This is a genomic window from Bacillus sp. D7-8, assembly GCF_052055895.1.
GTDB lineage: Bacteria > Bacillota > Bacilli > Bacillales > Bacillaceae > Bacillus > Bacillus velezensis.
The window spans coordinates 2,248,918-2,364,260 of sequence record NZ_CP179922.1 but is presented as its reverse complement, the minus strand read 5'-3'; the positions used below and the strand labels follow the sequence as shown (position 1 = coordinate 2,364,260).

72 protein-coding genes (2 of these 72 only partly in view) are annotated in these 115,343 nt (G+C 48.8%); 53 read left to right on the top strand and 19 right to left on the bottom strand.

The annotated features are described in order from the left end of the window. Positions 1 to 352, top strand: partial view of a dihydrolipoamide acetyltransferase family protein gene (locus ACKTRM_RS11375; RefSeq protein WP_012117944.1) — the 3' portion only. It extends 911 nt beyond the left edge of the window; only the last 352 of its 1,263 coding nucleotides appear in the window; its start codon lies off the left edge, out of view; its stop codon occupies positions 350 to 352. Between the two features lie 44 nt (positions 353 to 396). Here ACKTRM_RS11375 and ACKTRM_RS11370 read toward each other — a convergent pair whose 3' ends face one another. Continuing rightward, positions 397 to 1,293, bottom strand: a complete 897-nt coding sequence (locus ACKTRM_RS11370) for a YegS/Rv2252/BmrU family lipid kinase (RefSeq protein WP_012117943.1) — start codon at positions 1,291 to 1,293, stop codon at positions 397 to 399. A 178-nt stretch (positions 1,294 to 1,471) separates the two neighbouring features. Here ACKTRM_RS11370 and brxB point away from each other — a divergent pair, with 178 nt between their 5' ends. The 6 genes from brxB to ACKTRM_RS11340 all read left to right on the top strand — a co-directional run bounded on the left by brxB (position 1,472) and on the right by ACKTRM_RS11340 (position 5,988). After that, positions 1,472 to 1,909 (top strand): bacilliredoxin BrxB, encoded by a 438-nt coding sequence (gene brxB, locus ACKTRM_RS11365; RefSeq protein ID WP_003153223.1) that lies wholly within the window; start codon positions 1,472 to 1,474, stop codon positions 1,907 to 1,909. Between the two features lie 245 nt (positions 1,910 to 2,154). Then, positions 2,155 to 2,922, top strand: coding sequence for a transporter substrate-binding domain-containing protein (locus tag ACKTRM_RS11360; protein WP_007408386.1), 768 nt, complete (start codon positions 2,155 to 2,157; stop codon positions 2,920 to 2,922). A gap of 61 nt (positions 2,923 to 2,983) precedes the next feature. Then, the gene (locus ACKTRM_RS11355) at positions 2,984 to 3,643 is read left to right on the top strand and encodes an amino acid ABC transporter permease (protein WP_003153227.1); all 660 of its coding nucleotides are present in this window, start codon (positions 2,984 to 2,986) and stop codon (positions 3,641 to 3,643) included. After that, the gene (locus tag ACKTRM_RS11350) at positions 3,636 to 4,358 is read left to right on the top strand and encodes an amino acid ABC transporter ATP-binding protein (protein ID WP_012117941.1); all 723 of its coding nucleotides are present in this window, start codon (positions 3,636 to 3,638) and stop codon (positions 4,356 to 4,358) included. Before ACKTRM_RS11355 ends, ACKTRM_RS11350 begins: the two co-directional genes overlap by 8 nt. A 76-nt stretch (positions 4,359 to 4,434) precedes the next feature. Continuing rightward, positions 4,435 to 5,388: an aromatic acid exporter family protein gene (locus tag ACKTRM_RS11345; protein ID WP_007408388.1), complete on the top strand. Its 954-nt coding sequence runs from the start codon at positions 4,435 to 4,437 to the stop codon at positions 5,386 to 5,388. Positions 5,389 to 5,457: 69 nt separating this feature from the next. Further along, positions 5,458 to 5,988, top strand: coding sequence for a L,D-transpeptidase (locus ACKTRM_RS11340; RefSeq protein ID WP_012117940.1), 531 nt, complete (start codon positions 5,458 to 5,460; stop codon positions 5,986 to 5,988). Between the two features lie 13 nt (positions 5,989 to 6,001). Here the strand turns inward: ACKTRM_RS11340 and prli42 are convergent, their stop codons facing one another. Continuing rightward, positions 6,002 to 6,097 (bottom strand): stressosome-associated protein Prli42, encoded by a 96-nt coding sequence (gene prli42, locus ACKTRM_RS11335; RefSeq protein ID WP_007408390.1) that lies wholly within the window; start codon positions 6,095 to 6,097, stop codon positions 6,002 to 6,004. Between the two features lie 93 nt (positions 6,098 to 6,190). Between prli42 and mce the strand changes: the two genes are divergently transcribed. The 3 genes from mce to ACKTRM_RS11320 are packed head-to-tail and all read left to right on the top strand — an operon-like array spanning position 6,191 to position 9,261. Continuing rightward, positions 6,191 to 6,619: a methylmalonyl-CoA epimerase gene (gene mce / locus ACKTRM_RS11330; protein ID WP_012117939.1), complete on the top strand. Its 429-nt coding sequence runs from the start codon at positions 6,191 to 6,193 to the stop codon at positions 6,617 to 6,619. Continuing rightward, positions 6,606 to 8,129, top strand: coding sequence for an acyl-CoA carboxylase subunit beta (locus ACKTRM_RS11325; protein WP_012117938.1), 1,524 nt, complete (start codon positions 6,606 to 6,608; stop codon positions 8,127 to 8,129). Before mce ends, ACKTRM_RS11325 begins: the two co-directional genes overlap by 14 nt. Before the next feature lie 16 nt (positions 8,130 to 8,145). After that, positions 8,146 to 9,261, top strand: a complete 1,116-nt coding sequence (locus ACKTRM_RS11320) for a tripeptidase T (protein ID WP_003153237.1) — start codon at positions 8,146 to 8,148, stop codon at positions 9,259 to 9,261. 113 nt (positions 9,262 to 9,374) lie between these two features. On the opposite strand, the gene ACKTRM_RS11315 is transcribed toward ACKTRM_RS11320, so the two are convergent. After that, a complete protein-coding gene (locus ACKTRM_RS11315; RefSeq protein ID WP_012117937.1) occupies positions 9,375 to 10,211 on the bottom strand; it encodes a membrane protein insertase YidC in 837 nt (278 codons plus the stop codon). Between the two features lie 32 nt (positions 10,212 to 10,243). Continuing rightward, positions 10,244 to 10,525, bottom strand: coding sequence for a hypothetical protein (locus ACKTRM_RS11310; RefSeq protein ID WP_003153239.1), 282 nt, complete (start codon positions 10,523 to 10,525; stop codon positions 10,244 to 10,246). Between the two features lie 75 nt (positions 10,526 to 10,600). Between ACKTRM_RS11310 and ACKTRM_RS11305 the strand changes: the two genes are divergently transcribed. Together ACKTRM_RS11305 and gndA are read left to right on the top strand one after the other, a co-directional pair. Further along, on the top strand, positions 10,601 to 11,845 hold the full coding sequence (locus ACKTRM_RS11305; RefSeq protein WP_012117936.1) for a DNA polymerase IV: 1,245 nt from the start codon (positions 10,601 to 10,603) through the stop codon (positions 11,843 to 11,845). A gap of 108 nt (positions 11,846 to 11,953) precedes the next feature. Then, entirely contained in the window at positions 11,954 to 13,363 is a 1,410-nt protein-coding gene (gene gndA, locus ACKTRM_RS11300) for an NADP-dependent phosphogluconate dehydrogenase (protein WP_007408395.1), read from the top strand. 89 nt (positions 13,364 to 13,452) lie between these two features. On the opposite strand, the gene zwf is transcribed toward gndA, so the two are convergent. Next, the gene (gene zwf / locus ACKTRM_RS11295) at positions 13,453 to 14,922 is read right to left on the bottom strand and encodes a glucose-6-phosphate dehydrogenase (RefSeq protein ID WP_012117935.1); all 1,470 of its coding nucleotides are present in this window, start codon (positions 14,920 to 14,922) and stop codon (positions 13,453 to 13,455) included. A 208-nt stretch (positions 14,923 to 15,130) separates the two neighbouring features. Between zwf and rnz the strand changes: the two genes are divergently transcribed. Beyond that, a complete protein-coding gene (gene rnz / locus ACKTRM_RS11290) occupies positions 15,131 to 16,057 on the top strand; it encodes a ribonuclease Z (protein ID WP_012117934.1) in 927 nt (308 codons plus the stop codon). 78 nt (positions 16,058 to 16,135) lie between these two features. Next, positions 16,136 to 16,285 (top strand): 50S ribosomal protein L33, encoded by a 150-nt coding sequence (rpmG, locus tag ACKTRM_RS11285; RefSeq protein ID WP_003153246.1) that lies wholly within the window; start codon positions 16,136 to 16,138, stop codon positions 16,283 to 16,285. 49 nt (positions 16,286 to 16,334) lie between these two features. Here rpmG and ACKTRM_RS11280 read toward each other — a convergent pair whose 3' ends face one another. The 3 genes from ACKTRM_RS11280 to ACKTRM_RS11270 all read right to left on the bottom strand — a co-directional run bounded on the left by ACKTRM_RS11280 (position 16,335) and on the right by ACKTRM_RS11270 (position 18,700). After that, on the bottom strand, positions 16,335 to 17,108 hold the full coding sequence (locus tag ACKTRM_RS11280) for an alpha/beta fold hydrolase (protein WP_012117933.1): 774 nt from the start codon (positions 17,106 to 17,108) through the stop codon (positions 16,335 to 16,337). Between the two features lie 113 nt (positions 17,109 to 17,221). Further along, positions 17,222 to 18,238 carry an NADPH dehydrogenase NamA gene (namA, locus tag ACKTRM_RS11275; protein WP_003153250.1) on the bottom strand — a complete coding sequence of 339 codons (1,017 nt, stop codon included), beginning with the start codon at positions 18,236 to 18,238 and terminating at the stop codon, positions 17,222 to 17,224. Positions 18,239 to 18,376: 138 nt separating this feature from the next. Continuing rightward, a complete protein-coding gene (locus tag ACKTRM_RS11270) occupies positions 18,377 to 18,700 on the bottom strand; it encodes a GlpM family protein (protein WP_012117932.1) in 324 nt (107 codons plus the stop codon). Between the two features lie 138 nt (positions 18,701 to 18,838). Here ACKTRM_RS11270 and ACKTRM_RS11265 point away from each other — a divergent pair, with 138 nt between their 5' ends. After that, positions 18,839 to 19,717, top strand: coding sequence for a LysR family transcriptional regulator (locus ACKTRM_RS11265; protein WP_012117931.1), 879 nt, complete (start codon positions 18,839 to 18,841; stop codon positions 19,715 to 19,717). A 343-nt stretch (positions 19,718 to 20,060) separates the two neighbouring features. Here ACKTRM_RS11265 and loaP read toward each other — a convergent pair whose 3' ends face one another. Beyond that, on the bottom strand, positions 20,061 to 20,591 hold the full coding sequence (loaP, locus tag ACKTRM_RS11260; protein ID WP_007408401.1) for an antiterminator LoaP: 531 nt from the start codon (positions 20,589 to 20,591) through the stop codon (positions 20,061 to 20,063). A 733-nt stretch (positions 20,592 to 21,324) separates the two neighbouring features. On the opposite strand from loaP, the gene fabD reads away from it, so the two are divergent. From fabD to ACKTRM_RS11185, 15 genes are all read left to right on the top strand, one after another. Then, complete coding sequence (gene fabD / locus ACKTRM_RS11255; RefSeq protein WP_012117930.1) at positions 21,325 to 23,583, top strand: ACP S-malonyltransferase; 2,259 nt, start codon at positions 21,325 to 21,327, stop codon at positions 23,581 to 23,583. Positions 23,584 to 23,623: 40 nt separating this feature from the next. Beyond that, positions 23,624 to 24,604, top strand: a complete 981-nt coding sequence (locus tag ACKTRM_RS11250; protein WP_012117929.1) for an LnmK family bifunctional acyltransferase/decarboxylase — start codon at positions 23,624 to 23,626, stop codon at positions 24,602 to 24,604. A 24-nt stretch (positions 24,605 to 24,628) separates the two neighbouring features. Further along, the gene (locus ACKTRM_RS11245; RefSeq protein WP_003153264.1) at positions 24,629 to 24,901 is read left to right on the top strand and encodes an acyl carrier protein; all 273 of its coding nucleotides are present in this window, start codon (positions 24,629 to 24,631) and stop codon (positions 24,899 to 24,901) included. Further along, the gene (locus ACKTRM_RS11240) at positions 24,898 to 26,262 is read left to right on the top strand and encodes a long-chain fatty acid--CoA ligase (protein ID WP_023357010.1); all 1,365 of its coding nucleotides are present in this window, start codon (positions 24,898 to 24,900) and stop codon (positions 26,260 to 26,262) included. Before ACKTRM_RS11245 ends, ACKTRM_RS11240 begins: the two co-directional genes overlap by 4 nt. 14 nt (positions 26,263 to 26,276) lie before the next feature. Next, positions 26,277 to 27,014: an SDR family oxidoreductase gene (locus tag ACKTRM_RS11235; protein WP_012117927.1), complete on the top strand. Its 738-nt coding sequence runs from the start codon at positions 26,277 to 26,279 to the stop codon at positions 27,012 to 27,014. A gap of 39 nt (positions 27,015 to 27,053) precedes the next feature. After that, entirely contained in the window at positions 27,054 to 39,644 is a 12,591-nt protein-coding gene (locus ACKTRM_RS11230; RefSeq protein WP_012117926.1) for a type I polyketide synthase, read from the top strand. Between the two features lie 18 nt (positions 39,645 to 39,662). After that, the gene (locus ACKTRM_RS11225) at positions 39,663 to 45,959 is read left to right on the top strand and encodes a type I polyketide synthase (protein ID WP_012117925.1); all 6,297 of its coding nucleotides are present in this window, start codon (positions 39,663 to 39,665) and stop codon (positions 45,957 to 45,959) included. Positions 45,960 to 45,998: 39 nt separating this feature from the next. Beyond that, entirely contained in the window at positions 45,999 to 51,725 is a 5,727-nt protein-coding gene (locus ACKTRM_RS11220; RefSeq protein WP_012117924.1) for a type I polyketide synthase, read from the top strand. Positions 51,726 to 51,776: 51 nt separating this feature from the next. Continuing rightward, a complete protein-coding gene (locus ACKTRM_RS11215; protein WP_012117923.1) occupies positions 51,777 to 67,391 on the top strand; it encodes an SDR family NAD(P)-dependent oxidoreductase in 15,615 nt (5,204 codons plus the stop codon). Positions 67,392 to 67,395: 4 nt separating this feature from the next. Further along, positions 67,396 to 75,114, top strand: a complete 7,719-nt coding sequence (locus ACKTRM_RS11210; protein WP_012117922.1) for a type I polyketide synthase — start codon at positions 67,396 to 67,398, stop codon at positions 75,112 to 75,114. 22 nt (positions 75,115 to 75,136) lie between these two features. Beyond that, positions 75,137 to 81,289 (top strand): type I polyketide synthase, encoded by a 6,153-nt coding sequence (locus tag ACKTRM_RS11205; RefSeq protein WP_012117921.1) that lies wholly within the window; start codon positions 75,137 to 75,139, stop codon positions 81,287 to 81,289. Beyond that, positions 81,286 to 87,501, top strand: coding sequence for a beta-ketoacyl synthase N-terminal-like domain-containing protein (locus ACKTRM_RS11200; protein ID WP_012117920.1), 6,216 nt, complete (start codon positions 81,286 to 81,288; stop codon positions 87,499 to 87,501). Before ACKTRM_RS11205 ends, ACKTRM_RS11200 begins: the two co-directional genes overlap by 4 nt. A gap of 81 nt (positions 87,502 to 87,582) precedes the next feature. Beyond that, positions 87,583 to 88,737, top strand: a complete 1,155-nt coding sequence (locus ACKTRM_RS11195; RefSeq protein ID WP_012117919.1) for a cytochrome P450 — start codon at positions 87,583 to 87,585, stop codon at positions 88,735 to 88,737. A gap of 57 nt (positions 88,738 to 88,794) precedes the next feature. Further along, positions 88,795 to 90,042 carry a hydroxymethylglutaryl-CoA synthase family protein gene (locus tag ACKTRM_RS11190; protein ID WP_012117918.1) on the top strand — a complete coding sequence of 416 codons (1,248 nt, stop codon included), beginning with the start codon at positions 88,795 to 88,797 and terminating at the stop codon, positions 90,040 to 90,042. Positions 90,043 to 90,101: 59 nt separating this feature from the next. Continuing rightward, on the top strand, positions 90,102 to 90,848 hold the full coding sequence (locus ACKTRM_RS11185) for a polyketide synthase (RefSeq protein ID WP_012117917.1): 747 nt from the start codon (positions 90,102 to 90,104) through the stop codon (positions 90,846 to 90,848). A 36-nt stretch (positions 90,849 to 90,884) separates the two neighbouring features. Here the strand turns inward: ACKTRM_RS11185 and proC are convergent, their stop codons facing one another. After that, positions 90,885 to 91,724 (bottom strand): pyrroline-5-carboxylate reductase, encoded by an 840-nt coding sequence (gene proC, locus ACKTRM_RS11180; RefSeq protein ID WP_012117916.1) that lies wholly within the window; start codon positions 91,722 to 91,724, stop codon positions 90,885 to 90,887. Positions 91,725 to 92,120: 396 nt separating this feature from the next. On the opposite strand from proC, the gene ACKTRM_RS11175 reads away from it, so the two are divergent. From ACKTRM_RS11175 to ACKTRM_RS11155, 5 genes are all read left to right on the top strand, one after another. Beyond that, positions 92,121 to 93,077: an MBL fold metallo-hydrolase gene (locus ACKTRM_RS11175; RefSeq protein WP_012117915.1), complete on the top strand. Its 957-nt coding sequence runs from the start codon at positions 92,121 to 92,123 to the stop codon at positions 93,075 to 93,077. 5 nt (positions 93,078 to 93,082) lie between these two features. After that, on the top strand, positions 93,083 to 93,859 hold the full coding sequence (locus tag ACKTRM_RS11170) for an SDR family NAD(P)-dependent oxidoreductase (protein ID WP_012117914.1): 777 nt from the start codon (positions 93,083 to 93,085) through the stop codon (positions 93,857 to 93,859). A 16-nt stretch (positions 93,860 to 93,875) separates the two neighbouring features. After that, complete coding sequence (dsdA, locus tag ACKTRM_RS11165; RefSeq protein ID WP_012117913.1) at positions 93,876 to 95,225, top strand: D-serine ammonia-lyase; 1,350 nt, start codon at positions 93,876 to 93,878, stop codon at positions 95,223 to 95,225. Positions 95,226 to 95,300: 75 nt separating this feature from the next. Further along, positions 95,301 to 96,260: a type I pantothenate kinase gene (gene coaA / locus ACKTRM_RS11160; protein WP_003153290.1), complete on the top strand. Its 960-nt coding sequence runs from the start codon at positions 95,301 to 95,303 to the stop codon at positions 96,258 to 96,260. A 24-nt stretch (positions 96,261 to 96,284) separates the two neighbouring features. Further along, entirely contained in the window at positions 96,285 to 96,674 is a 390-nt protein-coding gene (locus ACKTRM_RS11155) for a VOC family protein (RefSeq protein ID WP_029973629.1), read from the top strand. 1 nt (position 96,675) lies between these two features. Here ACKTRM_RS11155 and ACKTRM_RS11150 read toward each other — a convergent pair whose 3' ends face one another. From ACKTRM_RS11150 to ACKTRM_RS11130, 5 genes are all read right to left on the bottom strand, one after another. Continuing rightward, positions 96,676 to 96,843, bottom strand: coding sequence for a DUF4083 family protein (locus tag ACKTRM_RS11150; protein WP_007409388.1), 168 nt, complete (start codon positions 96,841 to 96,843; stop codon positions 96,676 to 96,678). Between the two features lie 80 nt (positions 96,844 to 96,923). Then, on the bottom strand, positions 96,924 to 98,006 hold the full coding sequence (locus tag ACKTRM_RS11145; RefSeq protein ID WP_012117912.1) for an AI-2E family transporter: 1,083 nt from the start codon (positions 98,004 to 98,006) through the stop codon (positions 96,924 to 96,926). A gap of 72 nt (positions 98,007 to 98,078) precedes the next feature. Then, positions 98,079 to 98,285 (bottom strand): YqzH family protein, encoded by a 207-nt coding sequence (locus ACKTRM_RS11140; RefSeq protein ID WP_003153294.1) that lies wholly within the window; start codon positions 98,283 to 98,285, stop codon positions 98,079 to 98,081. Between the two features lie 100 nt (positions 98,286 to 98,385). Continuing rightward, a complete protein-coding gene (locus tag ACKTRM_RS11135) occupies positions 98,386 to 98,730 on the bottom strand; it encodes a YolD-like family protein (protein ID WP_012117910.1) in 345 nt (114 codons plus the stop codon). Between the two features lie 15 nt (positions 98,731 to 98,745). Further along, positions 98,746 to 99,972, bottom strand: coding sequence for a DNA polymerase IV (locus ACKTRM_RS11130; RefSeq protein WP_012117909.1), 1,227 nt, complete (start codon positions 99,970 to 99,972; stop codon positions 98,746 to 98,748). Positions 99,973 to 100,187: 215 nt separating this feature from the next. Between ACKTRM_RS11130 and ACKTRM_RS11125 the strand changes: the two genes are divergently transcribed. From ACKTRM_RS11125 to ACKTRM_RS11105, 5 genes are all read left to right on the top strand, one after another. Continuing rightward, the gene (locus ACKTRM_RS11125) at positions 100,188 to 100,658 is read left to right on the top strand and encodes a GNAT family N-acetyltransferase (protein WP_012117908.1); all 471 of its coding nucleotides are present in this window, start codon (positions 100,188 to 100,190) and stop codon (positions 100,656 to 100,658) included. A 12-nt stretch (positions 100,659 to 100,670) separates the two neighbouring features. Further along, a complete protein-coding gene (locus ACKTRM_RS11120) occupies positions 100,671 to 101,015 on the top strand; it encodes an antibiotic biosynthesis monooxygenase family protein (protein WP_007409393.1) in 345 nt (114 codons plus the stop codon). Next, complete coding sequence (locus tag ACKTRM_RS11115; protein WP_012117907.1) at positions 101,012 to 101,962, top strand: GNAT family N-acetyltransferase; 951 nt, start codon at positions 101,012 to 101,014, stop codon at positions 101,960 to 101,962. The genes ACKTRM_RS11120 and ACKTRM_RS11115 overlap by 4 nt, the downstream gene beginning before the upstream one ends. Before the next feature lie 90 nt (positions 101,963 to 102,052). Continuing rightward, positions 102,053 to 102,415 carry an iron-sulfur cluster biosynthesis family protein gene (locus tag ACKTRM_RS11110; protein WP_012117906.1) on the top strand — a complete coding sequence of 121 codons (363 nt, stop codon included), beginning with the start codon at positions 102,053 to 102,055 and terminating at the stop codon, positions 102,413 to 102,415. Next, a complete protein-coding gene (locus ACKTRM_RS11105) occupies positions 102,390 to 102,629 on the top strand; it encodes a DUF2552 family protein (protein ID WP_003153307.1) in 240 nt (79 codons plus the stop codon). The genes ACKTRM_RS11110 and ACKTRM_RS11105 overlap by 26 nt, the downstream gene beginning before the upstream one ends. A gap of 39 nt (positions 102,630 to 102,668) precedes the next feature. Here the strand turns inward: ACKTRM_RS11105 and ACKTRM_RS11100 are convergent, their stop codons facing one another. Continuing rightward, complete coding sequence (locus ACKTRM_RS11100) at positions 102,669 to 103,583, bottom strand: alpha/beta hydrolase (protein WP_023357006.1); 915 nt, start codon at positions 103,581 to 103,583, stop codon at positions 102,669 to 102,671. A gap of 121 nt (positions 103,584 to 103,704) precedes the next feature. On the opposite strand from ACKTRM_RS11100, the gene ACKTRM_RS11095 reads away from it, so the two are divergent. Beyond that, on the top strand, positions 103,705 to 103,929 hold the full coding sequence (locus ACKTRM_RS11095) for a YqkE family protein (RefSeq protein WP_007409396.1): 225 nt from the start codon (positions 103,705 to 103,707) through the stop codon (positions 103,927 to 103,929). Positions 103,930 to 103,961: 32 nt separating this feature from the next. Here ACKTRM_RS11095 and ACKTRM_RS11090 read toward each other — a convergent pair whose 3' ends face one another. Together ACKTRM_RS11090 and mciZ are read right to left on the bottom strand one after the other, a co-directional pair. After that, entirely contained in the window at positions 103,962 to 104,882 is a 921-nt protein-coding gene (locus ACKTRM_RS11090; protein ID WP_012117903.1) for an aldo/keto reductase, read from the bottom strand. Positions 104,883 to 104,944: 62 nt separating this feature from the next. Continuing rightward, entirely contained in the window at positions 104,945 to 105,067 is a 123-nt protein-coding gene (mciZ, locus tag ACKTRM_RS11085; RefSeq protein ID WP_003153315.1) for a Z-ring formation inhibitor MciZ, read from the bottom strand. 78 nt (positions 105,068 to 105,145) lie between these two features. On the opposite strand from mciZ, the gene ACKTRM_RS11080 reads away from it, so the two are divergent. Then, positions 105,146 to 105,700, top strand: a complete 555-nt coding sequence (locus ACKTRM_RS11080) for an NUDIX hydrolase (protein WP_003153317.1) — start codon at positions 105,146 to 105,148, stop codon at positions 105,698 to 105,700. Beyond that, on the top strand, positions 105,700 to 106,863 hold the full coding sequence (locus ACKTRM_RS11075) for a TIGR00375 family protein (protein WP_012117901.1): 1,164 nt from the start codon (positions 105,700 to 105,702) through the stop codon (positions 106,861 to 106,863). The genes ACKTRM_RS11080 and ACKTRM_RS11075 overlap by 1 nt, the downstream gene beginning before the upstream one ends. A 10-nt stretch (positions 106,864 to 106,873) precedes the next feature. Here the strand turns inward: ACKTRM_RS11075 and ACKTRM_RS11070 are convergent, their stop codons facing one another. Further along, positions 106,874 to 107,227 carry a helix-turn-helix domain-containing protein gene (locus tag ACKTRM_RS11070; protein ID WP_012117900.1) on the bottom strand — a complete coding sequence of 118 codons (354 nt, stop codon included), beginning with the start codon at positions 107,225 to 107,227 and terminating at the stop codon, positions 106,874 to 106,876. A 176-nt stretch (positions 107,228 to 107,403) separates the two neighbouring features. Here ACKTRM_RS11070 and ACKTRM_RS11065 point away from each other — a divergent pair, with 176 nt between their 5' ends. From ACKTRM_RS11065 to xerD, 10 genes are all read left to right on the top strand, one after another. After that, positions 107,404 to 108,393, top strand: coding sequence for a type I asparaginase (locus ACKTRM_RS11065; protein WP_003153321.1), 990 nt, complete (start codon positions 107,404 to 107,406; stop codon positions 108,391 to 108,393). Between the two features lie 37 nt (positions 108,394 to 108,430). Further along, the gene (gene aspA, locus ACKTRM_RS11060; protein WP_003153322.1) at positions 108,431 to 109,858 is read left to right on the top strand and encodes an aspartate ammonia-lyase; all 1,428 of its coding nucleotides are present in this window, start codon (positions 108,431 to 108,433) and stop codon (positions 109,856 to 109,858) included. 141 nt (positions 109,859 to 109,999) lie between these two features. Further along, the gene (gene nhaC, locus ACKTRM_RS11055) at positions 110,000 to 111,406 is read left to right on the top strand and encodes a Na+/H+ antiporter NhaC (RefSeq protein ID WP_012117899.1); all 1,407 of its coding nucleotides are present in this window, start codon (positions 110,000 to 110,002) and stop codon (positions 111,404 to 111,406) included. A 12-nt stretch (positions 111,407 to 111,418) separates the two neighbouring features. Beyond that, positions 111,419 to 112,732, top strand: coding sequence for an NAD-dependent malic enzyme (locus ACKTRM_RS11050; RefSeq protein WP_007409402.1), 1,314 nt, complete (start codon positions 111,419 to 111,421; stop codon positions 112,730 to 112,732). A 112-nt stretch (positions 112,733 to 112,844) separates the two neighbouring features. Continuing rightward, the gene (locus ACKTRM_RS11045) at positions 112,845 to 113,135 is read left to right on the top strand and encodes a hypothetical protein (RefSeq protein WP_003153325.1); all 291 of its coding nucleotides are present in this window, start codon (positions 112,845 to 112,847) and stop codon (positions 113,133 to 113,135) included. Positions 113,136 to 113,191: 56 nt separating this feature from the next. After that, on the top strand, positions 113,192 to 113,419 hold the full coding sequence (locus ACKTRM_RS11040) for a hypothetical protein (protein ID WP_012117898.1): 228 nt from the start codon (positions 113,192 to 113,194) through the stop codon (positions 113,417 to 113,419). A 76-nt stretch (positions 113,420 to 113,495) separates the two neighbouring features. Further along, a complete protein-coding gene (gene spoIIM, locus ACKTRM_RS11035; protein ID WP_007409404.1) occupies positions 113,496 to 114,140 on the top strand; it encodes a stage II sporulation protein M in 645 nt (214 codons plus the stop codon). A gap of 112 nt (positions 114,141 to 114,252) precedes the next feature. Beyond that, positions 114,253 to 114,702, top strand: coding sequence for a ferric iron uptake transcriptional regulator (gene fur, locus ACKTRM_RS11030; protein ID WP_003153330.1), 450 nt, complete (start codon positions 114,253 to 114,255; stop codon positions 114,700 to 114,702). Between the two features lie 115 nt (positions 114,703 to 114,817). Further along, positions 114,818 to 115,045: a YqzK family protein gene (locus tag ACKTRM_RS11025; protein WP_003153331.1), complete on the top strand. Its 228-nt coding sequence runs from the start codon at positions 114,818 to 114,820 to the stop codon at positions 115,043 to 115,045. A 7-nt stretch (positions 115,046 to 115,052) separates the two neighbouring features. After that, positions 115,053 to 115,343 carry the beginning of a site-specific tyrosine recombinase XerD gene (xerD, locus tag ACKTRM_RS11020; protein ID WP_012117897.1) on the top strand. The gene runs 600 nt beyond the window's last position, so the window shows 291 of its 891 coding nt (coding positions 1-291); the start codon lies at positions 115,053 to 115,055; the stop codon falls past the right edge of the window.

Below are 115,343 nucleotides of genomic sequence, written 5' to 3'. Positions count from 1 at the left end.
AACGATTAAAGGCATAGCCAGAGAAATAACGGACCTTGCGAAAAAAGTGAGAAACGGAAAACTTACCGCGGAAGATATGCAGGGCGGCACATTTACCGTCAATAACACGGGATCTTTCGGCTCAGTTCAATCTATGGGCATTATCAACCATCCGCAGGCGGCGATTCTTCAGGTGGAGTCTATCGTCAAACGTCCGGTTGTCATGAATAACGGGATGATCGCCGTTCGTGATATGGTTAATCTTTGCCTGTCTTTAGATCACAGAGTGCTCGACGGGCTCGTGTGCGGCCGATTCCTCGGACGCGTCAAAGAGATCTTAGAAAACATTGATGAACATACTTCCGTCTATTAAAAAAAACTCCTTTTGCCCGGGCGGCAAAAGGAGTTTTTTTATTTTCATTGTGAATCCTCGGGAACAATCATAGTGAGATGATGTTTTTTCACTTCGATCGTACAAGGTGTTGTTCCGTATACCTCGCCATCTGTATCCGCGTCCATCTCACGTCCGGTTTCGATTTCAATCCTGGAGGCCTGAATATAGGACAGCTCCCCTTTGAAATCATCAAACGAACCCTGCTCCATCGTCATCAGCTCCCGCAACGCGGCAAGGCTTGTGTTGCGGCAGATTAACACATCGGCTAAGCCGTCCTGGAGGCTGGCATCAGGCAGGGGAACTCTGTTTGTCCCGATATAATGCCCGTTCATGACAAGCACCATTACGGCTTCGTCTTCTTTCACCTCGCCGTCAATCGTCAATTTGACAGGAAACGGGTTCGCGCTTGTCATCGTCCGCAAGGCGCTCGTGAAGTAGCTGATTTTACCAAGCCATGCTTTTTCAGTTTCATTAATATGGCTTGATGCTTCGGTGATCAGTCCGATGCCCCAGAAGTTCAGAAAATAGCCGTCATCCGTTTTACAGACGTCAATCATCCGTTTATGTCCGGCCGCGAGCGCTTCAGCGGCCTTTTGAAGGTTTTGCGGGATGCCGAGCGCCCGTGAGAAATCGTTGCACGTTCCTCCCGGCAAAATGCCGACAGCGGGTCTGTGATCAAGCTTGCTGATGCTGTTGATGCATTGATGCACAGTGCCGTCTCCGCCTAAAATATATAAATGGTCAACTGAACTGTCGAGATTTTCACAATACTGACGGGCATCATCCTGATGTTTGGTCGGTTTAATCAAAAGTTCGTCAGCTGACTGGGCCAAAATGGGGACGACCGTGCCGAGCGTTTTATCAATCTGTTTTTGACCGGCGTTTCCGTTATAAATTAATACTGCTTTCCGTTGGCTCATACGACTGCTCCTTTATTTCAGACAATCTCCTTAACAAGTTTCCCGTTTTTAAAGGGTCATAAACTTACATCGGGAACATAAAAGGGACAAAAAACAATTGGATATGAGCGGTGTCATTTGCCGATAGGGAGGTTCCTTGCTATCATAAGAAGAGATGATCAAAAAGGAGAGGTCCCAGTTGAATATGGATTTTAATTTATTTATGAATGATGTCGTGCGTCAAGCCCGCCAGGAAATCACGGCCGCCGGGTATACAGAGCTGAAAACCGCTGAGGAAGTGGACGAAGCGCTTTCGAAAAAAGGAACGACACTCGTCATGGTCAACTCTGTGTGCGGATGCGCAGGCGGTATTGCACGGCCTGCCGCGTACCATTCCGTACATTACGATAAACGCCCGGATCAGCTTGTGACGGTATTTGCCGGACAGGATAAAGAAGCGACAGCCAAAGCAAGAGAATACTTTGAAGGCTATCCGCCGTCCTCTCCGTCATTTGCCATTTTAAAAGACGGGAAAATCATGAAAATGGTGGAACGCCATGAAATTGAAGGCCATGAGCCGATGGCCGTCGTCACAAAACTGCAGGAAGCATTTGAAGAATATTGTGAAGAAGTATAAGTGAAAGAAAAACCCCGGAGCCAAGCGCTTGCGGGGTTTTTTTATATGGCATCTGTATAAATATAAATATTTATACATCGGCGTTCAGCTGTCACTAACCTGAAAAACAATGACTATAATAAACACAGAAAGGAAAATATATTTTTCAAAAATAGTATTGCATCACAATTAAAAAGTGTTTAAAATACAAGTTAACGAATAAATATTCAAATTTAAGAGATCAGTAGATATGGGGGAAATGAATCATGAAGAAATGGCTGTTGGTATTAGCTGCCGCATGTATCACCTTTGCGCTGTCCGCTTGCGGATCAGGCAATTCAGGCTCAGAGGGCGGAAAGAACAAGCTGATTATGGGTACATCGGCTGACTATAAACCATTTGAATATAAAGACGGCGATCAGATCACCGGGTTTGACGTTGATCTGGCAAAAGCTCTGGGCAAAAAGACTGGCTATGACGTTGAGGTGCAGGACATGGACTTCAACAGCCTGATTACAGCCTTGAAGTCCAAGCAGGTAGATATGATTTTATCTGGAATGACACCTACACCGGAACGGAAAAAGCAAGTTGATTTTTCTGATATTTATTATACTGCTAACAATATGATCGTTACGAAAAAGGGAAGCAGCATGAAATCCCTGAATGATCTGAAAGGCAAAACCGTCGGTGTTCAGCTCGGCTCCATTCAAGAGGAAAAAGGCAAGAAGCTCGCTTCGAAATACGGTTTTCAGCTCGAAGACCGCAACCGGATCTCAGACTTAACCGAAGAGATCAAATCCGGGCGTTTTGATGCCGCGATTATCGAAGACATCGTAGCACAAGGCTATTTCAGTTCAAATCAAGATCTGCAGGGCTTTGCGTCAGCAGATGCGAAATCAGACGAATCGGGCTCCGCGATTGCGTTCCGCAAAGACAGTGATCTGACAGCGAAGTTCAACAAAGCGCTGAAAGAAATGGAGAAAAACGGAGAAATCGAAAAACTGAAGAAAAAATGGTTCACCAACGAGAAATAAAAGAAAGCTCAACTTTTCGTTGAGCTTTTTATCTTGAATAAAGACAAAGGAGATCACACGTATGAATTTGGATTTCTCAGCAACAATCCCCCAAATTCCTTTTATATTGGAAGGCCTTGCGGTCACATTGAAAATTGTGCTCGTTTCGGCGGTCATCGGTCTTGTATTAGGCATCGTGCTCAGCTTATTTAAAATCAGCACGATCAGTCCGCTGAAATGGATTGCGGATTTTTATACTTCGATATTCCGCGGCACGCCGCTCGTGCTGCAGCTGATGATCATCTATTTCGGTATGCCGCAGCTCCTCGGCTTTCAGATCGATCAATTTTGGGCGGCGGTCACCGCATTATCGCTCAATTCAGCCGCTTACGTCTCTGAAATTATCAGAGCGGGAATCAACGCAATTGACAAAGGACAAAAAGAGGCTGCCGTCGCTCTCGGCGTGCCGTACGGAAAAATGATGAAAGATCTGCTGCTGCCGCAGGCGTTTAAAAACATTTCTCCGGCTATTATTAACGAATTAATCACCTTAACGAAAGAATCGGCGATCGTCACAGTTATCGGTCTTGGCGACATTATGAGACGGGCCTACCAGTCCGGCGCCGCAACATACAACTATTTAGAACCTCTTATTGTGGCGGGCTTAATCTATTACGTGCTCGTTTTGATCTTAGCATTCATCGGAAAAGGCGTAGAAAGGAAGCTGAAAGCCAATGATTAAGGTCGACAACCTGTCAAAATCATTCGGGAAACATGAAGTACTGAAAAACATTTCAACACAGATCGAAGAAGGGGAAGTCGTCGCTGTCATCGGCCCTTCCGGTTCCGGCAAATCAACGTTTCTGCGCTGCTTAAATCTGCTCGAAACCCCGAGCGGCGGAACGATTGCCATTAAAGAAAATGAAATTACCGCAGCTAAAACGAATAAACTGAAAGTGCGGGAAAATATCGGCATGGTATTTCAGCATTTTCATTTGTTTCCTCATAAAACGGTGCTTGAAAATATCACATACGCGCCGGTCAGCGTGAAGAAAGAGTCTAAAAACGAGGCGGAGGAAAAGGCGTGCGCCCTCCTTGAAAAAGTCGGACTGCTTGACAAACGGAACGACTATCCGAACCGTTTGTCAGGCGGACAGAAGCAGCGGGTCGCCATCGCGCGTGCGCTTGCCATGAATCCTGACATCATGCTGTTTGATGAACCGACCTCGGCTCTTGACCCGGAAATGGTCAAAGAAGTTCTTGAGGTGATGAAAGAGCTCGCGCAGACGGGCATGACGATGGTTATCGTAACGCACGAAATGGGATTTGCCAAAGAAGTGGCAGACCGCGTATTATTCATGGATGAAGGGACGATCGTGGAAGACGGGCAGCCGGAAGAATTTTTTCTTTCTCCGAAGTCAAAAAGAGCACAGGACTTTTTAGAAAAAATATTATAAAATATAACTGTAAGAAAAGAAGAAGAATGCTCTTCTTCTTTTTTTTGAGAAAGAAACAAACAGAATGGAGCAAGCAATGTTTAAAATCGGTTACCGCACACTAAAGACCGCACTTGGAACGGCGCTGGCCATTTATTTAGCCCAGCTGTTGCATCTGCAAAACTTCGCATCCGCAGGAATCATCACCATATTGTGCATTCAGATTACGCAAAAGCGGTCGCTTCAGGCCTCGTGGGCCCGATTTGCCGCCTGTTTATTGGCGATCGTCTTCTCATATGTCTTTTTCGGGCTGATCGGCTATTATCCGTTTGCGATCGGAATATTGCTGGTGCTGTTCATTCCGACTACAGTCGTTTTAAAAATAAACGAAGGAATTGTCACCAGCTCAGTAATCATTCTTCATTTATATATGTCCGGCGGCATTACGATGGCGTTTATCTGGAATGAGTTCCAGCTGATCACCGTAGGTATCGGCGTCGCGCTGTTAATGAATCTGTATATGCCGAGCCTCGACAGAAAACTCGCGGCATACCGGAAAAAAATTGAGGACAACTTTTCCGTCATCTTCGCCGAAATCGAACGGTATTTGTTAACTGGTGAGCAAGATTGGTCGGGGAAGGAAATACCGGAGACGCATCAGATGATTCAAGAGGCGAAAAACCTCGCCTATCGGGACGTGCAGAATCATATTTTGCGCCATGAAAATCTTTACTATCATTATTTTAAGATGAGACAGAAACAATTTGAAATCATTGAACGGCTGCTGCCGAAGATTACCTCTATTTCAATAACGGTGGAGCAGGGCAAAATAATCGCCCATTTCATCCATGAATTAAGGGAAGCCATTCATCCCGGCAATACCGCTCATAAATTTTTAAAAAGACTTGCAGAAATGAGAACGGAATTTGAAGAAATGCCGCTCCCGGCAACGCGCGAGGAGTTTGAAGCGCGGGCGGCTTTGTTCCATCTCCTCGGTGAGATGGAACAATATCTCGTGATTAAAAGTTATTTCAAAGGCATCAAGCTGTAAAAAACATATGGATCAATCGCATGAGTCCTCCTTTCATTGGTCATTCTAATGAAAAAAGGAGGGGAGCCCATGCGATTTTTTTTATTGTCAGCCGCCCTGCTGATGTCTCCGCTTTGGCCGCTTGGCGCAAACCCTTTGCCGGGTGACCCTTATATTATCGTCAATAAAGCCACAAATGCGCTTGCTGTTGTGAAGGATAACCGAATACAAGGCATTTATCAGGTGGCGACGGGAAAAACGGATGATTTGACGCCTGAAGGAGAATTTACGGTAACGGTCAAAGCCGTCAATCCGTATTACCGGAAGAAAAATGTAGAGGGAGGCGCGCCGGAAAACCCGCTCGGCGTCCGCTGGATCGGCTTTGACGCGAAAGGAACCGACGGCAGGATATACGGCATTCACGGAACAAACAGAGAAGAGCTGATCGGGGGGTTTGTGTCAAACGGCTGCATCCGTATGAAAAACCGGGATGTCATCCGTATTTTCCGGATTATCCCTCCCGGAACGAAAGTATTGATTACAAAAGAAAACCGCTCATTCGAGGACATTGCAATAGAGCGGAAAGCCCTCATAAAAAAGCAGGAAACCCCCTTGCAATGAGGCGCCTGCTTTTTTACCGCAAATACATCATAATGCCTGAGAGGAGGGTTGAAAGTATAAATACGCCCAAAATGACGATGACGGCGCTTTTCATAAATTTTTGAGACATTGTTTCACTCCTTAAGATTACTGTCTATCATTTTAACGTGTTTTGCTTGTATGAACAAGCCATATCCTATGGCGGAAAGCAGGTGGCCGCGCTATGAAAAAACTTGATCATGTCGGCATTGCCGTCAGCTCTATTGAAGCTGCGAGAGGATTTTACGAACGGATGCTCGGGCTTACGTATATGGGAGACGAGCTAGTAAGCGGCCAAAATGTGAGAGTTGCTTTTTTAGAAGCGGGAGGCACAAAGCTTGAGCTGATTGAGCCGCTGTCGGACGCGTCTCCCGTCAGCTCTTTTTTACAGATAAGAGGTGAAGGACTGCATCATTTGGCATTCCGCTGCGCCGATATGAAGGAAACGATCAAGGAGCTTGAAGCATGCCGCATGACTTTGATCCATCATGAACCGCAAAACGGAGCGGGCGGGAAGAAGATCGCATTTCTCTCTCCAAAAGAGGCGAACGGGGTCCTGATTGAGCTTTGTGAAACAATTGAAAAAGGAGAAACTCAAGATGAGCATGAGTGATCATATCAGACACTTAAACGAAAGACGTTCCTTTTTAACAAACGGCGGCGGAGCGGAAAAAAATGAAAAACAGCACAAAAAAGGCAAGCTGACGGCAAGAGAAAGAATTGACTATTTATTGGACGAAGACAGTTTTTCAGAGCTGCAGCCGTTTGCCAAAAGCTGCATGCCCGGATGCCAGAATGCTCCGGGAGACGGCGTTGTTACCGGATACGGCACAATTGACGGACGGCCCGTGTATTTGTTTGCCCATGACTTTACCGTACTCGGCGGGACGCTCGGCGAGACACATGCGGAAAAAATCGCGGCGGTAATGGATCTGGCGGCGAAAAATAAAACTCCGATCATCGGGCTGAACGACTCAGGTGGTGCGAGAATTCAAGAGGGTGTGGTATCATTAAATGGATACGGTCATATCTTTAGGCGCAACGTCCTTTACTCGGGAGTGATTCCGCAAATCTCTGTCATCCTTGGGCCGTGTGCCGGCGGTGCTGTTTATTCACCCGCATTGACGGATTTTGTGATTATGGCGGAACATACGTCGCACATGTTTATTACAGGCCCGAAAGTCATTGAACAGGTTACGGGTGAACAGATTGACGCGGAAAGTTTAGGCGGTGCGGGTATACATAATGTGATAAGCGGAAATGCCCACTATTCCGCACGAACGGAAAAAGAGGCTCTTTCCGCTGTGAAAACCCTGCTTTCTTATCTCCCGCACGGCGGACAGACGGCATCACCCGTTAAAAAGGAAGACGCCAGACCGTTATTAAACACCCTCGTTCCCGCGGACAGTTCGAAACCTTACGATGTGTTACAGGTAATAAAAGAGCTGGCGGATGACGGAACGTTTTTTGACATTCAGCCGTATTTTGCCAAAAACATTGCTGTCGGTTTTCTGAAACTCGGACGGCGTACAGTCGGTGTTGTCGCAAACCAGCCGAAACACTTGGCGGGGAGCCTCACGATTGATGCCGCTGACAAAGCGTCGAGATTCATCCGTTTTTGCGACGCGTTTCATATTCCGCTATTGACGATCGCTGATGTTCCGGGATTTCTTCCGGGCTTTCAGCAGGAACATGCGGGAATCATCCGTCACGGAGCAAAATTGCTGTATGCTTTTGCCGAAGCGACGGTGCCGAAAGTGACGCTCATCATCAGAAAAGCTTACGGAGGCGCCTATGTCGCCATGAATTCGAAAGGGCTCGGGGCAGATCTTGTATTCGCCTGGCCCAATGCGGAAATCGCCGTGATGGGAGCGGAAGGCGCGGCGTCGATTTTATACAGCAGAGACATACAGGCTTCTGACGACCCGGAGAAAACGAAGCGCGAAAAAAAAGCCATATACGAAAAGGAAAACGCCGGTCCGTATAAAGCGGCGGCCTGCGGAATGGTGGATGATATCATCCGGCCGGAAGACTCGAGGAAAAAATTGATTCAGGCATTTGACATGCTTGCGCATAAGGAAGAGGAAAGACCGAAAAAAAAGCACGGTAATATACCGCTTTAAACGGAGGGAACTGAAAATGGTAAACGAAAAACGTCTGCTTGAAGAATTTCTTGAACTCGTTCAAATTGATTCAGAGACAAAACATGAAGCGGAAATCAGCAAGGTGCTCAAACAAAAATTCACTGATTTAGGATTGAGCGTAAAAGAAGATGATACAAAAGAAGTGACGGGGCATGGAGCCGGCAACTTAATCTGTACGTTAAAGGGCACAAAAGATGCGGATACGATTTATTTCACATCGCACATGGACACGGTTGTCCCGGGCAAAGGCGTTAAGCCGATTGTGGAAGACGGCTATGTAAAATCCGACGGCACGACGATTCTCGGCGCTGATGATAAGACGGGACTTGCCGCAATGTTTGAAGCCATTAAAGTGCTGAAAGAACAAAACATCGAGCACGGCACCATTGAATTCATTATCACGGCCGGAGAAGAATCGGGATTAGTCGGGGCAAAAGCAATGGATCGTTCAGACATTACCGCGAAATACGGTTTTGCGCTTGATTCAGACGGAAAAGTCGGCAACATTATTGTAGCCGCACCGACACAAGCGAAAGTGAGAGCAACCATTTTCGGGAAAACGGCTCATGCGGGGGTAGAACCGGAAAAAGGCATCTCCGCGATTACAATCGCATCAAAAGCAATCTCTAAAATGCCGCTCGGCCGTATTGATAAAGAAACAACGGCTAATATCGGACGTTTCGAAGGCGGCACGCAAACCAATATCGTCTGCGACCAGGTTGATATTCTGGCTGAAGCGCGTTCATTAGTGCCTGAAAAAATGGAAGCGCAAGTGCAGAAAATGAAAGAAGCTTTCGAATCTGCTGCAGCTGAGATGGGAGGCCGCGCGGAAGTGGACATCGCGGTCATGTATCCGGGTTTCAAATATCAGGACGGCGATCAGGTTGTGGAAGTCGCGAAAAAAGCGGCGGCAAAAATCGGCCGGCCGAGCGAACTTCAGACAAGCGGCGGCGGAAGTGACGCAAACGTCATTGCCGGCCACGGCATTCCGACAGTCAACCTGTCAGTAGGCTATGAACAAATCCATACGAAAAATGAAAAAATGCCGATTGAAGAGCTCGTCAAAACGGCGGAAATGGTCGTTGCCATTATCGAAACAGCAGCCAACTAAAAACGAAGCACCCAGTTGATTGGGTGCTTTTTTCATTCTTCATGATAATTGGCTTAAAGCCTTGCATATACAAGAAAAAACCCTGCCGGATAGGTTCCGGCAGGGTTTCAGTATTATGATTTGGCGGGCTCCGCCTGAGCCGCAGCTTGTTTCTTTTTATGATGCGTCTGCTGTAAAAGTACATTCTGCACTGTCAAAAACAGTCCGCTTGTAAACCAGTAAAGCGGCAGCGCAGCCGGTACGTTAAGTGAAAAAACGGTCATCATGACAGGGAAAATAAAGACCATGATTTTTGCTGACTGCATCGCGGCCGGATTTTGAGCAGCCGGTGAATATTTCTCGTTTAATTTTTGGGAAATATAAGCCTGTAAGAAATACATGGCCCCCGCGCACAGTGATACAAGAATATCAGAATGCCCTAAGCTGAACCACAGAAATGAGTGTGAAGCGATTTCCGGCGTTGAGCGGATGGCATAATAAAAACCGATCAAAATCGGGAATTGCACCAGCATCGGAAGACATCCCATTGCCATCGGATTCAGATTGTGCTCACGGTAAAGCTTCATCATTTCCATTTGCAGTTCTTTTTGTTTCTCCGCATCTTTCGTTTGTTTCATTTTAGCCTGAATGCTGTCGACCTGCGGTTTGATCACAGCCATTTTTTCCTGGAACACCCGCTGTTTCTTAAATTGGTTCACAAACAAAGGCAATACAACGATCCGGACGATAATCGTCACCAGAATAATCGACAATCCGTACTCACCGTGGAACAGGCCCGCCACACCTTTTAAAAGTGCCGAAAACGGATCGATCAGGTAATCGTGGAAAAACCCGATATTCCCGAGGCCTCCCGTCTGAGTCTGAGATGTCGCTGCAAAAGCCGAGCGGCCTGTGCACAGTACGATAAAAAACAATCCGAATGCAATCCATTTTTGATATGTTTTAGACAATTATGTCTCCTCCTTTTTATCTTCACTTGCCGTTATAAAAGGAGGAAGCTGACATCTTCATCATCATTCGCCGGTGAATTCATGCGGATGACTTTACGTATCCAAGTTGTAATGCGATGATATATAATAATAAGAAAGTCTGTTCGGTTCAGCTGAACGACTGCTTGATGTTCATCTATTCGTTTCGTTCTCCAATGCTCGCCTGCGCGGCGCTCACGCAAAAGAAAAGCGATGCCGATCGCGGTCAGAGCGGGAAGAATAATTGTGAAAAAATCGACTAAAAATAAAAAGTCATTCATTGACTCAAGAATCATTTTATCACATCCATTCAGCTCTTATTTTACTACATATATATAAGGTTGTCTATGAAAGGAAAGGAGGCGCCGGGAGTGGCCGGAAAAGGGAGAATTATATTTCATATCGATATGAACAGTTTTTATGCCTCCGTAGAAATGGCGTATGATCCGTCTTTAAGAGGAAAACCTATCGCCGTTGCCGGAAACGTGAAGGAACGGAAAGGAATCATCGTCACCTGCAGCTATGAAGCGAGAGCGCGGGGCGTAAAGACCACCATGCCGGTGTGGCGGGCAAAACGTCTCTGTCCGGAACTCATCGTCGTGCCTCCGAATTTTGACCGCTATCGGAGTTCGTCAAAAGAAATGTTCAGCATTCTGAGGGAGTATACGGATTTAGTCGAGCCTGTTTCTATTGATGAAGGATACATGGATATTACGGACACACCGCACAGCCACAGGGCGTATGAGACAGCCGAAGACATTCAGGCGAGACTGCAAAAAGAGCTTTTGCTTCCGTCAAGCATCGGCATCGCCCCGAATAAATTTCTCGCTAAAATGGCTTCTGACATGAAAAAACCGCTCGGCATCACCATTTTAAGAAAAAGAGAGCTGCCGGACGTATTATGGCCTCTTCCGATTGAAGAGATGCACGGTATAGGAACGAAAACTGCGGAAAAAATAAAAACGCTCGGCATCAAAACGATCGGTGATTTGGCAAAAGGAGATGAACATGCGCTGAAAACGCTTCTCGGCATAAACGGCCCGAGGCTGAAGGATAAAGCGAACGGCATCCATCCTGCAGAAGTCAATCCCGAGCGGATATATGAATTTAAAAGCGTCGGCAACTCATCCACCCTGTCGCATGATTCGGCTGACTGGGATGAATTAACGGGCGTGTTTGACCGGCTCGCGCTGTCTGTGAGCGAACGGCTCCAGCGTAAGGAGGTCATGGCCTGCCGGCTGTTCATCATGATTCGGTATGCGGATTGGAAAACGGTCACAAGAAGCATGACCCTCAGCAATCCGGCTGATCAGAAAAAAGACATCATGGAAGCGGCGATGGAACTGTTTGACAAGCACTGGAACCAAAATCCGGTAAGGCTTCTCGGCATCACCGGAACGGAACTGGTTGAAAAACAGCAGGCATATAAACAGCTTGATCTGTTTTCATTCAAGGAGGACGCAAAGGATGAGCCGATTTTTCAGATGATGAACGAGCTGAATGAAAAATACGGCCAAAACTTGATCAGAAAAGGCGCCGTTATAAAAAAAGAAGAAAGCAAAACAAGGGGAACGAGCTTTAACAGAGACTTTTTTCAGGATGAAAAGAAAAGGTGAATAACTTGAAAAAAGGGGTTATGTATGATAATTTCTTTAGTATAAATATCATTTTATTTTAATTTAAATTTTAAAATGGTTAAACGTTTGAAGAAGGGACGTTAGAATATGTCAAAACAACAAATCGGAGTTATCGGTCTTGCGGTAATGGGTAAAAATCTGGCTCTTAACATCGAAAGCCGGGGATTTTCTGTGTCTGTATACAACAGATCAAGCAGCAAAACGGAAGAGTTTTTAGAAGAGGCAAAAGGCAAAAATGTTGTCGGTACATACAGCATTGAGGAGTTTGTCCAGTCTCTTGAAACACCCCGTAAAATTTTATTAATGGTTAAAGCGGGAACTGCAACGGATGCGACGATTCAATCTCTTCTTCCTCATCTGGAAAAAGACGATATTTTGATTGACGGCGGAAATACATACTATAAAGATACACAGCGCCGGAACAAAGAGCTTGCCGAAAGCGGCATTCACTTTATCGGAACGGGTGTATCAGGCGGTGAAGAGGGAGCGCTGAAAGGGCCTTCTATTATGCCGGGCGGCCAAAAGGAAGCGCACGAACTCGTGAAACCGATTCTAGAAGCCATTTCTGCTAAAGTGGACGGAGAAGCTTGTACGACATACATCGGCCCGGACGGAGCGGGGCACTATGTAAAAATGGTGCACAACGGTATCGAATACGGTGACATGCAGCTGATCTCTGAGTCATATTTCATTTTGAAACAGGTGCTCGGATTGTCTGCCGAAGAGCTTCACGAAGTATTCGCTGAGTGGAACAAAGGAGAGCTTGACAGCTATCTGATCGAAATCACGGCTGACATTTTCACTAAAAAAGATGAAGAAACGGGCAAACCGCTTGTTGACGTGATCCTTGATAAAGCAGGCCAAAAAGGAACGGGTAAGTGGACAAGCCAAAGCGCTCTTGACTTAGGCGTGCCGCTTCCGATTATCACTGAATCTGTTTTTGCGCGTTTCATTTCCGCAATGAAAGAAGAGCGTGTGAAAGCAAGCAGCCTTCTGTCCGGGCCAGACGTTAAGCCGGTCACTGAAAATAAAGAAGAGCTGATTGAAGCGGTCAGAAAAGCGCTCTTCATGAGTAAAATCTGTTCTTACGCACAAGGCTTCGCCCAAATGAAAGCCGCGTCTGAAGAATATAACTGGGATCTGAAATACGGTGAAATCGCGATGATTTTCCGCGGCGGCTGTATCATCCGCGCGGCGTTCCTGCAAAAGATCAAAGACGCATATGACCGTGAACCGGAGCTTGACAACCTGCTGTTAGACAGCTACTTCAAAAACATTGCAGAAAGCTACCAAGGCGCCCTTCGCCAAGTGATTTCACTTGCCGTAGCCCAAGGCGTGCCGGTACCTTCGTTCTCAAGCGCACTTGCGTATTACGACAGCTACCGTACGGCAGTGCTTCCTGCAAACTTGATTCAAGCGCAGCGTGATTACTTCGGCGCGCATACGTATGAACGCACAGATAAAGAAGGCATTTTCCATACTGAATGGATGAAGTAATGAAGAAGCCCCCGCAGTTATTGCGGGGGCTTTTCTGATATTAAAAACCGCGGGCCGTCATGAACGGCGCCGCGGTTTTTAATGTTTTCTTATATATTCCACCAGTGGAGACCGTCTTTTTCAAGAAGATCGTCCGAAGCTTTCGGTCCCATTGACCCGGCTTCATAATTCGGAGAAAGGGTTTTGTCGGCTGCCCACGTTTCGGAAATCGCATCGACGAAATTCCAGGAAAGCGCCACTTCGTCCCAATGGGCAAAGTTTGTCGCATCACCGAGCAGACAGTCATGGATTAATTTTTCATAGGCTTCCGGTGTGTTCATTTCGTCACTGCAGTTGCTGCAGTAATCCAGCTTAATCGGCTGAGCATGAGCGGCTCCGCCTAATTTTTTAGCGTTCAGATATAGTGTGATGCCTTCATCCGGCTGAATATGGATGACAAGCAGGTTCGGATTTACATTCGTTTCATTGCCGTAATAAAGGTTCATCGGAATGTCTTTAAATTGAACGACGATTTTCGTTGATTTTTCTTTCATCCGTTTCCCTGTGCGGATATAAAACGGAACGCCGGCCCAGCGGAAGTTATCGATTAACAGCTTTCCGGACACGAATGTTTCCGTATTGGAATCCGGTGCTACATTTTGTTCATCTGTATAGCTCGGTACAGCGTTTCCGTCAATCGTTCCCGCTTGGTATTGTCCGCGGACGAAGAAGTCACTCACTTCGTTTGGAGCGACAGGGCGGAGAGCTCTCAGCACCTTCACTTTTTCGCTGCGGATTTCTTCCGTGTTCAGTTTAATCGGCGGTTCCATCGCCAAGAGAGCGACCATTTGTAAAATATGGTTTTGAACCATGTCACGGAGTGCACCTGATTTCTCGTAATATCTCGCACGATCCTCAACGCCGAGATCCTCACTTGACGTAATCTGGATGTTTGAGATGTAGCGGTTATTCCACAGCGGCTCAAACAGCGCATTCGCAAACCGGATGACTTCGATATTTTGAACCATTTGTTTACCTAAGTAATGGTCGATCCGGTAAATTTGATCTTCCGTGAAAGCTTCGCGTATTTCTTTGTTAAGCTCTTTCGCACTCGGCAGGTCATGGCCGAACGGTTTTTCAATGACGAGACGGGACCAGCCATTTGTCGCTGTGACACCTTCGTTTTTAAGTGATTTTGCGATAGTGCCGAAAAACTCAGGAGCCATCGCCAAGTAAAACATTCTGTTGTTCGGGATTTCATATGTATGTTCAAGCTGATCAAGCAGGACATTCAGCTCCTGATAGGAACCCGGATTCGTTACATCAAACGGATGGTAATAAAAATGAGATGTGAAATCGTCTATGTCTTTTTGCCCGGCAGAAGAAACAGACGTTTTAACGGTTTCCCGGAGGTCCTCGTTTGACCAAGGTCTTCTTCCAACACCTACAACTGCAAACTCTTCACCAATTTGACCATTTTTATATAAACGGTGAATGGATGGGTAAAGTTTTCGTTTTGCCAAATCCCCTGTGGCACCAAATATTACAATTACTGCTTTTGGTTTGTCGTTTGTTTTCACTTAGAGTACCTCACTTTATCTGAAGCATGGTTTAAAACCCCGCATATTTCCTTCATTTTAAATCTAAAATTCGTTGAAAGCAAACATTTCAGCCTGTTTTTTGCGGTTTGCGGAAAAAAATTAATCAGGCCGGAGAAGGCCCGGGTGAATTCACATTTTCAGCCTGATCCTGTATCCTTAGTAGTACAAAGATCTAGGAGGAAGCATTGTGGAATTATTATTTTTAGGGACGGGGGCCGGCATGCCGGCAAAGACGAGAAACGTAACGTCCGTCGCGCTGAAGCTTCTTGAAGAAAGGCGTTCCGTATGGCTGTTTGATTGCGGAGAAGCCACTCAGCATCAGATATTACATACAACAATCAAACCGAGGAAAATTGAGAAGATTTTCATCACCCACCTTCACGGCGACCATGTTTACGGTCTTCCGGGTCTGTTGGGGAGCCGTTCATTTCAGGGCGGTGAAGAAGAGCTGACGATTTACGGGCCAAAAGGCATTAAAGCCTTTATCGAAACAAGCCTGAACGTGACGGCGACTCATCTGACGTATCCTCTTACCGTACATGAAATCGAAGAGGGGACGGTTTTTGAAGATGAGCAATTCATTGTTACCGCAGCATCCGTCATTCACGGCGTGGAAGCGTTCGGCTACCGGGTTCAGGAAAAGGATATTCCCGGCGCATTGCAGGCCGGCAGATTAAAAGAAATGAATATCCCGCCCGGACCCGTCTATCAGAAAATCAAAAAAGGCGAAACGGTCACACTTGACGATGGCAGAATCATTAACGGGCGGGATTTTTTGGAACCCCCGAAAAAAGGGAGAATCGTCGCTTTTTCCGGGGATACGAGGGCATCAGAGCGGGTAACGGAGCTGGCGCGCAATGCGGATGTGCTTGTTCATGAAGCAACATTTGCAAAGGAAGATGCAAAGCTCGCACATAATTATTATCACGCGACGACAGAACAGGCTGCGCAAACGGCAAAAAAAGCAGGCGCCAAACAGCTGATCTTAACTCATATCAGCGCAAGGTATCAGGGTGAATCGCCGATAGAGCGTCTCGAACATGAGGCGAAAGCGGTATTTGAAAACAGTAAGATCGCATTTGACTTCATGGAGGTCACTGTGGAGAGGTCTTAAAAAATGGACGCTTGACATTTTTTTCTGGTGAGATATAATAAAACGTAATAATTACGATTTGTGCAAGGGGTGAAAATGATGCGTGTGAATGTTACATTGGCCTGTACAGAGACAGGGGACAGAAATTATATTACGACGAAGAACAAACGGACGAATCCGGACCGGTTAGAAATGAAAAAGTATTCCCCCCGGTTGAAAAAGTATACGTTGCATCGTGAGACAAAATAGATCACGATAACAAAAGCCATTGTGCCGTTGCACAATGGCTTTTGTTTTATCAGTTTACCGCCTGATAGGCAGGAGCATTCATTTGCTGGCGTACCGCGCACCAAACATCATAAATGGCAAGGTGGACGATGTGCGGTTCATCGTGGTGAATGGCATGAGAACTGTTTTTGGCCTGAATCCATCCGCTTTGATAAGAGACATCAAGCATGCTTCTGTGCAGTTTCACCCATTGTTCATGAGCGTGCTTTAAACGCTCATCCCGCTCTCCCGATGATAAAATCAACAGCGGCATATCGCCGAAATGAATCTGCTGATGCTTGATCTGACGAAGGCTCGTCAAAAATTCCGCGTGTGATCCTTCCAATATGAACTGTTTCAAATAGGCGGCTTTCATTTCTTCGGGAAGAAGCGGAAGCACTTTCGTCTCCTGATCCTCAGAAACCGGATCAAGCATCACCATCCCGAGAATATCCCGGCGGTTCCGGCTCGCCCATAGTCTGCTGATAATCGCGCCGTATGAATGCGAGACGACAAGATAAGGAGGCTTGACGCCGGCCTTCAGAAGAAGAGCGTTTAATTCCTGTACCATGTGGTCCGCCGTTCTCTTGTTTCGGCTTTGTCCGCTTTTGCCGATTCCGGCTCTGTCATATGTGAAAACCCCAAATTCTTCATCTATGTCAGCGAGTAATGATGTCCATGTTTCAGAAGAAGTGCCGTAGCCGGCTTCAAAGACGATCGTCACTTCGCCGGCGCCTTTACGGTGTTTCGTATAAAACGGACACCCGTCAATCAGATATGTCCTTTCCATCCATGCTGCTTTCATTGGAGTCATCCCCTCTAATTGGTTCTATAGGGAAGACGGAGAAGCTTCGGCAATCGTTTCTCAAAAAATAAAAAAAGAGACAGCCGGATCGAAAAACTCTGGCTGTCATTTCATCACCATGCTCTGTCGTATTGAACCGGTGACGGTATTTCAGTATTCAGCTGCTTCGCTGCACTCCTTGCAAAGTGCGGATCGCGCAGAAGTTCTCTTGCGACAAAAATAAGGTCAGCGCGGTTGTTTTGCAGAATTTCTTCCGCCATTGTTCCCGTCGTTATCAAACCGACGGCGCCTGTTGCGATTTCGGCCTGTTCACGGATTTTCTCTGCGAAGCTCACTTGGTAGCCTGGGAAGACATTAATATCAGCTTGAACGAGTGCGCCTGAGCTGCAATCAATGAGGTCGACTCCCTGTTCTTTCATCCACTTCGCAAAACCGATATGATCTGCAATGTCCAGCCCTTTGTCTGTATAATCCGATGCAGAAATACGGACAAATAACGGGCCGTCCCAGACTTCCTTGACGGCTTCAATGGTCTCGCCTAAGAAGCGGTAGCGATTTTCATGTGAGCCTCCGTATTCGTCTGTACGGTGATTGGACAGAGGGGACAAAAATTCGTGCATTAAGTAGCCGTGTGCCGCATGAAGTTCAATAATGTCAAAGCCGGCTTCTTTCGCGCGCGCCGCTGCCTGTTTGAATTCCTGAATGGTTTCTTTAATTTGTTCTGTCGTCATTTCAGCCGGTGTTTTGGACTGCTCATCGAACGGAATGGCTGACGGAGCGTAAATGTCTCCCTCAAGCTCAGCTTTACGTCCGGCGTGTGCAAGCTGAATGCCGATTTTAGATCCTTGCGCTTTCACTTGTTCCGTCAGTTTGGCAAAACCTTCGATATGATCATCGCTCCAAATGCCCAAATCCTGATCGGAAATGCGCCCTTGAGGATTAACGGCTGTCGCTTCCACGATAATCAGGCCGACCTGTCCGATTGCACGCGATATGTAGTGCGCCATATGAAAAGGCTGCAGTTTTCCGTCCTTCTCATGTGAGGAATACATGCACATCGGTGCCATAACAATACGGTTTTTGATCGTTACATCTTTAACGGTCCATGGTGTGAATAATTTTCTGGCCATTTATTTCGCCTCCCGGAATGTTTTTAGACATTGATTATAACAACTCATGATCATTCAGTCATATAAACTGCTCACAACTGAACACATCGTTCTTATTGTTCTGGACGGGAATTTTTTATACACAGCGTGGCCGTATCTTCATAACAGGCATTTACAGCCGATCATATAGCAAATATAGATGAGAAACGCACCGATGACTGCGTGGCCTCCTTTGAACCAGTTTGTCAGGATGAAAATACTGCTGATGAAGATCACTGCGCCGAAGGCACCGAATATTCCGTTTTTTTGAGCGGCTCTGAAATCGTCGGAGCTCATATTTTTCAGCTGCAAGTGAATATTCAGTAACGTCATGATCGGCAGCAATGTAATAACGCCTGATAAAAATAAGTATTTCGATTTGCTTAAATACGCGGCGGCCACCATAACGGTGCCGCCGATAAAAAATTGAATGAGAAAACTCATGCTGAAACGCTCACCTTCTGTTTGTTATCAAGTATAATGATGGAGACATTGCCATTTTATTTTCGATTGATGTATAAGTAAACTAAATATAACTAATGCATTGGATAATAAAGAATGATATCTGGGAGATGAAGCCGGTTGGATTTAAAGAAGCATTTAGCCTTTATTAAAACGGTTGAAAGCGGCAGCCTGACCCAAGCCGCTGCCATATTGAATTACACACAGCCGAACATCAGCCAAATGATCAGTAAATTAGAGGAAGAGTACGGTTTTCCGCTTTTGATCAGACAGCGGCATGGAGTGAGGCCCACCGCAAATGGCTTGAAAGTGTTACATATTATGAAGGAAATTCAAAAAAACTATGAAAAACTGTCTGAAACCGTTGATAATATTAATGGGTTAGAAAGAGGGGAAGTCCGGCTCGGCACTGTTACGAGCGTGGCGGTAAAATGGCTGCCGAAAATTTTGAGGGAATTTAATGAGCTGTATCCTTCCATTAAGGTGCATTTGTTTGAAGGAAATTCTACTGAACTGGAAGAATGGCTGAAAGATGATCGGATTGATGCGGCGATTGGGACATCCCACAGCGAGAAGTGGCATTTTTACCCGTTGGCAGAGGATCCGATTGTAGCGGTGATGAGCCCGCAGCATGAATTGGCGCAATGTGAAACGGTTCCGTTACATGTCATGGAGTCGGTCAAATGTATCGTGCCTTATCCGGAGACACATTTTGATGTGCTGAAAGTGCTGAAGGAAGAAAAGATTACGCCGCGGGTCGCTTATCAAATCAGAGGGGATGAAGCGATTATTGCAATGGTGCGGAACAATCTGGGGATCAGCATCTTGCCGCAGCTTTTGGTGAATGATTGTGATGTGCTCATCAAACGGTTCGACCGGTATGTCTCCAGGCAGCTCGGCATTTTGACAGCTCATGCAAAGGAGACGCAGACACCTTCTGTCCAGAAACTGATTCAATGCATACAAGAATGGGTTGCGGTCCATCAGGCTTCTGTCTGAAGAAGCCTGATGTGCGTTTAAGCCGGTTCAGGATAATAGACCAGCATAAAATATGTCACCGGTTCATCCGTGGAATTAAAATAACTGTGCGGCATCGCCCGAAGTCAGCACATGCTTTTCGTCATGAAGCTCAACCGTCAATTCACCGCTTTTGATAAAAATGTATCTTCCCCTAAATGTGATTTTGCTTCATGGACGCAGCCCGGCTTCAGGTCAACTATGCCTTGAAAACAAAAAGTCTGACCGTGACGGTGGTGAGCGGGGTTATTTTGGTGTCGGGCTTTCGTCTGTTTATATAAAAAAAGCATCAACGGCACATGCTGTTGATGCTTTTTTTGATATGCTAGGGTTTGGAGAGCACTTCAATTCCGACGTTGACCATTTTGTCCAGTCCCATAAAAGACAGGCAGATTTTGGCGCGTCTTTTCCTTTTATCGATCTTTTTAATAATGCCTTCCATTCCTTTAAGAGGCCCTGAGGCAACGGTTACTTTTGAATTTTCAATATAGACTTTTGAATAATCTACAGTGTCTCCTTCTCCGATCAGCCTGATAATAGGGAGGATTTCTTCATCCTTAATTGTCGTGAAATAGGTTTTACGCTCTTTGGAATAATATGCGCCGTTATTCACGATTCTGCATGAAATGGGGAGTTCTTTGATTTTATGAAATGTCCGCTCTGTCATCTTCGTTTTAAACAGCACATATCCCGGAAACATCTTTTTGAGTGCCTCGTATTTGATTCCGGCTTTTCGTTCTGTGACTTTTTTCTTGGGTATGATTGAGTAGAGAGCCTGCTCATCAAACTGCAGACGCAGAAATTTTTGAACTGTTTCTTCTTTTCCGGACTCTACAAAAAGTGCGTACCATTTCATGACTGGGTCCTCCTTAGAATAATAAGAAATTATTATACAAAGAAAGTATTTAATGGATAGTATTTAAAGTGATTAAAAATTTTTCTAATTCGTCTTTTTTTTACATAATATATGAAAATGAAAAATAAGTATAGACCCAATTGACAGAGAAGCGATGAATTTTCTTTGACATGAATAGGGTTCAGGGAATTATCTGACATTTATCCCGAAACAATTATGCCGACTGTCCACCGAACATAAAACTGTGGAATAAATGTCAGAAAATAACGAAATAAAACCTTGACATTATTATCTATAAATTGATATTATTCTCTTTAAATAGCAACTATTTGTTAAATTTATTAAATTGATGTAAAGCACCTATTAAATTTCAATCGCTGTTTCGGCACGTTGAAGAGGAAATAGGGATTATAAAAATGATTGTAGTGTATATATCTACATATACATGATAAGGGAGAAGTGTGCCGTCATGGCTGTTTTCGGGCATATTGGCACTGCAACTTGTCATGCGAAACATTCAGTAAACAAGCAAGATGTCTTTATATAAATTATGTTAGAAAAGGAAAACACAATGCGTTTGCGATTTTTAAACCTGTGCTGAATCGCAAACGCGTTTGTGTTTTTATTTTTATGCCGGTGTTTACACCAGTCAATATATGAAATAAGAGACGTTTTTGTATGGAGATCCACATGTGATATACAAAATTGGCGATGCGGAAAGGATGAGGATAAGATGCTTACGTTTGTGTTCCCGGGGCAGGGTTCTCAATTTAAAGGAATGGGAGCCGGACTGTTTGATGAATTTCAAGATCTGACACGTCAGGCTGATGACATATTAGGCTACTCTATAGAAGAATTGTGTCTGGAGGATCCGAATCATCAGCTGGGGAAAACGCAATTTACCCAGCCGGCGTTATATACGGTGAGTGCACTCAGTTATTTAAAGAAAATGAAAGAGTCCGGCAGAGAGCCTGATTACGCCGCAGGGCACAGTTTAGGAGAATATAATGCGTTATTTGCGGCCGGCTGCTTTGATTTTGAGACCGGTTTGCAGCTTGTGAAAAAAAGAGGGGAGCTCATGAGCAAGGCAGCTCCCGGAGGCATGGCGGCGGTTTTGGGGTTTACCGCTGAACAAGTAAAAGAGGTTCTATCCGATTATCATCTGACCGGCATTGATATCGCTAACCACAATTCACCTTCGCAAATTGTGATCGCCGGAACGAAACAAGACATTGAAAAAGCGGGCCCCGTCTTTGAAAAAGCCGGCGTGAGAATGTACCTTCCTTTAAATGTGAGCGGCGCCTTCCATTCCCGCTATATGAAAGATGCTGAAAAAGAGTTTGCAGATTATTTAGAAGAAACGGCGTTTTTGCCTCTTCGTTTTCCGGTGATCTCAAATCTTCATGCCGCACCTTATAAGAATGATGAAATCAAAACAAATCTGACTTTGCAAATGACCAATCAGGTAAAGTGGACGGACACGATACGCCGTCTGATGGGACTTGAAAATAATGAAATTGCAGAAGTCGGGCCCGGGGAAGTGCTGACAAAACTGACGCGTCAGATTAAAAAAGATGCCGTCCCATTACCTATGCCGAAAGAAGAGTCTGATACTGCTGATGTTAAAGCATCGGCAGCTGATCCGCAAAAAACGGCGGGAATGAGATTAGGGAACGAAGATTTTAAAAAAGATTATAACATCCAATATGCTTACATGACGGGCTCCATGTACAGGGGAATTGCTTCGGAACAGATGGTCATTAAAGCGGCAAAAGCGGGAATGCTGGGCTTTTTCGGAACGGGCGGATTGAGTATCGAACGGATCGGACAGGCCATCGGAACCATCCGGTCTGCACTGCGGCAAGGGGAAACATTCGGAATGAATCTTCTTCATCATATGATGTCACCTGACAAGGAAGTCAGAATGATAGATTTATATTTGAAAAACGGCATTCATCTTATTGAAGCATCGGCATTTATGGGCATAACCCCCGCTCTTGTTATATACAGGGCAAAGGGATTAAGCAGGAATCATGACGGGTCGGTGTCAGTTCAAAACAAAATCATCGCGAAAGTATCCCGGCCTGAAGTCGCTGAGGCCTTTCTGAATCCGGCTCCGGCTCATGTGCTGGAAAGACTTGTGTCTGACAATCGGCTGACAGCCGGGGAAGCGGCGCTTGCAAAAGAAATTCCGATGGCTGATGACATTTGCGTTGAAGCGGATTCAGGAGGGCATACCGACCAAGGGATTCCGTATACATTAATGCCTGCCATGATCAGACTCAGAGACCGCATGATGGAGAAGCACGGTTATGCGAAAAAAGTAAGAATCGGCGCAGCGGGCGGCATCGGCACTCCGGAAGCGGCTGCTGCCGCGTTTCTGCTCGGCGCCGAATTTATCGGAACCGGTTCTATTAATCAATGCACGGTCGAAGCCGGGACAAGTGATTCAGTGAAAGATCTGCTTCAGGAAGCGAACGTTCAGGATACGTCATACGCTCCCGCGGGAGATATGTTTGAAGCGGGAGCAAGGGTGCAGGTGCTGAAAAAAGGCCTGTTTTTCCCGGCAAGAGCCAATAAACTCTTTGACTTGTACAGACAATACAATTCTTTAGATGAAATAGATGAAAAAACGAAAACATTAATTGAAGAAAAGTATTTCCAGCGCAGTTTTGAAGAAGTGTATGAGCAGTTGAAACGTGATAAATCTCCTGAGCAGATCGCCAAAGCCGAACAGAATCCGAAACACAAAATGGCGATGGTATTTAAATGGTATTTTTCTCATACGACAAGGCTCGCTCTGGAAGGAAAAAGCGAAAGTAAAATAGATTACCAAATTCATTGCGGCCCTGCGCTCGGCGCGTTTAATCAATGGGTGAAAGGAACCCCGCTTGAAAATTGGAGAAACAGGCATGTCGATCTGATCGGCAAACAGCTCATGGAAGAAACAGCCGGCCTTCTTGCGCAAAGGCTGGTATCGATTACAGGCTGAGTATGACCAGCCATTACATTTTTTCTGCGGAGGACAGACCATGCTGATTGAAAATCAGGAATTAACGATGAGCCATGTCGGGTTAGGGAATTTGAATGAGTACGCGCTGCTGCTGTTATTCGGCAACGCACACAGTCACCATTTAACGGACGGAACGGGATTCCGGCCTGATCAGATGGCCGATCACCAAGGGCTGATTTTGTATCCGGCTTATTTTATGACACATCTCAAAGTTCCTTCAGATCAGCCTCTTGATCAGTACCGATTATGGGACGAGGTTTCCGTCGGAGTCGATATCTCCCGGTTTGGAGAAACCATATTAGAATCTGATTATTTGTTCGGGCCGAAAGGAGCGGTCAGCTCTGATAAAAGCGAGTGGGACCGGGGACGGTTTCCTTCTATGAAAGCCAATAGTTTAATTGTCGTCGACGTCACACAAACAGAAGGTTCGACGCGCAAAGTCTCAGCGCCTAAGGCTGAATGCATTGCGGAACTTTCTAAGCTAGCCAAGCCGCCTTACGCCCTGATGCGGTCAAAGAAAATCAGAACGGACGCCTTCGGTATGAAGCCGGGCAATCTCAAAACAGCAGACCCCGTTTCATATCGGGTTCCTGTTGATCAGGATGCTGCGCCCGGGCATGCCATGGTGTTTGCGAAATTCAGCAAGATAATGGATGCGGCGGAATTTGAATGGATGACGCGCCGGTCGAAGCCGGGTTTTCCGCTTTCAATCGCGCGGCATTTATTTTTGCTTGAAAGAGAGACGTATTATTACGGAAATTGTTTTGCAGATGAAGAGCTTGATATTTATATGACGGGACACATTGAAGAATGCGATCCCGACTTTCACGGTGAGTCCCTCGGTATGATCTCAGTGGCGAAAATCAGCTATCAGATTGAAGTCTATATGAAAAGAAATCATACATTGCTGGCCATTTCCAAGGTGGACAAACTGCTGGCGGTGCCGACCTCTTCACAAGATCATATTCCGGATTATAAGCGGGTCATCAGAAGTTTATAAAATGAAGAATGGAGCTGAAAGCAAATGGAACAAACCAAGGAAATGAAGCAGATCATCGCTCAAATCATTCAGGATATTCAAGAACAGCAGTCATATCGGGCCGTCGAAGCGGGGGATGATGTGAGAGTCATAGAGGATCTGGGCTTCTCATCATTGGATATCGCTCAATTAGTCGCACAGATGGAGATGGAAACCGGAGTAGATCCTTTTTCCCAAGGAGAAACAATTTCCAGCATTACAACCGTCGGCAGCATTTGTGATATTTATCAAAAATATATGGACAGTGCTCAATCATGAAAACAGAAAGCGGGGGAGATATCAGCTGGGTGACTGATAAGCTTAGGGAAACGCAAGACAGTGAGTTTCTCATTTTTAAAGGGCAGACTTTTACGTATGATGATTTGCTGGCACGAATTAGCTTTTTTCAGAAAGAACTTGAACAAAACGGAATACGTGAAGGAGAATGTGTGGCGCTTATCGGGGATTATTCCCCGAACGCCATTTTTTTGCTGATGGCGCTTTTGTTAAACCGAAATATCGTTGTCCCTCTCAGCAATGAATCAAGGGAAAAGCATCTCGATATGTTTGAAGACGCGAAAGTGAATCAAATCATTGAAATAAATGAAAATGACAGCTGGACGCTTCGTGGAGGTTCTGAAAGCGCCTCTCACCCTCTGCTTGATGACCTGCGCGAGAGAGGGGAGTCAGGCATTATTATTTTCACATCGGGAACTTCCGGCAAAAGCAAAGCATCCGTGTTAAGCGCCGGCCGGCTGCTTGAAAAATATAAAACGGCGAAGAGAAAACCGCTGCGTACGCTCATTTTTCTGAAATTGGATCATATCGGCGGCATTAATACGCTGTTTGCGATTCTGTTTAACGGGGGAACCATCGTCACATCAGACAGCAGAACGCCGGAGTCCGTTTATCAGGCGGTCGACAAGCATGCTGTCCAAGTGCTCCCCGCCACCCCGACCTTTTTAAACATGCTGCTGATGTCCAAGGCGGATGCCGGCTATAACCTTTCATCACTCAAGCTGATCACTTACGGCACAGAACCGATGCCCCAATCAACGCTGCGCGGCATTCACCGGCTGTTTCCGGATGTACGGCTGAAACAAACATACGGATTAACTGAACTGGGTATATTCTCAACGAAATCAAAAGACAGCCAATCCACTTGGATGAAAGTGGGCGGTGCCGGAACAGAGACCAAAATTACCGGAGGCACGCTTTGGGTCCGTTCTGAGTCCGCGATGCTCGGCTATTTAAACGCACCGTCACCTTTCGATGAAGACGGCTGGTATGACACCGGTGACCAGGTGGAAACAGACGGCGAATATATAAGAATCCTTGGAAGAAAGAGTGAAATCATTAATGTGGGCGGAGAGAAAGTGTTTCCCGCAGAGGTGGAAAGCGTCTTTCTGGAGATACCGAATGTCCGGGATGTTCTCATAACGGGCAGAAAAAATCCGATTACGGGCGAGATTGTTGCGGCGGAGGCCGTGCTTGAAAAAGAGGAAGATATCAAATCTTTCAGAAAGCGGGCCGTAGCTCATTGCAAACAAAAGCTGCAGCCATATCAGATACCGCAGATCATCTCTGTTACAGATCGGAAACTGTCTAATGACCGATTTAAAAAAATAAGAAACGTGTAAAACAGGAGGCAAATATGAATAACGGAAAAGTAGCGGTCGTCAGCGGAGGAAGCCGGGGCCTGGGAAAAGCGATTGTACAGACGCTTTTGGATGAGGATTACAAAGTAGCCGCTTTCAGCCGCAGTGAATCTGATTTTATTAACACATTGAGAGAGAGTGAAAAGTACCGCGGCCGCTTTTATTGGGATGCGGCGGATGCGGCGGATGATGCCGCCATGAAACAGTTTGTTCTTCAAGTATACCGCAAGTTTTCCAGAATAGACGGCTTGGTCAATAACGCCGGTTTGAACCTTGATCAGCTGCTGCCCCTGACCAATGATGAAGACATTGACCGCATCCTCAATCTGAATATCGGTTCAGTCATCAAGCTGACCCGAAACGTTTCCCGGGTCATGCTGAAACAAAATTCCGGATCAATCGTTAACATAAGCTCCATTATCGGCTCAAGAGGATTTAAAGGCACTTCAGTCTACAGCGCATCCAAAGCGGCTCTTGACGGCTTGACGCGAAGCCTGGCCAGGGAGCTCGGGTCTAAAGGAATCCGTGTCAATTCACTTGCGCCCGGTTTTGTGGACACCGATATGACGAAAAATATGCCGGAAAAACAAAAATCGCAGATTATCAGAAGGACACCGATGGGACGTTTAGGCGAAACAGACGATATGACCGGACTCGTTCGTTTCCTGCTTTCTCCTGAATCGTCCTTTATGACCGGACAGACAATGGCAATAGACGGCGGATTAACTTGTTAAAGCACAGAAAAATTCTTTTGTACAAGGGATGGTATCCTCATGAAATGTATTAACGAATTTTTAAGAACGGTAATAGCGGAAAAGCTGGGTGCCGAGGTAACCGAAGCGGAAGATAAAACCGCTTTTTTTACTCTTGGCGTGACGTCTCTCATCAGTGAAGAAATCATGACCATATTGCATAAAGAATTTACCGGCCTTTCTGAAACGCTGCTGTTTGAATATCCGAACATTGAGAAATTGAGTGAGTTTTTAAGTGCGCAGAAACGAAATCCCGAAAGCGTTCTTGAATTCAAAGAAACGGAGCCTGATACGGGAAGCCGGCAGGAAGAAGAATTGCTTCCTGTACAGGCGGCTGAAAAGGTGCTACGGGAAACGGACGGGAGCTCTGATATTGCGGTTATCGGAATGAGCGGGATGTTTCCGAAAGCGGAAAACCAGCATGATTTTTGGAACAATTTAATGGAAAATAAAGATTGTGTCTCTGAAATCCCAGAGGACAGATGGGACAGCTCTTATTACTCGGAAGAGAAAACGGCAGAATACGCGTCATACAGTAAATGGGGAGGTTTTATTGATCATCCGGATCAATTTGACCCGCTGTTTTTTTCTGTTTCCCCGTGGGAAGCTGATTTAATGGACCCTCAGCAAAAATTGTATGTCACGTGCTGCTGGGAAGCGATGGAGGATGCCGGTTACGGGAATCCGGCGGCGAGGCCGACGGATCAAATCGGTGTATTCGCCGGAGTGACCTGGAATGAATATTCATTAATTGCACACGAAGAAGGTTTCCTCAAAGATCAGTACAAAGGCCCCGGCTCCTTATATTGGGGCATTCCGAACCGGGTTTCTTATTTCCTTGATCTCCATGGTCCGAGCATCGCTGTTGATACGGCGTGTTCTTCATCGCTTGTCGCCGTCCATCAGGCTTGTCAGGCCATTATGTCGGGCGACTGTGAAATGGCGCTGGCCGGAGGCGTCAACCTCAGCTTACATCCGCAAAAATACATGTTTTTAAGCCAATCGCATTTTCTGTCTTCTGAAGGAAAATGCCGCAGTTTCGGTGAAGGCGGAGACGGTTACGTGCCCGGCGAAGGCGCGGGAGCCGTTTTGTTAAAACCATTGAAAAAAGCGATTGCGGACAAAGACCACATCTACGGTGTCATTAAGGGGTCCGCCACTAATCACGGCGGCAAAACGACCGGGTATACGGTGCCTAATCCGGAAGCGCACCGGGACCTGATTTTATCCGCTCTAAACAGAGCCGCGGTAAGTCCGGCGGATATCAGCTACATTGAAGCTCACGGAACCGGCACGGCACTCGGCGATCCGATTGAGATACGCGGCCTGTCTATGGCATTTGATAAACAGACCGATGAGAAAAACTACTGCGGAATCGGCTCGGTGAAATCCAATATCGGTCATTTGGAAGCGGCTGCAGGGATCGCCGGTTTAATCAAGGTGCTTTTAAGCATGAAATATGAAACGCTTCCCGCCAGTCTGCACTCCGAGGAACTGAACCGCAAGATTTCTTTTTCTGATTCGCCATTTTATGTCGTCCGAAACAACCGGCCGTGGCCGGCTGAAGGAGATAAACCGAGAATCGCCGCAATCAGTTCATTCGGCGCAGGAGGCTCTAATGCCCATCTGATCGTAGGTGCTTATCACCCAAAACGGCAAGCGGACAAGAATACTGAGCAAAAACCGCATGCCGTCGTATTAAGCGCACATTCCGAACAGCAGCTGAAAGAATATGCCGGGAAATTAAGCTCCTTTCTTGCCCGATTGGAAAACCTGCCTTCTGCCGGCGGATACAGTCTGGAAAATATCGCTGCCACCTTATTGTCAGGCAGAGAGCCTTTCTCCTTCCGGCTTGCTGTCATTGCATCATCCCTTTCTAAGCTGAAACAGCGATTGGACGGATTTGTAAGCGGTCACAGCGACGGCAGGTATATGTACTTCGGAAAAGCGTCACACGGGCGGTCGGACGTTTCAGGCCAATCCGTTTCAGATCCTGAGAAATTTGCCGCGCTGTGGGTGAAAGGCCTTCAAGGTTGCAAAAAGCCGGAAACGCCGTATCAGAAAGTTCCGCTTCCTACGTATCCGTTCTTAAAGGAAACGTCCTGGCTGACCGATCAAAAAAAGCGGTATACAAAAAAGCCCCAAAATATCAAAAGGCGTGAAGCGCTGCATCCTCTGCTTGATAAGAATATTTCATCCGCCCGGAAAGGGACGTTTCAAAAGATATTTTCCAAGGATGAATATTTCTTTAAAGATCATTTAGTGAACGAAAAATATGTGCTTCCCGGAGTCTGTCATCTGGAAATGGCGGCATACGGCGCGGGATTGTGGGGAGAACGCCCGGTCGTCTCTCTTCAAAGTGTGTGGTACATGGAGCCGATTGTGACAGGGACAGACCCAAGATCCGTCATGATAGAGTTTGAAGCAGAAAAAGAGCGTATAAGCTATGTCATTAAAGAAAAAGGAGCAGACGGCACCCTCTTTTCGCAAGGAGAAGTGATTTGTAAAGAAAAAGGAGCGTCTTTTGAGGCCCCGGCCTTTCAGCTCCCGGCGCCATTTGTGCAGAGAACGGAGCCGGAAGACATCTATCACTCGTTCTCTGAGGCGGGAATCGTGCAAAAGGACAGTTTTCAGGTCATCCGCGAATTCTCTTATACAGAAAGGAAAGCACTGGCCAAATTAACGCTCCCGTCACACTTGGAAGCCGATTTTAAACAGTACATCCTACATCCGTCCTTAATGGATGGCGCTGTTCAAACTGCAATGGCGCATGTGCTGCAATTTCAAAAAGAGCCTGCGCTTATCGTACCGTTTTCCTTCGGAGAAATACAGCTGCTTGAACCGTTAGCGAAAACCGTATTTGTGCATGCGGAGGTAAAAGCGGCCTCCGTTCACCAATTTGATCTGCATATTTGTGATGAGCGCGGCGTGCTGTTGGCGGCAGTGAAAGATTTTATCATAAAAGAGGTGCAGGAAAGCGCCGGGTTTAACCAAAAAGCCGGCGTCACGCCGAAGAAAAGCCGTGAAACGGAATTGCTTATGACACCGGTTTGGAACACCGTCACCATTCCGGAAACCGGCATGTCTTTCATGCGTGAAGAAAAAATAATCGTCATCGGGGCCGGGCCGGATTTTCAGCAGGCTTTGAAAGAGATGTATTCCGATGTCCGTTTTCCGGACATCACTTCTTTGGACAGCGCGGAACAAATGGCTGAAACATTGAAAGCGCAAGGCTCTTTTCAACACATGATATGGGCGGCGCCGGATCATCCCATTCCATCCGTTTATGATGCGGATACGGCCGACGGACAGGAGCACGGGGTCATGCAGCTTTTCCGGCTGGTAAAAGCGCTTCTGCTTCTGAATTTTGACACGGAACAACTATCATTGACAATCTGCACGTTTCAAGCACAGCCGATTCATGAACATGATGAGGTCAATCCGAGTCATGCAAGCATACACGGATTAGCGGGTTCGCTCGCAAAAGAATACAGCAATTGGAGCATCCGGCTTCTTGATTTGGAATCTCAAAGGGGAAACCGGCATCTTCCCGATGTCTTCTCTTTACCGGCGGACCTCGAGGGAAATCCGTGGGTCTTTCGTGCAGGTCAGTGGCACCGCCAGCAATTGGCCGTCTGCCGGCCTCATGCAGATGAGCCTTCATTATACCGGCACGGCGGGGTTTATGTGATTATCGGCGGAGCAGGCGGAATAGGAGAAGTATGGACTGAATATATGATTCAGACCTATCAGGCGAAAATTATCTGGATCGGGAGACGGAAAAAAGATACACAGATTGAAAGAAAGCTGAAAAGACTCGCAGCTTTAGGTCCCGCACCGCAATATTTCAGCGCGGATGCTGCGGATTATGACTCTCTCAAACGGGCGTATGACACCATTGTGAAGGAAAATGGAAAGGTCCGCGGAATCATTCACTCCGCCATCGTGTTATCAGACCGAAGTTTTGCCAATATGGAAGAGGAGCAGTTCCGCGCTTCACTTTCTGCAAAAACTGATGTCAGCTTGCAGATTGCCCGGGTAGCTGAAGGGGAACCCTTGGATTTCTTGCTGTTTTTCTCTTCGATGATGTCGTTTCAAAAAGCGCCGGGACAGAGCAATTATGCCGCCGGGTGCACGTTTAAAGACGCTTTTGCTAAGCGGATCTCACAGAAAGCGCCGTATGCCGTTAAAGTTGTCAATTGGGGCTTTTGGGGAAGTGTCGGCGTTGTCGCTTCAGAACAATACCGGAAACGGATGGAACGGGACGGAATCGCTTCTATTGAGGCGCCCGAAGCGATGAAAACGCTGGAAACCCTGCTTTCCGGACCTCATGATCAGCTGGCGCTGATCAAAACGACAGATCCGGTTTTTATGAAAGACGATCTGAAAGAACAAGTAACGGTTTATCCGGAAAAGATTCCTTCCGCACTCGGACAATTAACGGTTAACATCACGCAGAATGACGAAGCTGAGCGGTTAAAAGCATCAAGTGTCATGAGCTGCATGAGAGAGATGGAATCCCTTATTGAAAAAATGCTTGTATCAACCCTTTATGAGATGGGAGCCGGGCTTGATCAGGCTTTGCCGTTATTTCAATCGGCTGCCGGCATAACGGAACAATACAGCAGATGGCTGAAAGAGAGCTTTGTCCTCCTGACTGAATTAGCGCTTGCTCCGGAAAAAACGGATTTAGGGCAGATGTGGGAGGAATGGGAGCGGAAAAAAGAGACTTGGCTGCGCCAGAAAGACATGAGGGCGCATGTCAGATTGGCAGAAGAGACATTGCGTGTGCTTCCAGACATTTTAACCGGAAAGCTTCCGGCAACGGAAGTGATGTTCCCTGACTCCTCCTTCCGTCTTGTGGAAGGCATTTACCGCAATAATATCATTTCTGATTTTTTCAATGACAAGCTTGCTGACACATTGATTGCAGTTTTGAAGGAACGTCTGGAAAAAGACCCGCAGGCGAAAATCCGCATTTTAGAAATCGGAGCCGGAACGGGCGGGACGAGCGCTGCGGTCATGAGAAAATTGAAACCGTATGAAGCGCATATTGCCGAATATTGTTTCACGGATATTTCTAAAGCATTTCTTTTACATGCAGAAGACATATTCGGTCCGGAATATCCTTATGTCACTTATAAAATATTCAACGCTGAGCAGCCGGTATCAGCAGAAGCGTCGGACATCGGCACGTATGACGCAGTGATCGCGACCAATGTGCTTCATGCGACAAAAAATATCCGCTCTGCGCTGCGCCATGCGAAAGCAATGCTGCAAAAAAACGGTCAGCTGTTTATAAATGAGATCAACAGCCGTACCATATTCAACCATGTGACGTTCGGCCTTCTTGAAGGCTGGTGGCTGTATGAGGATCATGATTTACGGATTCCGGGCTGTCCGGGGGTTGAGCCGGCTGGCTGGGCGGAAGCGCTTTCGCTTGAAGGGTTCGTCCATCCTCTGTTTCCGGCTGAAGCCGCACACGACTTAGGCCAGCAGATTATAGCGGCTGAAAGTGACGGAACGGTCAGGCTTGCCCTCCCGCAGGCGTCAGAAGAGAAGCCGGAGCGCCGTCCGTATGACGCAGATGGTCTTTCGGATGATACTTTGCATGTCAGCCTGAGAGAAAAAAGCGTTGAACTGTTGAAGAAGGTCATCGGTGAAGCGCTTAAAGTGCCGGCGCATCGTCTTTTAGCCCATGAACCTTTAACCGCATACGGATTGGATTCCATACTGGTCGTCAGACTGACCAACGCGTTAAAAGACGTCTTCGGTTCTGTCAGCAGCACTTTATTTTTTGAATATCAAACCATTGATGAGCTTGCTGATTACTTTCTGTCTTCCCGTAAAGAAGCGCTCGAGCGGCAATTCGGGAATGGACGGGCTCATCCCGAAAACGCCGGACGGGTGCAGGCTCCCGCAGAAAGCGCCGCGCCGATTCCAAACGTAAGGGAACGGGGCATCACATATCTGACGGAATTAATAGGAAAAACGCTGAAGATTCCGAGCGGGAGAATGGATCCGTCGGTTTCCTTAACCGCATACGGTTTGGATTCTATTCTGGTCGTCAGGCTCACAAATGCCTTTCGTAACGTGTTTGACCAAATGACCAGCACCCTCTTTTTTGAATATCAGACGATAGAAGAAATCGCGGATTACCTGCTTCTTTCTCAGCGGGGAGCATTTATGAAAGCGATGGGTGTGCGTGAGGCACAGCTGTCTGATCACACAGATAACCTGAATGTAAAACAAAACAAGATTCCTCAAAACGAGGAAGGCGAAAGGACGAACGGAGATCCCTATATCCGGGATATCGCTGTCATCGGTCTGTCAGGCCGGTATCCGGGCGCCGATCACGTTGATGAACTGTGGGAAAATGTAAAAGCCGGCAGGCATTCTATTACTGAAGTGCCGAAAGATCGCTGGGACTGGAAAACGTTTTATAACGAGGAACGCGGAAAATGGGGGTCCATTTATTCAAAATGGGGCGGTTTTCTCGAGGACATTGATAAATTTGATCCGCTGTTTTTCCGTATATCTCCCGCGGAAGCTGAAAGGATGGATCCGCAGGAAAGAGTGTTTCTGCAGACTGCTTATTCAAGCATTGAAGATGCGGGGTACACCCCGGCCACGCTTTGTGACAGCCGGAAAATCGGAGTCTTTGTCGGTGTGATGAACAGCAATTACCCGACAGTCCCCAGCGACTGGTCTATCGCAAACAGAGTATCGTTTTTGTTCAATTTCCAAGGGCCGAGTATGGCTGTGGATACAGCCTGCTCTTCTTCTTTAACAGCTGTCCATCTCGCCGCAGAAAGCCTGCGGAGCGGAATGAGTGAAACAGCGATTGCCGGCGGAGTCAATCTTATCGTTGATCCGGCCCACTATGAGCGGCTGTCCGCTTTTTCAATGCTGTCTCCCGGTGAAAAATGCAAATCTTTCGGAGACAGTGCGGACGGTTTTGTTGACGGTGAAGGAGTAGGGGCGATTGTGTTAAAGCCGCTTGCTCAAGCGGAGAAAGACGGCGATCATATTTACGGCGTTATTAAAGGAAGCATGCTGAACGCAGCAGGAAGGACAAACGCTTATATGGTGCCGAATCCGAAAGCGCAGTTTGATCTGATCGCAGAGACGTTGAAACGGACAGACATTCACCCGAGAACGGTCAGTTACTTGGAAGCCCACGGAACGGGCACTGCGCTCGGTGATCCGATTGAAATCGACGGGTTAACGAAAGCTTTTCGCCTGACAACAGAAGACCGGCAGTTTTGTTCCATCGGTTCAATTAAATCAAATATCGGACATTTAGAAAGCGCTGCCGGGATTGCGGGGATCACCAAACTGCTTCTGCAATTGAAACATAAGAGGATTGCCCCTTCATTGCATGCGGCGGAATTGAATCCGAATATTGAGTTTGAGCACACTCCGTTTTTCGTACAGCAAAAAGAAACGGAATGGAAGCGACCTGTCTTGAATATCACGGGTGAAATGAAGGAATATCCGAGAATTGCCGGCATTTCCTCGTTTGGAGCAGGAGGTTCAAACGCACATGTCATCATTCAGGAATATGTGCCGTCTGACAGCCTGAAACCAATGGAAAACGTGCTCGTTTCTCCGCAAAAACCGGCTGTTATCATTTTATCAGCGCGAAATGAGCAGCAATTGACAGAGCGCGCCCGCCAGCTTCTGGATGATGTCATAAGAAAAGAACGTTCTGACGGGGATTTAGCCAAGATCGCCTACACGCTTCAGACGGGAAGAGAACCGATGGCTGAGCGGCTTGCATTTACGGCCGAGTCGATAGAAGAACTGAAAATGAAGCTTATGAGTTTCTCAAACGATCATAGTATCGAACATGCTCATATCTGGCGGGGCAGGACAGCCAAACATCATTCATTGGCGGCTTCGCTCACTTCTGATGAAGATATGGCGCTTACCATAAATGCCTGGCTGAAAAAAGGGAAATACGGAAAGCTGCTTGACCTTTGGGTTAAAGGGCTTGACGTCGATTGGTCAGCTCTTTATCAGCGCAACCCGGGCCGCATCAGTCTCCCGGCCTACCCTTTTGCCAAAGACCGATATTGGGTCACAAAAGCTGATGTGTCACTTGACAAAACAGGCTCATCGAAAAGTGAGAAAGCAGCCAGACTTCACCCGCTGCTCCACGCGAATACATCGACCTTTACCGCCCAGCGTTTTACTTCTGTTTTTTCAGGACATGAACCGTTTTTTGCGGATCATATCGTCAATGGAAAACCGGTGCTTCCGGGCGCGGCTGCTTTAGAAATGGCCCGGGCCGCCGTTACGCTGGCTGCTGAAGACTTGCCCGGCGGGAAAACGGGTGTCAGGCTCAAACAGATCGTTTGGCTCCGTCCGGTGACGGCGCTTTCTGAAGGAGTGACGCTTCATGTAAAGCTTCAGCCGGAAGAAAACGGAGACATCGCTTTTGAAGCGTATGCCGAAGGAGAAGAGCCGCTTGTCTTTTTCCAGGGAAAGGCCGTGCTCGAAGAGACGGAACGTGCTCCTGTTCTCGATGTAGAAGCGGTTCAGGCGCGCTGCGGCGGCCGTCACTTGTCAAAGGCTGAGTGCTATAAAGCGTTCGACAGCCTCGGCATCACCTACGGACCGTCTCATCAGGCGCTTGACGCCGTCTATGCCGGAAACGGAGAAGTGCTCGCGAAGCTCACTCTTCCGCCGTCCGCCCGCGAGGAAAAGGAGCCGTTCATCCTGCATCCGAGCATGCTGGACGCCGCCCTTCAGGCTTCTATCGGTCTCGTGCTCTCAGACGGTTCCGCGTCCGGACGGCCGTTTCTGCCGTTTGCCCTCCAGGATATGCAGGTGTTTTCTGCGTGCCGGGAGACGATGTGGGCGGTGCTTTCCTCAGCGGACGGCGCCTATCATATTGAGCTGTGTGATGAAAACGGCGCGGTATGTGTCCGATTGACGGGGCTCACCGCCCGTTTTCTGGAAGAGGAAACGGAGGAAAAACCGCTCTTGTTTCAGCCAAAGTGGCAGGAATCACCGCTGGATGAAGGCGGCGGACAAGAAGAGTCTTTCAGTTACGTGACGCTGTATGGCGGAATGAATGCTGAGGACATAAGCGGCGCCGTATGTGCGGCTGACGGCGAAGGTCCGATTGAAGACCGTTATGACGCCTGCGCGGCGGAGCTGTCAGCGATCGTCACGCGTCTTATCAAAGAAAAACAGAAGGAAAAAACGCTGATCCAGCTTCTTGTCCCCGACAGGGGGGAAGACAATGTATTGGCGGGGCTGGCCGCTTTTCTGAAAACGGCTCACCTTGAACATCCGAAGCTGTACGGCCAAGTCATCCAAGCCGATCCGGCCGAGTCAGCATCAGCGCTTCTTACCAAGCTGAAAGAAAACCGGGCGCATCCTGAACAAGCGGAAATCCGTTATGAAGACGGCAAACGTCTCGTCAGAAACTGGCGTCATCTGCCGGCGCCTCAAAGCGGCGCCGTTCCGTGGAAAGACGAAGGAGTCTACCTCCTCACTGGGGGAGCGGGCGGCATCGGCCTGATTTTCGCTGAAGAAATAGCCTCCCGCGTCAAAAACGCCGTCCTCGTATTAACGGGGAGGGCGGAAGCGCTTGATGAAGACCGCTCCGCCCGCTTACGGCGCTTGGAAGCGTCGGGTGCCCGCGTATTGTATCAACCGGTAGACGTGACAGACAGGGCGGCGGTCATCGCCCTCGTCCGCGGCATACAGGAGGAGCACGGAACACTCGACGGGATCATTCACGGCGCAGGCGTGATCGCTGACAATTACATTCTCAACCAGACAGAAAACGAACGGAAGACCGTCATGGCGCCGAAGGTGAAAGGGCTTATCAATCTTGATGAAGCAGCGAAAGATGTGCGGCTGGACTTTTTCATTCTGTTTTCTTCCTTGGCGGGAGGTATGGGAAATCCGGGGCAGGCCGGTTATGCGGCAGCCAACGCATTTATGGATGTTTATGCAGCCCGCCGGAACCGTCTCGTGCGGGACAACGAGCGGAGCGGGCAGACTCTGTCTGTCAACTGGCCGCTTTGGGAAGAAGGCGGTATGCGCGTGGACAAAGAGACAGAACGGATGATGTACGAACAGACCGGGATGAAAGCCATGCGATCGGCCTCAGGCATCCAAGCGCTTTACGCCGCTTTTGCCTCCGGAGAACACCAGGTCATGGTGGCAGAGGGCGACGAAAAACGGATTCGAAAAAACCTGATGCCTGAGACGCCGGAACCGTCCCGTAGCATTCATGTGTCAAGGAAGACGCCCGTCCATATGCCGAATAAAGTACAAGCGGAACTCAAACATATGATATCAGGCATTCTGAAGGTGAAAGAAGACGAGATAGATGCTGAATCAGAGATGAGAGATTATGGCTTTGATTCGGTTTCATTCACGCAGTTTGCAAATGAACTAAATAAAATGTATGGGCTTGAACTGACACCGGCCGTGTTTTTTGAATACCCGACAGTCTTTCGTTTTGCCCAATACTTGCTGACGGAACATCCGGATACATTCGGCTCACAGGCAGAAACAGAAACGGAGAAACCGGTTGTGCGTAAAAAAATGAAGACGGAGCCATTCTTGATTCCGTCCCGTCTTCCTAAAACAAAAACCGCAGCTGCACCTGAGCCCGTGGCGATAATCGGAATCAGCTGTGCATTTCCAATGGCTGAAAATCCGGAAATGTTTTGGGAGAATTTAGCCGGAGAAAAGGACTGCATTTCTGAAATACCGCCGGAGCGCTGGGACTGGAGACAGTATTACGGAGATCCGCAGAAAGATAAAAATGCGAGCAATGTAAAGTGGGGCGGCTTCATTGATGAAACCGCTCAATTTGACCCTTTATTTTTCGGTATTTCTCCGCATGAAGCCGAAATGATGGATCCTCAGCAAAGACTTTTAATGATGCATGTATGGAAAGCGATTGAAGATGCAGGCTGCTCTGCCAAAAGCCTGTCAGGTACAAATACAGGCATTTTTGCAGGCACGACAAACAGCGGTTACGCCCAGGAAGCTTCAAAGTTCCATATAGAGATTGAGGGTTCTTCCGCCGCCGGTACGGTTCCGTCAATCGGTCCGAACCGCATGAGCTATTTTCTGAATATACATGGGCCGAGCGAACCGATTGAAACCGCCTGTTCAAGCTCATTGGTCGCTGTTCACCGTGCGGTCAGGGCAATTCAGGCCGGAGACTGCGGCATCGCGATTGCAGGAGGCGTCAATGCTATTGTGTCGCCGGATATGCATATCAGCTTTAATAAAGCGGGAATGCTCAGTGAAGACGGGCGCTGCAAAACATTTTCCGATCAAGCGGACGGGTATGTCAGAGCTGAAGGTGCCGGCATGATTGTTTTGAAAACATTATCCGATGCGGAACGTGACGGCGACCGTATTTATGCCGTTATTCGCGGAACGGCGGAAAATCATGGCGGAAGGGCGGCTTCCCTTACATCGCCGAATCCGAAAGCACAGACAGAAGTCATGATAAAAGCTTATCAGCAAGCGAACATCGACCCCCGTACAGTGAGTTATATTGAAGCCCACGGCACGGGAACGGCGCTCGGTGATCCGATAGAAATCAACGGACTCAAAGCGGCTTTTGCAGCGCTTTATCAGAAAGCCGGAGTAACGGCACCCGATCAGCCTCATTGCGGCATCGGTTCCGTCAAAACGAATATCGGCCACACAGAGCTTGCGGCTGGCATGGCCGGGCTTTTAAAAATTATTTTGCAGATGCAGCACAAAACGCTTGTGAAAAGTCTGCATTGTGAAACCGTTAATTCGTATATCAGCCTCGACGGCAGCCCGTTTTATTTCGTCCGCGACACTCAGCCGTGGAAAGCGGCGACTGATGATAGCGGAAATGAACTGCCGCGGAGAGCGGGTGTCAGCTCGTTCGGATTTGGCGGTGTCAATGCTCATGTCGTGCTCGAAGAATATGTTTCTCCTGTTGAAGAGAAACAATGGACGTCCGGTGAACTTCAGCCGTCCTTATTCATTCTCTCGGCAAAGACGGCGGAACAGCTGAAGAAACGTGCGGAACAGCTGCGCAGATATTTGGAAAAGACACATTCAGCTGACGGAGCTCTTGCGGGTATCGCTTATACGCTACAGCTTGGCCGGGATGAAATGGAAGAGCGCCTTGCCGTCATTGCTGAAACAAAAGAACAGCTTACGAACGCGCTGAATGATTTCCTCAGCGGCAAGGAGACGGGGCAGAATTTCTTTACAGGCCGGAACAAAGCGATGAAACAGCTGTTTACAGAGATGACGGACAACGCAGAAATGAGCGGGACCGTAGATCAATGGATTGAAGCAGGCAAATATGCAATGCTTGCAAAATTATGGGTGCAAGGTTTACATGTCGACTGGAATAAATTATATCCGGACGAAAGGCCAAAAAAAGTCAGCCTGCCCGTCTATCCTTTTGCGAAAACACATTGCTGGATACCGCACAGTGCGCAGCATATAAGGCACCGGGAGACTTATGAGATTGATACGTCCCCGCTTGAGACTTATGAGCGCCTGCTTGATGAATTGGAGAAAAACGAAATAAGCATAGAAGCCGCTGTAAAAAGAACGATCGGTTTTTACAGGGATTAGCGTAATGGAGGAAACCATATGAAAGAGTTTCTGCACCGGGTTTTTTCTGACGTCAAAAATAAAAAAATGACAAAACAGGATGCGATCGGCATTTTGCGCGATTATGATATGCGGATGGGACTTCGCCAAGCGGCTTCCCTTCATCCGCTTGCTCAGCAGCATATTTCCGATGAAACGGGACAGGGATTCTCGGCAGCTTTCAGCGGCCGGGAATTTTTTCTCGCTGATGTTTCTTTACAGCGTAAAAAGCTTATGCCCGGAGAACTTCTTTTGGAAATGGCGAGAGCTGCGGCTGTTTTGACAGTAAAGGAGACTGAGGCTGTCCGGCTGACGCATATCGTGTGGTCAAAGCCCATTCTGACTGAGGCTGAGCCGTTCCATATCGAAATCAGGCTGATACCCGCAGAGGGTGAAGCCAAAAGGTTTGAGATTTATAATCCATTTTCTGCCGATTTCAGTCATCATGATGTGTACAGCCAAGGGATGATTCAGCCAGTTGATGCTGCGCCTGGCATGCTGGATATCAGCCGCTTGAAGGAAAACAGCGGCTTCCTGATGGATCAGCAGCAAATTGAAGCCATCACTCAGAACGATACCGTTCAATACAGTGAGCACATGAAAGGAATTGAGCGTATTTACGCCTCAGCAGGACGGATGCTGGCAGACATATCAATTCCATTGACAAACCAAAAAGAATCCGCCCGATTCGGCCTCCCTCCCTGTGTGATGAAAAGTGTGACAGAGGCATGCGCGCTGCTTGGCGGCAAAGAATATAAAACGCTCGCCCCGGTTTCATTGGACGAGCTTTTGTTTTATGAACCTTGTCCTGACAAGGTATGGGCCGAGATACAAGAGAAGGCGGGGAGCTTTTATATTGATTTATGTGACGAAGAGGGGAAAATATGGGCTTCCCTGTCGGGGTTGAAGCTGCAGCCTGTCATCAAGACGGGCGCTCCCGGAAAAACCAATGCCGAACACCGCAGTGAACGTTTGTATGAACAAACGCTTCTTCAGCTCAAAACGCTTTTTGGCCTGACTACAAAAATTGCTGTTTCCAACATAGATACTGAAGAGCCGCTGGAAACCTACGGAATCGACTCAGTCACTGTGACGAAATTGAACCGCGAATTGTCTCTGCTTTTCGGTGACCTTTCCAAAACGGTTTTTTACGAATATAAGACACTGGGATCTCTGGCAGCTCACTTTGTCACGGATTATCCAAAAGAATGCCGAAAATGGACAAATGATGATGACCACCGTTCAGGCATATCAGAACAGGTTTTGGCAAATGAAGATTTTCCGGTGCTTCCGTCGTTTATCAAGCGAAAGAAACGGCCTGCTTTTTCCAATGAGAACCAGACAAAAGAAGGGATTGCGATTATCGGAGTCAGCGGACGTTATCCGCAAGCTGAAACACTTGAAGAGTACTGGGATAACTTAGCGGCCGGAAAAGACTGTGTGACGGAAATTCCCGAAGAGCGCTGGGAAAAGGACAAGTACTACAACCCTGATCCTGAAGCGGCCGTGAAAGAAGGGAAAAGTTACAGTAAGCGGGGCGGGTTTCTGAAAGATGCCGCTTTCTTTGATCCGCTGTTTTTTCAAATTTCACCCCGTGATGCTTTGAATATGGACCCGCAGGAGCGTCTCTTTATTGAAATGTGCTGGCAGGTGCTGGAGGATGCCGGTTATACGAAGGAACAGCTTGAGAATTTGTATAACGGCCGGGTCGGCGTTTTTGCGGGCATTACGAAAAACGGGTACGGAATGTACTGGAAAAACGGCGGCACCCTGCAGCCGAAAACGTCGTTCAGTTCAGCGGCCAACAGAGTTTCCTATTTTCTTAATCTGAAAGGGCCGAGCATGCCGGTCGACACGATGTGCTCGTCTTCGCTGACTGCAATTCATGAAGCGTGTGAAAACATCCTTCGCGGCGAATGCGACATGGCGATTGCCGGCGGTGTGAATGTGTATACGCATCCTTCGGCTTATGCGGAGCTCAGCGCCTATCGAATGCTTTCAAAAGACGGAACGTGCAAAAGTTTCGGTGAAGGCGGGGACGGATTTGTTCCCGGTGAAGGTGTCGGGGCCGTGCTGTTAAAGCCGCTGTCAAAAGCGATGGCTGATAAGGACCATATTTACGGGGTGATTCGCGGCACTCATATCAATCACGGCGGCAGAACAAACGGGTATACAGTGCCGAGTCCGAGCGCCCAGGCTGACGTGATTTCCGGCGCGCTTGAAAAATCAGGAATACATCCGCGGATGATCAGCTGTATCGAAGCACACGGCACGGGTACTGAACTCGGAGATCCGATCGAAATTGACGGTTTGACCCGCGCATTTCAAACGAAAACGTCAGATAAAGGCTTTTGCGCCATCAGCTCAGTTAAATCCAATATCGGGCATTTGGAAGCCGCGGCAGGCATTGCCGGTGTAACGAAACTGCTGCTCCAGCTTCAAAAACGAAAGCTGGCTCCCTCATTACATTGCCGGAAATTGAATCCGAATATTGTATTCGACCGGACGCCGTTTGTGGTGCAGCGTGAATTGGCAGACTGGAAACGGCCGGTCATTGAGGAAAACGGAGCGCAAAAGGAGATTCCGAGAATCGCGGGCATCTCTTCTTTTGGCGCGGGCGGGGCAAATGCCCACATATTGATAGAAGAATATATTGAACCTGATAGGGAGATTTATGAGCCATTCACAGATGAAGATCCCGCAGTCATTTTATTATCCGCCAAACAGGAGGCCAGCCTGAAGCAGCGGGCGCAGCAGCTTCTTCAAGCGATCAGAAAAAATGACGTCACAGACCGCAGCCTCCGGGATGCGGCTTACACCCTTCAAACCGGAAGAGAAGCGATGGAAGAACGTGCGGCGTTTATCGTGACGTCGACAGAGCAGTTAGCGGAAAAACTGCAGCGTTTTATTGACGGCGGGACAGACGGCTGCTTCAGGGGAAAAAGCAAACAGTATAAAGACATTCTAGCCGTTTTTAAGGATGAAGATATGCAGGAAGCCGTCCGTAAATGGATGAAAAGAAAAAAATTCGCGAAGCTTCTGGAACTTTGGGTGAAAGGGCTGAAGATTGATTGGTCAGAGCTTTATAACGGCAGCCTGCCGCACCGCATCAGCCTTCCCGGTTATCCATTTATAAAGGATCGGTATTGGCCGGACGATGCAGCGCCGGACAATGTTCGTGATGCTGAAACACATTCTGAAACATTTCGTGAAATCCGCTTTTTACAGAAAAGCTGGGCAGAAAGCAGCAGTGTTCCGGCTAAGGAAGTGCGGGGCGTCATCGGAATAGCTGCTGATCACCAGACAGGAAATTTAGCCGTTGAGCTGTCCCGTTATTTCCCCGAGTCTGAAATCATTGACGCTGCATCACCGGAAATATCCGGGGACGCGGCCCGATTTGGCGGTCTGATTGATGTGACCGGATGCGGGACGGAAATCAATCATGATGACGGCTGGATTCATCGTCTGCAGTCTCTCATTGACAACAGAAACCGCGGCCGAAAGCTTCAGCTGCTTTGTGTGACAAAGGGGCTTGAACCCTTTGCAAATGAAACGATAAATCTCTCAGGTGCAAAAAAGGCCGGATTGTACCGGATGCTCCAAAGTGAGTATAAGGATATCCGCTCGCGGCATATGGATGCAGAACGGACTGCCGAAGATCCTGAGCTGGCAAACCAGATCGCAGATGAGTTTTTTCGCGATTCTGAAGACATCGAAGTGTGTTACCGAAACGGTGTGCGCTATCACACGCGGTTAAAGGAAACAAACAGCTTAGCTGAAAAAGAATTTTCATTTCCGAAAGACCATGTGCTCTGGATCACCGGAGGGACCCGGGGACTCGGATATTTATTTGCCCGGCATTTTGCCGAACGTTACGGAGTCACGAAACTCGTGCTTACCGGAAAAGAAACAATGCCACCGAAAGCGGAATGGGATGATCATATCAAACGGAATTCCCCGTTTTCCGATAAGGTGAGAAGAATTAGAGAGCTCGAACAAAAAGGTATCCGAACGGAAGTGCTGTCTGTATCTTCCGGCCCTGAATATGAGCAGGCCGTCAGCCGTGTGAAAGATCAAATGGGGCCGATAGGAGGCGTGTTACACGCAGCGGGAGCCGTAGATCTCGATCATCCGGCCTTTATCCGCAAAACAAGCGAACAGATGATGCCCGTGCTTGAGCCTAAAACAGACGGACTGGACCTTTTGTATCAAGCGCTGCACAAGGAGCCTCTCCGGTTTTTTGCGCTGTTTTCTTCAGTGTCCGGCGTGATGCCGGAATTAGGAGCGGGACAAAGCGATTATGCCATGGCTAACGCCTATATGGATTATTTTGCGGCCGCAAAAGGTTTTCCGGTGCTGAGCATCCAGTGGCCGAGCTGGAAAGAAACGGGTATGGGCGAATCAAAAAGCCGGGCCTATCAGAAAAGCGGTTTAAAGAGCATCACTGACAGAGAAGGGCTGAGCCTGTTTGATGCCATCATGGCAGGCGATTGCGGATCTGTTATTATGCCGGCCGTCATTCACCCGGAAAAATGGGAGCCTGACCGTCTGCTGCTTTCATCCGGTCTTACTGAAACAAAGCAGCAGGAACAGGCCGATACAGAAAGCGTTGAGGAGTGGCTGACGGGCATTTGCTGCCGGGAATTAAGACTGGAGCCGTCAAGATTTGAATCTGATACACCGTTTCAAGATTACGGAGCCGATTCCATCATGCTTGCCCAAGTGTCCAGAGCGATCGGAAAGAGGATCAAAGCTGACCTTGACCCGGCGGTGCTGTATGAATATCCTACGGTTGCTGCGCTGGCCGGATGGCTTGAAACAGCATATCCGGAAATCAAAGCTGCCGTTTCAAAACCGGTTCAGCCTGTAATCCCGGACGTTCCCAAACAAACAGCAGCCGCTGTTATTCAGCCTTCTGGCGCTGCAGCGGCGCAAGACATCGCTGTTGTCGGAATGTCCTGCCGTTTTCCGGGAGCTGAATCAATTGAAGCTTATTGGAAGCTGCTGTCTGAAGGAACGTCAGCCATTCAAAGAGTTCCGAAAGAGCGCTGGAAAACGGAGAAGGCGGATTATGCGGGCCTTTTACAAAATGTAACGCATTTTGACCCGGAGTTTTTCCTTATTCCCGAAGAAGACATCAAGGCAATGGATATCCAGTCCTTTCTTATATTAGAAGAGGCGCTTCATCTGTTCAGAGACAGCGGTTACTCTTTACAAGAAATGAAAGGCAGGTCAGCCGGTGTCTATTTAGGAGGACGCGGCGGCAGTATGCCTGATGAAAACCGTCTGAAGCATGCAAAAAATCCGATAGTCGCCGCCGGTCCGAATTACTTAGCGGCCAATCTTTCTCAGTTCTTTGATTTGAAGGGGCCGAGTCTTGTTTTGGATACGGCCTGTTCTTCAGCGCTTGTCGGTATGAATATGGCGATACAGGCGCTTTCTTGCGGTGAAATCGACTCAGCGGTGGTCGGGGGAGTCAGTCTGCTGGAATCCGGTCAAACCCACCGGATGTTCGAACTTCGCAATCTGTTAAGCGAAGAGCCTGCGTTTCATATTTTTGACCGCCGCACCGGCGGCATCGTATTGGGCGAAGGCGTCGGAATGGTGTATTTAAAAACAGCGGCCCAGGCTGTAAAAGACGGGGACCGGATTCATGCGGTCATTAAAGGCATTTCCGTAAACAATGACGGCAGAACCGCGGGGCCTGCCACACCGAATATACAGGCGCAGAAAGAAGTGATGGCCAAGGCGCTTGCCAAAAGCGGCAGAAAAGCGGAGGATATCAGCTACATTGAAGCAAACGGTTCAGGCTCTGAAGTAACAGACCTTTTGGAACTGAGGGCGATTGAAGCGGTGTACCGTATGCAAAACAGCGCGCCTTGCGAATTGGGGTCGATGAAGCCGAATATCGGACACCCGTTATGCGCTGAAGGGATTGCCGGATTCATTAAAACAGTGCTTATGCTCTCGCGCCGAATGCGTGTGCCTTTCCTTTCGGGCAAAGAGCCGATGACGCATTACGATCTGTCCGCCTCGCCGTTTTATTTTTCGCACGCTCTGCGTGAATGGACGGATTCACCGCGGATTGCCGCCGTCAGCAGTTTCGCTGACGGAGGGACAAATGCCCATGTCATAGTGGAAGCTTGGGAGCAAGAGGCGTATACCCCGGTTAGAAAGCCTTTGCCGAGACAGGAATTAAAACGCCGGCCCATTCGTTCGGACAAAGCCGAAAACCTGCATGAAAACGCACATAAGTCCCGTCCGAATACGTTTTGGAAACAAATGAAGACTTACTGATTGCGCTGAAAATTGAACGTCGATATGGAGGAAGTTCATATGCAAGAGCAGCTTCTTATTAACAATCAGCATCCCGTTCTGAAACATCATAAAGCCTATGGAAAGGAACTGCTGCCGGGTCTGGCTTATATTGACCTGATCTATCAGACTTTCAGAGAAAACGGTTTTTTTCATGCCGGCCTTGAACTCAGGCACTTATCGATTTTTCACCCTTTAGCTCCTGAACAGGGAGAAACAATCCTGCTTTCCGTTGACTGTACAGAGAACGGCGAAGGGCAGTGGAAGGTGGAGGTGAAAGGGCAAAAACAAGGTGACGAAGCAGCAGAGACAAAGGTATATGCCGCGGCGCAAATGCATTCCGTCAAGCCCGCCGGCTTCCAAGAGAGCGTCCGGATGGATGCCGTAAAACAAACGGCGGCAGAAATACCGCTTGAGGACATTTACGCGGAATGCAGGGATCAAGAACTGGTTCACTCAGGAATGATGAAAGGCTGCGGAAGCGTCTACCAAACTGAAAAAGAGATTTATATTGATCTGTCGGTGCAAAAGGATCAGCTGGAACATGCAGAAGAGGCGATGTTTCATCCCGCATTGATAGATGCGAGCAGCATCGGCTCCAATGTATATCTCGCTCCTTTGACGAGGAAGGAGGGGCAATTATTTCTGCCGCTGTTTTATGAATCGTTTTATTGCGCCGAATTGCTGCAGACGACATGTATCACCAAGATAAAAAAAGAATCCGTCACCCGTAAGAAAGATCTCGTTTACGTGACAATGGAGTTTTTCAATGAGGAAGGCAGAAAAGTCGGCGAACTGAAAAACTTCGCCAATAAACTGGTGAGGGACCCGGAACAGATCAATCAGAAACGGCAAAAGAAAGAACCTGACGGGCGGAATGCCGTCCCGGCTCCGCAACCGGAACCGGCGCCTTCTGAGCCCCGCCGTGCGGAGGCTTCCGCCGGCCTTACTGAACAGTGCATCCTTTATTTAAAAGAATTGCTTGCCGCCCGATTGAACAAACCTGTGAAAGAGATTGACCCGGATATCGGCTATTATGAAATGGGGCTGGATTCTCCGGGGCTGTTGGACATGGTAAAGGAAATTGAACAAAAAATCGGAACGCAGTTACTGCCGACACTGTTATTTGAATACACGACAATCGCGGAATTAGCGGGATATTTGTGCGAACATTACGGAGCCGGTTTCGGCCATGCTCAAAGCGGGCATTCAAGTGCTGAGCCTTTGCCCCGGGAAAAAAAGAGGACAACCCAAATCCGCGTGAAAAAATCGGCGTCAGCCGGAACGCAGAATGGAGATATTGCGATCGTCGGGATGGCGGGACGGTACCCCGGCGCCAAAAATCTTCGTGAATTTTGGACAAATTTAAAAAATGGAGAAAACAGCGTAACGGAAGTGCCTCGTTCCCGCTGGGATACGAGGACATATGAGCATTTGCGATCGCCGTCCGGCAAGCCGATTTCCAAATGGGGCGGTTTTATAGACGATCCGGATTGTTTTGACGCGAAATTTTTCCGGATTTCTCCGCGGGAGGCAGAAGCTAAAGATCCGCAAGAACGATTGTTTTTAGAAACATGCTGGGAAACGATTGAGGATGCGGGCTACACCCCGGAAACAATTGTTCAGCCGAAAGGGCCGAATAAGAGAATGAACGTCGGTGTGTTTGCCGGGGTGATGCATATGGATTATTCTCTCGCCGGCGCTGAAGCTGCGGCCAAAGGGCTGGTCTTTCCTTATCCCTTGAACTATGCGCCGATCGCAAACCGGGTTTCATATTTTTGCAATTTTCACGGGCCGAGCATGGCGGTTGACACGGTGTGTTCGTCATCTTTGACGGCCGTTCATATGGCGGCGGAAAGTCTGAGACGCGGTGAATGTGAAGCAGCTCTTGCCGGAGGCGTCAATTTATCATTGCACCCGACAAAATATATCACATACGGCTTGATGGATATGCATTCGAGTGACGGGCTGTGCCGCACGTTCGGCGAAGGAGGCACAGGCTATGTCTCAGCTGACGGCATCGGAGCCGTGCTGCTGAAGCCGCTCCACAAAGCCGAAGAAGATAAGGATCATATTTATGCGGTGATAAAAGGCAGCGCCGTCAATCACGTGGGGACCGTCAGCGGGATTACCGTGCCGAGCCCCGTGGCGCAGGGGGATATGATAGCTGAATGTCTTGAAAAGACGGGGATCGATCCCCGGACGATTTCCTATGTGGAAGCGCACGGAACCGGAACTTCTTTAGGAGATCCGATTGAAATACAAGGTCTTGTTAAAGCTTACCGCACGTTTACGGAGGATCGGCAATTTTGTGCGATCGGTTCCGTTAAATCGAATATCGGACATGCGGAATCAGCTGCCGGGATCAGCGGGCTTCATAAAACGGTTTTGCAGCTGTTTCACAAAACGCTTGTCCCTTCTTTGCACTCAGAGACGATTAATCCGTATCTCCGTTTAGAGGACTCGCCATTTTACGTGCAGCAAAAAACCGAGTCATGGAAAAGGCCGGCGTATACAGAGAACGGCCGTGAACATGCCTGCCCGAGACGCGCAGGCATCAGTTCATTCGGGGCGACGGGTTCAAACGTTCATCTCATTTTAGAAGAGTACAGGCCTAAAAACCCCGGTATTACGGAGGATCAAGAGAGACCGTATATCGTGCCTCTGTCAGCGAAAAATCCGGAGCGGCTGAAGGAATACGCTGCCCGCCTGCTGATGTTTCTCAAAGATGAAGCGCCTGAAGGAAGCGGTCCGCTTTATGACAAAATAGATACAATGCAAAATCAGCTGGAAGATGCGTTGAGAGGTGTTCTGGCCGAAGTTCTGCATGTTGCGTCCGGTTCGGTAGATGATGAACAGGATTGGAAGGAATTCGGCTTGGATGTCATGCAGCTGACACAGTTTTCTGAGCTGATGACGGATCAATACGGGCTGGCAATAGACATGACTGATCTCATACAGCATACTTCCGTCCGGACTTTAGCAGAATGCCTTACAAACGATGAGAAACATAAGAATATTCTTTCCGGTCTTTTCGGCCAGTCCGGCTTAGATAAGCAGCCTGATGAATCTTTTTCCTTGCGGTCACTGGCGTATACGCTGCAAACGGGACGGCTGGCAATGGAAGAACGGCTTGTTTTTTTAGTGAACGATCAAGCAGACCTGATCAGGAAATTAACTGAATTTACAGAACAAAAACGGCAGATTGACGGCTGCTTTCAAGGGCGGTCTGATAGCGGAACGGAAATCAGGGGTTTCCTGAATGATGATCAGGATACGGAGGAGCTGATCCGAAAATGGACGGACAGCGGCACTTACAAAAAACTTGCGGAGCTGTGGTCAAAAGGATTTGAGATAGACTGGACGCGGCTGTATCGGGAGGAGAAACCGCGCAGGATGAGTCTGCCGACGTACCCTTTTGCAAAGGAACGATATTGGATACCGGAGCCCGATCATCCCGTCACTTCCGCAAATACAGAAAGCAGGCTTCACCCGCTGCTTCACCGCAATACATCAGATTTGTTAGAACAAAAATTCAGTACGATACTGAACGGAGATGAATTCTTCTTAGCCGATCATATCGTCCGAAACAAGCGTGTTCTCCCCGGGGCGGCTTATCTTGAAATGGCGAGAGCCGCGGCTGAACTGGCTGCCGCGCCGTTAGCCGCTGGATACACGGCTAAAACCGGCATTTCGCTGCGGTATATCAGCTGGATACGCCAGGCCGTTCATAAAAAAGAGCCTCTGCGTATGACGACAGGGCTTTCTTTGGAGGACAACGGCAATGTTTCATTTCAAGTGTACAGCAATGAAAATGATTCAGACATTTATTGTGAAGGCAGCGCTGTGATTGAGCCGCTGTCTGAGGCGCCGGTTTTGCATATTGAACAGCTGAAAGCGCGATGCCGCAAAAAAGTGCTGTCAAAAGAAGACTGCTATGCGGCGTTTGCAAAGGCGGAAATTGTATACGGACCTTCACATCAAGGAATTGATTACATTTATTGCGGGGAAAAAGAAGCTTTGGCTAAATTGGTGCTCCCCGCTTCCGTTTCTGATGAAGCCGAACAGTTTGTGCTCCATCCGAGTCTGATAGATTCCGCTTTTCAGGCGGCCATCGGCGTTATGAATGAAGATAAAGCGGGTTATCCTGAGCAGCCGTTAATGCCTTTTGAATTGCATGAACTGACCGTTTTTCATCCGTGCAGGCCAAACATGTGGGCTGCCGTATTTGTGACCCATGAAACACCGGCCGTGCGAAGAATGGACATTGATATATGTGATGAACGCGGCAATGTGTGTGTAAGGATAAAAGGATTTTCTGCCCGGATGGCCGAAAGTGCGCCGGCCGTAACCGATAATAAGCAATACGATCTGCCGGGTAACCTTACCGGAGCCGTCAAACTGATGCAGGTATGGGACGCGGAACCGATAGACAACCAAACCGGCTTCTCCATTTCTGAAGCAAAAGCTGTCATCATAGGCGGTACAGACGGGCAGGCGGACGCGGTTTTACGATTGTTTCCTAAAGCTGTGCGATTTGATATCGGCCAAAGTGCTTCCGTTGAAGTGATATCTGATCGGCTCCGCCGTCTCGGTGAGATTCAGCATATGATCTGGTTTGCCCCTCGGCCGGCTGATTCTGACAGCCATGATCAAAAAAGCGGGGTGCTGCAGATTTTCAGAGCGGCCAAAGCTCTTATCGGTCTCGGGTATGGAAAGGAGCAGCTCGGGATGACGGTGATTACGCACCAAGCACAGCCTATTACCCAATATGATGAGGTGCGTCCCGCTCATTCCAGTGTGCACGGTTTCGTCGGGTCTCTCGCTAAAGAACATCCGAGCTGGCACATCCGTCTCGCCGATCTTGAAGACGGGGGGGATTTCCCCGCAGAAGACATATTCAGCCTGCCCCGCGACCGTACGGGTAAAGCATGGGTGCGCAGACATCAGGAATGGTACCGGCCTCAATTGCTTCCGGTCCAAAGCGGGCCGTCTGAAAGTGTTCCTTACCGCTATGGAGGCGTATATGTCATCATCGGCGGTGCGGGAGGCATCGGCGAGGTTTGGACAGATTATATAGTGACGACGTATAAAGCCCGAGTCGTCTGGATCGGGAGGCGGCCGCTGGACAGCCGGATACGCCAAAAAATAGACCGGTACCGGCCATCAGGCCCGGCTCCCGAATATATAGCCGCAGATGCTTCTGATCTTCCATCGCTTCAGCGCGCCTATGAACAGATTAAAAACACATACGGCACCATCAGCGGCGTCGTTCATTCAGCGATGGTATTTGCGAATGAAAGCGTAAAAGATATGGAAGAATCACAGTTTCACGCCGGCCTTGCGGCGAAAGTGGATATTTCCGTCAACATTGCCGAAGTATTTGCGAAAGATTCTTTAGACTTTATTCTCTTTTTCTCTTCGGTTATTTCATATATTAAGAATCCGAACCAAAGTCATTATGCGGCGGGGTGCGCATTTAAAGACGCATTTGCCCATGAGCTTTCCGGACGGCTGTCATGCCGGGTCAAAGTGATGAACTGGGGTTATTGGGAGCGGGCTGACAATCACATTTCTGAAGAGTTTGACAGACTGAGTGCAATCGGTCTCGGGCTGATCAGCCGGGCGGAAGGGATGCAGGCGCTGGAAACGCTGCTGACGCAGCCGATCTCCCGCATGGGGCTGATGAAGCTGACCAAGCCGATTCCGATCGAGGGAATGAACCCTCATGAATTTGTGACTATCTGATTGCCTGTCAAAATGACGGAGCAAATTTAATTTTCTTAGGAGGATAAGGTTTTGGGTAAGGGAGACAAACAAAAAGACCGTACACAGTTATCCTTAAGAACAGAAATAAGCAATCAAATGAAAGAATTGAATCGGCTTTTGCTGCAAGTGCTGCGGGTGACGCTGCGTTCAATGGGTCTGACCGGCGAAGCGCCGGCGGCTTCCTGTCTGCCTTTATATGAACGCTGGCTGGAAGAAAGCATCCGTCTTTTAGACAGCGATTTTAAAAGCGGTGAAACGGCCGCGGTTTGGGAAGAGTGGCATAAGAAGAAAAACGAATGGCTGAAAGATCCGGATATGAAAGCGCAGGTTCTGCTGGCGGATACCGTCATTCAAGCTTTGCCTGACATTTTAACAGGCAAAATAAAAGCCACTGACGTGATGTTTCCCGATTCTTCAATGGAGCTTGTTGAAGGAATCTATAAGCATAATATTCTCGCTGATTATTACAACGATGTGCTGGCAAATGAAGCGTGTATTTATGTGGAAAATGTAATGAAAAACAATCCTGAGGCAAACATCCGTCTGCTGGAGATCGGAGCGGGCACCGGCGGAACGAGCAGTACACTGTTTAAAAAGCTCCGCCCCTATCAAAACCATATTCAGGAATACTGTTATACCGACTTGTCAAAAGCTTTTTTAATGCATGCCGAAAAGGAATACGGCGCGGACAATCCGTATTTGACGTATCAGCTGTTTAATGTGGAGCAGCCTGCGGCGGGCCAGGGATTACATCTGAGAACCTACGATATCGCTATCGCTGCAAACGTGCTGCATGCCACCAAAAATATCCGGAAAACTTTAAGGACGGCAAAAGCCGTATTGAAAAAGGACGGTTTGCTGCTCGTTAATGAACTGGGCGGGCATACGCCGTTTACACATGTTACATTCGGCTTATTAGAGGGCTGGTGGCTGTACGAAGACGAGGCGCTGCGGATTCCGGGGTGTCCCGGTCTTTATCCGGAAACATGGAAATCCGTTTTAATGGCTGAAGGTTTTCATTCCATTCAATTTCCGGCTGAAAACGAACGTCTGCACACCCAGCAGATTATCACGGCGAAAAGCAACGGAGTCATCAGGCAGAGCAGGGAAGCTTACACCGCGCAAAAGCGCCAATCAAACGTACCGCAAACATCCTCTGATCGTCAGCTCCCCATCAAACAAGCGGGAGAGGGGCTTTCGGAAAAGACAGCGGCTTTTCTGATAAAGGCTGCGGCAAAAGTATTAAAAATGCCGGCAGAAGAGATAAATCCGCTGGCTCCTCTGGATGAATACGGCATTGACTCTATTCTGATCGTTCAGCTGACGAATGAGCTGCGGGATCTCGTCCCTGATATCAGCAGCACGCTGTTTTTTGAATACCGGACGATAGAAGAGCTTGCCGCATTCTTGGCTGAAACGAAGGAGCGCGAACTGCATGCGCAATTTTCTGAAGAAGTCCGTCATACTGAAGCGGCATCATCCGGCTCTTTGCTTGAAAAAAGCACAGAGTATCTGAAACAGATCGTCAGCGCCATCTTAAAGATGCCGATTGAGGACGTTCAAGTCCATACGCCCCTTGAAGAATACGGAATCGATTCTATCTTAATCGTACAGCTGACCAACCGCGTGCGGGAAGACGTCCCTGATATCAGCAGCACATTGTTCTTCGAGTATCCGACAATCGGCGGATTAGCGGAATATCTCGTCAGCTCAAGACAGGATGATATGGCTGGGATTTTCAAGACAAATAAAGAAGCCGAAAAGGCGCCGCACATTCTACAGAAAAAGCAAAGCCGCAAAAAAAGCGCCGGATTGACGAAGCGCCAAGCGGCATCTTTTTCTGAAAAAGCACCGCCCGCTTCCGAACCGCCGTCAAAACACCTTGAAGTGGCAATTGTCGGTCTTGCCGGACGGTATCCCGGAGCTGAAAATGTTAATGAGTTCTGGGAACGGTTAAAGACCGGTGAACACGGAATCACCGAAATTCCGAAAGACCGCTGGGATTGGCGGGACTACTATGATGAGACAAAAGGTAAGGAAGGCCGGATGTATACGAAGTGGGGCGGCTTTTTAACAGATATTGATAAATTTGATCCGCTGTTTTTTAAAATCTCCCCGAAAGAAGCGGAGCGCATGGACCCGCAGGAGAGACTGTTTCTGGAAACCGCTTATGCGGCCCTGGAGGATGCCGGATATACCCCTGATTCACTATGCGCCGGTAAAAAGGTTGGTGTCTTTGCGGGTGTCATGAACGGCAACTATCCGACAGGGGCCCACTATCACTTTATCCCGAACCGCGTATCCTATGTGTTTGATTTTCACGGTCCGAGCATCGCGGTCGATACCGCATGCTCCTCATCCTTAACCGCCATTCATCTCGCCGCAGAAAGCATCAGAACAGGTGCATCTGAATGCGCGATTGCCGGCGGCGTAAACCTGATTACAGATCCGGTTCATTATATCGGACTTTCTTCTATGAGAATGCTGTCACCGTCAAACGCGTGCAAAGCGTTCGGTGATAAGGCTGACGGGTTTGTTGACGGAGAGGGCGTCGGCTGTATCGTGTTAAAGCCGTTGAAAAAGGCTGTTGAAGATCATGATCATATATACGGTGTCATTAAAGGAAGCGCTCTGAACGCCGGCGGCAAAACGAACGGGTTCACCGTTCCGAACCCGAATGCACAAGGAGAAGTGATCGCAGACGCGATGGAGCGGGCAGGGATTGACCCGAGAGCAATCAGCTATCTGGAAGCCCACGGCACCGGCACTTCCTTGGGAGATCCGATTGAAATCGCAGGGTTAACCAAGGCTTTCCGCCGCTATACGGATGCAAACCAATTTTGTTCCATCGGTTCTGTTAAATCCAATATCGGACACCTGGAAAGTGCGGCGGGCATTGCTGCGGTCACCAAAATTCTTCTTCAGATGAAACACGGATATCTGGTGCCGTCGCTGCATTCAAAGCAGCTGAACCCGGAAATTGATTTTGAAACTTCTCCTTTTATCGTGCAGCAGGAAACAGCGGAATGGAGACGGCCGGTCATAGAATCTGAAGGAGTAACACGGGAATATCCGAGAATCGCGGGTACATCTTCTTTCGGAGCGGGCGGTGCAAATGCCCACCTGCTGATAGAAGAGTATGAACCGGCTGAAATGACTTCGGCAGACACCGGCCGTCCGGCGCTTTTTGTTTTATCGGCAAAAGATAAAGACCGCTTGCGCGAGCGGGCTCTGTTGCTGTCGGATGCCGCCGGAAACGGAACAATTACAGATGCGAACCTGCTTGACGCGGCATTTACCCTTCAAGTCGGCAGGGTCCCGATGGAAGAACGGCTGGCGATGACAGCGGACTCTGTTTCTGAATTGGAACAGAAGCTGAGTGCTTTTCTGAAAAATGCTGGTTCTGTAAGCGGGGTGTTTACGGGCCGGAGTGATAGTGCTGGCACAGAGACGGAAGGCACAGTCAGTGATTGGATGGAAAAACGTCAATTTGACAGTCTTTTGAATGCCTGGGTTCACGGGACGCCCGTCGATTGGGCATCTTTATATAAAGGCGCGCTGCCGCATCGTATCAGTCTGCCGTCTTATCCATTTGCAAAAGAAAGCTACTGGATGAAGCGGGAAGAACCAAAAACAGGAACAACTGAATATGTGCATCCTTTCCTGCATGAAAATACGTCAACCTTGGCGGAGCAAAGCTATCATACATCTTTTACAGGCCGGGAACACGTTTTCCAGGATGTGAGCGGGGAGCGGGTTCTGTCGGCAGCCGTTTATTTAGAAATGGCGCTTGCGGCTTTTCATCATGCGGCAGACAGCTCTGAAGAAAAAGAGATATGGATCCGAACGGCGGCATGGACTGACCCGATTACCAGCGGACATCACGGTGCGGGCGTCAATCTCTCCCTTCTGTCTGAAGACGAGGAAGGCATCCATTATGAAATATACAGTGACGAAGAGAAGCTGCATCATTATGGAATCATCGGACAAGGGAACATACAGCCATCCCGCGTGCTTGATATTGCCTCCTTACAAAAAGACTGCCGCCCGCTGTCATTCGATTATGAAACACCAGGCACATCAGGTGTAACGATCAGTAAGGAGTTCCGCACCGTTGAAAAGCTTTATGCGGGAGAAAGTGCGGTTTGGGCGAAGCTTGCTCTCACAGATGAAAGCGGCCGTAATCCGGGATATCATATACCGCCGGAATTTCTGGACGCAGCTTTTCATGTCCTGGCAAAAACGGAGCCGTCAGTCCATATCGTGCCTGAAGCGGTTGAAGAACTGCGCGTCATGCGTCCGTGCTCATCCGGCATGTGGATGTATATTAATAAAAAGAATCAAACCGGCTGTGACATTCAATTTTGTGACGAAACCGGCATTGTCTGCGCAGAAATCAAAGGGGTGAGAATGAGACAGCCGTCTCAGCAGGATCACGGGCAAAAGGAACAATCCGAGATGATGATATTTGAAGAAATGTGGACTCAGCAGCCTCTGAAGAAATCCATTCATGAAGAGCTGAAAACGGTCATCTGTTTTCTTACGGGAGAAGCTGCCAGAAAGCATGCTTATCAGTCTTTACAATCCCTTTATCCGGAATCCGGCGTGTTTTTTATTTCACAGGGTGAGGAAACTCAAAAGCTTTCAAACACGCATTATCAAATTAAAATCACTGACGGACAAGCATATCAAGAAACGTTTCGGCATATTGAAACGGCTGCAGGCAAAGCGGATGCCGTTTTATATGGATGGCCGCTTGAAGATGAAAAGGCCGTGAAAGACTATTCCATTCTGTATCATGTGATCCGCGCAGCTGCTTCTTTGCGTTCTAAACCGAGGCGAATTCTTCTTTCCGCTCAGTGCGGGACCGATACCGATATCAGTTACGCTGAGTCATGGATCGGGCTGGAACGGTCGCTGAAACTGATCTTGCCGGAGACGGATACGGCCGCGGTTTATTTTGAACAAAAAGGACCGTTTGAAAAACTGATCCATAACGTATGTGAAGAACTTCACAGCGAGTGGTTCCGCAGTGTCATGTACAGTGAGGAAATCCGCCACGTCATGGAAATGAAGCAGACGGATATCGCCCCTGTTGAGAAGCGTGTGATAAAGAGCGGAAAAACGTACTTGATTACCGGCGGATGCGGGGGATTAGGCTTGTTATTTGCCGGATATTTTTCTGGAAAAGGACCGGTTACGCTCATTTTGACGGGGAGATCAGCGGCAGATGGCTCGGTGCTGAACAAGATAAAGAGATTGGAAGAATCAGGCGCCAAGGTGTTTTACGTGCAGGCGGATGCCGCAGATCAGGCTCAGATGGAGAAAGGTTTGCAAGAAGTGAAAGAGAAAGGATGCGGGCCGATTCACGGTGTCATTCACGCTGCAGGTCTTCAAGGCACTGAAAGCATTCTGGAGAAAGATCTGCAAACCTTTCAGCAAGTCTTATCGCCAAAAGCGGACGGCACCGCGGTGTTAGATCAGGTTCTGTCACGGGAGCCGCTTGACTTCTTCTGTTGTTTCTCTTCTTCTTCAGCGATTTTAGGAGACTTCGGTTCTTGTGACTACGCGATGGGGAACCGCTTCCAAATGGCTTTTGTTCGTCACCGGGATAAACTTGTGAGCCTCGGACTCAGAAGCGGCAAGTCACTTGCAATCAATTGGCCGCTTTGGAAAGAAGGGGGGATGCATGTCGGCACGGCGGAAAGCACCGATATGTATTTAAAATCAAGCGGACAGCGTTATTTATACACTGAGGAAGGACTCGAAGCTTTTGAAACATTGTTAGTCCAGCCGTCCAGCCAGTATCTCGTCCTGGCCGGTTTTCCGTCGAGGGCCAAACGCTTCCTGCAGATAGATCAAGGCGAACGGCCGATTTCGGGTTCTGTAAACAGGAACGTCCCGTTTTCAGGAAGGCGGAGTGAAATGAAAGGCTTTACACTGGAAGAATGCGTAAGCTGGGATGTGAAAGAACTGGCGGCGGGGCTTTTGAAAATAGACAAGAACAGACTGACGGACGCTGACAATCTGGCTGATTTCGGCTTTGATTCTATCAGTTTGGCGGAATTCGCCTCTTCTTTGTCCGCTCATTACGGAATTGAAGTGACACCGGCCCTGTTTTTCGGACATTCCACACTGGAGAAGGTCGTCCGCTATTTTCTGACGGAACACAAGTCCGTCATGGAGCATGTCTATGAAGAAAAGAAACCTGAATCCGCAGATCAATCTGTCTTTGAAAAGGCAGGAACGAAAAAGCGAAAGAAGCAGAGGGGAAGAAATAAGCTGAACGCCGGAACCGAGGGCAGTCAGGCAGCTGATTCCATTGCCATTATCGGCATGAGCGGCCGATTTCCTCAGGCGCGCACGGCGGACGAGCTGTGGGACATTCTGTTTCAGGAAAAGGATGTTGTCGCACCGGTCGCAAAAAAAGGCTTCACAAGTTCAAAATGGAAACTCGGCGCTGTACCGGGGGCGGACGAATTCGACCCTTTATTTTTTGAAATATCGCCGAGGGAAGCTGAAACGATGGATCCGAAACAGCGGCTGCTTCTTCAGGAAGCGTGGAGGGCCCTTGAGGACGCCGGCTACGGCGCCAGTCACATCAGGCAGCAGACGATCGGTATGTTTGTGGGGGCGGAAGAAGGAGATTATCACCTTTTAACACGGGACAAAGGCAATGTCACGTCTCATCATAACGGTATTTTGGCGGCGCGGCTGGCTTATCACTTGAATTTATCAGGTCCTGTGATGGCGATAAATACAGCATGTTCTTCGGGGCTCGTTTCTGTCCATCAGGCGGTATTAAGCCTGCAGAATAAAGAGTGCACAACAGCTGTTGCGGCCGGGGTGAATATCATGAATACCCCGGACTTTTTTGAAACGATAGATAAAGCCGGAATGCTGTCGGAAAACGGGAAATGCTTCGCGTTTGATAAAAGGGCTGACGGCATGGTTCCGGGGGAAGCGGCCGCAGCGGTTGTTCTGAAGCCGCTGAGAGAGGCGGAAAAAGATGGTGATCCGATTTACGGGGTGATTCGGGCGAGCGGCATCAATTATGATGGGAAAACAAACGGAATTACCGCTCCGAGCGGCGTCGCGCAGACCCGGCTGCTTACTTCCGTTTATGACCGGGGCCGTATCAACCCTGAAGATATCGAATATATCGTCACACACGGCACAGGTACAAAACTCGGTGATCCGGTGGAAATTAACGCGCTTTATGACGCATTTTCTGCCTATACAAACGAAGAAGCTTTTTGCGCGCTCACATCAATTAAAACCAATATCGGCCACACGTTTGCCGCGTCAGGCATTGTCAGTTTGATCAGTCTTTTACAGGCGTTCTCCCGTGAAATGATTCCCGCCAGTCTGCATTGCAGCGGGGAAAACCGCTATATCAACTGGGAGAAGAGTCCTTTTTATGTGAATAAAACGGGTAAACCGTGGCCTTCTCTGCCGGGTAAAAACCGAATGGGGGCAGTCAGCGCATTCGGGATGAGCGGAACAAACGCCCATGTCGTTATGGAAAGCTATAAGCGCAGCGCTTCACCTCATCCGGATGCCCCTGCATATTTATTGACTTTATCAGCAAAAACAGAGGATGCCCTTCAGGAAAAAATCGAAGATATGATCACATGGGCGGAAAATGGCGGACTGAAAGAAAATGATCTAGCCCAGCTCAGCTATACGTTGTTAAAAGGACGGCATCACTTTAACCATCGCGCCGCCATAGTAGTGCAAGATGCTGATGACGCAGTGTATGTTTGGAAGCAGGCAAAGCTTAATGAACATCATCCTTATGTGTTTTCGGGAAAAGTACCGCAGCACTTTGCAGGGCGTCAGCATATTCAGGAGCACATAATAGAAGTGCTCGACAAGTGCAGCGCCTCATATTCTGACCATAGAAAATATCAGGAGCTGTTATGCGTGCTGGCAGATTTTTATTGTCAAGGTTATGAAATCGAAGGGGACTTGCTTTATGGCGGACCTTTGCCGCGAATCGGTAATCTGCCGGGCTACCCGTTTGCCAGGCAGACGTATTGGGCGTCCGATCGTCTTCAGAGAGAACTTGAAAGCCGGAATTCAGCTGAACGTGAAAAGCTTCACCCGCTGCTCCATGCGAATACATCGACCTTTACCGCCCAGCGCTTTACTTCTGTTTTTTCAGGACATGAACCGTTTTTTGCGGATCATATCGTCAATGGAAAACCGGTGCTTCCGGGCGCGGCTGCTTTAGAAATGGCCCGGGCCGCCGTTACGCTGGCTGCTGAAGACTTGCCGGGCGGGAAAACGGGTGTAAGGCTCAAACAGATCGTTTGGCTCCGTCCGGTGACGGCGCTTTCTGAAGGAGTGACGCTTCATGTAAAGCTTCAGCCGGAAGAAAACGGAGACATCGCTTTTGAAGCGTATGCCGAAGGAGAAGAGCCGCTTGTCTTTTTCCAGGGAAAGGCCGTGCTCGAAGAGACGGAACGTGCTCCTGTACTCGATGTAGAAGCGGTTCAGGCGCGCTGCGGCGGCCGGCGTATGTCAAAGGCTGAGTGCTATGAAGCGTTCGACAGCCTCGGCATCACCTACGGACCGTCTCATCAGGCGCTTGACGCCGTCTATGCCGGAAGCGGAGAAGTGCTCGCAAAGCTCACTCTTCCGCCGTCCGCCCGCGAGGAAAAGGAGCCGTTCATCCTGCATCCGAGCATGCTGGACGCCGCCCTTCAGGCTTCTATCGGTCTTGTGCTCTCAGACGGTTCCGCGTCCGGACGGCCGTTTCTGCCGTTTGCCCTCCAGGATATGCAGGTGTTTTCTGCGTGCCGGGAGACGATGTGGGCGGTGCTTTCCTCAGCGGACGGCGCCTATCATATTGAGCTGTGTGATGAAAACGGCGCGGTATGTGTCCGATTGACGGGGCTCACCGCCCGTTTTCTGGAAGAGGAAACGGAGGAAAAACCGCTCTTGTTTCAGCCAAAGTGGCAGGAATCACCGCCGGATGAAGGCGGCGGACAAGAAAAGTCTTTCAGATACGTGACGCTGTATGGCGGAATGAACGCTGAGGACATAAGCGGCGCCGTATGTGCGGCTGACGGCGAAGGTCCGATTGAAGACCGTTATGACGCCTGCGCGGCGGAGCTGTCAGCGATCGTCACGCGTCTTATCAAAGAAAAACAGAAGAAAAAAACGCTGATCCAGCTTCTTGTCCCCGACAGGGGGGAAGACAATGTATTGGCGGGGCTGGCCGCTTTTCTGAAAACGGCTCACCTTGAACATCCGAAGCTGTACGGCCAAGTCATCCAAGCCGATCCGGACGAGTCAGCCTCATCGCTTCTTGCCAAGCTGAAAGAAAACCGGGCGCATCCTGAACAAGCGGAAATCCGTTATGAAAACGGCAAACGTCTCGTCAGAAACTGGCGTCATCTGCCGGCGCCTCAAAGCTGCGCCGTTCCGTGGAAAGACGAAGGGGTCTACCTCCTCACCGGGGGAGCGGGCGGCATCGGCCTGATTGTCGCTGAAGAAATAGCCTTCCGCGTCAAAAACGCCGTTCTCGTATTAACGGGAAGGGCGGAAGCGCTTGATAAAGACCGCTCCGCCCGCTTACGGCGCTTGGAAGCGTCGGGCGCCCGCGTATTGTATCAACCGGTAGACGTGACAGACAGGGCGGCGGTCATCGCCCTCGTCCGCGGCATACAGGAGGAGCACGGAACACTCGACGGGATCATTCACGGTGCAGGCGTGATCGCTGACAACTACATTCTGAACCAGACAGAAAACGAACGGAAGACCGTCATGGCGCCGAAGGTGAAAGGGCTTATCAATCTTGATGAAGCAGCGAAAGATGTGCGGCTGGACTTTTTCATTCTGTTTTCTTCCTTGGCGGGAGGTATGGGAAATCCGGGGCAGGCCGGTTATGCGGCAGCCAACGCATTTATGGATGTTTATGCAGCCCGCCGGAACCGTCTCGTGCGGGACAACGAGCGGAGCGGGCAGACTCTGTCCGTCAACTGGCCGCTTTGGGAAGAAGGCGGTATGCGCGTGGACAAAGAGACAGAACGGATGATGTACGAACAGACCGGGATGAAAGCCATGCGATCGGCCTCAGGCATCCAAGCGCTTTACGCCGCTTTTGCCTCCGGAGAACACCAGGTCATGGTGGCAGAAGGCGACGAAAAACGGATTCGCAGCCATATTTTCGATCTGGGCGAAGAACAAAGCGCCGCCGGAAAAGCTCCGGCAGTGGCAGATGCAAGAGATCTGAAAGATCAGGTTCAAGAGAAACTAAAGCGGCATGTATCAGATCTTTTAAAGGTAAGCATGAAAGATATTGAGGCTGACAGCGAACTGACGGAATACGGATTTGATTCGATCATCTTCACTGAATTTACAAATCTATTAAATCGGTCTTATCAGCTTGAGCTCAGCCCGACTATCTTCTTTGAATTTCCGACATTGCGCAAACTGAGCGGCCATTTGATATCTGAATGGAAAGAAGCATTCAGCGGCTTAGAAGGAGAGCGTTTAAAAACCGCTCCAAAAGCCGGAATAAGAAAAGCTGAAGCTCCGGCGGCCGTTCATGTCAAGCGGGAAACGCCCGTATCCGTAAAAGGAAGATCAGAAGAAAAAACCGAACCGATAGCCATTATCGGAATCAGCGGTATTTTTCCGCAAGCGAAAGACATAGATGAATTCTGGACACGTTTACAAAAAGGAGAGCATTGCATCACAGAAATTCCACGAGATCGCTGGGATTGGCGCGAATATTACGGCGATCCGGCAGCGGATGCAAATAAAACGTCAATTAAATGGGGCGGTTTTATAGATGGAATCGCCGAGTTTGACCCGCTGTTTTTCGGGATATCTCCGAAAGAAGCTGAAATGATGGATCCTCAGCAGCGTCTATTAATGATGTATGTGTGGAAAGCCATTGAAGACGCGGGGTACTCAGCAAAACGGATTGCCGGAACAAAAACCGGCATTTTCACCGGCACACTGGGAAGCGGATATCAAACTTTAATCAATAAGGCGGGTCTTCCTGTCGAGGGGTATACGATGACCGGAATCGTGCCGTCCGTCGGGCCGAACCGAATGAGTTATTTTCTTGATATCCACGGGCCGAGCGAGCCGGTAGAAACCGCTTGTTCAAGCTCTTTAGTCGCCATTCACCGCGCGGTAAAAGCCATTGAAACGGGAGATTGTGATATGGCGGTCGCAGGGGGCGTCAACACGATCGTCACGCCTGAAGGGCATATCGGTTTTCAAAAAGCAGGCATGCTCAGTGAAGACGGGCGCTGCAAAACATTTTCCGATCAGGCTGACGGTTATGTCAGAGGAGAGGGTGCCGGGATGATTGTCTTGAAAAAGCTTTCAGAGGCTGAGCGTGACAGGGATCACATCTACGGCCTCATCCGCGGTACAGCGGAAAATCACGGCGGACGCTCAGCGTCACTTACCGCGCCGAATCCGCAGGCTCAGACGGATGTGCTGAAAAGCGCTTATCAAAAAGCCGGTATTCACCCGTCAACCATCACTTATATAGAAGCGCACGGAACAGGAACGGCACTCGGAGATCCGATTGAGATCAATGCATTGAAAAAAGCTTTCCAAACAGACGGGGCGCCGGGCGGATATTGCGGGATAGGCTCAGTGAAGACAAATATCGGACATTTGGAGCTCGCAGCAGGTATTGCGGGCGTTATCAAAGTATTGATGCAGCTGAAACATCGGACGCTCGCCAAAAGTCTGCATTGCGAGAACATCAATCCCCATATCAAATTGAAGGACAGTCCGTTTTACATTGTGACAGAAACAAAGGAGTGGGAAGCGCTGTGTGATGAAAACGGCCGGGTCCTGCCCCGCCGGGCGGGTGTAAGCTCATTCGGTTTCGGAGGTGTCAATGCGCATATCGTTATCGAAGAATACATGGGCAAAAGTGAGACGGAACAGCAGGAAACCCGTGAGAAAGCGTCATCTCTTTTTGTTTTGTCAGCTAAAAATGAAGAGCGGCTGAAAGAAAGAGCGCGTCTCCTTCGGGATTTTATCCAGAACGGATCATCCCGCGATATCGATCTTGCAGATGCCGCATACACACTGCAGACCGGACGGGACGCGATGGAAGCGAGGCTGGGAATCATTGCAGGCTCCGCAGAGGAACTGACTGAAAAACTGAACGCGTTTCTGTTGGGAAAAAACAGCGAAGATATCATCAGCGGCCGTAAAAAACGCGAGAATAACACGATTTCCATGTTCTCAGACGATGAAGACGCTGCTGACCTCGTCAGCGCCTGGCTTGAGAAAAAGAAATACAGGAAAGTGCTGCGGCTCTGGGCAAACGGATTTGACACGGATTGGGAGCAGCTGTATACGGACAGTAAGCCGCGCCGCATCAGCCTGCCCTCCTATCCGTTCAGAGCAGACCGCTATTGGGTGCCGAAACGGGAGCAGCTGCCGCTTTCGAATCAAAAAACAGTATTATTGCAAAAAACATGGGAACCGTGCGAGGCATTGTCTTCATCCGAGCCGTTCAACAACAAAATAGCGCTCATCGTCTCTGAAGATACAAAAGACCTTGCCGCCGAGGTGAAAAAACAGCTGAATGATGCTGACATTGTGCAGGAAAATCAGCTCATCTCTTTCTTACAGGGTCCGAACGCGGCCATCTATTCCGGGTTTATTGACTTCACCGGCTGCGGCTCCCGACAAAAGCGGCAGGACATCAGCTGGGTGGCATCGCTGCAGCAGCTGATTGAATACGGCCGCGGACAAGAAAACATGAAAATGCTTTATCTTACAAAAGGGCTTGAAGCCTTCAAAAATAAGGCTGCCGTTATGCATGGTATTGAAAAAGCGGGGCTTTATCGCATGCTGCGGCATGAATACAGCCAAATTCTCACCTGTCACGCCGATATTGATCCTGAAGAGCCGCTGGAGCAGACAGCCGCTTTTATTAAACAAGAAATTGAATCAGACTTAACGGAGTCTGCTGTTTGCTATAGGGACGGCATGCGCTTCAGCTATGTTCTTCAGCAGACTGATCAGATTGAACCAGAAGCTGTGCAAACAGACCGGACTGCGTTTCCAAAAGACGCCGTCCTGATGATAACCGGAGGAACGCGCGGACTCGGCGCTTTATGCGCCAAGCATTTCGTTTCCGCATACGGTGTGAAGAAACTGCTTCTGACAGGCAGAAAGGAGCTGCCGCCGAAAACCGAGTGGGATCTTGAGCAAACAGACCCTGTCGTTTCGGAAAAAATACAGCTTATCCGGCAGCTGGAATCACAAGGCGTAAAAGTGTGCGTCTCAGCAGTTGATCTGACGGATAAGCAGGCCGTCGGACGGCTTATAAAAGAGGTAACCACAACGCTCGGACCTGTCGGAGGCATTCTGCATTGCGCGGGAATTGCGGACCGTGAAAACCCTGCTTTTCTCCGCAAATCCAAAGACAGTATCGCGCGGGTGCTCGCCCCGAAAGCAGACGGCCTCCACAGTCTGTATGAGAGTGTAAAGGATGATGCGCCGGCATTTTTCGTCCTGTTTTCATCTGTCTCAGCAGCCGTCCCGATTCTTGCGGCGGGACAGAGCGATTATGCGATGGCTAATTCTTACATGGACTATTTTGCAGAAAACAATGAGAGCGGCATCATTAGCATACAATGGCCGGCATGGGATGAGACGGGCATGAGCAGGGATACAAAAAGCGGGATTTATGAGCAAACGGGATTGCTGCGGCACTCTGACGCGCAAGGTCTCAAGATGCTTGATTACATTTTAAGAGAAAGACCCGGAGCTGTCGTGCTGCCGGCACAAGTGAAACATGATTGGGACGCCAAAGCGCTGGAAAATGCCAAGCCAGCCGCCCATAAAGGAATGAGAACAGCTTCCAAACCTCCTGAAACAAAAAAACGGGAACATAACCGGATTGATATTCAATCTTGGCTGAGGTCGCTTTTGGCAAAAGAGCTGAGTATCGATGAAACGCATATGGATATCGATGTGCCTTTTCAGGAATACGGAATGGATTCTATCTTTCTGGCGCAAGTGCTGACAAAGATCGATCAAAAACTGCCGTCCGTTTCAATTGATCCGACTGTCCTTCTGGAACACCCTACCATAGAACAGCTCGCGGATTATTTAGCCGCTCATTGTCCGGAAGCTTTTTCGGCAGATGCAGCAGTTCCCGCGGAGAAGGTCCCTTTGCAGAAGACGCCGAAACGGAGCAAAAAAAAGGCAGATAAGCCTGGGAAACGGGGAAAGGTTGCGATCATCGGCATGGCCTGCCATTTTCCGAAAGCGGGGGATATAAAAGAATTTTGGAAGAATCTCCGCAGCGGAACGGATGCCGTCACTGAAGTTCCGCCGGACAGATGGAACGCCGGGGAACACTATCAGCCGGGTGAATATCAAGAAGGAAAAAGCATCAGTAAATGGGGCGGTTTTATTCACGATATTGATCAATTTGACCCGGAGTATTTCAATATTTCAGAAACGCTGGCACCGATGATAGACCCGCTGCAAAGGCAGTGGCTCGAAGTGAGCGCGGAAGCTTTGGCCGATGCCGGTTATCAAAAAGAGGATCTCTGGGGCCGCCGTATCGGCGTTTTTGCCGGTGCAAGGGCAGGTGCGTTTCATCATAAATTCCAATATTTGAAAAAAGATGCGATTATTGGCGCGGGGCAAAATTTTATTACCGCACACATGGCGCACATTTATAACTTTACAGGGCCTAACCTGGTCGTGGATACGGCCTGCTCCAGTTCGCTTACGGCTATTCATTTGGCCGTACAGGCCATTCAAAATGGAGAAGCGGAAGCGGCCTTTGCGGGCGGGGTTGACATTTTGCTTGATGAAAAACCTTTTCTCACAATGAGCGCGGCGAGAATCTTATCGCCAAATGGCCGTTCAAAATCTTTCGATGCCGATGCGGACGGAACAGGAATCGGAGAGGGTTGCGGAGTGCTGATGCTGAAGCCGCTTGAAAAAGCGATAGAAGACGAAGATAAAATATACGGCGTTATTGACGGCTCTGCGATTAATAATGACGGCAGCACAATGGGCGTGACGACGCCGAATCCCCGGGCGCAGCAGGACTTGATTGAGCAGGCGGTTCAATCAGCGGAAATCGAGCCGGACACCATGACATACGTAGAGACGCACGGAACCGGTACATTGATCGGCGACCCGATTGAACTAAAAGGATTAACCAATGTCTTGTCTGCTTATTCCGATGAAAAACAATTTTGCGGTGTAGGAAGCGTCAAAAGCAATATCGGCCACTTGCTGAGTGCGGCGGGCGCGGCGGGAATCATCAAAGTTTTGCTGGCGATTGCCAATGAAGAACTGCCGCCGACTTTGCATTGCCATAAACCGAATCCCCGCTTTCAATTTAATGATTCGCCGCTTTATCCTGTGCTTGAGCTGAAGCGGTGGGACGGAAAAAAAGAGATACTCAGGGCCGGGGTCAGCGCGTTCGGTTTGGGCGGGAATAATGCCCATATCATTGTCAGCAACGAAGGAATACCGAAAGAGCGAAAAGCGGCCATGGAACCGAAAGGCGGCCAGACAGTATACCGAAAACAGCGGTATTGGCCTGAAAAAGCACAGTTGCCCGAAGCGGAAGAAAATGAGGCGGGCACAGAAGCAATGTTTGAAATAAGCGAGGTGTGATAGATTGGCAGTTGCCACCGATCAAGTCAAAACGTTCCTGCAGAAAATCAGCCATACGAATTATATCGTCCGGGATCATCGCGTTCATCAAATCCGCGTCCTCCCGGGCGTGACTTTAATAGATATGCTGTATCGGCTCGCCGCCGGGTATCTCGGTGAACGGCCTATAGAATTAAGACAGATTATTTTTAAGCAGCCTGTTGTAACATCTGAAGAGTTTGATAAACACCTGTATGTGACCTTTACGCCGGCGCGTGACAGCTGGAAAGTTGAGATCACTAGCGAAAAAGCAAAAAACGGCACACCGCTTGGCGGAAACCGGGATGAGAATATGGAATGCCAGCTTTATTTGCAAGAAGACGCTCCCCGGGCAAAAGAACTGAATATTGAAGCGTTCATGAAAAACGCAAGCCGAAAATGGGACATGCATGACATTTACGGAATTGCAAGAAGAAGCCATATTGAGCATGGCGAGTTTATGAAAAATGAAGGGGCCGTTTATCAGCTTCAGGATAAAGAAGAATTAATGGAGCTCACTCTAAGTGATTTGGCTGAAGGATTCCGGGAGAAATTTAAGGCGCATCCGGCTTTTTTAGATGCGTCCACCCTTGCCGGCTCTTCCTTTGCATTGTCGGCCCAAAAGCAGAATGACACGCCTTATATTCCTTTTATGATCGATCGTTTTTGCATGTATCAGCCGTTTCCGAAAACGATTTACACTTATTCTGCGAAAAACAGCCGCACTGAAAGCGGCGTATCAGATAGCGAACCTGATGTTTATTCGGCCGATTTCACGATTTACGACAGGGCAGGGAACGTATTGGCCGAATGTGAGAAACTGACAGTAAAAAGGGTCAGACAAGCGAATATGATTACCCATTTGATAGACAAAGAGAAGCCGCCTCAGCAGAACAGAAGCGGCCGTGGTGAGTCGGAAAATTCTGTGGCCGCAGAAGACGTGTCTGAACAGCAAACGCCGGAACAAAACATGGTGACTTACATAAAGTCGGAAATCGCCAGGTTGATCAATCGTCCGGCACAGGATATTGATGTGCGGAAAGGCTTTTATGATATGGGGCTTGACTCGGCGCATTTGCTGAAGCTTGTAAAGATATTAGAGCAGACTTTTCAGCAGCAGTTTTATCCGACACTGCTTTTTGAATATTCATCTGTCCGCCGCCTTGCGGATTACCTTATCAATGAAGCGGGCTGTGTGCTGAAAGATTCGGCCGAAGACCGGCATACATCAGACACTGACATTGCTGATGAGGTTCTGTTTTTTGAACCCGCCTGGAAAGATCATCCGCTGGAAACGGCGGTGCAGAACGGGCAAAAACAAACCCGTCATCTCATTATCGCTGCCGATGCAGGACCCCGTCTCACCGGTGAACTCGGCACATATTGCCCGGAAGCGGAAGTGATAGAACTGAAAAGGGAGCATGAGGCTGCAGATGAGCAGTTTGAAGCAGATGCCGAGCGCATATTTCGTATGCTCAAACGGGAACTGACAGACCATCCGAAAGAACATACATTGATTCAGCTTGTATGCGCCGTTGAGAATGGAGCGGCATTGTCTTCCGCTCTCGGGGCTATGCTGAAAACGGCACATCTGGAAAATCCGGTTCTTCGCACTCAGGTGATCACCTTCTGTGACAAGAATGAGAGATTGCCAAGTGAAACGGCCGCAATGATAAGAACAGAAGCAGACTGCTCTCATGCAGGCTGCACAGATATTCGGTATAAAGACAATATACGGCAGATCAGATTGTTCGAACGTATTGAGAAACTGGACGGGCAGACACAGTCTCCCTGGAAACAAAACGGCGTATATATCATTACAGGAGGTCTCGGCGGTCTTGGATTTCTGCTTGCCCGTCACCTTGCAGAAAAAGAAAAGGTGAAGCTCGCACTCATCGGCCGTTCGCCGGAACAGTCTGAGAAGATCAGCAGACTGAAAGCATTGGGCGCAGAAGTTCTTTACGTTCAAGCGGACATCGGCAGCAAAGCCGAAACAGAGCGGGCATTTGCTCAGATTACAGAAACCTTCGGCCGGCTGACGGGCATTTTTCATTGCGCCGGTGTTTTAAAAGATCAATTTATCATCCAAAAAGACAGTTCTGACTTGAAGCGGGTGTTCCTGCCGAAAATCAGCGGCCTGATTCATGCGGACGAAGCTTCACGGCATGAACCGCTTGAGTTTTTCGCCGTATTTTCCTCATTCTCGGCGTTGGCCGGAAATGCGGGCCAAACAGATTATGCCGCAGCGAACGCTTTTATGGATGAATATATGAAATATCGCGATTGCAGAGCAAAAAAAGGCGAACGGACCGGGGCTTCTATGACGATCAACTGGCCGCTTTGGGAAGATGGCGGCATGCAGGTTGACAGCTTGATGAAAGAGATCATGAATGATGCAACGGGCACCAGCCCGCTTCCGGCCGGGGAAGGGATGGCTTCACTTGAATATATGCTGCGTCTCGGCAAGCTGCAATCTGTTATTTTATACGGGAAGGAGCCGGCTGTAACTGAAAGCATGGCCCGATTGGTTCCGATGGCAGACAAGAACCGCTCTTCATTGTCCCATGCAGCTGTAAAGAGAAGGAGCCGAAAACAAGAGAGACATACAGAAGAGCACGATATTGCGGTAATCGGATTGGCGGGAAGATACCCGCAGGCGGGAAGCATTGATGAATTTTACCAAAATCTGCGCTCAGGGAAAGATTGCATCACAACAATGCCGAAAGACAGATGGAAAGGTTATCCTTTCTCATATGAAGCAGATCAGTTCTACCGTTACGGAGGATTTTTAGATCGTATAGACAGCTTTGATCCGCTGTTTTTCAATCTGACTCCTCGCCAGGCTGAAATGATGGACCCACAGGCGCGGCTGTTTTTAGAGACGGCTTGGGAAGCTTGTGAAGATGCCGGTTTTTATCAGGACAGAACGGCGCGCGGGCCATCTTCACAAAAAAGAAAACGCGTCGGGGTATTCGCAGGTGTGTTTTGGAGCCATTATGAGCTGTTCGGCGCTGAAATCACACAGCGGGGCACACCGCTGTCTATGGGCGTGACGCCTGCCTCTGTTCCGAATATCGTGTCTCACTGCCTGAACTTTACAGGGCCGTCAATGGCTGTTGATACGATGTGCTCTTCTTCGCTCACATCCATACATTTGGCATGTGAAAGCATTAAAAGAGGGGAGTGCGAATTCGCCATTGCCGGCGGTGTGAATGCGGTCACACACCCGCATAAATATGCGTTTTTGGCGAATGCCGGATTTCTGTCTTCAGAAGGCGTCTGCAAAAGCTTCGCCGACGGCGGTGACGGTTATGTGCCGGGAGAAGGCGTCGGCGCGGTGTTACTGACAACCGTTCAAGAAGCGGAAAGAATGGGCTGTCCGATATATGGCGTCATAAAAGGCTCCGCTTTAAACCATGTCGGAAAAACATCCGGTTTGACCGTGCCTGATCCGGCATCACAGGCGGAAGTCATTACAGATTCCTTTCAGAGTGCCGGCATTGATCCGGAGACATTGAGTTATATTGAAGCTCACGGAACGGGTACGTCTCTGGGTGATCCGATTGAAATTGAAGGGCTGAGCCGCGCTTTCCGCAAATGGACAAACAAGAAGCGGTTTTGCGCCATCGGCTCTGCCAAATCAAATATCGGCCATTTAGAAGGAGCAGCCGGGATCGCCGGATTAACAAAGGTGCTTTTGCAGCTGAAGCATGGAGAAATCTTTCCGTCATTGCACGCGGACACGCTGAATCCCCATATTCCGTTTCCGGACACGCCGTTTTATGTGGCGGACCGGCTGGAAGAATGGGAACGGCCGTCACATCCTGACCAGCCGAGAAGAGCGGGTTTAAGTTCTTTTGGCGCCAGCGGGAGCAATGCCCATTTTGTCATAGAAGAATATCTGCCGCCGCAGGCTGAAAAGAAATCGGTAAATATACGGGAAGACGAGCCGGTTCTGTTTCTGCTTTCGGCAAAAAATGAAGATCGCCTATTAGAATATGTCAAACGGTATGACCGCTTTTTACGGGAAAAAGAAGTCAACCTTAAAGACCTGGCCTACACGCTTCAAGCTGGCAGAGAAGCGATGCCTGAACGGCTGGCATTTATCGTTACATCCGTTTGCGGCCTGCAAGCGAAACTGAAGGATGTGCTTGAACGGAAAACAGAAATTGAAGGATGTTTCCGCGGACGTGCTCAAGATGATATTTCATCAAGTGGAATGGCCGAGCTGCTGAAAAACAAGCAATATTCCAGATTGCTCACTGAGTGGGCAAAAGGAGCCGCCGTTGACTGGAGCCTGTTATACGAAGGAGAGAAGCCGAAACGGGTCAGCCTTCCTGTATATCCGTTCGCGAAGGAGCGGTATTGGGTGCCTGTGCCTGCGGATATCCGGAAACAGACAGACGAACCGGCGGAAAACCAAAAGATCATTCTTCAAAAAGACTGGAAGCAGCAAGATCCGGCGGAGTCTGAAGCATTATCAGGAACAGTAATGATACTTGCAACTGATAAGACGAGCCGATTGGCCGATGCTCTTTTTAAAGGAAACGGTCATATTGAAACGATCTGCTTCATCCATCAGGCAAAAGACGGCGCCGATTATTACGCCGCCGCATCGGGGCGAAACCTTTACGGCAGAGTGCGGGAGTCTCTTCAAAACAAACAGATACTCGGGGTCGTCGACATAACCGCATATGACGCGGAATATGAACGGCAGGAAGAGATAGAACACGGAAAGCTTGCCTTTTTACAGCAGGCTCTGGAATCACTCCGTCATAGCGGCGCTGTGTTCAGCCAAGTGACACACCGCCTCCAGCCTTTCAAGGAAAGTAAACCTCTGATGCAAGGGGCGAAAACGGCGGGGCTGTACCGGATGCTGGGCGCTGAGTATGCCAACATTCATTCTTTTACGATAGATAGCGATTGTGAGATTGAGCATACAGAAGAATTAAGCAGACAGATTGAGACTGAATTTTTACAGCCGCGGGCCAAAAGCGTCAGTGAATGCTGCTACAGGCTGAATCGCCGTTATGTGCCGTTTCTGAAGCAGGGTATGAATGTTTCGGCGGCGCCTGAGCTTTCCTATTCGTCTGATGATGTGCTGTTAATAACGGGCGGATCGCGCGGGATCGGCGCAATTGCGGCGGAGCATGCCGTTTCACGCGGATGCAGGAAACTGGTCATCATGGGGCGGGAGCCGCTTCCCGATTCCTCAGAGTGGGCAGACATGAAAAAGGACGGCATTCTCCCGGAAAAAGCCGAGCGGATGCAGAGGTTAGCCGAGCGGGGCGCGGAGATCCGTTATTACAGCGTTTCTCTTACGGATCAAAAGGGGATCCGGAAAATGACGGACAGCATCCGCGGCACGATGGGACCGATTACCGGCGTTTTTCATTGCGCGGGCGCAATGGGAGAACACCCCGCTTTTTATAACAAAACCGAAACTGAAATAGAAAGCGTTTGCAAGCCGAAAGTAACAGGGCTTCGCGGTCTCTATGAAGCTGTTCAGAATGAGCCGCTGTCGTTTTTTATTTTGTTCTCATCCGTTTCGGGCCTGATCCCTTCGCTTGCTGCGGGGCAAAGTGACTACGCGATGGCTAATTCATTTATGGACTCTTTTGCAAATCATCAAGCAGGTAAAGGAAACGTGTTTGTTAAAGCCGTTCAATGGCCCGTCTGGAAAGAAACCGGCATGGCTGAAGGCCTGCCGGAAACACCTGCTTATCAAAAATCAGGACTTTCCAGGCTGTCTGCCGAAGACGGACTGAAGTTTTTAGATTACATCATATTAAACGGACAAAGCTGCGGAATTCCTTGTGTTCCCGAAGACAGTGAGCCTGATTTTGGTGATCTTCTGAAGGTGAAGAAATCTGAAGCTCCCATGAAAAAAAGCACTGCCGGTGACCAAAAGGTGAAGGACATGATTCGTCAATGGGTGCGCACCGTTTTCAGCGAAGAACTGAAAATGACGGATGAGCAGATAAAAGATGATATGCCGTTTGATGAATACGGGATTGACTCAATACTCTTTGCGGAATTGGTTCAATCATTGCAAAAACGGATCAGCATAAAGTTAACACCATCCTTAATGCTTCAATATCAAACGATTACAGAAATGGTTGACTATTTCGCAGTGCATCATGAAGCCGATTTTGTGACAAAAGAAAATGGTTTCGTTCAAGACAGGGACGTAGAGCCTGATTTAATCGCTGACGCTGAAGAGAGAACATTCATGGAGCCGAAAGCGGATACTGAAGACGATATTGCCGTCGTCGGCATGTCCTGCCGTTTTCCGGGGGCGGGCGGAACGGATGCTTTTTGGGAGCTGCTGATGAAGGGAAACACCGCCATCCGGCCTGTCCCCGCAACGCGCTGGCATGCAACAGCAAATGCAAAGGATTATGCGGGGTGGATTGATGATATCGACATGTTTGATGCGGGCTTTTTCGGCATCTCTGAAAAAGACGCGGCAATTATGGACCCGCAGGCGCGGATCATATTAGAAGAAGCGGTTCATTCCGTTTATGATGCCGGGTACGGCCAAAAGGATTTATCGGGCCGGAAAGTCGGCGTGTACATCGGCGGCAGGGCGCAGCCTTCAGCCGGTATGGAACATATCCTGCAGGCGCCTAACCCGATTTTGGGGGCGGGGCAAAACTATTTAGCGGCCAACATTTCACGATTTTTGAATGTCACAGGGCCGAGCCTTGTCGTGGATACAGCATGTTCCTCAGGGCTGATCGGGCTGTCCTTTGCAAAAGACGCCCTTTTGGCCGGAAGGATTGACGCGGCCTTAGTCGGTTCGGTGAGTCTGCTCTTATCTCCGTCCGCGCACCGGTTATTCGGAGCGCGCCATATTTTAAATGAGAACGGCGTGTTTCATATATTCGACCGTGAATCAGCGGGAGAAGTGCTCGGAGAAGGAGCGGGGGCGGTTTTTATCAAACGATTGAGCGATGCGGTGCGGGACGGAGACCGTATTTACGGCGTCATAAAAGCCGTCTCGGTAAACAATGACGGCCGGACGCTCGGTCCCGGTTCACCGAATATAAGAGCGCAGAGAGACGCCATTCAAACTGCGCTTGACATGGCGGAAAAGTCGCCCGAAGACATTGGATATATAGAAGTGAACGGAGGCGGTTCCCCAATCGTTGATTCGGTGGAAATCAAGGCACTCTCAGATGTCTATCAGCTGAACCGGAAAACGCTTCTGCCCTGCCGGATCGGATCGGTGAAACCGAATGTGGGGCATTTGCTTCTGTCTTCAGGTCTTGCGGGCTTCATCCGATGTGTGCTGAGCGTCTATCATAAGCGGATTCCGCCTTTCTTATCAGCGCGTGAGCCATTTGAACATTATGACTTTGAAGCGTCGCGTATTCATTTTAATCGTGAACCCGTTGATTGGCATTCAGAGAAGAAACCCCGCGTCGCAGCTCAGAGTTCATTTCCTGACGGCGGGACAAATGCTCATATCCTCGTTGAAGAATACAGAGGTGAAAGGCAGCGGGAACATCACCGGGCGTCTCAGCCGCCGGAATTCAGAAAAAAACACTACCCGCTTTTGGGCGGCTGGAACAGCACGGAGAATGAAGCGGAAAAAACAAGTAATGAAAAAACAGACATTGCGGATATTTTAAAGAAATATGAGAAAAAAGCAGAGACAAGCACTGCACCTGCAGACTCGTTTTGGCAGGTGACAACGTGACGTTTTTAAAAGGGGACTAACCATGAAAAAAACAGTGAATCTGCGCCTGACGGCAGAACATCCCATTATGAAAAACCATCTTGTTCACGGAGAATCTGTCATGCCCGGTCTGGCCTATATTGATATGCTGTATCAGCTGGCAAAGCAAAGCCTTGATCTTTCATTCCGTTCCATCTGTCTGAAACGGGTGACCATTTATCATCCTTTATCAGTGAAACGGTCAGAGCGGCTTGATGTGAGTGTCATATTCAGTAAAGAAAAGGAGTTCTGGACTGCCTCGATTTGCGGGGCGGATTCCGGGACGGTTTTCTTATCAGCGGAGGTGCATGAAGGGGTTTTCCTATCAGATAAGCGCCTTGACGCGGAAGAGAAAAAACAAGTTGCGCTTCCATCAGTCTCCTTGCATACGGTTTACGAAGACGCGAGAAGCCGCGGACTGTCGCATGACGGGCTGATGAAGCCGGAGGGAGAGATCTATGCAAATGAAGAGGAATGTTTCCTTGATATTCGGCAGTCTGATTCATGCCAGGAAAATCTCCCCGGCGCTCTCTTTCACCCCGCGCTGATGGACGGTGCCGCCATGGCCTCCGGCGTATTGCAGACAGCTGCAGGCGCCGGTTTGTTTTTACCGATTTATTATGATTCGTTTATTGCCGCTGAAACCGTTACGGAGCGCTGTTACGCGGTGATTTCGAAAAAATCCGGCACGCCTTCTGAAATGGTGAAAATGGATATTGACTTTTACAACCTCAGCGGTGCGCATATTGCTTCACTGCTCGGCCTGACAGCCAAAAAGGTGCGGACAGACCGGCAGCTGATACCAGGCGTTCAGCAGATGGAGGAAACCTTATACCGCATTTTTTCAACATACGTAGGCCGTCCTGTCACAAGAAATGATGCGCACACCGTATTTTTTGAATTAGGCCTTGAATCGTCACAGCTTCTGGCCATTATTAAAGACATCGAAGGGGCGTTTGATCTGCGGCTGAATCCGACTCTTTTATTTGAGTGCAGCAGCATATCCGAACTGCTTGAAGACATAAAAACAAAAGGAACAGGTGAATCTTCCGGCCTTGTCGCGGATGCAGCACCGGTCTCTGAAACGCAATCAGTCAGTCAGACATTTACTTTCTATGAACATGAAGCATTCCTTCAGGATCATCTGGTTTTCGGCAAACCGGCACTGATGGGTGTAGTGTATCCGTGTCTGGTGCTTGAAGCATCCGGAGCGTCTCATTCCGGCACGTATCCCGCCGAGCTGAAAGATATCCGCTTTACGGGCGGGCCCGTCACGCTGGAGCCGGGAGAGGCCGCACAGATTGACATTTCATTTGCGGCAGAAAAGAGTGCCGAACGCTTTACCGCAAGCTGCACTGTCTCCGGTAAAGAAAGCCGGAAGACGTGTGCCGAAGGAGAAATAAGCAGAGGTATAGAGGCACCCGTAAAAAAATCATATGACGTTGAACAAATGAAGGCGCATGCAGAAAAGGTAGCGCCGGATGTTATTTCCCGTCTGTACGATTCGGTTGCCGGCTTCATGATAGGCCCGATGCTGAAAACGGTAACGGCGGGATACAAAATGAGTGAGAGCTCCTTTTTATTGCAGCTGGACTTATCAGGAAAAAAAGAAAAAGGCGATCTGCGTCACTTTGCATTTGACCCGCTTATATTGAATTCTTGTTATATGTCGCTCGGTGAAGAAGAGTTGCAGCTGAAAAAGCGGATTCACGTCCCGCTCATGATTGAGAGGCTGACGCTTTACGGACCTGTCATGTCTGATACCGTTTATGTGGTGAATACAATCAAACATAAAAAAGACGGATTTCTCTCATTTGATGCCGCAGTCCTCAGTCATACCGGGGAACAGCTGGCGGAATTGAAAAACGCGTCTGTGAAAGAAGTGCTTCAGCCAAATCGGCTTGAAAATGCGTCTTTTGCCCCGTCCGGGAATCAAAACCGTCCGAAAACGAAAGGAAAACCGCTGGATATTGCCATTGTCGGGATTTCCGGCAAGTATCCGCAGGCCGATGATATCAATGCGTTTTGGGAAAATCTCAAACAAGGAAAGGATTGTATTACCGAAATTCCGAAAGACCGCTGGAAATGGGAACATTACTTTTCCGAGGACCGGACGGCGCCGGGAGCGATCTACAGCAAATGGGGCGGATTCATTGACGGGATCGCCGATTTTGATCCTGAGTTCTTTAAGATTTCCCCCCGTGAAGCGGAACACCTTGATCCTCAGGAACGGCTGTTTTTAATGCATGCGTGGATGGCCATGGAGGATGCGGGATATACGAGGACATCACCTGAACTGGGCCGTCAGGTAGGTGTGTATGCCGGTGTCATGTATCAGGAATACCCGCTATTCGCGGCTGAAGCAGGAGTGAAAGGACGGCATATCGGGCTCCCCGGCGGGATTTCATCCATTGCTAACCGTGTCTCCTATTTTTGTGATTTTCAAGGGCCGAGCATTTCGGTCGATACGATGTGTTCGGGTTCGCTGACTTCATTGTACATGGCGTGCCGGGATCTGCGGGATCATCGGATTCGCGCGGCGCTTGCCGGCGGAGTGAATCTCACCGTTCATCCTAACAAGTACTTCATGCTGAGCCAGGGGCAGTTCATCTCATCTAAAGGACACTGCGGGAGTTTCGGCGCCGGGGGTGACGGCTATATTCCGGCAGAAGGGGTCGGGGTGCTGCTTCTTAAACGTTTAGAAGACGCCGTACAAGACGGAGATCGGATTTACGGCGTCATTAAAGGAGCTGCCATTAATCATGGCGGGAGAGCGAGCGGTTACACCGTACCGAACCCCAAGGCGCAAAGCGAAGTCATTTCTCAAGCTTTACAGGAGGCGGGGGTATCTCCGGGCCAGATCAGCTATGTGGAAGCGCACGGGACAGGGACGAAATTAGGCGATCCGATTGAAATCCGGGCTTTAACCGATGCATTCGGTGATGTTCCTGAAACATGTCTCATCGGGTCTGTCAAATCAAATATCGGACATGGGGAATCTGCAGCAGGCATCGCCGCTGTCACAAAAGTGCTGCTGCAGATGAAGCACAAACAAATCGCCCCATCTTTGCATGCAGATGTTTTAAATCCGAATATCCAATTTGATGAAGGACCGTTTTCCGTCTGCCGGGAATTAACAGATTGGAAACGGATTGCAGCAGACGGAGCAGAACAGCCGCTCAGGGCGGGGATCAGCAGCTTTGGTGCGGGCGGTTCTAACGCGCATATCATTATTGAAGAATATGAGGCTCCTGTCAAACAAGCAATCAGCAGCCAAGAGCCGGCTGTCATTCTGCTGTCTGCGAAAAATGGGGAGCGTCTGACAGAATACACGGAGCGCCTTCTTGCTTTTCTTCAAAAGAAGCATACGGATAAGCCGGACTTATTTGATGTCGCATACACTTTACAAGCGGGGCGGGAAGCGATGGATGAGCGGCTGGCTTTCATTGCGGACTCTCTTAAGGAGCTGGAGGACAAGCTCAGATCGTACTTGGAAAATGAAAACGCACCGCATCTTTACAGGGGGCGGGCGAAGCGAAATCATGAGACAGTGGCTGTGTTTGAATCTGATGAAGATTTGCAGGAAGCCATGGTCAAATGGCTGAAAAAGAGAAAGTACGGTCATTTGCTGAACATGTGGGTGCAGGGAGTCGATGTGGACTGGAACTTGTTATATTCGGGACAAAAACCCCGGAGAATCAGCCTTCCCGCCTATCCGTTTGCAAAGGTCAGATGCTGGATTCAAGATGAAGCCGAGGCGGTTTCAAAACGGAATGACGGCAAAACGGTGATCCATCCGCTGCTTCATGAAAACACATCCGATCTGTGGGAGCTGAAATTCACATCCGTTTTTACCGGACGGGAATTCTTTTTCACTGACCACACAGTCAATGGGGAGAAGGTGCTCCCGGGAGCCGCCGTGATCGAAATGGCCCGGGCGGCCGTTGAGCGTGCCGCATACGCTGTGCCGGACGGACGTAAAGGAATGTATTTGAAAGATCTCATATGGATGAGGCCTGTCGTTCATAAGGGGACGGATGTAGAAGTCCATATCAGTCTTATCCTTAAGGGAAATGAAGACATTGAATTTACGATTTACAGCCTATCGGAAGAACCCGGGGGAGAACGGATTATATACAGTAAAGGCACCGCGGTATCAGGAGAGATAGCAGCGGTTCCGTCAGTTCACTTAGAGGGCTGGCTGTCCGGCTGCAGCCAATCGGTTATGACGTCTGATGAGGTTTATCAGGCTTTCCGGCATGCGGGTATGATATACGGGCCGAGCCATCAAGGAATTGATCAGCTGATGATCGGAGAGAGGGGTGCTGCAGCCCGGCTGTCGCTGCCGGAAACGGCAGACAGTACCGCCGATCAGTTTGTCATCCATCCGAGTCTTTTAGATGCCGCGTTTCAGGCGTCACTGGGTGCCGGTTCAGATACTGCCGGAGACACTCCGATGCTGCCGTTTTCCCTGAGGCAGGCAGAAATATTTCTGCCGACTCAGAAAACGATGTGGGCGCTTGTCCGCAAACAGAGCGATCGGTCAGATAACGGAGCGCTGACGCTGGATATTGATTTATGTGATGAAAACGGCGCTGTTTGTATGAGATTAACAGGATTTTCCTGCCGGGCTGTCCGGCAGACAAACCAAACCGAAAGCAAACGGCAGGAAGTTCAGACGGCGATGCTTGCCCCTGTTTGGGACAAAACTTTCTTTTCTCTGGAAGAAAATCGAGCGGTTGATCAGGAACAATTGCTGATCATCGGAAAGCCGGGAAATACCATAAAGGATGCGGCAAAAATGTGGCCCCGCGCCCATCTGGCGGAGACGCCGGATCATTCAAGCGAGCAAACATTACGTGAATTGACAGCCGGGTATCAGGATATCCGCCATTTCTTATGGATTGCGCCGGATCGTTTCGCACCCGCATCCGTCAGTCAGGAAATGCTTGATGAGCAGGAGAATGGGGTGATTCAATGTTTCCGTTTCATCAAAGCGCTGCTGTCACTCGGGTATGGAAACCGAAACATCAGCTTTACGGCGGTGACCCGGCAGACACAGTCCGTGTATCCGGGTGATCTGCCGCAGCCTGAGCATGCAGGCGTACACGGTTTGATCGGTTCATTGGCAAAAGAATATCCGAACTGGGACATCAGGCTGATTGATGCAGAAGAAGGCAGTGATTCGTCTGAAATGAAAGACATCTGGCGCCTCCCTCCAGATCCGGACGGAAATGCTGCCGCGTACCGTAACGGAGCTTGGCACAAGCAAAAAACAGTCCGGGTGCTGACAAGTTCCGCTCCGCGTATGTCGTACAGAGAAGGCGGCGTTTATGCTGTCATCGGCGGAGCGGGCGGCATCGGAGAAGCATGGAGCAAATACATGATCACCCGTTACAAGGCACGGATGATATGGATCGGCAGGCGGCCGAAGGATCAGGAGATTCAGAGCAAAATAGACAGGCTGGCGCTATCAGGCCCCGCGCCGCATTATATACAGGCTGATGCTCAAGATGCCGCAGCGCTTAAAGCGGCCGTCCGTTCCGTAAGAGAGCAATACGGCAATATAACGGGAGTCATCCATTCCGCGATAACGCTTGCCGACAAAAGTATGGCGAATATGGATGAAGCTTCTTTCAGAAACGCTTATTCAGCTAAGGTGAATACGAGCGTCCGAATGATCGAAGCTTTTAAGGGAGAACCGCTTGATTTTGTGCTGTTTTTCTCATCCGTTAATTCTTTCACAAAAAATGCCGGGCAAAGCAACTATGCGGCAGGGTGTACATTTCAAGACGCCTTTGCCCGCCATATCGCTTCCTTGCTTGATTGTGAAGTGAAAGTCATGAATTGGGGATATTGGGGCAGTCTGGGTGTTGTATCAGACCCGTCTTACAGAAAACGGATGGAGGCGTCAGGGATCGGTTCTATTGAACCCGATGAAGCAATGGAGGCGCTGGAAGTCTTACTATCAGAACCGTTCAGCCAAGCGGCATTCATCAAAGCTGCTCCGCACGGCTTAGCCGCGCTGACGGATCAAGATGCAATATCGGTTGTATCCGGCCCGAAGCCTTCATTTATGGAAAGCGTCAAGCGGCAAAATCCGGATCGGAATGAACGGCTTGAGACTTTAAAACGAGAAATGGAGTTGCGCATATGAACAGACTTCTTTGCAAACTGCTCTTTTACCAATTACAGTCAATCGGGTTTTTCAGCGAGCCTGTCACTACACCTGCAGCATCCATGCGGAGCGCCGGCGTGATCGGCACATACGGCAGATGGCTGGAAGAAAGCCTGAATCTATTAAAAGAAAACGGATATATCGCGTATGACGGATACACGATCACCCTCCTCACGGATCAGCGTCCGGACGGCCGCACAGTCTGGAATGAGTGGAATGCCCATAAACGCCTGCTTCCCAATGGGGAGCTTGCGCAAGCTGAATTGGCCGAGGCGACGATAAAAGCGATGCCTTCCATTTTAAAAGGAGAACGTCCGGCTACGGATATCGTATTTCCCGATTCATCAATGCGGCTCGTTGAAGGTGTTTATAAGCATAATCCTGTCGCGGATTATTTTAATGAAGTGTTAGCAGATTCCGCGGCCGCTTACCTGAAAGCCTATCTTACAGAACACCCCGATGCCCGCATCAGGCTGATAGAAGTAGGGGCCGGGACGGGCGGAACGAGCGCCATGCTGTTTGCAAAACTGAAACCATTTGCAAAACAGATTGCGGAATATTGTTATACGGACGTTTCTAAAGCTTTTTTAATGCATGCCGAACAGGAATACGGACCTGATGTGCCGTATTTGACAACAGCCTTGTTTAATGCGGAGGAGCCTTGCGAATCACAAAATATCAAAACGGGTGTTTACGATATTGTCATCGCCGCCAATGTGCTTCACGCCACAAAAAATATCGGTTTGACACTGCGCCGCCTGAAAGCGCTCCTGAAATACAACGGGATGATTTTGATAAACGAAATCAGCGATCGTTCTGTTTTTACCCATTTAACCTTCGGGCTGCTTGACGGCTGGTGGTCCTATGAGGATGCTGAGCTTCGGATTCCGGGAAGTCCCGGCTTATATCCAAAATCGTGGGAACGTGTGCTGCATTCGGAAGGATACAGAGCGGTTTGTTTCGCTGCTGAAACGGCTCATAATTTAGGCCAGCAGATTATCGCAGCTGAGAGTGACGGACTCGTCCGGATGCAAGGGATCAGAGACGGCAGAAAGCCATACGCCGCCCCGGCCGAAGTTTTCCGAAAGCCCGCGCAGCCTGTTTCCCGCAGCCGCGCGCCAGAGGAGCATCAAGCTGTTAAGGCTGATGGGGAATCGGTCGCTTCCCATGTCCGCTCAGTCATCAAAACAAGTATTGCCGATGTATTAAAAATGAAAGAAGAGGATATTCAGGAAGAACTGAATTTCTCTGAATACGGCATTGATTCCATTCTGGCCGTCAATGTGATTAACGAGATTAATAAGCGATTGAATCTTACACTGCAGACAACGATTTTATTTGATTACTATCATGTGAAACTGCTGACCGGTTATATCTCGGAAGAATACGAAACCATCATAGCCTCGTCTCTGAAGGCCGAAAGAGCGAAAATCCGCCCGGCGCTTCAGGAAGAACGGCCTGCTGAAAAACCTCTGCAGACGGAAAGAAAGGAAAACGGTTATCAGAAACCGAAACAAGAACGTATGCCGCCTTCTTTCGCAAAGTCCGATGACTCGGGAATGTTCCGGGTTGTGATTGACCGTCCGGGCGGCATTGAAGATCTGACGATTGCCCGCAGTGAAGTGCCCGAGACAAAAGATGACGAGGTTCAAATAGCCGTCCGCGCCTTTTCTTTAAACTTCGGAGACTTGCTTTGTGTCAGAGGGCTGTACCCGACGATGCCGCCTTATCCGTTCACTCCGGGATTTGAAGCAAGCGGCGTCGTGATCAAGACAGGGAGGCATGTAACATCCGTCATTCCAGGTGATGAAGTGATTGTCGGCATGGGAGAGGAATTTGGATCTCAGGCGAATCTCATCACATGTAAAGAACATCAAGTCTATCATAAACCGGCCCGGCTGACCTTTGAAGAAGCATGCGCTCTTCCCACCGTGGCGGTGACCATGATAGACGCCTTCCGGAAAGCCGGACTTAAAAAAGGCGAAAAAATATTAATTCAGACCGCGACGGGAGGAACGGGGCTGATCGCGGTGCAAATGGCCCGGCATATCGGCGCGGAAATATATGCCACGGCCGGATCACAGAAAAAAATTGAGTATTTGCATTCGCTCGGGGTCCGCAATACCATTTGCTATTTAGAAGAAGATTTTGAAACGGAAATCATGCGAATGACCGGCGGCCGGGGGGTGGATGTTGTCATTAATACCCTGGCCGGTGATGCCATGCAAAAAGGAATGAATTGCCTGGCGCCGGGCGGAAGATATATCGAAATTGCCATGACTGCGCTGAAATCCGCTAAATCAGTCGACTTGTCCGTCCTTCATAACAATCAATCGTTTCACAGCGTGGATTTGCGGAAGCTGTCCCTTCAAAATCCGGATCAGGTCAAGGACTATCAATTGGAACTGCAGCGGCTGGCGGAAGAGGGAGTCATTCAGCCTGTCATCTCAAAAATCTTTTCCTTTGAAGACATAAAAGAAGCGTATCACTGTCTGGATGACCGCGGAAATATCGGGAAAATCGTCATCAGCGTTTCTGAGCCGTATCAAATGACGTACCGCCCCGAACAAAAGGATCCGGCCGATACAGTAAAATCAGCAGCTGTGTTACCTGAAAAAGAACCGATCGCGATTATCGGGATGAGCGGGCGGTTTGCTGAATCGGAGAATCTCCATGAGTTTTGGGAACACTTAGCCGCCGGACGGGATCTGATTAAAAAAGCAGACAGATGGGATGTCTCTGACAGCCAATGCCAGTATGGCAGTTTTATAGAGGACATTGAATGTTTTGACCCCGTTTTCTTTCATATATCGGGACGTGAAGCGACCTATATGGACCCTCAGCAGCGGCTGTTTTTGGAAGAATCATGGAAAGCGCTTGAAGATGCGGGATATGCGGGAGACTCGGTAAGAGGCCGGGAATGCGGCGTGTATGCCGGCTCCTGCGGCGGAGATTACCAGGCCATTTTTAAACAGCAGGGGCCCGCGCAGGCGTTTTGGGGCAATCATAATTCCGTCACTCCGGCAAGGATCGCCTATCACCTTAATTTACAAGGTCCGGCGATCACTGTTGATACGGCATGTTCCAGTTCGCTGACAGCCATTCATTTGGCATGTCAGGGGCTCTGGACGAAAGAAACGGAAATGGCGGTGGCGGGCGGGGTTTTCATTCAATCCACCCCCGCTTTTTATCAGTCGTCAAATAAGGCGAATATGCTGTCACCGACCGGACGCTGCCATACGTTTGATCAAAGCGCGGACGGGTTCGTGCCTGGTGAAGGCGTGGGAGCGGTGGTGCTGAAACGTCTTAGCGACGCCGTTAGTGACGGAGATCATGTGTACGGCGTCATAAAAGGATCTGCAATGAATCAGGACGGCGCTACAAACGGAATCACCGCTCCAAGCGCGCTTTCTCAAGAACGATTGGAACGTCATGTCTATGATACTTTTCACATTGATCCGGAAACCATTCAAATGGTGGAAGCTCACGGAACGGGCACTGCACTGGGCGACCCGATCGAATTCGGCGCCTTAACGCGCGCTTTCCGCCGCTATACGGATAAAAAAGGATATTGCGCCATCGGCTCTGTGAAAACCAATCTCGGACATGCCGCTGCGGCCGCGGGGATGGCCGGACTGTTTAAAATCCTGCTGTCGCTGAAGCATCGGCAGATTCCGGCTTCCCTGCATTTTCATCAAGCCAATCAGCATATTCAATTTGCGGACAGCCCGTTTTTTGTGAATGAAAAGCTGATACCGTGGGAACGGAATCCGGATGCACCGCGCAGAGCCGCCATCAGTTCATTCGGATTCAGCGGAACAAATGCCCATCTTGTGATTGAAGAGGCGCCGCAAACCGTGCGCCGGTCGCCGGCAAAACCAGTCTGCCTCATTCCTTTATCTGCGCGGACGGAGCGTCAGCTGGAAATTCAGGCAGAACGCCTGCTGGATTCACTCAGCAAGAACAAAGACAGCGATCTGGGAAATATAAGTTATACGCTCCTGCTCGGCAGAAAGCATCTACATCACCGGTTTGCCTGTATCGTAAGCAGTGCGGACGAACTGAAGCGGGTATTATCGGAGTGGCTTGTAAAAAGAGAGCTTCCGGGTGTGTTTGTGTCCAATTTGAAGGATCAGAAGCCGGCAGAAGAAGCCGGAATGAAAACATTCGGAATGGAATGCATTGAACAGTGCCGCTCGGCGGCTTCGCCCGCACAGTACAGAGAAAACCTGGCACATATCGCTGACCTTTTTTGCAGAGGGTATGATCTTCCTTTTACACGGCTTTTTGACGGAGGACAATATTATAAAACGCCGCTGCCTGCCTACCCGTTTTTAAAAGAAAGGTATTGGGCGGCTGATGTAAACAGTTCTTTACCAGGCCAAGCCATGAAAAAGTCTGAAACGCAAACCGTTCTCCCGTCTTCGCCGCAGCCTGAACATGAAGGGCTGATTTCTCTGAGTCCTTTAACTGAGATCGAAATGACAGCGTTTGAACCGGAGACATTGCAAAAACCGATCGTGTTACAGCCTTTGGATTGTACTGTTTCTGTCCAGCAGCCAGAAAAAGCCGTTTCCGAAGACAATAGAACATTGCTTGAAGAATTGAGGACAAGCCTGGCAGATATTTTATTTTTGTCACCGGAAGATATTGATGCTGATGAGCCTTTCATCGACATGGGGCTTGACTCCATTATCGGGGTTGAATGGATACAATCAGTAAATAAAACGTACCACACTGAGGTTACTGCCAATAAGGTGTATGAACACCCGACGCTTGAAGAGCTTGCGGAATATATAGCGGGACAAATAAAGAAACCCGAGTATGCTGAAGCGGAGGAAACAGCTGTACGTCCGCAAATCCCGGAAGCAGAAACTCCCCTTGCCGGCATCTCTGACGGCACTTTGCGCAAAGAGCTCAAAGATAGCCTTGCGGACATCCTGTTTCTGAAGCCGGAAGATATTGATGAGCATGAGGCATTCATTGAGATGGGGCTGGATTCTATTATCGGTGTGGAATGGGTTCAGTCCATTAATAAAACCTATCAAGCGTCTATTACGGCAAATCTGGTCTATGAATATCCGACAATCGCAACATTAGCCGGGTATCTGACCGGTTCTGTCCAAAAAGACACCGAGGAAGTACATGGGGAACATACGAAACAAAACGATATATCAGAAGAGACAGATGATCAAGAACCGCCCGAGCTGATCTGTCTTAACCCGGGTGGAAAGGGAAGACCGATTTTCTGGTTTCATTCCGCGCTGGGGGCAGTGGAGCTGTACCAGCCTGTTGCCGAACGGACCGGGCGTCCTTTTTACGGAATTCAGGCAAGAGGGTGGATGACAGACCGGGAACCGATCCGCGGCATTAAAAACATGGCCGAATATTACGTTAAGCTCATACGTACCGTGCAGCCCCGGGGTCCTTACGATGTAGGCGGCTATTCATTAGGGGGCATGCTCGCTTATGAAGTCACCCGGCAATTGCAGCTGGCTGGAGAAACCGTTGAGTCAATCGTCATGCTCGACTCCTTTGACTCGGCGGGTGCGCGGGAAATAAACATTCCTGATGAATTATTTGATAAAAATATGATGCTGCAGACGGTGAACATGGCTTTATTTGCACCAATCTATCAACATCCGGAACGCATTTCTGAAACCTTGATTCATCGTGATGAACTGAATGCCGATCTTCATGAAGACATATTTTTAGAGCAATTAATCGCAAAAGCCAAACAGCGGGGGTTAACGAAGACGGACGCGTTGGTGAAAAATCTGATCAGGCAGAATATAAACGTTCAGGACGCTTACGAAATCACTGATTACGAACTCCTGCCGCTTCCGGATCCGAACGGGGTGACATGCTATTATTTCCGAAATAAAAACGGTATTTTCTTGGGTGAGCTTGATCCGTATTTTACGATCAGGGCTGATATTTTATCCGCTGATTTCGTCAACTATTGGAGCCAGTGGGAAGAGCATATGACAAACATCGCCATCATGGATGTGGCGGTATCCAACCATATGACGTTATTGGCAGAAGACAGCACAGCCGAAACGATTTCTGAATTTTGCGGCGTTTTATATTCGGCAGACGGAATGACAGAATACAGCTTTCTGCAGCTGCAGGAAAAGATACTGAATGTGCATGGTGAGATGCTGAAGCAGCCCGCCAAAACAAGACCGTAATTTCACATATCCGCCCGCCGGGTTTACTCGTAAGCTTTGGCGGGTCATTTCAAATCTTGATCACATCTTGGAGGAATGAAAATGACCAGTTTAACAAAAATCAGACAGCAGCAGCCGTACAAGTGGTACCAAACGATGAGAGAAACCTCTCCCGTTCATTACAATGAAAAGGAAGATTGCTGGGAAATCTTCACCTATGATGAAGTGAAGCGGGTGATTTCTGACTACAGTCATTTTTCTTCCGATCATAAATACTTAAGTGCGGACAAACAGGAAAAAATGATCCGGCATATTAACAAAGACAGCCTTTTGAAAATGGACCCGCCCGAACACACCGTCTTCAGAAAATTGGTCAATCAGCCGTTCATGCCGAAATCGGTTGAGTCTCTTGAACCGCGTATAGCCGCTATCGCTGATGACCTGCTTCAGGCCGTCCGTTCAAAAGGCAGGATGGACATTATTGAAGATTACGCATTTCCGCTTCCGATTATCGTGATCGCAGAGCTTTTAGGATTCCCTCCGAAAGACAGAGATATCTTTAAAAGCTGGGTCGACCAAAGCCAGAATGTAAAAGATGAAAAGAAAATGAATGAAGTGCAAAAGCAGATGATCGGATACTTCATGCAGTTTATTTTACAGCGGAGAAAACAGCCGCAAAATGATTTAATCAGCCATTTAATTTCAGCTGATTTAGACGGAGAGCCGCTGTCAGACAAGCAATTAATCGGTTTTTGCGGCTTGTTGATCGTCGCGGGGCACGTAACGACGGAAAATGTGATCGGAAATTCATTTCTCAGTCTCAAGGAGTTCCCGCACATTCTGCCCCGGCTGCTTGAAAACAAGGCGCTCCTTCCTGACTTTATTGAGGAAGTCATCCGCCTCAGACCTTCCATTCAGCGGGTAACCCGCTACACTGCGGTTGAGAGCGAGATTGGCGGAAAAACGATTCCGGCCGGAGAAAAAGTGTATGCGTGGATTGGATCGGCGAACAGAGATGAAAAGAAGTTTGAAAATGCCGATCAGATTGACTTGGGACGAAAGCCGAATCAGCATCTGTCATTCGGTCAGGGCAGCCATTATTGTTTAGGAGCGCCGCTGGCCCGGCTTGAAGCGAAAATCGCGCTTTCCCACTTTTTTGAACAGATGTCCGCATGGCGTTTTACTGAGGATCAAGAGCCGAATCTGGTTCCGAGCCCTGTATTTCACGGCGTTGACAGGCTGCTTGTTGAGTTTTGAACGGAAAAATAAAAGAGGCTTCCACAGGAAGCCTCTTTACTCTGGGGGCTTGGAGAAATGAATGTAGGAATCGAAGCAATGAACGTGTTTGGCGGAACCGCGTATGTAGACGTCATGGAGCTTGCGGAACATCGGAACTTGGATAAAAAAAGGTTTGAGAACCTGCTGATGAAAGAAAAAGTAGTGGCGCTTCCGTTTGAAGATCCGATTACGTTCGCCGTAAATGCCGCAAAACCAATTATCGACTCTCTGTCAGAAGAGGAACGGAATCAGATTGAAATGGTCATCACCTGTACGGAATCCGGGATTGATTTTGGCAAATCCATCAGTACATACGTCCATGATTATTTGCAGCTGAAGCGGAATTGCCGGTTATTTGAGGTGAAACAGGCTTGCTATTCTTTAACGGCCGGGTTTCAAATGGGCGTGAATTTCATCTTATCGCAAACATCGCCGGGAGCGAAAGCGCTCATCATCGGAACGGATATTTCCCGCTTTTTAGTGGCTGAAGGCGGTGACGCGTTGACGGAGGAATGGTCCTATGCCGAACCGAGTGCGGGGGCGGGAGCTGTGGCGCTTTTAGTCAGCAGCACCCCTCATGTCTTTTTGCTTGATCAAGGCGCAAGCGGGTATTACGGGTATGAAGTCATGGATACCTGCCGCCCGATTCCGGATAGTGAAGCGGGGGATGCTGATCTGTCGCTCATGTCTTATTTGGACTGCTGTGAAAAATCATTTCAGGAATACCGAAAGCGTGTGAGCGGGGCGGATTATAAGAATACATTTCAATACCTTTCTTTTCATACTCCGTTTGGCGGAATGGTAAAAGGAGCGCATCGGACGATGATGAGAAAATTGGCAAAGGCTAAGCCGCAAGACATTGAAGCGGATTTTCAGCAACGCGTGCTGCCTGGGGTTCAATACTGTCAGCGCGTCGGCAACATCATGGGGGCCACCGTATTTTTATCTCTTGCCAGCACGATTGATAACGGCTCTTTTGAAACGCCGAAACGCGTCGGCTGTTTTTCATACGGTTCGGGCTGCTGCTCTGAATTTTACAGCGGTGTCGTTATGCCGCAAAGCCGGACGCGGCAGAATCAATTTCAGATCAGCCGGCATTTGGATGAACGCGTCCGTTTATCGATGGCTGATTATGACCGGCTGCTCCAAGACAGCGGCATCGTAAAATTCGGCACAAGAAATGCCGCGCCCGCAGCAGACATCCTGAATGCGCATCAAGGAAAAACGCGATTGGTGCTGACTGAAATAAAAGAGTTTCACAGAAAGTATGAATGGACGACCTAGTATCAGAAACACTCAGAGCCGGAAAGGCTTGAGTATTTTTAAAGAAACGGAGAATAAACATGAATCCAATGATTGATGTACAGGAAACAGAACCGGGCATTGTGCAGGTCACAATGCAGGAGACGGCCGGGAAAAACGGGCTGTCAGAAGAGTTTGTCAGAGAGCTGCACCGGGTATTCCAAGACATCAATGCCCATCCGTCCTATAAAACCGTCCTTCTGACGGGTTACGGAAATTATTTCTGCACGGGAGGAACGCAGGAGGGGCTTTTGACCATTCAGAGCGGAAAGCTCCAATTTACAGATTTAAAGCTTCACAGTCTTTTATTGGATTGCAGGATCCCTGTGATTTCCGCCATGCAGGGGCATGCGATCGGAGCCGGCTTTACGATCGGTCTGAGCTCGGATTTTGTGATTTTAAGCAGAGAGAGTTTTTATTCTTGTAATTATATGAAGTACGGATTTACACCGGGAATGGGCGCGACGTATATTGTGCCTGAAAAACTGGGAATTGTCCTCGGGGAAGAAATGCTGTTTACTGCCGCGAATTTCAGCGGCGCCGCTCTGGAAAAACGGGGAGTTCCGTTTGAAGTGCTGCCGAAAAAAGATGTCCTTCAAAGAGGCCGCGAATTAGCCCGGCTGCTGGCGGATAAACCGAGAGCCTCACTGGTTGCGCTGAAAACCAATGTGACGGCACGGATCAAAAGAGAGCTGACAAAAGCGGTTGAGGAAGAGGTGAACATGCACGAAGCCACATTCCATCTTCCTGAAGTAAAAGAGAGAATCAGCCGCTTATACGGCAGTTAAACAGAATGAAAAAAGCATGGGAAGCCCCATGCTTTATCACTGGTCCGTCTTTTGCAGAACGGAGCCTGCGAATTGTTCTTTAATTTCGGCGCTCCGGGCTGCGGTTTCTGCGATGCAGTGCATGATGGCTTCTTCAAAGCGGCGCTCTTCTAATGCGCGAAGGCCTGCTTCAGTAGTGCCGCCCGGGCTTGTGATTTCCTTGCGCAGGCGTTCAGGCCGTTTGCTGCTTGTTCTGAGCATTTCCGTCGCCCCGGCCATGGTTTGTAAAATCAGCTCTTTTGCCGTTTCTTCCGGCAGGCCGGCTTGAAGGGCGGCCTTTTCCATTGCTTCGACATACCGGTACACATAGGCGGGACCGCTTCCGGCAATGGCTGTGACGGCGTCAAGGTGTTTTTCTTCAAAGCGCGTCGCTTCTCCGATTGTTTCCAGAAGCTCTTTTGCCGTCCGGATTTCAGCTTCACTCGCCTCGGAGCTTGCGGAAAAACCGGTCGCCGATTGCTGAATGGCCGCGGATGTATTCGGCATCGCCCGGATGATGGTGAGCTTTCTGCCGAAATATTGCTGAATCGTGTGAATCGTCAGCCCTGCGATGACAGAAATCACAAGCTGATCTTTCACGTATTCGCGAATGTTCTCAATGCTTTCTGCCGCATCTTTCGGTTTAAAGGCGAGAACGATAATGTCGGTATTGCTGAAAAACTCTTCTTTATCCCGGCACGGTTTCACTCCGTACGTTTTTTGGAGCTCTTCAAGCCGGCTGTCATTTGACCGGTTTGTCATATATATATGTCCGGGGGCTGTCATCCCGCTTTGCAGCAGTCCGTTCACCATTGCTTCCGCCATTGATCCGGCCCCGATAAAACCGATTTTCTTCATATAAATCCTCCTTCTTTCCAAAACACAAAAAAACCTTCCCGTCAAAAAGGACGAAAAGGTTTCGCGGTACCACCTTACATTAGCACGAATCAGCCGTGCTCAGCTCAAATCCCGTAACGAGGGGATACGTTTAGGTTTTCCTAACCGCTCTGAGGGCAGGTTCTGTAAACAAGAGGGCCGCAATGTCTTTCAGCCGGGGACATTGCTCTCTGCTGCCGTTGTTTATATACTAGTTCCTCGTCATCGCGTTCCGTGTTTTCTAGTTTGTTGTTCATTATGCTATGCGCAAGAGCGGGATGTCAATCTTTTTTTCCGATATGCGGCAATAATGACACAGTGAAAAGAAAACGCTAAAATATGATTATTCAGGAATGAAAAGAACGAAGGAGCGTAAACATGGCAGCGAGAAAGATCATTCCGATACGTGTGCCGACTCCGTTTGCAGTCGGCGACGTTATCGTTTATTTAGTAAAAGATGAAGCCCTAACCCTTATTGATTGCGGCCCGAATACAAAGGAAGCGGCTGAATCGCTCTCATTGCAGCTTAAGGAACACGGGGTTTCTGCGGCGGATATAGAACAGGTGGTGCTCACTCATCATCACGCAGATCATTCAGGTCTGCTGCACCTTTTTTCTGAGGATACGGAAGTGATCGGACATCCGCTGAATGACAGGTACATTACTCAGAACCAGTCGTATATCGCCCGGCAGGAGGATTTTTTTCTGTCGCTTATGACAGAAATGGGCGTTCCTCTGACGCCCGAAGACATACATAAAACAGTTAAGCTGTCATACTTATTTTCTGCAAACCGTCCGTTAACGAAAACAGTGAGGGAAGGCGGAAAAATTGACGGGCTTAACGGCTGGACGGTGCTCGAAATCCCGGGTCATGCCGCTTCTCACATTGCGCTCTACCATGAAAAAAGCGGTGAAATGTTCAGCGGCGATCTGCTTTTGTCCAACAGCTCCACCAATCCGATTCTGGAAGCTCCGGAAAAGGGCGTGCGCGCGGCCCCGATGCTCGACTACTTGAACTCAATGAAGCGGCTGTATGACGTAAACCCGTCCTTTTTATATCCGGGACACGGCGATCTGCTGACAGACGTAAAGCCTGCTTTTGACAGGCGGCTTGAAAAACAGAGAAATCGGTCGGAATATGTGCTGCGCCTGTTGTCAGAGGAAACACTGACGGCTTTCCAGGTATGCCGGCGGCTGTTTCCGGCTGTGTATGAAAATGAATTGTTTTTAACGATGTCAGAAACGATCGGCCATCTTGACGTGCTGGCCGCCGAAGGGAAGGCTGTATCCTTTCAGTCGGGGAACACTCTGAAGTTTAAAGCTGTGAAGGGGTGAAGGAAATGAGCAGATTAACGGATAAGCGGATTTGGATCACCGGAGCATCCGGCGGACTCGGAGAACGGCTTGCATATTCTTGCGCGGCAGAAGGGGCTCATGTTTTTTTATCCGCCAGGCGGGAGGACCGCTTGCAGGAAGTGAAAAAGACGATTACCGCGTGCGGCGGACAGTGTGATGTCGTTCCGTTTGACGTCCGGTATGCAGAAGAGGCTGAAAACGTAAGGCGTTTGATCGGTCATGTTGACGTATTAATCAACAACGCCGGCTTCGGCATTTTTGAAACGGCCGCTGATTCATCTTTGGATGATATGAAGGCAATGTTTGAAGTCAACGTCTTCGGATTAATCGCCTGTACGAAGGCCTGTCTTCCTGTGATGCTTCATGCGAAAAGCGGCCATATTATCAATATCGCCTCACAGGCCGGCAAATTGGCGACGCCGAAATCAAGCCTTTATTCTGCAACGAAGCACGCCGTGTTAGGGTATTCCAATGCGCTGCGGCTTGAGCTGGCCGGTACGGGTGTAGCTGTGACAACGGTTAATCCCGGTCCGATCAAAACAGACTTCTTTACAATTGCAGATAAAGAGGGCGGTTATGTGAAAAGCGTCGGCAGATGGATGCTTGATGCCGACCATGTGGCAGAGCGCATTACATCCGTGATTCTGACGGATAAACGGGAAATGAATCTTCCGCGATGGATGAGCCTCGGGACGAAGCTGTATCAGCTTTTCCCATCGTTTACAGAAAAACTGGCCGGCCGCGCATTAAAGAAAAAGTAACAAGGGGGAAAAAGGAATGTCCGACCGGGATATACACAAGGCATTGATGGCAGAGCCTCTAGTCAGGCAAATGGCGGAGGCGCGTGAAGTATTTTGGATCAATCCGCATAAAACCGATGATCCAGTAAAGCATGGCGCTGAATGGAAAAAGGAGATTGCCGAAGCGGAAGAAAGGCTGCGCCGGTTTGCGCCTTATATCGCGTCGGCTTTTCCGGAGACGGAAGCGGAGGGAGGCCTCATTGAATCTCCGCTTGTCTTGATTAATGAAATGAAGAAGCATCTGGAACACAGCGCCGCTCAGGCTTTCCCCGGGCGTCTGCTTTTGAAATGCGACGACGAACTTCCGATTTCCGGTTCCATTAAAGCGCGCGGCGGGATTTACGAAGTGCTGAAGCTTGCCGAAGATCTCGCGGTAAAAGCGGGAATGCTCTCAGCAGACGACGATTACAGCATATTGACTGAAGAACGGTTTACCGCTTTTTTCTCAAAATACTCTATAGCCGTCGGCTCTACGGGCAATTTAGGCCTGAGTATCGGCATAATCGGCGCGAAGCTCGGCTTTTGTGTGACCGTTCATATGTCCAGTGACGCAAAGCAGTGGAAAAAGGAGCTGCTCCGGGAAAAGGGGGTTCGCGTCATCGAATATGAAGCAGACTACAGTCTGGCTGTCAAAGAGGGGCGCATGCAGGCGAAGCAGGACCCTTATTGTTATTTTATTGATGATGAGCATTCCCGGGATCTGTTTTTGGGGTATGCCGTTGCGGGAAGCCGTGTGAAAAAGCAGCTCGATCAAATGAACATAAAGCCTGATGCAGATGAACCGCTTTTCGTTTATTTGCCATGCGGGGTCGGAGGAGGCCCGGGCGGCGTCGCGCTTGCGCTAAAGCTGATCTATGGCGAGCATGTCCATATTTTTTTCGGTGAGCCGACGCATTCACCGTGTATGCTGTTAGGACTGTTTTCCGGCTTGCATGACGGAATCAGCGTGCAGGATATCGGTCTTGATAATCAAACGGCCGCCGACGGACTCGCGGTGGGAAGGCCGTCCGGACTGGCCGGCCCTCTGATGGAACCTATACTAAGCGGTTGTTATACCGCCGATGACGGCACGCTTTTTTCGCTGCTTTATCAATTAAGGGCGGCCGAGAATAAGAGCCTTGAACCCTCTGCACTCGCCGGACTGGCCGGAGCCGTCAAGGTCGTTCAGACCGAAGCCGGAAACCGTTATATAAAAGAGCGGGGGCTTGAGATGGAAAATGCCGTGCACCTTGTGTGGAGCACCGGCGGAAGCATGGTTCCGGAGGAGGAAATGGAAGAGTACAGCCGGATCGGTTCCTCATTTTTGAAAAAAATGGGCAGACAGTGAAGCGGTTTTCCGTTACAATCTTTGTAAGCGTTTGTTTTTTTATCGGAAAGCCATACAGAGAGATTGGTGTGAATTGTGAAAAGTAAAGAATTGAACTTACATACATTGTATACGCAGCACAGCCGCGAGTCGTGGGCCGGATTCGGCGGCCATCTTTCCATTGCCGTTTCAGAGGAAGAAGCCAAGGCCGTAGAGGGGCTGAATGACTACCTGTCGGTGGAAGAAGTAGAAACGATTTACATTCCGCTTGTGCGCCTGCTCCATCTTCATGTCACGTCTGCCGCAAGACGGAATCAGCATGTCAATGTGTTTCTGAAGCATCCGCATTCAGCGAAAATCCCGTTTATCATCGGAATCGCGGGCAGCGTCGCCGTCGGCAAAAGCACGACGGCGAGAATTTTGCAAAAGCTTCTTTCCCGTCTGCCGGACAGGCCGAAGGTGAGCCTGGTGACAACCGACGGTTTCTTGTATCCGACGGCGGAATTAAAAAGGAAAAACCTTCTGTCCAGAAAGGGATTCCCGGAAAGCTACGACGTGAAAGCGCTGCTTGAATTTCTGAACGATATAAAGTCAGGGAAAGAGAGAGTGGAGGCGCCCGTATATTCCCATCTTACGTATGACAGGGAAGAGGGCGCCGTCGAGGTTGTCGAAGGTGCGGATATCGTTATTATCGAAGGAATCAATGTCCTGCAGTCGCCGACCTTAGAGGACGACAGGGAAGATCCGCGGATTTTTGTATCGGATTTCTTTGATTTTTCGATCTATGTGGATGCCGAAGAAAGCCGGATTTTCACGTGGTATTTGGAGCGTTTCCGCCTCTTAAGAGAAACCGCTTTTCAGGATCCGGCTTCTTATTTTCATAAATTTAAGGATTTGTCTGATGCAGAAGCGGATACCATGGCCGCCTCCATTTGGGAGAGCGTCAACCGTCCGAATCTGTATGAAAATATCCTGCCGACAAAATTCAGATCGGATTTGATTTTGAGAAAAGGTGATGGCCATAAAGTTGAAGAGGTGCTGGTAAGGCGGGTGTGATGTGAGGAGGAAGCGAATATTATGATGCATCATATTGAGTTGTATGTATCTGACTTGAAAGCCTCCGCCCGGTTTTGGGGATGGTTTTTAGGTGAGCTCGGTTATAGGGAATTTCAAAATTGGGACTCCGGCATCAGCTGGAAAAACGCAGGATTTTATGTTGTGCTTGTACAGACAGAGGAGCGTTTTTTAACACCGGAGTACCACAGATGCCGGGTCGGGCTGAACCATCTGGCTTTTCATGCTGCATCAAGAGAGCAGGTTGACGAGATGACAGAAAAGCTGCTTGCCAGAGGATGCCCCGTGCTTTACAGGGACCGCCATCCATATGCAGGCGGAAGCACGCATTACGCCGTATACACGGAGGACCCGGATCGGATAAAAGTGGAGCTCGTTGCGCCTGCTTCTGAATGAACTATAACTTTTCGTTTTTTTCTTCGCGCAGCGCGTCGAGTTTCTTTTCGATTCTGTCCAATTGTATGCGGCGCTTGTTCAAGCTTCTGAATACGTATATCACGGCAAACAGGAAAAATGCGGCTGCAATAAATGAAATCAATTGAAAAATGACATCACCGATGTTCATCTTTTTTACCTCCGTGTGCGGCGGGCTTCTTCAGCCCGCCGTTTTTTCATTTTGACCGATGTGAAGACATGGGGGATGAATCATTTCTCTCCTAGCTTTGTTTTTTTTCTGAGAATGAATAGTTTCTGCATGTGGCTTATGACCACTTTTGCGGCCGCATATCCCGGAATGGCCAGAAGCATCCCGGCAATTCCTGAGAATTTGCCGGCGGCAAGCAGAAGAAAAATAATGGTCAGCGGGTGAATGTCCAGCTTCCGTCCCATAATTTGCGGGGAAATCAGCTGGCTTTCAAGCTGCTGGACAATGACGACGACCGTAATCACCAGCACCGCCTCGGTCGGTGAATCGAACAATCCGACAATGACTCCGGGAAATGTGCCGATCCAAGGCCCGATAAACGGAATCAGGTTTGTCACCATGGCGAACGCGCCCAGAACGAGCGGATAATCGAGCCCGATTATAAAATAGCCGATCGTGACGAGAACGCCGACACAGAAACTGACGAGCAGCTGTCCTTGTATGTATGAACTGAGAGCTTCATCCATGTCCCGAAGGATTTGTTTTCCTTCTTTTTGATGTTTTTCCGGAAGAAGCTGCAGCAGTCGCCGAGGGGCTTTGTTTCCTTCTTTTAACATGTAATACAGCGCAAACGGAATAATGGCTGCGGTGATGGCTGCATTGGCAGCCGTACCGGCCAGGCTGCTGAGAGAATCAGCGATTGAACCGGAATAATTTGCAGCTTTGTCTGCTAATTTTTTAAAGGAATCCCCATGCTGAAGCCGGGAAAACCATTTGCTGTCCTGGAGATGCCCGATCCAATTTTCAGCTTTTGCGGAAAGCTCCGGAATATGATCTGTGAAGGCTGTAAACTGTTTTTGAACGGCAGGGCCCGCCGTATAAAGGAAGAGGACAAAAAGGCCGGCTGTTCCCGCATAAATCGCTAAAATCGCGATTCCTTCGGGCAGCTTTAATTTCGCATGCAGCAGTCTGACGAGCGGGCGGCACAAATAATAAAGGACGCCCGATAATACAATGGGCGGAAATAAGGTTTTAACCGTAATCACAACAGGCTGGAACAAAAAGTCTATTAATGTTCCGAGATAAATGATGAGAAATAACAGAAGAACGGCATAGCCGATCCTGAAATAAGGCCCGACAGGCATATCCTGCACCACGCAATCTTTAAGGGTTTACTCTCGGACATTTCCCTTATCGCCCGGTGCATAAACGTCGTGTCAGGAAAACTGCCCCTGATTGGTGACGTAATCGTAGATAATATCTTCTACATGGGCATGGAGATCCTCATCGGGTTCTTCATTCCTTCTTTCTTCTAAAGCTTTTTTTAAACTCTGTTTTTCATAGGGGCTCAGCGGATCTGTCGACACATTCCGTCCATACTGGCGGAGGGCTTGTCCCAGCATTTTTTCTATAAATTGATCCATCATATATTCTCCTATTCTTGTCATTCATCTTTATTCTACTAAATATCATGTGATCCTCCCACTCTTCTATCATATTTTCTGTCAGGCCGGGGTAGGATTTTTATTCCAATTCAGCTGAGAGAATACGATGAAACGGCAGCGTTAACGCATCTTCATCGTTTATGATTTTTAAACGCTTTTCGTCATGCATCACTTGTTTTACCCAGCCCCAAAAGCGGCGGGGACCGTGTGCTGAAGCATAGGTGACCGAGATGGCCCTGTCTTCTTCAATCGACGCCGCAATGATGCGGTTCACGTCGTTCAGTTGCTCTTCGCTCAGTTCCGGAGGCCGGAATTCCCGTTCTTTTCGTTTTTTTGCAAGCAGCTGCTCCCGATGTTCGGGCAGCATCATCCGGCTTGATTCCCACATGACATTATACCCGGGTGTTAATTTGTTCGGATTCATGTATATCACCTCAAATTATTTGTAATGCCCGCCGATTTTTTCAGCCCGGTGAAAGGCTTGGCCGGCCTCTGTCAGTGAAGCGGCATGGAGGAGCGACGCAGGGCCGTACCGCTCATGAATATCATCCAATACTTTGCCGAGACTGATCTTTTTTTCCTGGGCATCGAACAGGCTCAGCTGAACATAATCACAAGGCTCCAGCTGGGAAAGGGAGACGCCGGCGCTGCGGACGGGCTCACCGTTCCAATGCTCTTTGAAGAGCTTGACCGCCGTTTTAAAAATATCCATTCCGAAATTAGTCGGAGACACCAGCTTTCTCTGTCTGTGAAAATCTGAAGGGAATTCAAAATCAGCGCCTCTGATGCTGACCGAAACCGTATGGCCGATGTATTGTTTGAAACGGGCGCGGCGGGCCACTTCTTCGCTTAACTCCAGCAGCACGACTTTGATATCCTCAAAGCGGCTGTAGTCTCTCGGGAGGGTCATGTTATGGCCGATCGCTTTTTGCCGGCTGTGCGTGTTGACGGTGACCGGAGAGGGATCGATGCCGCGGGCTGTCCGCTGAAGCAATTCGCCGTTAATGCCCCAGCGTTTTTTCAGCAATTCGGCGGGGTGTCCGGCAAGCCCGCCGATTGTGCTGATGCCCATCCGTCTTAAATGATGCTCCATCCGTTTTCCGATGCCGAATAATTTTCCGACCGGCAGCGGCCACAGATCCTGCCTGATATTTGACATATCCAATCTGTGGATGCCGGATGCGTTTTTTTTGGCAAAATGGTCGCAAGCCATTTTCGAGAGCGCCTTATTCGGCCCGATGCCGACACGGGCATAAATGCCGAATTCACGCATAATCGCTTGCTGAATGCTTTTGGCAATTGTAAAAGGATCACCGAACAGCCGCCTGCTTCCGGTCACGTCGAGAAACTGCTCATCGATGGAGTAGGGTTCTACAAGATCGGTATACCGTTCAAACAGTTCGGTAATCATGACGGATACATCAATATACCGCTGCATCCGCGGACGGACAATAACGGCATCGGGACATTTGGCCTGCGCTTCCCACAGCCGTTCGGCATTTTTTACGCCGTATCGTTTGGCGAGCGGACAAGCCGCAAGCACGACGCCGCTGCGTCTTTCGGGATCTCCCGAGACAATCACGGGCCGGCTTTTGAGATGAGGCGCTTCCGCTTTTTCCACAGACGCATAAAACGATTGCATATCTACAAGAAGAATATCAGCCATAAAAAAACCTCCGGGAACATTTGTTCTGTTTTTCATTGTACCCGAACAATGATCACGTTTATACTGGTAAATCATTCCCCGGCTGGAAGACGTGCTGATTCGTTTGCTTGAAAAGAAATCATTTACAATTGCAAACAACCCACATATAATTTTTTATATTCCAATGAGAAGAGCTGACATTCATTTTGCCGGACGAAAAGGAGAGTCAATCGATAATGGATATTCGAACAATTACCTCTGAAGACTATGAAATGGTTACGTCTGTTTTGAATGAATGGTGGGGCGGCAGGCAGATGAAAGACAAACTGCCGCGCTTGTTTTTTGAACATTTTCAGGACACAAGCTTTATCACGTACGGGCCGGAGGGAATGACCGGTTTTTTAATCGGTTTTCAGTCACAATCAGACCCTGAGACAGCCTACATTCATTTTTCCGGTGTGCATCCGGATTTCAGAAAAATGCAAATTGGAAAACAGCTCTACGACCGATTTATGGAGACGGTGAAGAAAAGGGGCTGCACGAAAGTCAATTGCGTGACGGCGCCTGTCAATAAAGTATCAATCGCTTATCATACAAAATTAGGATTTGAAGCTGAAAAAGGAACCAAAACCGTAAACGGAATCCCTGTTTTTGCGAATTATGACGGTCCGGGAGAAGACCGGATTCTGTTTGTGAAATATATGTAGAGGGGGATGAATATGGGTTTTTTAGCTGACACGCCCAAACCGCCCTATTATGCGGTCATTTTTTCATCAATAAAGGGAAAATATGATGAGGAATATGAACATACGGCAGAGCGCATGATGAATTTGGCAGGCGGACAGCCGGGCTTTTTAGGCGCGGAAAGCGTTCGGGAGGAAAACGGCTGCGGCATCACGGTTTCCTACTGGGACAGCCTGGAAGCGATTAAAAGGTGGAAAGATCATACTGACCACCAGGCGGCAAAACAAAAAGGAAAAAGCGCCTGGTATGAAGCGTACGCGGTCCGCATTACGAAGACGGAGTCACAGCGGATGTTTGCGTCAAAAGGGGCGGAAGATTGATTACATTTTTACAGCATACACAAGGACAGACCGCGCGGGAAATTGCGGCGGTTCAGCGCTGCGCTTATCAAAAAGAAGCCGAGCTGATCGGCTTTTTCGGCATTCCCGCCCTGCATGAAACACCCGATGATATACAGCGGTCACGGGAGACGTTTGCCGGTTTCAAGGAAAAAGATCAGCTTGCAGGCGTCATTTCGTATGAAAAAAAGGGATATGACCTTGTCATATGCAGGCTGACGGTGCACCCGTCCGGCTTTCGGAAAGGAATCGGACGGGCGCTTATTCAATTTGTGATAGATCAAAACCGGGACGCCCAAAAAATAGAGGCGGCTACCGCCAGCCAAAACGTTCCGGCAGTCTCTCTCTATTTAAAAACCGGGTTCACAGAAGCCGGACAGATAGAGACGCCGGAAGGGCTGACCCTCTCGTTTTTTCATCTTTATCCGAAGAGGAAAGCGGAAGTTGTTCCGTACAAGCCGGAATGGAAAGAAATGTTTGAAAGAGAGAAGGCGGACTTGATCCGAATCTTCGGCCCAGCACTTCATTCTGTCAGCCACATCGGCAGCACCTCTATCCCGGGGATGGCCGCCAAACCCGTCATCGATATACTGGCGGAGGTTAAAGATATTTCGGACGCTGACCGATTCAGTCCGCAGCTGGAAGCACTCGGCTATGAGGCAAAAGGGGAAAACGGGATAGAGGGCCGGCGTTTCTTTCAAAAAGGCGGCAACAGGCGCACACACCACGTTCACATATACGAAACAGGGCATCCGGACGTGAAGCGTCATCTGCTGTTCCGGGATTACCTCACCGCAAAGCCTGAAAAAGCGGCTCAATACATGGAACTGAAACGGCACCTCGCTAAGACATACCCATACGATATGGCAAAGTATAGTGAAGGGAAAAATGACTGGATCAAGGCGGCTGAACAAGAGGCAAAGGACTAAGGAGAGCAGGCTGCTGTAAAGAAAGCAGAAACAATGCATACAGCGGCTCGGTATGCTACAATGGCGAAAATGAAAAACGGAGGATCATCTATGCAAATACATGTGACGGATGCGGCGAAACACACACTTCAGCAGGCAATGGACGCCAACCCGGGGAAAAAAGCGCAGCTCCGCTATGACGCAGAAGGCTGCGGGTGCGCGGTGAGCGGCGTGCCGACCATCTGGCTGGCGGACGAATTAACGGGACAATGCGAAGCCATTGAAACCAACGGACTTCCGCTTTACATCCAGACCTCACAAACAGTGTTTTTTGACGAGGAAATGACAATCGATTACAATGAAAAGGCAAAAACGCTCGTCTTAAAAAGCCCGGCAGAGATGCTGAGCCCGAGAATGAGCATATTAGTAAAGCAGGGAGAAACGGAAAGTGAATCAAAAGCTGAAAGCCATTAAACAGACGGCACAGCATAAAACGTGGGTATCCTTTCTGAACAACAACCACCCGTACAGTCTGCTGCACTGGTCCATCGGAGGCGCTGAATCCGTTCAGAAGGATGTCTGGCTGCTTCAGGATGAGATGACCTTCAAAGCGCAGGAGTTTACGACAATCGACCTCGCCATTGATTGGATCGGAGAAAATATGGACGGGATTACCGACGTTTTATGACGGGAAAGCGAAAGAACCAGCATACGTTCTTTCGCTTTTTTACGTTTGCGTCATGGTATCTAAAAAGGTTTGAACGGCTTTACGGTAGCTCTCCGGATTTTTGGTGTACGACATGGCATGCCCTCCCGATTCGGCCAGATAGAGCATCTTAGGGCCGCGTTTTCTGCGGTGCAGCAATTCGGAACAAGCGGAGGGTATATAATCATCTTCCTTACTGTGAATAAACAGCACGGGCTGCCGGATTCGGCTGATAACCGATAAAGGCGATACATCACGGATACGGTATCCTTCTCTCATCCGCAAAAAGAAATCAGCCAAAGGCAGAAGCGGCCACGGAGGCAGCCGGAACTCCCGCTTCAGCCTGTAGGCGAGCTGATCGCGAAAGCTTGCGAACGGACAGTCCGCAATATAAAAATCAGCGCCGTTTTCATCCTGATGCCCGCCCGCGTATAATAAGGCCGTCACCGCTCCCATCGATTCCCCGTGGATGCCGATTTGACCGCCGTCTCCGGTTTTGTGTCTCACCCAATTCACGGCTTCTTCCAAATCATCTTTTTCAAAATAGCCGTAGCTCGTCGTTCTGCCGCCGCTTTTTCCGTGCCCGCGGTGGTCATATACGAGCACATTCCATCCTAAATCTAAAAATAAATCCATGTATTTCAATGAATTGAACGAATTTACGGTAACGCCGTGACAAATAATCATGGTGTTTGCCGTATGATGCGGGGCGACGTAAAAGCCTTTGATCTCATACCCGTGGCGTGACAGGATGACGGCCTCTTCTTTTTCCATGGCCTGAAAGGAATCAAATCTATCATGCCCGTCCGCCGTTTCTTTTTTCATGATATCTTCATCCGTCTTTTTCTTCATAAACATAATCAGATTCGTAAAAGCGAATCCGGCAGCCAAAAAGACTGCGCAAGCCGAACCGAACACCGCCAGCCATTTTTTCACACAGGCACCTCCTTTCATATGAAAAATCCTTCCTCCGGCTTTTCAGGACCGTGAACGTTGCCGGCCTCCGGCGCTCCGTGGTACACTTGCTTCACCATATTCAGATACGGGGGGCGTAATGATGAAAAAGCAGCTGCCTAAAGAAAAACACAGCTTAAAAGACGATCTGGAGGAAGATCTGAAGGCCAGGCTTTTGCAAATGAAAAGTGAGCTGAAGGAAGAAGACGAGAAAAAACAGGCGCAGCAAAAGGCGGAACAAATCAGAAAACGAAAAGAAAAAGAAAAACATAAAAGCTTTGAAGAGCTGCTGAATGAAAGCAGTCTCGATTGGCACAAATATAAATAAACCGGCATCCGAAAAGGTGCCGGTTTTATTATTTAAGAACGATGGGCTTCGTATACGTCCCGTTTTGTATGGTATTGCAGGGCTTTGATTTCCTGGCTGCTTAAACGCCTGGCCTCTGCAGCCGAACAGTTTTCTCTCAGCTGCTCAAGTGAGCTGGCTCCGGTGATGACAGAAGCGACGGCCGGCTGTGACAGCAAGTATTGAAGAGAAAGCTCCGTCATGCTCAAGTCAGGTGCGGCAGCGCTGATCGCTTTTTTGGTTTCTTCCAGTTCTGCAAAAGAATATGTTAAATAGCCGTTCTCTTTTACGCTTGCGGCCGCTTGATCAAGCGGTTTTTCCGTAAGAAGCCCTTTAGCGACAGGCCCTCTTGCGACTACGCTGATTCCGTTCTCCTCTAAAAGGGGAAGCCACTCCTCGGGACGCCGGTCCAGCAGGCTGTATTGCATCATAACGCTGGTGATATTTGATTTTTTCACATATTCTTTAATAACATTCGGACGAATCGAGGAAATGCCGTAATACCGGATGACACCTTCCTGTTTTAAGTCTTCAAATGCTTCGATCGTTTCGTCAATATGGTCTTCCATCGTGCCGCCATGCAGCTGATAAAGGTCGATATAGTCCGTTTTCAGCCGGCGCAGGCTGTTTTTGACCGCTTCTTTTATGTATCCTTTGGAAGCGTCCCAATGCCAGCCGTCTTTATCATCATTCCAGCGGTTTCCGGCTTTCGTGGCTAAAATGATGTCGTGCCTGCGGTTTTTGACGGCCTCCCCGACAATTTCCTCATTTCTGCCGAAATCATAAAGATCAGCGGTATCTAAATAATTGATTCCAAGCTCGATCGCTTCATCCAAAATAGACAGCGCTTTAGCTTTATCCGTGCCCAGCGACATACAGCCGAGCCCGATTTCGCTTATTTCTAAATCAGAATGTCCCAGTGTGCGTTTTCTCATCGTTTCGCTCCTTTTTATAGTCTTTTATTGACCGTAATATAAAGGCGCGAAGTTTTCAACTGTTAAGGCCCGGTGATCCAATCTCCGACATAGCGGAATGTCCGTCCGTATTCTTTCAGTTTAGCCCGCACTTCCCACGCCTTTCCGACCAATACGATACTCTTATCCTTCCGGTACACCTTCAATCGAAAAGCACCTCCCTCTCATGCATGTATGATAAAATATATGAGGCATAATAGAGAGACAGAACGGGAGATGACATGATGAAACATTTAGAAGAAAAAACACTTGCGAAAAAAAAACTGTATGACGGGAAAGTCATAGATCTTTACTTAGAGGATGTAGAGCTCCCGAACGGAAAAACAAGCAAGCGGGAAATCGTCAAACATCCGGGAGCGGTGGCCGTACTTGCGGTAACCGAAGAAGGAAAAATCATTTTGGTGAACCAGTTCAGAAAGCCGCTGGAACGGACAATCGTTGAAATTCCGGCCGGGAAGCTTGAAAAGGGGGAAGAGCCGGAACATACGGCGTTAAGAGAGCTCGAGGAAGAAACGGGATATACGGCGGAAACCTTGACGAAAATCACCGCTTTTTATACATCACCCGGGTTTGCTGATGAAATCGTGCATCTCTTTCTTGCGGAAGGGCTTTCGCCGCTGGAAGAAAAACGAGAGCTGGATGAGGATGAATTTGTCGAAGTCATGCAGGTCACGCTTGAAGAGGCCGTGAAGCTGATTGAATCCCGCAGGGTGTATGACGCAAAAACGGCGTACGCGATTCAGTATCTCCAGCTGAAAGAAGCGCTGAAGGAAAAATGATGAAAACCATCTATGCGGATCTGCATATTCATATCGGCCGCACCTATACGGGAAAACCGGTCAAAATCACCGGGGCCAAAACGTTGACGCTGCACCGGATTTTAGAAGAAGCCAGTGAGGGGAAGGGAATTGAACTATTGGGCATTATCGACTGCCATTCCCCGGAAGTCATAGAAGAAATCGAGCGCGGAATTGATGAAGGCAGATACCGTGAGCTGAAAGAAGGCGGCATCCGGTATCGGAATACGACGCTTCTGTTGGGCAGTGAGCTTGAAATCTATGATCACACATGCCGCGGGCCGATTCACGTTCTCGTCTTTATGCCGTCTCTTGCCGAAATGAAGATGTTTTCTGAGTGGCTTGCAAAAAGGCTTAAAAATATCCATCTCAGTTCCCAGCGCATTTATGAAACCGGTTTGAATCTTCAAAGGAAAACAAAGGAATTGGGCGGGCTGTTTATTCCCGCCCATATGTTCACCCCGCATAAAAGCCTGTACGGAAAAGGGGTTAGATCTTCTTTGACAGAGGTTTTCGACCCGTCGCTCATTGACGCGGCGGAACTCGGATTAAGCTGTGACACCGACATGGCTTCGCGGGTAGCAGAACTTGATCCGTATACATTTTTAACAAATTCTGATGCGCATTCCTTAGGAAAAATCGGCAGAGAATATAATGAAATGCTTCTTAAAGAAGCGAATTTCACGGAATTTTCGCTGGCTTTAAAAGGGAAGGACGGAAGAAAAATCACGGCGAATTACGGGCTGAACCCGAAGCTCGGGAAGTATTACCGGACGGCTTGCGACCGCTGCGGCCGCCCGGTTGAAAAAGGAGCTACCGTATGTCCGGAGTGCGGGGGGAAAACAATGACAAAAGGGGTCAGTGAACGGCTGGAGGAACTGAGCGGTCCGAAAAAAAGCCGCGTGCCGCGGCCGCCGTATATTCATCAAATCCCGCTGCAGTTCATTCCCGGGGTCGGGCCGAAAACGTTAGAAAAACTGAAGCGGGCTTTCGGGACGGAGATGGCGATTCTACATCAGGCGCAAGAAGAGGAATTGGCGCGTGTCGTCCAGCCTAAAATAGCGGCTGTCATTCATAAAGCGCGCACCGGGCAGCTCGTCCTTGAGGCCGGGGGCGGAGGGACGTACGGCAGAATCAAGCCGTAAAAGCCGATTTTTAGCGGAGCTCCTCCTGCACCTTCTTTTTCGTGCGGACAAACGCAATCAATTCGATGATTTCATCCTGGTTAAGCGGCTGTCCGTCAACGGTCAGTATGCCGCGGCCTTGTGCGGCGTTTGTTAATTCGATGGTCTGGGTAAACGCCTCCGCCTTTTTTTCAGTGCGCCCCAGTAAATCGTCGCACGTCGTGTCAAACAGATCGGCAAGCGTGCCCAGCGCCTCGAATGACGGCCGCCGGTACCCTGATTCATACCCGGCGTACGTGCTTTTGGCGATGCCGAGACGGTCAGCCGTATATTGAAGAGACCAATTTTTCTTTTTTCTCAGTTCAGTTAAACGATCTAAATTCATATTCAAAACCGCTCCTTTTCACTTGAGCAAATTATATCATATCGATATGCAAAAGTGTACGCGAATTGAATAATAATCACTTGATTAATTTCATTCGTCTGTCTATAATTTGATTAAAAGTATGCGAAAAGCGAATGCTTAACACATCTTGAGAAATGGATGAAGAGGTGCAGGGTATGAAAAAATTATTGCTGTTAACAACCGGAGGAACAATCGCCTCAGTCGAAGGAGAAAACGGGCTTGCACCCGGGGTGAAAGCAGACGAATTGTTAACCTACGTATCAAAACTTGATAACGATTACACGATGGAAACCCATTCGTTAATGAACATCGACAGCACAAATATGCAGCCTGAATACTGGGCCGAAATCGCAAATGCTGTCAAAGAAAAATATGACGCATATGACGGGTTCGTCATTACGCACGGAACAGACACAATGGCCTATACATCAGCGGCACTGTCTTATATGCTTCAGCATGCTGATAAACCGATCGTCATTACGGGTTCGCAAATCCCGATTACATTTCAAAAAACCGATGCCAAAAAAAATATCACGGACGCGATCCGCTTCGCATGTGAAGGGGTGGGCGGCGTATACGTCGTATTTGACGGCAGAGTCATTCAAGGCACACGCGCCATTAAATTAAGAACGAAAAGCTATGATGCATTTGAGAGCATTAACTATCCGTATATCGCGTTTATTACCGAAAACGGAATTGAATACAACAAACAAGTGCACATGCCAAAAGACGATGCTTTTACGGTCAATACTTCACTTTGCACGGACGTGTGCCTGCTCAAGCTCCACCCGGGGCTGAAACCGGAAATGTTTGACGCATTAAAGGGCATGTACAAAGGAATCGTCATTGAAAGCTACGGCAGCGGCGGCGTGCCGTTTGAAGGAAGAGACATTCTCGCCAAAGTCAATGAAATGATTGAAAGCGGCATTGTCGTCGTCATTACGACACAATGTCTTGAAGAAGGAGAGGACATGAGCGTCTATGAAGTCGGCCGAAGAGTCAATCAAGATCTCATTATCCGCTCCAGAAATATGAACACGGAAGCCATCGTGCCGAAATTAATGTGGGCGCTCGGCCAGTCTCACAACTTGGCTGAAGTCAAAAACATTATGGAGACACCGATCGCAGACGACGTTGTACTGTAAAAACATGACTACCACAAAGAGAAAGTAGGGTTTTAGCATGACAAACGCGCAAAAAGAATATCGTCAGGAAAAAGATTTCCTCGGAGAAAAACAAATTGAAGCTGATGTGTATTACGGAATACAAACGCTGCGCGCGAAAGAAAACTTTCCGATTACCGGCTACCGCATCCACGAAGAAATGATTAATGCGCTCGCCATCGTCAAAAAAGCGGCGGCGCTTGCCAACATGGATGTAAAACGGCTGTATGAAGGAATCGGAAATGCGATTGTACAGGCCGCAGATGAAATTCTTGAGGGAAAATGGCATGACCAATTTATCGTCGATCCGATCCAAGGGGGAGCCGGAACGTCCATGAACATGAATGCCAACGAAGTAATCGGCAACAGGGCTCTTGAAATCATGGGGCATAAAAAAGGTGAATACATTCACCTCAGCCCGAACACACACGTCAACATGTCACAATCGACGAACGACGTGTTCCCGACGGCAATCCATATTTCAACCTTGAAACTTTTGGATAAGCTCCTTGATACGATGGCGCATATGCTCAGTGTCTTTAAAGATAAAGCGAAACAATTTGATTCTGTCATTAAAATGGGGCGCACACACCTTCAGGACGCTGTGCCGATCCGTCTCGGACAGGAATTTGAAGCATACAGCCGCGTGCTTGAGCGTGACATAAAGCGAATTAAACAATCCCGCCAGCATCTGTATGAAGTAAACATGGGGGCAACGGCCGTAGGTACGGGACTTAACGCCGATCCGCGCTACATAGAACAGGTTGTGAAGCACCTGGCTGACATCAGCGGACTGCCGCTTGTCGGCGCCGGCCATTTGGTTGACGCCACACAAAACACTGATGCGTATACGGAAGTTTCAGCCGCGTTGAAAGTATGCATGATGAACATGTCTAAAATCGCCAACGATCTGCGCTTAATGGCTTCAGGTCCGCGCGCGGGACTTGCGGAAATTTCACTGCCCGCCCGTCAGCCGGGATCATCCATTATGCCTGGGAAAGTCAACCCTGTAATGGCAGAGCTGATCAACCAAATCGCCTTCCAGGTCATCGGGAATGACAATACGATCTGCCTCGCTTCAGAAGCGGGCCAGCTGGAGCTTAACGTAATGGAGCCGGTACTCGTATTTAACCTGCTTCAATCCATCAGCATCATGAATAACGGGTTCCGTTCATTTACCGATCATTGTCTGGCGGGAATTGAAGCGAACGAAAAACGTCTGAAGCAATACGTGGAAAAAAGCGTCGGCGTCATTACGGCGGTCAATCCGCACCTCGGGTATGAAGCGGCTGCGCGAATTGCACGTGAAGCAATCATGACAGGGCAATCTGTAAGAGATCTTTGCCTTCAAAATGATGTACTGACAGAAGAAGAATTGGATATCATTTTGAATCCGTATGAAATGACAAAACCGGGGATTGCCGGAAAAGATCTATTAGAAAAATAAATTTTAAAGCAACAACAGCCGCCTTTTCACGTTTTTTAGTGAATAGGCGGTTGCCATACAAAGGGATGAGGCAGTATAGTATAATTTGTTATATCATTTGATGAAAGCGTTTTAGCTTTTTTCTTCTAGGGGGATTTTCTTGTGAAAGAGGTCAGATTGCCAAATTTATTGGAAATTATTATCTTATTATTCGGGTTTTTAGCGCTTGTCTTATCATTCACAGTGTTTTTAGACCTGCCGATCCAGCTTGCTCTATTTATATCCTGGTTTATCGCTATTATTCTCGGAGTCAGGCTGGGACATTCATATAAAGACTTGCAGGCTTCGATTGTCACCGGGATATCAAACGGTCTTGAAGCGGTTTTGATTCTTGTTTCGGTCGGTGCGCTTATCGGGACATGGATTGCCGGCGGCGTTGTGCCGACGTTAATTTATTATGGTTTAGAGTTTATTAATCCTCATGTTTTCCTGCTTGCTACATTGGTGATTTGTTCCGTTATGTCCGTTGCGACCGGAACGTCGTGGGGAACCGTGGGGACCGCGGGGATCGCCATGGTTGCCATCGGAGAAGGAATGGGTATACCGCTTCCGATCGTGGCGGGAGCCGTTTTGTCCGGCGCTTACTTCGGAGACAAGCTTTCACCGCTGTCTGACAGTACGGTGCTTGCCTCCACGCTTTCTAAGGTGGATGTGCTGTCACACGTCAGAGCGATGATGTATCTGTCAATTCCGTCCTATATTATTACGGCCATTCTGTTTACCGTAACGGGATTTATATACGGCGGAAAAAATATTGATCTTGGCAAAGTGGAATTTTTAAAATCTTCATTGCAGAAAACGTTTGACATTCATATATGGATGCTCATTCCGGCTGTTGTCGTCGTTGTCCTTCTGATTTTGAAAAAGCCGTCTATGCCCGTTATCGTCATCGGTGCTTTGCTTGGCGCAATCTGGGCTTCCGTCTTTCAGGGAATGAATTTTGCCAGTGCCATCGCGACTGCTTATAATGGTTTTTCCATTAAAACGGACGTCGAATTTTTAAACGGCCTGTTAAACCGCGGAGGCATTACCGGTATGCTGGATACGTTAGTCGTTATCCTGTTCGGTCTTGGTTTTGGAGGAATTCTTGAGAAGCTCGGCGTATTAAAAGTGATTGTCTCAACTTTTGAGAAAAAGCTGACCACACCGGGAAATGTGACGCTTTCGACATTGATCGTCGCCCTTTTAGGAAACATTTTCGGCTGTGCGATGTACGTGTCATTGATCCTGACGCCGAAAATCATGGAGAACAGTTATGATAAACTGAAACTTGACAGAAGAGTTTTATCCCGGAACGCAGAGGTGGGCGGCACGCTTACTTCAGGGATGGTGCCGTGGTCTGATAACGGCATCTATATGGCCGGCATTCTCGGCGTATCCACATTTTCTTATCTGCCGTTCATGTGGCTCAGTTTTGTATCTATCGGACTGGCAATATTGTACGGATACACGGGGAAATTCATTTGGTACACGAAAGAAAAATCCTTGCAATCTCAAAAATTGGGTTAGGAGGTTCATTTCATGATTACAAAGCATATGATTCGGACGTTAATGATTGAAACGCCGACTGTTCCCGGAAATCTCGGAAAAGTGGCAACCGCCATCGGAGTGATGGGCGGAGATATCGGGGAAGTTGAAACCGTTAAAGTCGGCCCGAACTACACAATGCGCAACATTACGGTGCAGGCCGAAAATGAAGAGCAGCTGCAGGAAATCATTCAAGCCATTGAAGCTCTCGGTGAAGGCATCCGGCTTCATACAGTCTCAGATGAAGTGCTCTCTGCTCATGAAGGCGGCAAAATTCAGATGAAAAGCAAAATGCCGATCCGGACACTGGCTGAGCTTGGGCGTGTTTATACGCCGGGTGTCGCCGATGTGTGCAGACTGATTGAAAACGAGCCTGAAAAAGCGTCCATCTATACGACAATCAGCAATTCTGTCGCCATTGTCACCGACGGAACGGCGATTCTCGGCCTCGGCAATATCGGCTCTGTCGCCGGAATGCCCGTAATGGAAGGGAAAGCCGCGCTTTTTGACCAGCTGGCGGGTATCAGCGGAATTCCGATTTTGCTCGATACTTCTGATCCGGAAGAAATCATTCGCACGGTAAAACATATTTCTCCGGGGTTCAGCGGAATTCTGCTTGAAGATATCGGTTCGCCCCACTGCTTTGACATTGAAGACCGCCTGAAAGAAGAACTGGACATTCCGGTTATGCACGATGACCAGCACGGCACGGCGGTCGTCACGCTCGCCGCCGCCATTTCCGCTTGTAAAAGCGCCGGTCTTGATTTAAAAGAAGCGAAGGTCGGTCAGATCGGTCTCGGCGCGGCAGGCGTCGCCATCTGCCGCATGTTTATGGCATACGGAGTCAAAGCGGTCTGCGGAACGGACAAGTCAGAAGACGCAATGAACCGCCTCGCTCAGTACGGAGGTCAGCCGCTTGGAAGCATCAAAGAATTAATGGACACGTGTGACATTGTGATCAGCACCACAGGAGTTCCGGGTCTCATTAAAAAAGAGGATGTCAGAAAAGGACACGTCATTCTGGCTTTATCTAATCCGAAGCCGGAGATTGAACCGGAAGAGGCATTACAAGCCGGAGCCGCTTATGCAGCTGACGGCCGTTCGGTCAATAATGTTCTCGGCTTCCCGGGGATTTTCCGCGGCGCGCTGAACGCCAAAAGCAAGAAAATCGACCATGAAATGCTTGTGGCGGCCGCAGAAGCCATCGCCTCTTGCACAAAACACGGCGATCTCGTGCCTCAGCCTTTGGATGCGGACGTGCATCAAGCCGTATCAGCAGCCGTAGAACGGGCTGCGGCAGGAAAATAAACAACTCTTACAGTACCGGACATGTGCCGGTGCTGTTTTTTTATCATGAATAGGAAGCGGAATTCTTAGGCAGGCTAACAGATAGCAAAAGACGGAATAAAGAGGTGTCGATGTGGATTATTTTCCGCTGATCCATACAAATATTTGGGATGCTGTGATCGGCGTGCCGGTCGTCTTATGCGTCACACAGCTGATCAAAGTGTTCTGCCGGGTTCCGGGCATATTCGTTCCCACGATTGCCCTTGCTGCCGGAAATGTTGTGTCTATCGTTTTCGGTCATCATGAACACGTGTATGCGGGGATTTTTATGGGGTTTTTTTACGGATACGCCGCAATGGGGAGCTATTCATCTGCCAAAACGTCTCTGCGCGCTTACCGGTCGAAACATGAGCCGTATTCATGAACACATCTGGATTTTTTTGTTATGATTAAGAAAAGGGAAAAAGGAGCGGTTGGCACATGGCGAAGAGCAAAACGAAAAAAATGCGGGAGCATCTCAAAAGAAACGGGATGCGTGACGCAGTCCTGTCAAGGGGGACGGCGCCGTCTTTCAGCACCCATGAAAGAGTGACGAAAACCAAAAAAGACAGGCTTGAAAGAATAAAGCATAAAAAAAGGAACCCCTATGATCACCGGAGTGATGACGGGGGTTCTTTTTTTATGCCCGAATCTCGCGCCTTTCTATGATTTCTCTGTCATGTTTTCTCTTTTCTTTCATACAATCTACTAAATCAAGTCAATAGATTAGCGGGAGGAAAGCGGTATGAGAAAACAATCGTACAAAGAACTGTTTTTTCGCCATGTAAAGGATCATCTGTCACTTTATATATTTGTGTTCGTCTTGTTTTTGATGGGAGTCATTTTCGGGGCGATCATCGTCAACAGCATGACCATCACGCAGAAAGAAGATTTGTATTACTATTTAAGCAAGTTTTTCGGACAGCTGTCTGACGGAAAACATGCCGGCGCTTCAGAAATGTTTTGGCAGGCCGTCTTTCATGATGTAAAATATTTGGGGCTGATGTGGATCCTCGGTATTTCCGTGATCGGTCTTCCGGTTATTTTCATTATGGTGTTCTTAAAAGGAATCGTCGTCGGCTTCACGGTCGGTTTTTTAGTGAATCAAATGGGGATGAACGGGTTTTTCCTGTCATTTATTTCGGTTCTGCCGCAAAACATCGTTCTCATTCCGGCGTATCTTATCATGGGGACATGCTCCATCGCTTTTTCACTGAAACTGATCCGGCAGCTGTTTGTCAAACGCAGCCTTCATGACGCGCCGATCCAATGGTTCGGACGCTACGCCTTCGTGCTGATTCTCATCGTTTTCTTCTCGGTCATCGCCTCGCTGCTCGAGGCGTACGTGTCTCCGCTGTTTATGGAAAAGCTGTCATCACGCATATTTTAGAATGATTATCACAAAATAACACTTTTATTTATCAGTTTATAATAATTATAGTTGGAACTCTGCGCGTATTTTGTTATAATGAGTCATGGAATGCGGCGTAGGAGGGAAAGACATGGAAAACCGTATTGATCGAATTAAAAAGCAGCTGCACTCGTCAAGCTACAAGCTTACGCCACAGCGGGAAGCAACGGTAAGAGTGCTGCTTGAAAACGAAGAAGACCATTTAAGCGCAGAAGATGTATACCTCCTCGTAAAAGAGAAATCTCCTGAAATTGGTCTCGCTACAGTATACCGTACATTAGAATTATTAACAGAATTAAAAGTCGTTGATAAAATTAACTTCGGGGACGGCGTATCCCGCTACGACCTTCGCAAAGAAGGCGCGGCTCACTTTCATCACCATTTGGTGTGCATGGAGTGCGGAGCCGTCGATGAAATTGAAGAAGATCTGCTTGAAGACGTTGAAGAAGTGATTGAACGTGATTGGAAATTTAAAATTAAAGATCATAGATTGACTTTTCACGGAATCTGCCACCGCTGCCGCGGGGATGAAACAGAGTAAAAGCCTACGAACCTTTTCTGCCAGGAAAGGGTTTTTTGCTGTTTTTATGTATAAAAGCCTTTGAAATTGGCATAAGGTGTACTAACAGCCGCCAAAAGAAAGGGTCGATCGAAAGATGGGCAGATTCCTAAAAACAGCCGCGGATACGATCAAAGTGTTTATTCTGTTCACAGGTTTTACCGCGCTGTTCTATTATGCTATGATATGGGTGAATTCAGAGTATGAAAACTATCATCGGTACGATAAACCGGAAGGCTCCGCCGTCAAAGTGGCCAAAACGGAACATGAGGAGAAAGACGGCTGGTTCGGCCGATTGATCTTTTTTTACCAAAACGGGGAGTAGATCAAGAGTGAAGGATCAAATTAAGGATTTCATCCATTATGTGAGGGTTGAAAGAGGGCTGTCCCAAAATACGATGATGTCCTATGAGCGTGATCTGAAAAGTTATTCTCTCTTCTTAACTGAAACCCTTCAGATCACTTCATGGAATGATGTGACCCGTCTTCATATTATTCAATATTTAAAGCATATAAAGGACTCCGGGAAATCAGGCAAGACGTCTGCGAGGCATTTGGCGTCAATCCGGTCTTTTCATCAATTTCTGTTAAGGGAAAAAGCCGCGGATAAAGATCCTTCGGTA

Coding starts and splice junctions, on each gene's coding strand:
- ACKTRM_RS11370 (WP_012117943.1), bottom strand. CDS start 1,293: ATGAGCCAACGGAAAGCAGTATTAATTTATAACGGAAACGCCGGTCAA.
- ACKTRM_RS11360 (WP_007408386.1), top strand. CDS start 2,155: ATGAAGAAATGGCTGTTGGTATTAGCTGCCGCATGTATCACCTTTGCG.
- ACKTRM_RS11355 (WP_003153227.1), top strand. CDS start 2,984: ATGAATTTGGATTTCTCAGCAACAATCCCCCAAATTCCTTTTATATTG.
- ACKTRM_RS11350 (WP_012117941.1), top strand. CDS start 3,636: ATGATTAAGGTCGACAACCTGTCAAAATCATTCGGGAAACATGAAGTA.
- ACKTRM_RS11345 (WP_007408388.1), top strand. CDS start 4,435: ATGTTTAAAATCGGTTACCGCACACTAAAGACCGCACTTGGAACGGCG.
- ACKTRM_RS11340 (WP_012117940.1), top strand. CDS start 5,458: ATGCGATTTTTTTTATTGTCAGCCGCCCTGCTGATGTCTCCGCTTTGG.
- prli42 (WP_007408390.1), bottom strand. CDS start 6,097: ATGTCTCAAAAATTTATGAAAAGCGCCGTCATCGTCATTTTGGGCGTA.
- mce (WP_012117939.1), top strand. CDS start 6,191: ATGAAAAAACTTGATCATGTCGGCATTGCCGTCAGCTCTATTGAAGCT.
- ACKTRM_RS11325 (WP_012117938.1), top strand. CDS start 6,606: ATGAGCATGAGTGATCATATCAGACACTTAAACGAAAGACGTTCCTTT.
- ACKTRM_RS11320 (WP_003153237.1), top strand. CDS start 8,146: ATGGTAAACGAAAAACGTCTGCTTGAAGAATTTCTTGAACTCGTTCAA.
- ACKTRM_RS11310 (WP_003153239.1), bottom strand. CDS start 10,525: ATGATTCTTGAGTCAATGAATGACTTTTTATTTTTAGTCGATTTTTTC.
- gndA (WP_007408395.1), top strand. CDS start 11,954: ATGTCAAAACAACAAATCGGAGTTATCGGTCTTGCGGTAATGGGTAAA.
- rpmG (WP_003153246.1), top strand. CDS start 16,136: ATGCGTGTGAATGTTACATTGGCCTGTACAGAGACAGGGGACAGAAAT.
- ACKTRM_RS11280 (WP_012117933.1), bottom strand. CDS start 17,108: ATGAAAGCAGCATGGATGGAAAGGACATATCTGATTGACGGGTGTCCG.
- namA (WP_003153250.1), bottom strand. CDS start 18,238: ATGGCCAGAAAATTATTCACACCATGGACCGTTAAAGATGTAACGATC.
- ACKTRM_RS11270 (WP_012117932.1), bottom strand. CDS start 18,700: ATGAGTTTTCTCATTCAATTTTTTATCGGCGGCACCGTTATGGTGGCC.
- loaP (WP_007408401.1), bottom strand. CDS start 20,591: ATGAAATGGTACGCACTTTTTGTAGAGTCCGGAAAAGAAGAAACAGTT.
- fabD (WP_012117930.1), top strand. CDS start 21,325: ATGCTTACGTTTGTGTTCCCGGGGCAGGGTTCTCAATTTAAAGGAATG.
- ACKTRM_RS11250 (WP_012117929.1), top strand. CDS start 23,624: ATGCTGATTGAAAATCAGGAATTAACGATGAGCCATGTCGGGTTAGGG.
- ACKTRM_RS11245 (WP_003153264.1), top strand. CDS start 24,629: ATGGAACAAACCAAGGAAATGAAGCAGATCATCGCTCAAATCATTCAG.
- ACKTRM_RS11240 (WP_023357010.1), top strand. CDS start 24,898: ATGAAAACAGAAAGCGGGGGAGATATCAGCTGGGTGACTGATAAGCTT.
- ACKTRM_RS11235 (WP_012117927.1), top strand. CDS start 26,277: ATGAATAACGGAAAAGTAGCGGTCGTCAGCGGAGGAAGCCGGGGCCTG.
- ACKTRM_RS11230 (WP_012117926.1), top strand. CDS start 27,054: ATGAAATGTATTAACGAATTTTTAAGAACGGTAATAGCGGAAAAGCTG.
- ACKTRM_RS11225 (WP_012117925.1), top strand. CDS start 39,663: ATGAAAGAGTTTCTGCACCGGGTTTTTTCTGACGTCAAAAATAAAAAA.
- ACKTRM_RS11220 (WP_012117924.1), top strand. CDS start 45,999: ATGCAAGAGCAGCTTCTTATTAACAATCAGCATCCCGTTCTGAAACAT.
- ACKTRM_RS11205 (WP_012117921.1), top strand. CDS start 75,137: ATGAAAAAAACAGTGAATCTGCGCCTGACGGCAGAACATCCCATTATG.
- ACKTRM_RS11200 (WP_012117920.1), top strand. CDS start 81,286: ATGAACAGACTTCTTTGCAAACTGCTCTTTTACCAATTACAGTCAATC.
- ACKTRM_RS11195 (WP_012117919.1), top strand. CDS start 87,583: ATGACCAGTTTAACAAAAATCAGACAGCAGCAGCCGTACAAGTGGTAC.
- ACKTRM_RS11190 (WP_012117918.1), top strand. CDS start 88,795: ATGAATGTAGGAATCGAAGCAATGAACGTGTTTGGCGGAACCGCGTAT.
- ACKTRM_RS11185 (WP_012117917.1), top strand. CDS start 90,102: ATGAATCCAATGATTGATGTACAGGAAACAGAACCGGGCATTGTGCAG.
- proC (WP_012117916.1), bottom strand. CDS start 91,724: ATGAAGAAAATCGGTTTTATCGGGGCCGGATCAATGGCGGAAGCAATG.
- ACKTRM_RS11175 (WP_012117915.1), top strand. CDS start 92,121: ATGGCAGCGAGAAAGATCATTCCGATACGTGTGCCGACTCCGTTTGCA.
- ACKTRM_RS11170 (WP_012117914.1), top strand. CDS start 93,083: ATGAGCAGATTAACGGATAAGCGGATTTGGATCACCGGAGCATCCGGC.
- dsdA (WP_012117913.1), top strand. CDS start 93,876: ATGTCCGACCGGGATATACACAAGGCATTGATGGCAGAGCCTCTAGTC.
- ACKTRM_RS11155 (WP_029973629.1), top strand. CDS start 96,285: ATGCATCATATTGAGTTGTATGTATCTGACTTGAAAGCCTCCGCCCGG.
- ACKTRM_RS11150 (WP_007409388.1), bottom strand. CDS start 96,843: ATGAACATCGGTGATGTCATTTTTCAATTGATTTCATTTATTGCAGCC.
- ACKTRM_RS11145 (WP_012117912.1), bottom strand. CDS start 98,006: ATGCCTGTCGGGCCTTATTTCAGGATCGGCTATGCCGTTCTTCTGTTA.
- ACKTRM_RS11140 (WP_003153294.1), bottom strand. CDS start 98,285: ATGGATCAATTTATAGAAAAAATGCTGGGACAAGCCCTCCGCCAGTAT.
- ACKTRM_RS11135 (WP_012117910.1), bottom strand. CDS start 98,730: ATGAATCCGAACAAATTAACACCCGGGTATAATGTCATGTGGGAATCA.
- ACKTRM_RS11130 (WP_012117909.1), bottom strand. CDS start 99,972: ATGGCTGATATTCTTCTTGTAGATATGCAATCGTTTTATGCGTCTGTG.
- ACKTRM_RS11125 (WP_012117908.1), top strand. CDS start 100,188: ATGGATATTCGAACAATTACCTCTGAAGACTATGAAATGGTTACGTCT.
- ACKTRM_RS11120 (WP_007409393.1), top strand. CDS start 100,671: ATGGGTTTTTTAGCTGACACGCCCAAACCGCCCTATTATGCGGTCATT.
- ACKTRM_RS11110 (WP_012117906.1), top strand. CDS start 102,053: ATGCAAATACATGTGACGGATGCGGCGAAACACACACTTCAGCAGGCA.
- ACKTRM_RS11095 (WP_007409396.1), top strand. CDS start 103,705: ATGAAAAAGCAGCTGCCTAAAGAAAAACACAGCTTAAAAGACGATCTG.
- ACKTRM_RS11090 (WP_012117903.1), bottom strand. CDS start 104,882: ATGAGAAAACGCACACTGGGACATTCTGATTTAGAAATAAGCGAAATC.
- ACKTRM_RS11080 (WP_003153317.1), top strand. CDS start 105,146: ATGAAACATTTAGAAGAAAAAACACTTGCGAAAAAAAAACTGTATGAC.
- ACKTRM_RS11075 (WP_012117901.1), top strand. CDS start 105,700: ATGAAAACCATCTATGCGGATCTGCATATTCATATCGGCCGCACCTAT.
- ACKTRM_RS11070 (WP_012117900.1), bottom strand. CDS start 107,227: ATGAATTTAGATCGTTTAACTGAACTGAGAAAAAAGAAAAATTGGTCT.
- ACKTRM_RS11065 (WP_003153321.1), top strand. CDS start 107,404: ATGAAAAAATTATTGCTGTTAACAACCGGAGGAACAATCGCCTCAGTC.
- aspA (WP_003153322.1), top strand. CDS start 108,431: ATGACAAACGCGCAAAAAGAATATCGTCAGGAAAAAGATTTCCTCGGA.
- ACKTRM_RS11050 (WP_007409402.1), top strand. CDS start 111,419: ATGATTACAAAGCATATGATTCGGACGTTAATGATTGAAACGCCGACT.
- ACKTRM_RS11040 (WP_012117898.1), top strand. CDS start 113,192: ATGGCGAAGAGCAAAACGAAAAAAATGCGGGAGCATCTCAAAAGAAAC.
- spoIIM (WP_007409404.1), top strand. CDS start 113,496: ATGAGAAAACAATCGTACAAAGAACTGTTTTTTCGCCATGTAAAGGAT.
- fur (WP_003153330.1), top strand. CDS start 114,253: ATGGAAAACCGTATTGATCGAATTAAAAAGCAGCTGCACTCGTCAAGC.
- ACKTRM_RS11025 (WP_003153331.1), top strand. CDS start 114,818: ATGGGCAGATTCCTAAAAACAGCCGCGGATACGATCAAAGTGTTTATT.